At 40.2% G+C, this 115,343-nt stretch carries 113 protein-coding genes, 7 tRNA genes, 1 pseudogene and 1 riboswitch (1 of these 122 cut by a window edge); of the genes and pseudogenes, 74 read left to right on the top strand and 47 right to left on the bottom strand.

The window, feature by feature from the left end; genetic code table 11:
- The 4 genes from mnmG to noc all read left to right on the top strand — a co-directional run.
- Positions 1–566: the end of a tRNA uridine-5-carboxymethylaminomethyl(34) synthesis enzyme MnmG gene (mnmG, locus tag CPRO_RS14725; protein WP_066053531.1), read on the top strand. 1,324 nt of this gene lie to the left of the window's left edge; the window shows 566 of its 1,890 coding nt (coding positions 1,325–1,890); its start codon lies beyond the left edge, outside the window; its stop codon occupies positions 564–566.
- A 218-nt stretch (positions 567–784) separates the two neighbouring features.
- Positions 785–1,219 carry a hypothetical protein gene (locus CPRO_RS14720; protein WP_066053528.1) on the top strand — a complete coding sequence of 145 codons (435 nt, stop codon included), beginning with the start codon at positions 785–787 and terminating at the stop codon, positions 1,217–1,219.
- 3 nt (positions 1,220–1,222) lie between these two features.
- Entirely contained in the window at positions 1,223–1,942 is a 720-nt protein-coding gene (rsmG, locus tag CPRO_RS14715; RefSeq protein WP_066053525.1) for a 16S rRNA (guanine(527)-N(7))-methyltransferase RsmG, read from the top strand.
- A gap of 494 nt (positions 1,943–2,436) precedes the next feature.
- Positions 2,437–3,276: a nucleoid occlusion protein gene (noc, locus tag CPRO_RS14710; RefSeq protein WP_236782362.1), complete on the top strand. Its 840-nt coding sequence runs from the start codon at positions 2,437–2,439 to the stop codon at positions 3,274–3,276.
- A gap of 470 nt (positions 3,277–3,746) precedes the next feature.
- On the opposite strand, the gene CPRO_RS14705 is transcribed toward noc, so the two are convergent.
- Genes CPRO_RS14705 through CPRO_RS14695 form a run of 3 tightly spaced genes read right to left on the bottom strand, consistent with a single transcriptional unit; the run spans position 3,747 to position 5,708 of the window.
- Entirely contained in the window at positions 3,747–4,247 is a 501-nt protein-coding gene (locus CPRO_RS14705) for a PaaI family thioesterase (protein WP_066053523.1), read from the bottom strand.
- Positions 4,248–4,263: 16 nt separating this feature from the next.
- Complete coding sequence (locus tag CPRO_RS14700) at positions 4,264–4,749, bottom strand: PaaI family thioesterase (RefSeq protein WP_066053520.1); 486 nt, start codon at positions 4,747–4,749, stop codon at positions 4,264–4,266.
- A gap of 14 nt (positions 4,750–4,763) precedes the next feature.
- Positions 4,764–5,708 (bottom strand): alpha/beta fold hydrolase, encoded by a 945-nt coding sequence (locus CPRO_RS14695; RefSeq protein WP_066053517.1) that lies wholly within the window; start codon positions 5,706–5,708, stop codon positions 4,764–4,766.
- A 98-nt stretch (positions 5,709–5,806) separates the two neighbouring features.
- Here CPRO_RS14695 and CPRO_RS14690 point away from each other — a divergent pair, with 98 nt between their 5' ends.
- From CPRO_RS14690 to CPRO_RS14650, 9 genes are all read left to right on the top strand, one after another.
- Positions 5,807–6,013, top strand: coding sequence for a hypothetical protein (locus CPRO_RS14690; RefSeq protein ID WP_066053514.1), 207 nt, complete (start codon positions 5,807–5,809; stop codon positions 6,011–6,013).
- 105 nt (positions 6,014–6,118) lie between these two features.
- Positions 6,119–6,191: transfer RNA gene (locus CPRO_RS14685), tRNA-Thr, on the top strand.
- 9 nt (positions 6,192–6,200) lie between these two features.
- Positions 6,201–6,281, top strand: a tRNA-Tyr gene (locus CPRO_RS14680).
- A 30-nt stretch (positions 6,282–6,311) separates the two neighbouring features.
- Positions 6,312–6,385: transfer RNA gene (locus CPRO_RS14675), tRNA-Met, on the top strand.
- Between the two features lie 461 nt (positions 6,386–6,846).
- Positions 6,847–7,566, top strand: a complete 720-nt coding sequence (locus tag CPRO_RS14670) for a polyphosphate polymerase domain-containing protein (protein WP_066053511.1) — start codon at positions 6,847–6,849, stop codon at positions 7,564–7,566.
- Positions 7,559–8,251 carry a DUF4956 domain-containing protein gene (locus CPRO_RS14665; RefSeq protein ID WP_066053508.1) on the top strand — a complete coding sequence of 231 codons (693 nt, stop codon included), beginning with the start codon at positions 7,559–7,561 and terminating at the stop codon, positions 8,249–8,251. The genes CPRO_RS14670 and CPRO_RS14665 overlap by 8 nt, the downstream gene beginning before the upstream one ends.
- 15 nt (positions 8,252–8,266) lie before the next feature.
- Positions 8,267–10,261 carry a carbohydrate-binding domain-containing protein gene (locus CPRO_RS14660; RefSeq protein WP_066053505.1) on the top strand — a complete coding sequence of 665 codons (1,995 nt, stop codon included), beginning with the start codon at positions 8,267–8,269 and terminating at the stop codon, positions 10,259–10,261.
- A 482-nt stretch (positions 10,262–10,743) separates the two neighbouring features.
- Positions 10,744–11,418, top strand: coding sequence for a response regulator transcription factor (locus tag CPRO_RS14655; protein ID WP_066053503.1), 675 nt, complete (start codon positions 10,744–10,746; stop codon positions 11,416–11,418).
- A complete protein-coding gene (locus tag CPRO_RS14650) occupies positions 11,415–12,695 on the top strand; it encodes a sensor histidine kinase (protein WP_066053500.1) in 1,281 nt (426 codons plus the stop codon). Before CPRO_RS14655 ends, CPRO_RS14650 begins: the two co-directional genes overlap by 4 nt.
- 344 nt (positions 12,696–13,039) lie before the next feature.
- Here CPRO_RS14650 and CPRO_RS14645 read toward each other — a convergent pair whose 3' ends face one another.
- Positions 13,040–13,408 carry a hypothetical protein gene (locus CPRO_RS14645; RefSeq protein WP_066053497.1) on the bottom strand — a complete coding sequence of 123 codons (369 nt, stop codon included), beginning with the start codon at positions 13,406–13,408 and terminating at the stop codon, positions 13,040–13,042.
- A 135-nt stretch (positions 13,409–13,543) separates the two neighbouring features.
- Here CPRO_RS14645 and CPRO_RS14640 point away from each other — a divergent pair, with 135 nt between their 5' ends.
- On the top strand, positions 13,544–14,206 hold the full coding sequence (locus CPRO_RS14640; protein ID WP_066053494.1) for a Crp/Fnr family transcriptional regulator: 663 nt from the start codon (positions 13,544–13,546) through the stop codon (positions 14,204–14,206).
- Positions 14,207–14,277: 71 nt separating this feature from the next.
- On the opposite strand, the gene CPRO_RS14635 is transcribed toward CPRO_RS14640, so the two are convergent.
- Genes CPRO_RS14635 through CPRO_RS14625 form a run of 3 tightly spaced genes read right to left on the bottom strand, consistent with a single transcriptional unit; the run spans position 14,278 to position 15,245 of the window.
- Entirely contained in the window at positions 14,278–14,850 is a 573-nt protein-coding gene (locus CPRO_RS14635) for a hypothetical protein (protein ID WP_096348648.1), read from the bottom strand.
- Positions 14,843–15,043, bottom strand: coding sequence for a 4Fe-4S dicluster domain-containing protein (locus CPRO_RS14630; RefSeq protein ID WP_066053489.1), 201 nt, complete (start codon positions 15,041–15,043; stop codon positions 14,843–14,845). The genes CPRO_RS14635 and CPRO_RS14630 overlap by 8 nt, the downstream gene beginning before the upstream one ends.
- Before the next feature lies 1 nt (position 15,044).
- Complete coding sequence (locus CPRO_RS14625; protein WP_066053487.1) at positions 15,045–15,245, bottom strand: 4Fe-4S binding protein; 201 nt, start codon at positions 15,243–15,245, stop codon at positions 15,045–15,047.
- Positions 15,246–15,472: 227 nt separating this feature from the next.
- Between CPRO_RS14625 and CPRO_RS14620 the strand changes: the two genes are divergently transcribed.
- Positions 15,473–15,991: a C-GCAxxG-C-C family protein gene (locus tag CPRO_RS14620; RefSeq protein WP_066053480.1), complete on the top strand. Its 519-nt coding sequence runs from the start codon at positions 15,473–15,475 to the stop codon at positions 15,989–15,991.
- Between the two features lie 17 nt (positions 15,992–16,008).
- Positions 16,009–17,049 carry a stalk domain-containing protein gene (locus tag CPRO_RS14615; protein WP_066053479.1) on the top strand — a complete coding sequence of 347 codons (1,041 nt, stop codon included), beginning with the start codon at positions 16,009–16,011 and terminating at the stop codon, positions 17,047–17,049.
- Positions 17,050–17,311: 262 nt separating this feature from the next.
- On the opposite strand, the gene CPRO_RS14610 is transcribed toward CPRO_RS14615, so the two are convergent.
- From CPRO_RS14610 to CPRO_RS14590, 5 genes are all read right to left on the bottom strand, one after another.
- Positions 17,312–18,034 carry an MBL fold metallo-hydrolase gene (locus CPRO_RS14610; RefSeq protein WP_066053476.1) on the bottom strand — a complete coding sequence of 241 codons (723 nt, stop codon included), beginning with the start codon at positions 18,032–18,034 and terminating at the stop codon, positions 17,312–17,314.
- A 180-nt stretch (positions 18,035–18,214) separates the two neighbouring features.
- Positions 18,215–21,334 carry an efflux RND transporter permease subunit gene (locus CPRO_RS14605; protein WP_082754387.1) on the bottom strand — a complete coding sequence of 1,040 codons (3,120 nt, stop codon included), beginning with the start codon at positions 21,332–21,334 and terminating at the stop codon, positions 18,215–18,217.
- A 3-nt stretch (positions 21,335–21,337) separates the two neighbouring features.
- Positions 21,338–22,444: an efflux RND transporter periplasmic adaptor subunit gene (locus CPRO_RS14600; RefSeq protein WP_066053471.1), complete on the bottom strand. Its 1,107-nt coding sequence runs from the start codon at positions 22,442–22,444 to the stop codon at positions 21,338–21,340.
- A complete protein-coding gene (locus CPRO_RS14595; RefSeq protein ID WP_066053468.1) occupies positions 22,441–22,920 on the bottom strand; it encodes a MarR family winged helix-turn-helix transcriptional regulator in 480 nt (159 codons plus the stop codon). Before CPRO_RS14595 ends, CPRO_RS14600 begins: the two co-directional genes overlap by 4 nt.
- A gap of 363 nt (positions 22,921–23,283) precedes the next feature.
- Positions 23,284–24,432 carry a M20 metallopeptidase family protein gene (locus CPRO_RS14590; RefSeq protein ID WP_200777649.1) on the bottom strand — a complete coding sequence of 383 codons (1,149 nt, stop codon included), beginning with the start codon at positions 24,430–24,432 and terminating at the stop codon, positions 23,284–23,286.
- Positions 24,433–24,615: 183 nt separating this feature from the next.
- On the opposite strand from CPRO_RS14590, the gene dapD reads away from it, so the two are divergent.
- The 8 genes from dapD (at position 24,616) to CPRO_RS14550 (ending at position 29,941) form a co-directional block, all read left to right on the top strand.
- The gene (gene dapD / locus CPRO_RS14585) at positions 24,616–25,326 is read left to right on the top strand and encodes a 2,3,4,5-tetrahydropyridine-2,6-dicarboxylate N-acetyltransferase (protein WP_066053466.1); all 711 of its coding nucleotides are present in this window, start codon (positions 24,616–24,618) and stop codon (positions 25,324–25,326) included.
- A gap of 92 nt (positions 25,327–25,418) precedes the next feature.
- Positions 25,419–25,847, top strand: coding sequence for an immunoglobulin-like domain-containing protein (locus CPRO_RS14580; RefSeq protein WP_066053463.1), 429 nt, complete (start codon positions 25,419–25,421; stop codon positions 25,845–25,847).
- 382 nt (positions 25,848–26,229) lie between these two features.
- The gene (locus CPRO_RS14575) at positions 26,230–26,469 is read left to right on the top strand and encodes a DUF2508 family protein (protein ID WP_066053460.1); all 240 of its coding nucleotides are present in this window, start codon (positions 26,230–26,232) and stop codon (positions 26,467–26,469) included.
- 27 nt (positions 26,470–26,496) lie between these two features.
- Positions 26,497–26,739, top strand: coding sequence for a pro-sigmaK processing inhibitor BofA family protein (locus tag CPRO_RS14570; protein WP_066053458.1), 243 nt, complete (start codon positions 26,497–26,499; stop codon positions 26,737–26,739).
- Positions 26,740–26,800: 61 nt separating this feature from the next.
- Positions 26,801–27,841: a rhomboid family intramembrane serine protease gene (locus CPRO_RS14565; protein WP_066053456.1), complete on the top strand. Its 1,041-nt coding sequence runs from the start codon at positions 26,801–26,803 to the stop codon at positions 27,839–27,841.
- A gap of 214 nt (positions 27,842–28,055) precedes the next feature.
- The gene (locus tag CPRO_RS14560) at positions 28,056–28,637 is read left to right on the top strand and encodes a uracil-DNA glycosylase (RefSeq protein WP_066053453.1); all 582 of its coding nucleotides are present in this window, start codon (positions 28,056–28,058) and stop codon (positions 28,635–28,637) included.
- 61 nt (positions 28,638–28,698) lie between these two features.
- Positions 28,699–29,229 (top strand): flavodoxin domain-containing protein, encoded by a 531-nt coding sequence (locus CPRO_RS14555; RefSeq protein ID WP_066053449.1) that lies wholly within the window; start codon positions 28,699–28,701, stop codon positions 29,227–29,229.
- Positions 29,230–29,233: 4 nt separating this feature from the next.
- The gene (locus CPRO_RS14550) at positions 29,234–29,941 is read left to right on the top strand and encodes an SDR family oxidoreductase (RefSeq protein WP_066053446.1); all 708 of its coding nucleotides are present in this window, start codon (positions 29,234–29,236) and stop codon (positions 29,939–29,941) included.
- Positions 29,942–30,161: 220 nt separating this feature from the next.
- Here CPRO_RS14550 and CPRO_RS14545 read toward each other — a convergent pair whose 3' ends face one another.
- Positions 30,162–30,521: an arsenate reductase family protein gene (locus tag CPRO_RS14545; RefSeq protein WP_066053444.1), complete on the bottom strand. Its 360-nt coding sequence runs from the start codon at positions 30,519–30,521 to the stop codon at positions 30,162–30,164.
- Between the two features lie 158 nt (positions 30,522–30,679).
- Here CPRO_RS14545 and proC point away from each other — a divergent pair, with 158 nt between their 5' ends.
- Complete coding sequence (proC, locus tag CPRO_RS14540) at positions 30,680–31,492, top strand: pyrroline-5-carboxylate reductase (RefSeq protein ID WP_066053443.1); 813 nt, start codon at positions 30,680–30,682, stop codon at positions 31,490–31,492.
- Positions 31,493–31,660: 168 nt separating this feature from the next.
- Positions 31,661–32,134 (top strand): cupin domain-containing protein, encoded by a 474-nt coding sequence (locus CPRO_RS14535; RefSeq protein WP_082754386.1) that lies wholly within the window; start codon positions 31,661–31,663, stop codon positions 32,132–32,134.
- Positions 32,135–32,289: 155 nt separating this feature from the next.
- On the opposite strand, the gene CPRO_RS14530 is transcribed toward CPRO_RS14535, so the two are convergent.
- Positions 32,290–32,718 (bottom strand): hypothetical protein, encoded by a 429-nt coding sequence (locus CPRO_RS14530; protein ID WP_066053439.1) that lies wholly within the window; start codon positions 32,716–32,718, stop codon positions 32,290–32,292.
- Positions 32,715–32,918 carry a helix-turn-helix transcriptional regulator gene (locus CPRO_RS14525; protein WP_066053436.1) on the bottom strand — a complete coding sequence of 68 codons (204 nt, stop codon included), beginning with the start codon at positions 32,916–32,918 and terminating at the stop codon, positions 32,715–32,717. Before CPRO_RS14525 ends, CPRO_RS14530 begins: the two co-directional genes overlap by 4 nt.
- Before the next feature lie 296 nt (positions 32,919–33,214).
- On the opposite strand from CPRO_RS14525, the gene CPRO_RS15460 reads away from it, so the two are divergent.
- Positions 33,215–33,418, top strand: coding sequence for a diguanylate cyclase domain-containing protein (locus CPRO_RS15460; RefSeq protein WP_143148957.1), 204 nt, complete (start codon positions 33,215–33,217; stop codon positions 33,416–33,418).
- Positions 33,419–33,688: 270 nt separating this feature from the next.
- Here the strand turns inward: CPRO_RS15460 and nifJ are convergent, their stop codons facing one another.
- A complete protein-coding gene (nifJ, locus tag CPRO_RS14520; RefSeq protein ID WP_066053432.1) occupies positions 33,689–37,222 on the bottom strand; it encodes a pyruvate:ferredoxin (flavodoxin) oxidoreductase in 3,534 nt (1,177 codons plus the stop codon).
- A gap of 438 nt (positions 37,223–37,660) precedes the next feature.
- On the opposite strand from nifJ, the gene CPRO_RS14515 reads away from it, so the two are divergent.
- The 7 genes from CPRO_RS14515 (at position 37,661) to CPRO_RS14485 (ending at position 45,058) form a co-directional block, all read left to right on the top strand.
- Positions 37,661–38,614 carry a hypothetical protein gene (locus CPRO_RS14515; RefSeq protein WP_066053429.1) on the top strand — a complete coding sequence of 318 codons (954 nt, stop codon included), beginning with the start codon at positions 37,661–37,663 and terminating at the stop codon, positions 38,612–38,614.
- Positions 38,615–38,756: 142 nt separating this feature from the next.
- Entirely contained in the window at positions 38,757–39,233 is a 477-nt protein-coding gene (gene greA / locus CPRO_RS14510; protein ID WP_066053427.1) for a transcription elongation factor GreA, read from the top strand.
- Between the two features lie 89 nt (positions 39,234–39,322).
- Positions 39,323–40,795: a lysine--tRNA ligase gene (gene lysS, locus CPRO_RS14505; RefSeq protein WP_330383894.1), complete on the top strand. Its 1,473-nt coding sequence runs from the start codon at positions 39,323–39,325 to the stop codon at positions 40,793–40,795.
- A gap of 583 nt (positions 40,796–41,378) precedes the next feature.
- Entirely contained in the window at positions 41,379–42,233 is an 855-nt protein-coding gene (gene cdaA, locus CPRO_RS14500) for a diadenylate cyclase CdaA (RefSeq protein WP_066053424.1), read from the top strand.
- The gene (locus tag CPRO_RS14495) at positions 42,230–43,501 is read left to right on the top strand and encodes a CdaR family protein (protein WP_066053421.1); all 1,272 of its coding nucleotides are present in this window, start codon (positions 42,230–42,232) and stop codon (positions 43,499–43,501) included. Before cdaA ends, CPRO_RS14495 begins: the two co-directional genes overlap by 4 nt.
- A 20-nt stretch (positions 43,502–43,521) precedes the next feature.
- A complete protein-coding gene (gene glmM / locus CPRO_RS14490) occupies positions 43,522–44,871 on the top strand; it encodes a phosphoglucosamine mutase (protein ID WP_066053419.1) in 1,350 nt (449 codons plus the stop codon).
- 113 nt (positions 44,872–44,984) lie between these two features.
- Positions 44,985–45,058: transfer RNA gene (locus tag CPRO_RS14485), tRNA-Arg, on the top strand.
- 254 nt (positions 45,059–45,312) lie between these two features.
- Here CPRO_RS14485 and CPRO_RS14480 read toward each other — a convergent pair.
- Positions 45,313–46,734 (bottom strand): WG repeat-containing protein, encoded by a 1,422-nt coding sequence (locus CPRO_RS14480; protein ID WP_066053416.1) that lies wholly within the window; start codon positions 46,732–46,734, stop codon positions 45,313–45,315.
- A 416-nt stretch (positions 46,735–47,150) separates the two neighbouring features.
- Here CPRO_RS14480 and CPRO_RS14475 point away from each other — a divergent pair, with 416 nt between their 5' ends.
- Positions 47,151–47,546 carry a RidA family protein gene (locus CPRO_RS14475; protein WP_066053413.1) on the top strand — a complete coding sequence of 132 codons (396 nt, stop codon included), beginning with the start codon at positions 47,151–47,153 and terminating at the stop codon, positions 47,544–47,546.
- A gap of 148 nt (positions 47,547–47,694) precedes the next feature.
- On the opposite strand, the gene CPRO_RS14470 is transcribed toward CPRO_RS14475, so the two are convergent.
- A complete protein-coding gene (locus CPRO_RS14470; protein ID WP_066053410.1) occupies positions 47,695–48,675 on the bottom strand; it encodes a YeiH family protein in 981 nt (326 codons plus the stop codon).
- Positions 48,676–48,796: 121 nt separating this feature from the next.
- Between CPRO_RS14470 and CPRO_RS14465 the strand changes: the two genes are divergently transcribed.
- The 4 genes from CPRO_RS14465 to CPRO_RS14450 all read left to right on the top strand — a co-directional run bounded on the left by CPRO_RS14465 (position 48,797) and on the right by CPRO_RS14450 (position 51,910).
- Positions 48,797–49,672 carry a LysR family transcriptional regulator gene (locus tag CPRO_RS14465; RefSeq protein WP_066053408.1) on the top strand — a complete coding sequence of 292 codons (876 nt, stop codon included), beginning with the start codon at positions 48,797–48,799 and terminating at the stop codon, positions 49,670–49,672.
- 196 nt (positions 49,673–49,868) lie between these two features.
- A complete protein-coding gene (locus CPRO_RS14460; RefSeq protein WP_066053405.1) occupies positions 49,869–50,483 on the top strand; it encodes a TetR/AcrR family transcriptional regulator in 615 nt (204 codons plus the stop codon).
- A 33-nt stretch (positions 50,484–50,516) separates the two neighbouring features.
- Complete coding sequence (locus CPRO_RS14455; protein ID WP_066054117.1) at positions 50,517–51,281, top strand: ZIP family metal transporter; 765 nt, start codon at positions 50,517–50,519, stop codon at positions 51,279–51,281.
- A 29-nt stretch (positions 51,282–51,310) separates the two neighbouring features.
- Complete coding sequence (locus CPRO_RS14450; RefSeq protein WP_236782360.1) at positions 51,311–51,910, top strand: class I SAM-dependent methyltransferase; 600 nt, start codon at positions 51,311–51,313, stop codon at positions 51,908–51,910.
- 199 nt (positions 51,911–52,109) lie between these two features.
- Here CPRO_RS14450 and CPRO_RS14445 read toward each other — a convergent pair whose 3' ends face one another.
- The 5 genes from CPRO_RS14445 to CPRO_RS14425 all read right to left on the bottom strand — a co-directional run bounded on the left by CPRO_RS14445 (position 52,110) and on the right by CPRO_RS14425 (position 56,407).
- Positions 52,110–53,003 (bottom strand): ABC transporter substrate-binding protein, encoded by an 894-nt coding sequence (locus tag CPRO_RS14445; RefSeq protein ID WP_066053402.1) that lies wholly within the window; start codon positions 53,001–53,003, stop codon positions 52,110–52,112.
- Between the two features lie 21 nt (positions 53,004–53,024).
- The gene (locus CPRO_RS14440; protein WP_066053398.1) at positions 53,025–53,624 is read right to left on the bottom strand and encodes an ABC transporter permease; all 600 of its coding nucleotides are present in this window, start codon (positions 53,622–53,624) and stop codon (positions 53,025–53,027) included.
- 4 nt (positions 53,625–53,628) lie between these two features.
- Positions 53,629–54,270, bottom strand: coding sequence for an ABC transporter permease (locus CPRO_RS14435; RefSeq protein ID WP_066053395.1), 642 nt, complete (start codon positions 54,268–54,270; stop codon positions 53,629–53,631).
- Positions 54,267–55,394, bottom strand: coding sequence for an ABC transporter ATP-binding protein (locus CPRO_RS14430; protein WP_066053391.1), 1,128 nt, complete (start codon positions 55,392–55,394; stop codon positions 54,267–54,269). Before CPRO_RS14430 ends, CPRO_RS14435 begins: the two co-directional genes overlap by 4 nt.
- Before the next feature lie 374 nt (positions 55,395–55,768).
- Entirely contained in the window at positions 55,769–56,407 is a 639-nt protein-coding gene (locus CPRO_RS14425; protein ID WP_066053388.1) for a GntR family transcriptional regulator, read from the bottom strand.
- 425 nt (positions 56,408–56,832) lie between these two features.
- Here CPRO_RS14425 and scfA point away from each other — a divergent pair, with 425 nt between their 5' ends.
- The 4 genes from scfA (at position 56,833) to CPRO_RS14405 (ending at position 60,652) form a co-directional block, all read left to right on the top strand.
- On the top strand, positions 56,833–56,979 hold the full coding sequence (gene scfA / locus CPRO_RS14420) for a six-cysteine ranthipeptide SCIFF (protein WP_066053385.1): 147 nt from the start codon (positions 56,833–56,835) through the stop codon (positions 56,977–56,979).
- Positions 56,980–57,092: 113 nt separating this feature from the next.
- Positions 57,093–58,469, top strand: coding sequence for a thioether cross-link-forming SCIFF peptide maturase (gene scfB, locus CPRO_RS14415; protein ID WP_066053382.1), 1,377 nt, complete (start codon positions 57,093–57,095; stop codon positions 58,467–58,469).
- 5 nt (positions 58,470–58,474) lie between these two features.
- On the top strand, positions 58,475–59,809 hold the full coding sequence (locus CPRO_RS14410; RefSeq protein WP_200777650.1) for an Orn/Lys/Arg family decarboxylase: 1,335 nt from the start codon (positions 58,475–58,477) through the stop codon (positions 59,807–59,809).
- A 63-nt stretch (positions 59,810–59,872) separates the two neighbouring features.
- Positions 59,873–60,652 (top strand): sulfite exporter TauE/SafE family protein, encoded by a 780-nt coding sequence (locus tag CPRO_RS14405; protein WP_066053377.1) that lies wholly within the window; start codon positions 59,873–59,875, stop codon positions 60,650–60,652.
- 46 nt (positions 60,653–60,698) lie between these two features.
- Here the strand turns inward: CPRO_RS14405 and CPRO_RS14400 are convergent, their stop codons facing one another.
- The 4 genes from CPRO_RS14400 to CPRO_RS14385 form a co-directional block, all read right to left on the bottom strand.
- Positions 60,699–61,193: a GNAT family N-acetyltransferase gene (locus CPRO_RS14400; RefSeq protein WP_066053374.1), complete on the bottom strand. Its 495-nt coding sequence runs from the start codon at positions 61,191–61,193 to the stop codon at positions 60,699–60,701.
- 105 nt (positions 61,194–61,298) lie between these two features.
- Positions 61,299–62,837 carry an ATP-binding protein gene (locus CPRO_RS14395; RefSeq protein WP_066053371.1) on the bottom strand — a complete coding sequence of 513 codons (1,539 nt, stop codon included), beginning with the start codon at positions 62,835–62,837 and terminating at the stop codon, positions 61,299–61,301.
- Between the two features lie 2 nt (positions 62,838–62,839).
- Positions 62,840–64,222 carry a vWA domain-containing protein gene (locus CPRO_RS14390; RefSeq protein ID WP_066053368.1) on the bottom strand — a complete coding sequence of 461 codons (1,383 nt, stop codon included), beginning with the start codon at positions 64,220–64,222 and terminating at the stop codon, positions 62,840–62,842.
- A 10-nt stretch (positions 64,223–64,232) separates the two neighbouring features.
- Entirely contained in the window at positions 64,233–65,450 is a 1,218-nt protein-coding gene (locus CPRO_RS14385) for a leucine-rich repeat domain-containing protein (RefSeq protein WP_066053365.1), read from the bottom strand.
- Positions 65,451–65,723: 273 nt separating this feature from the next.
- On the opposite strand from CPRO_RS14385, the gene CPRO_RS14380 reads away from it, so the two are divergent.
- Positions 65,724–65,966, top strand: a complete 243-nt coding sequence (locus CPRO_RS14380) for a hypothetical protein (RefSeq protein WP_066053363.1) — start codon at positions 65,724–65,726, stop codon at positions 65,964–65,966.
- A gap of 54 nt (positions 65,967–66,020) precedes the next feature.
- On the opposite strand, the gene CPRO_RS15640 is transcribed toward CPRO_RS14380, so the two are convergent.
- The 5 genes and pseudogenes from CPRO_RS15640 to CPRO_RS14355 all read right to left on the bottom strand — a co-directional run bounded on the left by CPRO_RS15640 (position 66,021) and on the right by CPRO_RS14355 (position 70,868).
- Positions 66,021–67,097, bottom strand: coding sequence for an ABC transporter substrate-binding protein (locus CPRO_RS15640; protein WP_066053361.1), 1,077 nt, complete (start codon positions 67,095–67,097; stop codon positions 66,021–66,023).
- Entirely contained in the window at positions 67,094–67,891 is a 798-nt protein-coding gene (locus CPRO_RS15635) for an ABC transporter permease (RefSeq protein ID WP_066053358.1), read from the bottom strand. Before CPRO_RS15635 ends, CPRO_RS15640 begins: the two co-directional genes overlap by 4 nt.
- Entirely contained in the window at positions 67,892–68,734 is an 843-nt protein-coding gene (locus CPRO_RS14365; RefSeq protein WP_066053355.1) for an ABC transporter permease, read from the bottom strand.
- 578 nt (positions 68,735–69,312) lie between these two features.
- Positions 69,313–70,317, bottom strand: a pseudogene (locus CPRO_RS16305) (ABC transporter ATP-binding protein); the annotation flags it as partial.
- Positions 70,318–70,334: 17 nt separating this feature from the next.
- Positions 70,335–70,868, bottom strand: coding sequence for a helix-turn-helix domain-containing protein (locus CPRO_RS14355; RefSeq protein ID WP_066053349.1), 534 nt, complete (start codon positions 70,866–70,868; stop codon positions 70,335–70,337).
- Between the two features lie 609 nt (positions 70,869–71,477).
- On the opposite strand from CPRO_RS14355, the gene CPRO_RS14350 reads away from it, so the two are divergent.
- The 4 genes from CPRO_RS14350 to CPRO_RS14335 all read left to right on the top strand — a co-directional run bounded on the left by CPRO_RS14350 (position 71,478) and on the right by CPRO_RS14335 (position 76,671).
- Complete coding sequence (locus CPRO_RS14350) at positions 71,478–72,662, top strand: aminotransferase-like domain-containing protein (protein WP_066053346.1); 1,185 nt, start codon at positions 71,478–71,480, stop codon at positions 72,660–72,662.
- Between the two features lie 536 nt (positions 72,663–73,198).
- Entirely contained in the window at positions 73,199–74,383 is a 1,185-nt protein-coding gene (locus CPRO_RS14345; protein WP_066053343.1) for an aminotransferase-like domain-containing protein, read from the top strand.
- A 436-nt stretch (positions 74,384–74,819) separates the two neighbouring features.
- On the top strand, positions 74,820–75,893 hold the full coding sequence (spoIIP, locus tag CPRO_RS14340; RefSeq protein WP_066053339.1) for a stage II sporulation protein P: 1,074 nt from the start codon (positions 74,820–74,822) through the stop codon (positions 75,891–75,893).
- A 127-nt stretch (positions 75,894–76,020) separates the two neighbouring features.
- Positions 76,021–76,671 carry an HAD-IA family hydrolase gene (locus CPRO_RS14335; RefSeq protein ID WP_066053336.1) on the top strand — a complete coding sequence of 217 codons (651 nt, stop codon included), beginning with the start codon at positions 76,021–76,023 and terminating at the stop codon, positions 76,669–76,671.
- Between the two features lie 347 nt (positions 76,672–77,018).
- On the opposite strand, the gene CPRO_RS14325 is transcribed toward CPRO_RS14335, so the two are convergent.
- On the bottom strand, positions 77,019–77,288 hold the full coding sequence (locus tag CPRO_RS14325) for a hypothetical protein (protein WP_066053332.1): 270 nt from the start codon (positions 77,286–77,288) through the stop codon (positions 77,019–77,021).
- 99 nt (positions 77,289–77,387) lie between these two features.
- On the opposite strand from CPRO_RS14325, the gene CPRO_RS14320 reads away from it, so the two are divergent.
- The gene (locus tag CPRO_RS14320; protein WP_066053330.1) at positions 77,388–77,549 is read left to right on the top strand and encodes a DUF6364 family protein; all 162 of its coding nucleotides are present in this window, start codon (positions 77,388–77,390) and stop codon (positions 77,547–77,549) included.
- Between the two features lie 116 nt (positions 77,550–77,665).
- On the opposite strand, the gene argH is transcribed toward CPRO_RS14320, so the two are convergent.
- Together argH and CPRO_RS14310 are read right to left on the bottom strand one after the other, a co-directional pair.
- Positions 77,666–79,051, bottom strand: coding sequence for an argininosuccinate lyase (gene argH / locus CPRO_RS14315; protein ID WP_066053327.1), 1,386 nt, complete (start codon positions 79,049–79,051; stop codon positions 77,666–77,668).
- 120 nt (positions 79,052–79,171) lie between these two features.
- Complete coding sequence (locus CPRO_RS14310; RefSeq protein WP_066053324.1) at positions 79,172–80,389, bottom strand: argininosuccinate synthase; 1,218 nt, start codon at positions 80,387–80,389, stop codon at positions 79,172–79,174.
- Between the two features lie 496 nt (positions 80,390–80,885).
- Between CPRO_RS14310 and CPRO_RS14305 the strand changes: the two genes are divergently transcribed.
- Both CPRO_RS14305 and wecB read left to right on the top strand, forming a co-directional pair.
- On the top strand, positions 80,886–81,764 hold the full coding sequence (locus CPRO_RS14305; RefSeq protein ID WP_066053321.1) for a fumarylacetoacetate hydrolase family protein: 879 nt from the start codon (positions 80,886–80,888) through the stop codon (positions 81,762–81,764).
- A 40-nt stretch (positions 81,765–81,804) separates the two neighbouring features.
- Positions 81,805–83,664, top strand: coding sequence for a non-hydrolyzing UDP-N-acetylglucosamine 2-epimerase (gene wecB, locus CPRO_RS16300; RefSeq protein WP_082754383.1), 1,860 nt, complete (start codon positions 81,805–81,807; stop codon positions 83,662–83,664).
- Between the two features lie 390 nt (positions 83,665–84,054).
- Here the strand turns inward: wecB and CPRO_RS15455 are convergent, their stop codons facing one another.
- The 4 genes from CPRO_RS15455 to serC form a co-directional block, all read right to left on the bottom strand.
- The gene (locus CPRO_RS15455; RefSeq protein WP_157881692.1) at positions 84,055–84,231 is read right to left on the bottom strand and encodes a hypothetical protein; all 177 of its coding nucleotides are present in this window, start codon (positions 84,229–84,231) and stop codon (positions 84,055–84,057) included.
- A gap of 179 nt (positions 84,232–84,410) precedes the next feature.
- Positions 84,411–85,661: a DUF1015 domain-containing protein gene (locus CPRO_RS14295; protein WP_066053318.1), complete on the bottom strand. Its 1,251-nt coding sequence runs from the start codon at positions 85,659–85,661 to the stop codon at positions 84,411–84,413.
- A 12-nt stretch (positions 85,662–85,673) separates the two neighbouring features.
- Positions 85,674–86,843 carry a 3-phosphoglycerate dehydrogenase family protein gene (locus CPRO_RS14290; protein WP_066053315.1) on the bottom strand — a complete coding sequence of 390 codons (1,170 nt, stop codon included), beginning with the start codon at positions 86,841–86,843 and terminating at the stop codon, positions 85,674–85,676.
- A gap of 10 nt (positions 86,844–86,853) precedes the next feature.
- Positions 86,854–87,939 (bottom strand): 3-phosphoserine/phosphohydroxythreonine transaminase, encoded by a 1,086-nt coding sequence (serC, locus tag CPRO_RS14285; RefSeq protein WP_066053312.1) that lies wholly within the window; start codon positions 87,937–87,939, stop codon positions 86,854–86,856.
- A gap of 537 nt (positions 87,940–88,476) precedes the next feature.
- Here serC and cwlD point away from each other — a divergent pair.
- From cwlD to CPRO_RS14235, 10 genes are all read left to right on the top strand, one after another.
- Positions 88,477–89,175 (top strand): N-acetylmuramoyl-L-alanine amidase CwlD, encoded by a 699-nt coding sequence (gene cwlD / locus CPRO_RS14280; RefSeq protein WP_066054113.1) that lies wholly within the window; start codon positions 88,477–88,479, stop codon positions 89,173–89,175.
- An 80-nt stretch (positions 89,176–89,255) separates the two neighbouring features.
- The gene (locus CPRO_RS14275) at positions 89,256–90,527 is read left to right on the top strand and encodes a DEAD/DEAH box helicase (protein ID WP_066053309.1); all 1,272 of its coding nucleotides are present in this window, start codon (positions 89,256–89,258) and stop codon (positions 90,525–90,527) included.
- A gap of 176 nt (positions 90,528–90,703) precedes the next feature.
- Complete coding sequence (locus CPRO_RS14270) at positions 90,704–91,024, top strand: DUF1292 domain-containing protein (RefSeq protein ID WP_066053306.1); 321 nt, start codon at positions 90,704–90,706, stop codon at positions 91,022–91,024.
- Between the two features lie 136 nt (positions 91,025–91,160).
- Positions 91,161–92,354 (top strand): glycerophosphodiester phosphodiesterase family protein, encoded by a 1,194-nt coding sequence (locus CPRO_RS14265; RefSeq protein WP_066053303.1) that lies wholly within the window; start codon positions 91,161–91,163, stop codon positions 92,352–92,354.
- A 58-nt stretch (positions 92,355–92,412) separates the two neighbouring features.
- Positions 92,413–92,519, top strand: a riboswitch (TPP riboswitch).
- 138 nt (positions 92,520–92,657) lie between these two features.
- Positions 92,658–93,146, top strand: coding sequence for an energy coupling factor transporter S component ThiW (gene thiW, locus CPRO_RS14260; protein ID WP_066053301.1), 489 nt, complete (start codon positions 92,658–92,660; stop codon positions 93,144–93,146).
- A 19-nt stretch (positions 93,147–93,165) separates the two neighbouring features.
- A complete protein-coding gene (thiD, locus tag CPRO_RS14255; protein WP_066053297.1) occupies positions 93,166–93,981 on the top strand; it encodes a bifunctional hydroxymethylpyrimidine kinase/phosphomethylpyrimidine kinase in 816 nt (271 codons plus the stop codon).
- A gap of 485 nt (positions 93,982–94,466) precedes the next feature.
- Positions 94,467–95,453, top strand: a complete 987-nt coding sequence (locus CPRO_RS14250) for an LCP family protein (protein WP_082754382.1) — start codon at positions 94,467–94,469, stop codon at positions 95,451–95,453.
- A 795-nt stretch (positions 95,454–96,248) separates the two neighbouring features.
- The gene (locus CPRO_RS14245; protein WP_066053292.1) at positions 96,249–97,268 is read left to right on the top strand and encodes a methionine ABC transporter ATP-binding protein; all 1,020 of its coding nucleotides are present in this window, start codon (positions 96,249–96,251) and stop codon (positions 97,266–97,268) included.
- Positions 97,261–97,920: a methionine ABC transporter permease gene (locus CPRO_RS14240; RefSeq protein WP_066053290.1), complete on the top strand. Its 660-nt coding sequence runs from the start codon at positions 97,261–97,263 to the stop codon at positions 97,918–97,920. Before CPRO_RS14245 ends, CPRO_RS14240 begins: the two co-directional genes overlap by 8 nt.
- A gap of 45 nt (positions 97,921–97,965) precedes the next feature.
- Complete coding sequence (locus CPRO_RS14235) at positions 97,966–98,811, top strand: MetQ/NlpA family ABC transporter substrate-binding protein (RefSeq protein ID WP_066053287.1); 846 nt, start codon at positions 97,966–97,968, stop codon at positions 98,809–98,811.
- Positions 98,812–98,923: 112 nt separating this feature from the next.
- On the opposite strand, the gene CPRO_RS14230 is transcribed toward CPRO_RS14235, so the two are convergent.
- The 8 genes from CPRO_RS14230 to CPRO_RS14195 form a co-directional block, all read right to left on the bottom strand.
- On the bottom strand, positions 98,924–99,742 hold the full coding sequence (locus tag CPRO_RS14230) for a VanW family protein (RefSeq protein ID WP_066053284.1): 819 nt from the start codon (positions 99,740–99,742) through the stop codon (positions 98,924–98,926).
- A gap of 25 nt (positions 99,743–99,767) precedes the next feature.
- Positions 99,768–100,202: a dUTP diphosphatase gene (locus CPRO_RS14225; RefSeq protein ID WP_066053281.1), complete on the bottom strand. Its 435-nt coding sequence runs from the start codon at positions 100,200–100,202 to the stop codon at positions 99,768–99,770.
- A 13-nt stretch (positions 100,203–100,215) separates the two neighbouring features.
- A complete protein-coding gene (gene nrdG / locus CPRO_RS14220; RefSeq protein WP_066053278.1) occupies positions 100,216–100,710 on the bottom strand; it encodes an anaerobic ribonucleoside-triphosphate reductase activating protein in 495 nt (164 codons plus the stop codon).
- Between the two features lie 3 nt (positions 100,711–100,713).
- Complete coding sequence (nrdD, locus tag CPRO_RS14215; protein WP_066053275.1) at positions 100,714–102,831, bottom strand: anaerobic ribonucleoside-triphosphate reductase; 2,118 nt, start codon at positions 102,829–102,831, stop codon at positions 100,714–100,716.
- Between the two features lie 119 nt (positions 102,832–102,950).
- Complete coding sequence (gene glpK, locus CPRO_RS14210; RefSeq protein WP_066053273.1) at positions 102,951–104,450, bottom strand: glycerol kinase GlpK; 1,500 nt, start codon at positions 104,448–104,450, stop codon at positions 102,951–102,953.
- A gap of 64 nt (positions 104,451–104,514) precedes the next feature.
- Positions 104,515–105,123: an MBL fold metallo-hydrolase gene (locus CPRO_RS14205; protein WP_066053270.1), complete on the bottom strand. Its 609-nt coding sequence runs from the start codon at positions 105,121–105,123 to the stop codon at positions 104,515–104,517.
- 607 nt (positions 105,124–105,730) lie between these two features.
- Complete coding sequence (gene gltA / locus CPRO_RS14200) at positions 105,731–107,122, bottom strand: NADPH-dependent glutamate synthase (protein ID WP_066053267.1); 1,392 nt, start codon at positions 107,120–107,122, stop codon at positions 105,731–105,733.
- Positions 107,123–107,138: 16 nt separating this feature from the next.
- Positions 107,139–107,993: a sulfide/dihydroorotate dehydrogenase-like FAD/NAD-binding protein gene (locus tag CPRO_RS14195; RefSeq protein WP_066053265.1), complete on the bottom strand. Its 855-nt coding sequence runs from the start codon at positions 107,991–107,993 to the stop codon at positions 107,139–107,141.
- Positions 107,994–108,199: 206 nt separating this feature from the next.
- Here CPRO_RS14195 and mazG point away from each other — a divergent pair, with 206 nt between their 5' ends.
- From mazG to CPRO_RS14135, 13 genes are all read left to right on the top strand, one after another.
- On the top strand, positions 108,200–108,988 hold the full coding sequence (gene mazG / locus CPRO_RS14190; protein ID WP_066053261.1) for a nucleoside triphosphate pyrophosphohydrolase: 789 nt from the start codon (positions 108,200–108,202) through the stop codon (positions 108,986–108,988).
- Between the two features lie 44 nt (positions 108,989–109,032).
- Complete coding sequence (locus CPRO_RS14185; protein WP_066053258.1) at positions 109,033–109,308, top strand: HU family DNA-binding protein; 276 nt, start codon at positions 109,033–109,035, stop codon at positions 109,306–109,308.
- Positions 109,309–109,557: 249 nt separating this feature from the next.
- Positions 109,558–109,797, top strand: a complete 240-nt coding sequence (locus CPRO_RS14180) for an RNA-binding S4 domain-containing protein (RefSeq protein ID WP_066053255.1) — start codon at positions 109,558–109,560, stop codon at positions 109,795–109,797.
- Between the two features lie 274 nt (positions 109,798–110,071).
- A complete protein-coding gene (gene yabP, locus CPRO_RS14175) occupies positions 110,072–110,350 on the top strand; it encodes a sporulation protein YabP (RefSeq protein WP_066053253.1) in 279 nt (92 codons plus the stop codon).
- Between the two features lie 15 nt (positions 110,351–110,365).
- Complete coding sequence (gene yabQ / locus CPRO_RS14170; RefSeq protein WP_066053250.1) at positions 110,366–110,968, top strand: spore cortex biosynthesis protein YabQ; 603 nt, start codon at positions 110,366–110,368, stop codon at positions 110,966–110,968.
- On the top strand, positions 110,898–111,227 hold the full coding sequence (locus CPRO_RS15100; RefSeq protein ID WP_072743387.1) for an FtsB family cell division protein: 330 nt from the start codon (positions 110,898–110,900) through the stop codon (positions 111,225–111,227). The genes yabQ and CPRO_RS15100 overlap by 71 nt, the downstream gene beginning before the upstream one ends.
- A 79-nt stretch (positions 111,228–111,306) precedes the next feature.
- Positions 111,307–111,380 (top strand) — tRNA-Met (locus CPRO_RS14165).
- Positions 111,381–111,388: 8 nt separating this feature from the next.
- A tRNA-Glu gene (locus CPRO_RS14160) sits at positions 111,389–111,460 on the top strand.
- Positions 111,461–111,487: 27 nt separating this feature from the next.
- Positions 111,488–111,560: transfer RNA gene (locus CPRO_RS14155), tRNA-Val, on the top strand.
- Positions 111,561–111,698: 138 nt separating this feature from the next.
- The gene (locus CPRO_RS14150; RefSeq protein WP_066053246.1) at positions 111,699–112,223 is read left to right on the top strand and encodes an ECF transporter S component; all 525 of its coding nucleotides are present in this window, start codon (positions 111,699–111,701) and stop codon (positions 112,221–112,223) included.
- 667 nt (positions 112,224–112,890) lie between these two features.
- On the top strand, positions 112,891–113,463 hold the full coding sequence (locus tag CPRO_RS14145; protein ID WP_066053244.1) for a manganese efflux pump MntP: 573 nt from the start codon (positions 112,891–112,893) through the stop codon (positions 113,461–113,463).
- 7 nt (positions 113,464–113,470) lie between these two features.
- Positions 113,471–114,028 carry a phosphatase PAP2 family protein gene (locus tag CPRO_RS14140; RefSeq protein ID WP_066053241.1) on the top strand — a complete coding sequence of 186 codons (558 nt, stop codon included), beginning with the start codon at positions 113,471–113,473 and terminating at the stop codon, positions 114,026–114,028.
- A 125-nt stretch (positions 114,029–114,153) separates the two neighbouring features.
- Positions 114,154–115,086: an AEC family transporter gene (locus CPRO_RS14135; RefSeq protein ID WP_066053238.1), complete on the top strand. Its 933-nt coding sequence runs from the start codon at positions 114,154–114,156 to the stop codon at positions 115,084–115,086.
- Positions 115,087–115,343 lie beyond the last annotated feature (257 nt).

The following is a 115,343-nucleotide window of genomic DNA, read 5'->3' as shown; positions in this document are numbered from 1 at the left end:
GGCAGGACAATGCGGATCAAAGGCTTATGCCCATTGGCCACGAAATTGGTTTGATTTCTCAGGAACGTTACCTTGCATTACAGGAAAAAGAGCGTCTGGTTGCTTTGGAAATAGAGAGGGTAAAGGGTCTCACCATTGCTCCTCATGCTAAAACCTTAGAAATATTGGATCAATATGAGAGTACACCCATTAAATCAGGAGTGAAATTATCGGATTTGATTAAAAGACCCGAACTGGATTATGAAAAGCTTGCGCCCATCGATGAAGCAAGACCTGAGCTTCCCACTGATGTGCGGGAGCAAGTAAATATACAAATTAAGTATGAGGGATATATTGGACAGCAATTGAAGCAAGTAGAGCAGTTTAAGAAGCTGGAAAACCGTAAGCTTCCGGAAAATATGAATTATCAGAATATTCAAGGGTTACGCATTGAAGCAAAGCAAAAGTTGGATGCAATTCGACCTACTTCTTTAGGACATGCATCACGAATTACCGGAGTATCGCCTGCGGACATTTCCGTATTATTGATTTATTTGGAACAGCAAAAGAGAAGTTCCAGAGATTAAGGACGAGAAACAAAGATTTCAGGTTGTTGTTCTCAACCCTACAACCCCACAAAATGGGATTGCAATAAAAGAGTTTGGTTTTTTAAGTTGGTTTTCATAACTTTTCTATTGCAAAGCCAACTTCATTGTCTGCCCCACCTTAGGCAGTGTGAGAACAAAGCCCAAGGTCTTTACCGAATCTTGCTTGTGCTTTATATATTTAGAAAGGAGGGGGTTGAATGAAGGTATTTTTGCCTTGGGAAGGGACACAAAAGGAAAGTCCCCAAAAAGATAGAAGGTTGTTTTTACCCAAAAGAAAATTCCCCTTGGAGGACTTATGTTTTAATACAGTGAGTGGACCGTTTTTCTCGTTGCCAAACCCCAGTGGAACCTTGCGTTCCTTCTTGCTGGCTTTGGAAAAAGATAGTCAGGATGAGGCATTGGGCTATCTTTCAGCATCAGCGGCTGCCATTGCGGATTTTGATGGTATCAAAAAGTTTTTCGAGGAACGTAAAAACCTGCATTTTTTCTCCGATGATATTTGGAACGAAATTAGAACTGTAGCCCTCACCTGTAAAAATGATGAGGGAATTACCGAGGTGATTTCTGTGCAAATGGTGGCGGAGCCTAATCACTTTGGTAAATGGAAGATAAATTATATAGAGAAGGAGTAGTGCATGGAAAATAAAATGCTGTTACAATCCTGCTGTGAGCAGATGCATGTTCAGCTCTCTGAACAGATGGCGGAACAGTTTATGACTTATATGTCTCTGCTTTTAGAGTGGAACGAAAAAATGAATTTAACGGCAATCACAGAGGAACGTGAGGTTATCTTAAAGCATTTTGCCGATTGCCTGAGCCTTGTGCCTTATTTAAAAATAACAGAATCCACGAAGATAATCGATGTGGGCACGGGAGCTGGTTTTCCCGGACTGCCGGTGAAAATCGCTTGTCCCTCAGTTTCCATGACCCTTTTGGATTCTTTGCAAAAGAGAATTGGTTTTTTGGAAGAGGCCATTCAGTCTATGGGCTTGAGGGAGGTTGCCTGTGTCCATTCTCGTGCAGAGGATGGTGGGCAAAATCCTTTGTATCGGGAACAGTTTGATTATTGTGTCTCTCGTGCAGTGGCGAATTTGGCGGTATTGGCTGAATATTGTCTGCCCTTTGTAAAAGTAGGGGGAACTTTGGCGGCGCTAAAAGGCCCTGATGCTTTAGATGAAATCAAAGAGGCAAAGGGTGCCTTGGAAAAGCTTGGTGGAAAGGTGACAGAGGTCATTGATGTTACAATTCCTTTTACGGTGTTATCCCATAAATTGATTTTCATTGAAAAGGTTGCACCAACACCAACAGCTTACCCAAGAAAAGCAGGGAAGATTTCGAAAAATCCATTAAAATAGAAAGAGGACAGCACATCATAGAGATTGCTGTCTTTTTTATTGCGTAAATAAGTTCAAAAATAGACAGGAAAAAGGTTATTCATCATAACCGGGGAAATAAAAAGTCAGGCATTTATTTTGAGTGATTAAAGGAAAAGAGAACTGAGAATGGTAGAAATAATTCCCTAGAAAATAAATCAGTTTAATATCGAAATACCAATATATAGTATTTGTGTGTCAAAAAAAGCAGTATATGTAGTGTAAAATTTGGAATAAAATGACGAGAAAATGGTATAGAATTGAAACTTTTTCACAACCTCTGTCAATATCTCTAACCCTTCGAGCTTTTTGTGTCTTATGCCGAGTCATTTTGTCGAGGTCGCAGAGTTTTTGTTATACTCTTTTTCTTTCAAAACGTGCTTCCTATGTTAAAATAAAGAAAGAAAAAAAAGAAAAATGCCGTAGATTTGTAATGTTATCTCGGTTTCCATAGAATATAAAAGGCGGAAATACATATGGAGGTTTTGAAATTTCCCGAAATGCGTTTAAAAAAGGAGAAGGCTGTATATCAGCTGCCAATTGAAAAAATTCGCCCCAATCCATATCAGCCAAGAAAGTATTTTAATCTTGGTGCATTGGAAGAACTGGCGGAATCCATTACCGCATATGGAATTCTGCAGCCCATTACTGTTCGAAAAATGAGTGGAGGATTTTATGAATTGGTGGCGGGAGAGCGTCGTCTTCGGGCGGCTGAAATGGCCGGATTGAAAACCGTTCCTGCTTTGTTTGTTCAGGTAACTGATAGTGATAGCGCCGTGTTGGCGTTTATTGAAAATATTCAACGGCAAAACTTAAGCTTCTTGGAAGAGGCTGAAGGCTACCGCAACATGATGGAAGACTATGGATTGACCCAAGAGGAGCTGGCTACGAAGCTTTCCAAAAGTCAATCTGCCATCGCTAATAAGCTGCGTGTTTTAAAATTAGAAGACAGTGTGAAAAAAGAACTGTTAGAGCATCAATTTACAGAACGACATGCAAGAGCATTGCTTCGCCTGCCTGATGAAGAAAGCCGTTTATTGGTAATGGCTCATATGATTCGGGAAGAGATGAACGTAAAGCGCACAGAGGAATTTGTGGAGCATACGTTGGAGGAAATGCGCAGTAAGCATTCAGAAAAGGGGGAAAGACGAGAAAAACGTTATGTAACAGATTTTCGTTTGTTTACCAATACCATTAAGCAATCCTTGGAGGTAATCCGCCGCAGTGGTATGGATGTTGTATACGAAGATAACCAAAACGAGGAGGAATGTGAAATCATCATTCGTATTCGTAAGGGTGCAGTGGTATCGGCATGAACTGGACAAGATAAGTAGGGGAAGCTATTTATTTTCAGTAGGGGTTGCTGAAAAAATAATACTTATCTAAGAAGTTTGGATTTGAATGGGGTATGAAAAGGGTTTGGATTGACAGGAAGTTTTATGATTTCCGTAAATCCAAACCTTTTTCGTGTTCAAAATTTGGGAGATATAATATTTTAAGAGAAAAGCTATGATATGAATGTTTTCTAAAGGATTAGCATGCTTGTTTTGAAGGTGACCAAAGTGCGGCAGATTACCACAGTCAGGTTTGGCTTCCTATTATGAAAAAGTAATCATAAATGAAAAACCTGAAAGGATGGGAAATCGATCCCAATACTTTCAGGTTTTCGTTTTTTAGAATAGAAAAAAACAAATTATCTAAAATATAACTTTTTTAAAAAGCATTTTAATTGCAGTTATTATCATGGCATTTTTGAAAAATAGAAATCATTACATACGTAATGCAATTATATCTTTACTAAGGAATCATTTTCATTGGGTATTTCTAATATTTTATTCAAAATCATAAAGGTTGTGGAGGCTGTAGCTGCAAGAATATTTCCTCGTTTCAGCTGTGCCTCTCCTGTCATAGCAACAACATTTTTCCCTTGGGAAATGATGCGGGCGTGATACTCTACGGTATCGCTGGGTAAAACAGGCTGTATAAAAGTAGTAGATAGATTTACGGTGCAAACCATATTTGGTTGTGAAAAATAATGGCATAATAGGCCAAAGGTTATGTCAAACCCGCTTACAATCATACCTCCATGGAGTCCGCCTTCGGGGTTTAATTCCCAATCCATTACTTTAAATGCCAGGGTCAGCTCTTTTTTCTCAAAGCTGCACTCTTTAAAAGTGGGATTTAAAAGGGGCAAAACACCCTTTTTTTTCAAAAAAGAATCAGGAGCGCTTATTTGTGAAAACCAAGCTTCCATATTTTTTTGACTCAAATTTTCGCTGATTATCATATGTAGCACATCCTTTCTAAATGAGTGGGTTATTTTGTGTTTCTCTGAGGGCTTTAAAAACCGAGGTGGCGCTGGCCGTAATAGCAGAGTCTTTTTTTGACCAAGCTTCCCCTGTTATGTTACACAAGGAGCGTCCCTGAAAGTCCATTTTTGCCTTGATATAATAGGTATCTCCCAAGAACATAGGTTTATGATAAGTGGTATTTAAGCTTACAGTGATTACCACTTGGGGTTTTGTGAAGTAATGACAAAGAAGCCCCAGAGCTGTATCAAAGGCAGTGGCGATGATGCCCCCATAAATGGAATTTTGAGGGTTTAGTTCCCATTCCAAAACATCAAAGGAGAGGGTAACACTTTTTTCCTCAAGACTGCAGCTTACAAATTTCGGTTCTATTTTTGGTACGACCCCATGGCTTAAAAGCCTGGAGCCGGGGCTGGTCACTTGGCGAAACCAAGCCTCCATGGCTTCTTGGGTGTACGTTGGTAAAGCAGTTGTATTCATTGTTGTATTCCCCTTTATTTCAAATATTCTTTTACGATCTGTAAGAAGTTTTGGCTATTTTCCAAATGAGGGAAATTACCCACTTCTTCAAAAATTACATATTCCCCGTCAGGACGTGCATTTTCAGCCCATTCCATGGTTGAAATGGGGTTCGTTTTATTTTCTTCACCCCAGAAAATCCAAAATGGTACAGAAAGGGCAGAGAAAGCCGCCTTTGTATCTGCACGCCAGAAACCGGTTTTCAGAGTGGCAAAGGTTATCTGCCTGTTTTTACTTCCTCTTGCCGAAGTATGAAACGTTTGCACCAATTCATCTGAGATTTTTTCTTTTGCAAAAAAAGCTGTTTCTAAGCTTCCTTTTATTTTACTCTTCGTAGTCTCCATAAGAAATTGCTGTGTGCCTGAAACAGGCAATAGCAAACTATGAAGGGGTTTTAAGTCCTCATTTGTGGCAAAGCCACGCCCAAAGCCTTCAGGAGAAATCAGCATCATTCCCTTTATTTTTTCAGGATAAAGCATAGAGGTAACCAATGCCAAATCACCGCCGCCATTGGAGGCCAGAATACAGGCAGGACGACGGATAATCTGTTCCATAAATTCATGGATGATATGGGCGTACTGATAAGCTGTCCAAGGTTTATCCGGCAAAAAGGAATTGCCAAAGCCGGGCAAATCTAAGGCGTAAACATGATATTGCTCCGATAGAGAAGAAATCACCATATCCCACTCCCTACGGCTTGTCCCCAGCATCATACTGTGAATGAGGAGCAAAGGGCGGCCGTGTCCCGAGGAGGAATAAGCAATATCCCCAAGGGATGAGGCATATATTTCAAAAAGGGCATCATCTGCTCTTTTTTGTGCTTGCCAAAAACAGGCTTTTTGCCAAAAAATGAGTCCGCCGAAAAGACCCGCTGATGCGGCGGAGATGGAAAGTGCTGTTTCTTTAATTTTTTTGTTCATATCAGACCCTCCTTTTCTATTATTATGAACGGAAAAACGTCATTTGAAAAGAGGAATTTTCATAGTATGTAATAAGTTTTTGAAGGAGGATCAAAATTATGCAAGCTTTTCTAACTTTGGCAGGACAATTTTTCATAATTTTATGTATTCAGTCCATACTAGAAGTGATGGCGTATTCCAGAAGGCAGAATCATTTGTTAAAGCCTATTTCTCTGGGATGTTATATTGCCTCTCTTGTATTGGTGCTCCATTTTATGCAGCAATATATTGGGGATATTATGCGGGCAATTAATTTTATATATTAGTATAAAAGGCGGGGAGCGCACTTTTTGGCGAAAGAAGAAGAAAAAGCTTGACGAAACAAAATTCCTATGATATTATATTATTCGTACTCGATTTAAGGGTATTTTGCCGATGTGGCTCAATTGGCAGAGCAGCTGACTTGTAATCAGCAGGTTATCGGTTCGAGTCCGATCATCGGCTTAAACATATGGGTGGATTCCCGAGCGGCCAAAGGGGGCAGACTGTAAATCTGTTGCGATAGCTTCGAAGGTTCGAATCCTTCTCCGCCCATAGTAACTCAATTTCATAATTTTTTATTGCCGCGGAGTGGAGCAGTCCGGTAGCTCGTCGGGCTCATAACCCGAAGGTCGTCAGTTCAAATCTGGCCTCCGCAATTAAAAATCCCCAGAAACTTTGTTTCTGGGGATTTATTTTTTTGTCCGCCTTTGTTAAAAAACGATAGAAAGTTAAAAAGTATATTTTCTAGTACTTAAAAACAAGCCTACGAGTCCACTAGCAAAAGTAACAGGGATTAAAAGGGTTAATAAAAGGAAAATTCAAGTCAATCAAAAAACAAAGTAAATGAAGATTATCATACAAAGATATATGAAATTGTTGAAATACTATCACCATAAACAAGATTGCCCTAGAAACCTTGATTTCTAGGGATTTTTTTATTACTCTATATAAGACTTTTTGATTGCTCAAAAAACAATTTTTAATCATTTCATACTCCTTAATGAAATTTATGTAAATTATTTTTCAAATTTAAAGTAGATTTTAGGTTATAACACTAAACTTGGTCTTGAAAAAAGAGTTTCACCTGCAAAAAACAGCAGGTAAGGAGGCGAAGTTTATGGGAACACCCACAACGTTTGAACGAAAGGAAGTCAAATACCTGATTTCCTATGGACAAAGAGCAAAACTTCAGGACTTGATGGATACTTATATGTCCCCTGATAGTTTTGGCAAATCTACCATTATGAATATCTATTATGATACAGATAATAAACAGCTGATACGTCATTCTATGGAAAAGCCCGTTTATAAGGAAAAGCTGAGAGTGCGCAGTTATGGTACTGCCAATCCCGAATCTACGGTTTTTGTGGAACTAAAGAAGAAATACAAAGGGATTGTATATAAAAGGCGGGTTTCAATGAGCCAAGAGGATGCAAAGCTTTGGCTGGAGAAGAATACATCGCCCCAGAAAAATACCCAGATTACCCGAGAGATTGATTACTTTACCCAATCTCATTCGCTAAATCCTGCAGTACTATTGTCCTATAATAGGGAAGCGTTTTTTGGAAAAGAGGATTCGGAATTTCGTATGACCTTTGATGATAACATTCTTTGGAGGGATTATGATATTTGCCTTTGTAAAGGGGCATATGGTGAAGAGCTATTGCCCAAAGGAATGCAGCTTTTGGAGGTGAAGGCTGCTATGGGAATGCCTTTATGGCTTTCCAAATTTTTCAGTGAAAACATTATTTTTAAAACCAGTTACTCTAAATACGGAAATGCATACACTGCAATGATCCAAAAAGAGCTGGTAGAAAGGGGCAGATACAGTGCTTGATTTTATGACAGAAAATATTTTAGCTTCATCCACCACAACAGGGATCACATTATCAGCGTTCTTGCTTTGTGTTGCTACAGGTTTGGGGATTGGGTTTTTGCTGGTGTTAACCTACAGAAGAAAGAGCAAAAGCTCCCCGGGATTTTTGGTGACTCTGGCTCTGCTCCCCGCAGTTGTTGCGATGATTATTCTCATGGTAAACGGAAATTTAGGTGCGGGTGTTGCCGTTGCAGGAACCTTTAGCTTAGTTCGATTCCGCTCCGTTCCCGGAACCGCCAAGGAAATTTGTGCAATTTTTATTGCCATGGCAGCTGGGCTTGCTGTGGGTATGGGTTATTTGATCGTGGCAGTTTTATTTACCCTAATTTTAGCCTTGGCGGAAATGTTCTACAACACGAAAAAAATGCAAGAATTTTGTGGTGCAACCCAAGAACGTCAGCTTCGCATCACCATTCCTGAGGATTTGGACTACACAGAAATTTTTGATGATATTTTTCAAAAATATCTGAAAAGCTTTGAGCTGGCAGAGGTTAAAACCACAAATATGGGAAGTTTATTCCGTTTGACCTATCAAGTAGTGGTAAAAGAGGGTGTGGCTGAGAAAAAAATGATGGATGCCATTCGTGTCCGCAATGGCAATTTGGAAATCAGTTTTTCCAGACCATTAAACCATAATGAATTATAAGGAGGATGTTATTTTATGAAGCAAAGAAAAAGAACGGTCCTTGCCGCTATAACAGTTGCTTGTTTATTATGCAGCTGTAGTCAGACGGCAAATGGTGCAACCACAGAGACTACCGTAGCAACAACGGATGCCACAACACTTGTCACAGCTTTAGACCCTGAGACATTATTCAGTACCAGGGATAAAACAGGAGATTATGATGAAAGTCAGGCTATTTCCATAACCCTGAGTGATACCAAAGCCACAAGTTCAGACAACAGTAAGGTAAGCATAAGTGCTTCCACCGTGACCATTCAAGATGAAGGTGTATATATCTTGAGCGGGAAGCTGACAAATGGTCAGATTATTGTGGATGCTGAAGAAAGTGATAAGGTTCAGTTAGTACTCAATGGTGTAACAATAAACAATAACACAAGTGCGGCCATTTATGTGCGTCAAAGTGACAAAGTTTTTGTTACCTTGGCAAAAGGCACAACCAATACTCTTTCCAACAAAAATGCTTTTGTTGCCATTGATGATAACAATATTGACGGTGTCGTTTTTGCTAAGGATGATATTACCTTCAATGGCAGTGGCACATTAATCATCTATGCAGCTTACGGCAGCGGCGTTGTTGTCAAGGATGACCTGACTATTACAGGGGGCAGTTATAAGGTGAATGCCGCAGACCATGGTTTTACTGCAAAAGATGGCATTGCCATTGCAGATGGCACTTTTCAAATAACCTCCGGTAAGGATGGTTTCCATAGTGAGAATAAAGATGACGCAACAAAGGGCTTTATCTATGTAGGGAAAGGTAGTTATAACATTACTGCACAAGGGGATGGTTTTGACGGGGCATCTATCTTGCAGATTGAGGATGGTACTTTCCAAATCAAAACAGGCGGCGGCAGTGATGCCACTCTTGCAGAGGATGCAAGCGCAAAAGGTGTAAAAACAACTGGAAACCTGTTGCTTTCCGGCGGAACCTATACGCTAAATTGTGCTGATGACGCATTCCACGGTAATGGGAACCTGACAGTAAAAGGTGGGAATTATACCATAGCAACAGGTGATGATGGTTTCCATGCCGATTTAGCCTCAGTGGTTGAGGGCGGAACAATACATATTACAAAAAGCTATGAAGGCATAGAAGGGCAAACAGTTCAAATTTCAGGTGGGACCGTCAAAATTGTGTCCTCCGATGATGGTATCAATGCGGCAGAAAGCGGTGAGGATTCTGATGAACTCACCGTAGGAGGAGAGAAAGGTAAAAAGGCAGACGGTGAAAGACCTGCCTTTGATGCCACAGCCACACCGCCTGAAAAGCCTGCTGGGGACGCAACAACCAGTGCAACAACCAAAACCGATGCATCAACAAAAAATACCACTGGTAACCCTCCCATAGGAACTCCTCCAACAGGTAGCGCACCAACAGGCACCCCTCCAACAGGAACAGAGGGAGCTATACCGAATCGTATGGGTGGTGGTTTCCAAGCAAATGAAAACTGTGATATCACAATTACAGGGGGAACAATAACCATCGACGCAAAAGGGGATGCCATTGATTCCAACGGTAGTATTCATATAAGCGGCGGCGTAATTTATATCACTGGACCTGAAAATAACGGAAATTCCTGTGTGGATAGCGATGGTGATGCTGTAATAACCGGTGGAACCTTGGTTGCCTGTGGTTCCAGCAGTATGTTCCATGGATTTAGTACGGATTCCACCCAAGGTTGGGCTTTAATTAACTTAACAGAAGCAAAAAGTGGTAAGGTTACATTAACCAGCGGCGGCACAACCCTGTTGAGCTATACGCCAACAAGAGAGTATACAGCAGTTTTAGTATCTGGCTCCGGTATTAAGAAAGGCTCCACTTATACCTTAACCATGGGAGATGAGACGAAAACCTTTACCATGGAGAGTCTAAGTTACACCTCTGGTACCTCTAGTAACGGAAATATGAGTGGCAGAGGGCAAATTAATGGAACAAGGCAGAATCAGACCACAACAAAAGCTACTTCATAATTATTAAATAGAATCTCCCTCCTCAATTAGAAGGATATGCTGGCTAAAAAGACTGCATATGGCTCTCGGTTTGAGGAGGGGCTTTTATTTGGGGCAATAAAGGGAGTAAATAACGGAATAAGAGAAACTAGGGAAGTAAATTTGATGTTTTTGCAAAGTTCTTTCTATTTGTTGCATAGATAAATCAAATCCAGTTTTATAAAAATATGAATTTTAAGAAAATAAAAATCTTTTAATTTATATTTAAGTTTGGAATGTTAACTTTTATTTGTAAGTATTTAACCCCTATTCAATATTTTACTCTTCTATAAAATATTGAGAAAAAGACCTATTGTATAAACCAATAGGTCTTTTTCAAAATTAACTTTTTTATATAAAGTATGGTAAAATAAGATAGGGCTGCTTCATTCCATAATATTATGGGAAAGTTAAAATAAGTTTTTAGGGTGAAACCCCATTTGATACATAAGGAGGTGAAAACCATGCGAATTTTATTGGCTGAAGATGAAAAAGAGCTTTCGAATGCTTTAGTCACAATTTTGCAAAGAAATGGTTTTTCTGTAGATGCTGTTTATAACGGCGAGGATGCCTTGGATTATTTAGAGGCAGATAATTACGATGGTGTTATTTTGGATATTATGATGCCTAAGGTAGATGGATTATCCGTATTAAAGAAACTTCGGGAGAAAAAAAATACCATTCCAGTGTTGATGCTTACAGCAAAGTCTCAGGTGGATGATCGGGTTTTGGGTCTTGACAGTGGTGCCAATGATTATTTAACCAAACCCTTCGCCATGAAGGAGCTGATTGCCAGAATTCGTGCTATGACCAGAAAAGTCGAAGTTGGGGGAGATAACCTTCTCACATTTGGAAATATGACGTTAAATCGCAATACCTTTATCCTTTCTACAGAGACTGCGCAGTTACGTCTAATGGGCAAGGAATTTCAAATGATGGAATTGATGATGACAAATCCCAATCAATTAATTTCTGCGGAACGTTTTTTGGAACGTATTTGGGGATATGATACCCAGGCGGAGTTAAGTGTGGTGTGGGTTTATATATCTTATTTACGTAGACGTTTAACTGCGGTAGGGGCAAATGTGGGAATAAAATCAGCAAGAAATTTAGGTTATACCTTGGAGGTAAAGGCATGAGCGAAAAATTAAGACTTCGTTTTATTGCAATTGCATCGTTTAGCGTTTTCATTGTGCTTTTCTCCTTTTTGGTTTCTATTAATGCATGGAACTACAGTAATATGAAGGAGAATGCCGATAAAATTTTGTCTGCTATTTCCGAGAACAACGGTGTCTTTCCAAAAGTTCATCGGGACAAGCCCAAAAATGAACCGATTCCCAAGGAAAAGTCAGAGATTGAGGAGCCAACAAGAGCAAAAAATCCGCCTATATCGGGAAGACGAACAGATTTTTCTCCCGAGGATCCTTTTGCAACCCGATATTTCTCAGTCACCCTCAATGGGGATATGGCACAAACTTCAATCAACTTGAATTATATTGCTGCAATTACTATTGAAGAAGCCACGGAAATGGTGAATTCTGTGGTGGAAAAGGGAAGTGAGAAAGGATTTTTGGGTTCTTATCGTTATCGTATTTCTGAGGTTGATGGCGGAACCTTGATTGTTTTCTTGGATTGTACCAAGGATTTGTTTTTCATGAATAATTTTTTGTTTAACAGCCTTTATGTTGGTGGTGCGGGCTTTTTAGCGGTTTGCTTATTGATTATTATATTTTCTAAAACTGCTGTGCGGCCTGTGGTTGAGAGTTATGAAAAGCAAAAAACCTTTATCACCAATGCGGGTCATGAGCTGAAAACTCCATTATCTATTATTGATGCCAACACAGAGGTCATCGAAATGGAAAATGGTGAGAGCCAATGGACCCAAAGCATCAAGCGTCAGGTGGAACGGTTGACCCGTTTGACCAATCAGCTGACTACTCTGGCAAAAATGGAGGAGGGTCAGGCCCCAATATCTATGGAAAACCTAAATTTTTCTAATATTGTTACTGAAGTATGTGACGAAATGGAGGCGTTTGCCCAAGGACAGGGAAAAACCATTCAGGCTTTGGTAAACCCTGATGTAATGGTGATGGGAAATGAGGATCAGTTGCGCCAGTTAATCTATATCCTTTTGGATAACGGTGTAAAGCACGCAAAGGAAGGCTCTCCCATCGAGGTAAACTGGAATAGCAACGGAAAATTGACGGTGAAGAACAAAGCTTATCTGGAGCAAACGGGAAATATGAATATTCTTTTGGAGCGGTTTTATCGCACAGATGCCTCTCGAAGCAGACAAACAGGGGGATACGGCTTGGGTCTTTCCATCGCCAAGGCAATTGTAGAGCAACATAAAGGTAAAATTTCTGCAATGGCTTCTAGTGAGGACACGTTAGAAATTACTGTTACCTTAAAGTAAAATATGTTTTGGGTACCTTAAAGCGCTTTTGATTGTTCATTTTTAAGCAAGGTAAGGCGGAACAGTTATTCTTTGCAAAGTAAAGAAAGTTATAAATTTGTTAATGGAAATAGTCTTAACAGAATTTATGAAACTCCAAAGATATGGGGGTTTTGGTGGGTTAAGGGTGAAAACCTTGAGGGTGATTGCGGGAATGCCCTCAAGGTTCATTTTACCCACTGTTTTAACATCTCATTTGTATGAGATGTTTTTCTTTTGAGAAATGTATTTTTAAAGCTTTCTGTGGAATAGAATGACAAGGAAATGTCTTTTTATTTCCCGTAGTTATCAATAGATAAAATAATCTATGCATTTTCCAAAGCAATCAAATTAACTCCATCCTCACGCATATTTTGCAAAAGCTGGGCATGAAAAAAACAACAGCCATAACAAGGATAGAGGAGCATATGGCTATCCAAAGTGAAGAGCTGACTATCTTCAATGGAAACATATGGATTTTCTTCTGTAGGTGCAGGGGAAAGGATTCCTTTTTTCAGCCCTGTCACTGCCCCCTCAATCAGGCAGAGGGTGCGGTTCTGTTCAGTTTTTATGGGTTCACCCTTTTTTACAGAAATAAATTCTGCACAGAAACAATCCACCATGGTTTGCAATCCTTCTTTGGTAATGTTTCTGAAAATAGGTAAGGCTTGTATTGCGTCTAATTTTACATTCATCTTTTGTACCTCCCATTGGATATGGCTGGATTTTAGCACGTAGTTGCTTTTCCGTCAAGGAGCGGCGTTGACAATTTTTAAACAATAACATAAAATCAAAAGTAGATGGTTTTTAAAAGGAAAAGGAGGGCTCCTATGGTTCCCAATCAAATAGAAATGCTTCCGTTTTTCCCTAACTTAACGGGGGAAGAAAAGGACTATTTACGCAAAAATATGCGGACTTTGGAATTTCAGGTTGGTGATTTAATTTATACCCCTGCGAAAGGCTCCTTGGGTATGGTGTTGGTGCTGAAGGGTGGTGTACGGGCATATTTAACATCCGAAGAAGGCAAAAAAGCAACAATTTTTCGTTTGAGAGAGGGCGAGTTTTGTATGCTGACCATGTCCTGCGCTATGTCTCAAATTACCTTTGACGTCGAGGTTGAGGCTTCTGAGGATTGCAGCCTTTTGCTATTGCCCACAGATGTTTTTGCTAAGGTAGAGCAAGAAAATATTTATGTGAAAAACTTCTCCCTTGAGCTGATGATGGAGCGGATGTCCTCTTTGGTGGAAGGGGTACAGCAGATGATGTTCTTAAATTTGGAACAAAGGCTTGCGTCCTATCTGTTGGACGAAAGCAGTCAGAGAAAAAGTGATACTCTGCATTTGACCCAAGAGGAAATTGCAGAGAATATAGGCAGTGCCAGAGAGGCTGTCAGCCGTACCTTAAAAAGAATGAAGGAAAAAGAGCTGATTTCTGTGGGGCGTGGCTGTATTCATTTATTAGACAAAAAAGATCTTTATGCTCTTCTTCAATAAAATATAGAGTGTGATTTGAAATAGTTTAGGGCACCATAAAAAAATGATGCCCAAATAAGAGGGATACAAAATTACTCTTTGTATTTTGCCTTACATATCAGTTGTGTCATGGTACCCATGGGGCAATAGACACACCAAGTGCGGGGTCGAAACAGAAACATGGTAATCAAGCCTAATGATGTTGAAGTCAGCATGACGCTGTAAAAGCCAAAGGCGAACTGCTTCACCCAATTTGCCACAGGGGCGGATGAGGAAGCAAAGCTCCATGGCAGAGAAAAACTCCAAAGAAGGGTAACTACTTCTTTAAGGCTATTTGTGCCTGCAAACACCAAATAGCTGGAGAACAGCATTTGGAAAAACATAACCAGAAAAAAGGTCAAAAAGCCGTAGCGAAAGGCCTTGCTGTAGATCCATTTGGGAATGGGAAGATTCCATGAATAACGTTTCCCAATGATAGATAAAAGCTGACCTCTGCCACAGTAGCGGTTGCAATAACCTTTTTCTCCCCCTGTGAAAGACATGATGAGGGGAACCAGAAAGCAAATTAGACCAAGCCAAGCAAACAATATATTAAAAAATCCCAGAATCAGATAAAGGGAAGATGCAACCCAAAGGTAGTCGTACCAGTTTTTTTTCTTAGCCAACGAGATCAGCCTCCTTTAGAGAGATGATATCGGCAGGACAAGCTTTTACGCAAAGACCACAGCCAATACACTGTCCTTGATTTACATTGGCATAGATGCCACGGTATACGGCAATGGCATTTTTGGGGCAGGCCTTTTCACAACAGCCGCAAGACACACAGTCTGTTTTGGATACAATTGCAATTCGTTTCATATCAGCCCTCCTTTACCATGAACAGGGCTTTTTTGGGACATACCATGGCGCATTTTCCACAGCCTATGCAATGGGTTTCATGAATAACGGGAGCAGAATAGGGATTATCTTGGGTCAAAGCTCCAACGGGGCAAACCTGTAAAGAGGGACATCTGTGATTTTGGGGACATCTATCTAAATTAATCTTTGCTAATTTTCTCATACGAAATTATCCTTTCAATTTATAATTTGTTGTTTTATGGTATGCTTTAATGGGCAGAGAGCTATAGAACTGGCGGTAACTTACGTAAATATTTATAAAATATAAGTCGAAAACAAAATTTTTTGCTGATGCAGTTCTGATTTATGGTATGATAGTAGCATAAGACTTTGATTAGATTCCGTAACTTTGTTACGCAGAATAATAAAATGAGGTTTGGAGGTTTTGTGATGGATGAGGAAAAGGCCGAATTGACATTGGTGGAACAGGCAGAACAAAGTAGCAGTAATTATTTTCGACAAGGTTTAAATTGTACGGAATGCATTATGTGTACTTTTTTTGATATGGACAAGATAGATTTGCCAAAAGAGACTATTGCATTAGCAACAGCTTTTGGTTCGGGCATGGGCAACACGAAAAATACTTGTGGCGCAATAACAGGTGCAGTGATGGCGTTAAGCGGTGTGCTTGGTAGAAAGAACCCCTTTGAAAAAGAAACTGTAGGGGAGAGAATTGCCGAGTTGAAAGATATTTATGTTTTAATTGGGGAGATGGTTCGTGAAATTGAAGATCATTACGGAACTCTGATTTGCAAAGAGCTTTCCGCACCTATGGGTGAGTTTGAAGGAAAGGCAAGAAAGAAGAACTGTATGCAGATTATTGGCTATTGCGGTGGTTTAGCCATGAAATATGCATTAATGGCGGAAGAATTGGCAAAGGAAAAAGAAGCTTCTGAGAAGGAAAGCTAAAAAAGAGGTGAAAAACCATGAAAAAGATGTTATTGGCAAGCATAGCCGCTGCCATGTTATGGACAACCACAGTATTTGCTTATCCGGCAATACAAGTATATGTGGATGGACAGGGGATAACTTTTGACCAACCCCCAGTCATCGTTGAGGATCGTACGTTAGTGCCTATGCGGGCAATTTTCCAAGCCTTGGGCAGTGAGGTGGCTTGGTCTGAGTCTGACCAAACCATTACTTCCACAAAAAATGGAGATACGATTGTACTTAAAATTGGCGATGCAGGCCTTTATAAAAACGGGCAATTGAAATATACCATGGCAGTACCTGCCCGTATCATGAACGGCAGAACCTTAGTGCCTTTGCGTGCCGTTGCAGAGGCCTTTGATGCACAGGTAGGATGGGATCCCCAAGGGTATGTGGTGACTGTGATTTCTTCCCAATCAGGTGGAGAGAATAATGATACCACTTCAGTAAAGGCTGATGATGGAACCGTTGTTTTATCTTTCCGTATGGATATTCCAAAAAGCAAAGGGAGTTATGCAAGCCAAATGGAAAAAACGTTGAATGAAGAGGCTAAAGCTTTAGCAAAGGCTTATGTGGATACCTATGGGAAGAAAGCAAAAACCGAGTATGAGGCTGCCAAGGCAAAGGGAATATCCTTTTCCCCTTACTACTATGTAGGTTCTTATGAAATAACAAGGGAAGACAGTAAATTTGTATCCTTTTATGGAACAAGTACCCAATATACAGGTGAAATGCAGGGTCAAAGAGGCTGTACCTCACATACGTTTTCAGCGAAAAATGGAAAGGAACTTACCCTTTCCGATATCATAGGGGATAGCGAAAAGGAACTTCAGGCATTTTGGATGACCTCCTTTGGTGCCCTTATTGATGAGAAACCAGCTGGTTTTTATTCCAATGCTAAGGCACGTTTGGAAAAAAACTTGGATATAGTCGGGTTTTATGTCACAAAAGACGGCCTAGGGTTTTATTTACCTCCTGAAACCATTGCGCCCAATGAGGCAGGGATAATCTCTTTTACCGTAAAGTATGATTTATAATGAAACCCTCCATTTTCCAGTGATGGTATTGACGGTCTAAGCAGAAAAACAGAATTGTTTTTCTGCTTTTTTATATGACAAGAAACAAACACATCCAAAATGGGTGTGTCAGTCTGTCTATAAAATTTAAATATGGTCTGAGAAATTAATGGATTTTCCGGATTTTTTTTCATGGATTTTGAAAGAACTTCTTAGAAAATGGGGGTTTTTCAAAGGATGATGATTTTTTCATGCCTTAAACACACAAAAAAGCTCCTTATGCTTATAACCTTTTCCATTCTGCCCGCAATTCTGCCAGAAGAGCTTCCTTCGTCTGAGGAGGATGGTGCCCCTTAATGGCATGGCGAAAATCAATTCTCTCCAGTTCATCAATGTATGCAGTCAGTAATACTTTATCATAGACCCATTCTTCTCCTTTGGGAACAGAACAATAGGAGTCACCCAGAAAAATAACTTCATCCTGAGGGATGAGAAAAATGACGGAGTCCCTGCAGTGTGGGGAAACAATTTCCCGCAGGATACAGGTGATATCCCCCAAATCAATGGTCATGGAACCATTAAAGCTGATTTCAGCAGTTTTTACCTTGATATCACTGCGATGGGTATATTCCTTACGAATGTGTGTGTCAGAAAAATCTGAGTCCTCACCGGTTTCCAGACGTTTTTCCATGGAGGCATCATCCCATGTCCAGTGGGACATTTTTTCCAATTCCTTATTGGTTTTACCCCCAGCAATGGTAACAGCATCCGTTGCCCAAAGGGCAAAGGTATGATCCCAATGGGCATGAGTCACTGAAAGATAACGAGGAGATGGAAGTTGATTTTCCTGTAATTTTTCCATGAAAAGCTGATAATGGGCAGCAGAGTTTCCTGCATCCATCATAAAGCCGCCTTTTTTTCCTTTGATATACCCCAGGGCAGGGCGATCTGTTTCGGGATCATGTTCCATATAATAAATATGTTCTGATATTTTTGAAAGCTTCATACGGTATTTCCTTTCTCATAATTCAATAAGTGCTTTGAAAAAGCCAAGTACCTTTTTCGTCAGGCAAAAGAAAAAAGCCCGCTTGCCTCCCTAAAGATATGCATTGCAAAACGGGCTTTTTACCCTTCTTTCAGTATAGTGCCTTTTCGATGAGAAAAGCAATACCGAATGAGAATATTTTTATGCAGTTACTTTCTTTTTCGCCTTCAATGCTTTTTTCTCTTTTCGTGCTTCTTTCTTTTGTATTCTTCTATCTTTTCTTTCATTCATCCAAAGATAAAGAACAGGAATGAATACCAATGTTACAACGGTAGAGAAGGCAAGACCGAAAATAACGCCAATGGACAAGCTTTGCATCATTTCACTGCCCTCGGCTTTGCTTAACGCCATAGGAATCATACCTAAAATCGTTGTTAATGTAGTCATCAAGATGGGACGTAAACGTCTGGGGCCTGCTGTTACCAAAGCATCATGGCAGTTTAACCCTCTTCCCATTAGCTGATTTGCATAGTCAACCAAAACGATACCGTTATTTACAACCATACCCACCAGCATAACAAAGCCCATCAGAGCAGGCATGGTAACGGTATGACCTGTTATGAACAAACCGAGGATACCGCCTGTAATTGCCAAAGGCATGGAGAACATAACGATAAACGGATAGCGCAAGGATTCGAACTGTGAAGCCATAATCATATAAACCAAAAGTACTGCGATGACCATACAAATCATCAAGCTTCTGAAGGCATCCATCATCATTTCCATATTTCCCGAGTAAGAATATGTACAACCTTCGGGGAAATCATAGGTTGACAAGGCCTGATCAATCAGCTTCTGTGCTTCACTTCCGCTTAAGTTGGGCGTGTTAGCACTGATGGAAATATAATTCTTTTGGTTCTCTCGAGTAATAGAGGTTGCGCTTTCGCTGATTTCTATGTTTGCAACGGCAGAAAGTGGAATCTGCGCGCCCGTCGATGAGGTTACCGTCAGATTATTCAAGTCTGTCAAATAATTCAACTCTTCAGTGTTATAACGAAGAACAACATCCAATTCGGACCCATCTACTTTATACTCAGTTGCGGTTGTACCGGAAATTGCGGCACTTAAAGCACTTGCAATGCTACCTGCAGTTACGCCATAATGGGAAGCTTTGCTACGGTCAATTTTAACCATGGCCTCAGGCACCGTATTTCCGGTGGATCCTTCCACATCGGTAAAGCCATCAATGTTGCTGATAATATTAACAATTTCATCTTCAACACTCATTAAGGTTTGATTGTTATAGCCATAAACATTGAAGGTTACGTCGCCGCCGCTTGTGCTGCCCATGGAGGATTGGGATGCGGATACAGAAAGCTCTATTCCCGGAATATCCCCCAATAAAGTCTTGATTTCTTCGCATACCTCCGCAGTGGTGCGAGAGCGTTCATTTTTTGGTATTAAGTTCATATAAACGGTTGCTTTTGCACTGTTATTGGACATAGAGTCTGCACCGATAATTGCATAAACCGTTTCGTTCTCGGGAATGGTCTGGAGGCGGTACATTGCCTCTAACGCAACTTCGTCGGTGGTTTCCAGTGCAGTTCCGTTAGGCAGAGATATTTCAACACTGGCAGTGCCTTCATCCGACTCCTGCATAAAGTCCATACCTGTCATAGGCACGGTGATCAGGCTGGCAACAAAGACTGCCAATACTGTAAGCACAGTTGTTTTACGATGGGACAGTGCCCAGCGGATTACCCGCTCATACCATTGTGTAAGGCGGTCTAAAGCATTATCCCATATGGTAATCGCAGAAGAGAATTTCTTGTATTTATGCAGCTTCGTCTTTTTGTTCTTTTGCAAAAGCAGAGCAGAAGCCATAGGAACAAAGGTAATTGCAACTACGAGAGATGCTGCAAGGGAAAAGGTGATGGCAAAGGACAGGTTTTGCAGAAGCTGTCCTACGGAACCTTTAACAAAGGCAATGGGCAGGAAAACTGCCACAGTTGTTAACGTAGAGGCAGTGATTGCCATGGTAACCTCTTTTGCACCTACTTCTGAGGCTTCTTTTGGGCTATATCCCCGCTCATAATACTGATAAATACTATCCAGAACAACAACGGAGTTATCTACTAACATACCGATACCAATGGCCACACCACCCATAGAAATAAGATTCAACGACATTCCTGCCAGATACATCAGCGCAAAGGTCGCCAGGATGGAGGTGGGGATTGATATTGCAATAATTGCAGAGGTAATGGGGTTCTTCAAGAACGCCAGCAATACAAAGAACGCAATCAAAGCACTTAAGAACGCTGTTTCTGTGATATTTGAAAGGGAATCCTTAATATAGTCTGAGGTATCCATAACAATACTCATATGCAGTTCAGGATATTGGGCTGTAATTGCGTCCAATTCCTTCTGAAGCTTTTCACTTGTTTTAACCAAGTTAGCGGTAGACTGCTTATTGACGGAAATCATGATACCACGTTCCCCATCAAGATAAGCAATATTGGTTTGGTCTTTGTCTACTTCCTCAACGTTGGCTACGTCACTCAAGTGAATAATTGCTCCCGTGGGTGTAGCAATGGGCAGATCTTTGATTTCCTCCACGGAGGTAAACTGTCCGATGGTACGTACGGGCACCTTTAGTTCCCCCTGGGTAAGAGAGCCGGAGGGCAGGTTCATATTTTCTGCCGCTAATATCTGAGAAAGCGTGTTTACGTTTAGGCCGTATCCTGTAAGCTTGGTAGGATCAACGGTAATGCGTACCTCTTTTTCAATACCACCTGATAAATCAATGGAAGCTACGCCCTCAATACGCTCTAAACGAGGAAGAATATCATCCTCCAGAAGGTTATTCAGTGCGTTTAAATCCAAATTATCCGCAGTAACTCCCAAATAAATGGGAATGGCGTTCATATCTATTTTAAAAATTACGGGGTCATCCGCATTGGAGGGCAGGCTGCTTTTTGCCCGATCCAAAACATCCCTTAAATCTATGGCTGCCATATCAATATCCGTGCCATCGACAAACTGTACCATAACAAGGGCAGCATTGCTGTTTGATATGGAGGTAATGGTATCCACGTTATTTACTGTGCCCAAAGCATCTTCCAAGGGTTTTGAGACAAGATTTTCAATTTCCTCGGGACCGGCACCCACATAGCTGGTGCTGACTAGCACGACTGGGATATCTACGTTAGGCATCAATGATAGGTTTAGGCCACTGTAAGCTACGATACCGGCAATGAACACCATTAATGTTACCATGATGGTGGTAACTGGCTTTCGAATGCAAAGTCTGGATAACATAATTTATTCCTCCTTTGCCGTATCTTCTTTGCTACCCTTAGCAGGAGTAGTAGGATTTGCAATTTCGACCTGCTCACCGTCGGAAAGGTAAGTCTGACCACGGGTAACAACCTGTGTACCCACAGCCAAATCTGAGGTTATTTCCACAGCTTCTCCTGTTTTAATACCAATGGTAACCGGTGTTTTCTTTGCAACATTGTTTTCAACAGTATAAATATAGTTTTCGTCGTCTTTGGTAATAACTGTGCTGATAGGCAGCACTACAACATCAACAGCTTTTTTACTGATGAAGCTTACATCTGCCAGCATGCCTGATTTAATGATTCCGTTTTTGTTGTTAAGCTCAATTTTTACAGTATATGTACCAGATTGGCTGGATGCAGGGCTAATGGTGGTGATTTTTCCAATCAAAGGAGTATCAGAAGCGGCGGACATATTTACTTGCACTTCATCTCCCAGTTTAATGTTGTTTACTGCCTGCTCGGAAACGCCTACCTCAACTTTAATTGTAGATAGGTCCATAATTACATAAGCGGGAATAGAAGGGCTTGCATAGCTGCCTCTTTCTATGTTTCTGCTTACAATAACACCGCTCATGGGTGAGGTTACGGTACAATCTCCAATCTGTTTTTTCAATATGTCCATGTTTACTTCAAGGGCTTCAATATTTGCTTTGGCGGATTCATATCCAAGCTTCATTTGGTCTATTTCTGCCTCGGCAATAATTCCTTGTTCAAACAGAACCTTATTGTTATTATAGGTTTTTTCTGTGTTTGCCAGACTTAGCTTTGCTGCATTATAGTTTACCTCTGCACTGCGTAATTGGTCATTTAATGTTGCAGAGTCTACGCTAAAAAGCACTTGATTCTCTCTAACAGTGTCACCAACCTCAAAGTGATAACCCATAACTTTCCCGGGGATGGTGGGTACAACGGAAATTTCTTTGGAAGCAGCAGCTTTGCCAGAATAAGAGAAGCTGCTGGAAATTGCGTCCTTGCCAACAGTTGTGACCTCAACGCTGCGCAATGCGGGTTTTTCTTCGGGTGCTTCCTTGGCGCAACCGGTCAAGAGCACAGCGCATAGACTAAAAAGTATTAGCTTTTGGTTCATTTTATGGTTCCTCCTGATAATATTAGTTGATTAATTGCTTTTAGGTGATGACATAGGGCTTGCTTCTTCTCCTCGGCAAACGAGTCAAAGTAGCCGCTGGTAATTCCCATAAGGGAGTTTTCCGTTGTCTTTAAAGCAGATTCCCCCTTTTCGGTCAAACGCAGATAAATTTTGCGGCCATCATCATCTTTGCTGGGGGATTGTTTTTGAATAAATCCTTTTTCCTCCATTTTTGCAATGCTCAAAGAGGCACTGCTTTTACTAAGGTAGAGGGAGTTTGATATTTTAGAAACGGTATCTAAGCCTAAATCACGAATACAAAGCAGAAAATGAAATTGCTGCATCGTGAGCTTCTCTTCTTCTCCCTTACCATTTATACTGAATACCTGCTCTAAGTGAAGTTTACTCCAAAAAGACATATTTACTCTTAGATCAAAAAAAAGCTCGGCAATTTTTTGACCACTTACTTCGGCCATTCATCCTTCCTCCTCTTTCCTATTTTGCATGAAATTAATTTTATGATAAAACTAATTTCGTGTCAATTGTATTTTCATTAAGAAATTTTAAAGATTTTGACAGTTTTGATTTGTTGTGATTATAGAACTGTTTTTGGACATTTCGAGGTTATTTGAATGGAGATAGTGTTTAAAGAGGGGAAAAAAATTTTATAGATTCTTAATAATATTATATATGAAATACCTTTTGGTTAAAATTCGGATGAAATTCAGAATCGTCCCATAAAAAGAGGATATCCCGTGAGGCCATCGGCTCATTATGGAATATCCTTTTTTCAAGCATTACCACTTTTTCAGAATGACAAATTTGAATGGCATAGGTTATTAAAACAGCCCTAGCTTTTCTAATAATGAGATATATGCTTCTACACCGTGGCATAAAATTTTTTCGTCAAAATCAAATTCTGCGCTATGGAGGGGGTGAACGAAACCTTTTTCGGGGTTTCCGGAGCCTAAAAAGAAGAATAAACCAGGGACTGCCTGCTGAAAAAAGGAAAAATCTTCGGCAAGCATATAGGGCTGTGTGGTTATATAGTTGTCGCCACAGGCCGCCTCTAATGCACTAACCAAAGCAGCATCGTTATTTACCACACGGTACATATGTCGGAATTCAACGGTTCCTTCACAACCATAGCCTTTGGCAATAAAACTTACGGCTTCCTCCACCCTAGAAACCATTTTTTCATAAACTTCATCAGAAAAGGCACGCATGGTTCCTTCTATACGAACTTCCTTTGCCACAATATTGCAGGCTTCGCCTCCCTGTATGGTGCCAAAGGAGAGAATGCCACTGTCTAAAGGAGAAATATTGCGGGATAAAATAGTATGTATGCCGCAAATGACTGCTCCTGCAGCCAAAAGAGCATCGGCGCCCAAGTGGGGTTGTGCACCGTGGGAGCTTTTTCCAAGAATACGCACTGTGACTTCTCCGTTTCGTGCCATCATGCCGCCCGCTTTGCAGGCAATCTTGCCTTGGGGAACATCGGGGAAAATATGACAGCCGATTACCTTGGAAATGTTGTATTTTTCAATAATTCCCGCCTCAACCATCAGTTTTGCACCACCGGGGCCTTCTTCGGCAGGCTGGAAAATCAGAATCACATCTCCCTTAGGACGCACTTTTTTTGACATGAGATATTTGGCGAAGCCCAACAAAATGGCCATGTGGCCGTCATGCCCGCAGGCATGCATCAAACCCTTATGGCAGGAGGCATAGGGACGGGGAGACTCTTCTACAGTCAGCGCATCCATATCCGCACGATAGGCAATGGGTTTTTCCAAACCTTGCCCTTTGATTATGCCTATGACTCCCGTTTCTAAGCAGCGAGTAACCTCATCTACGCCCAATTCTTTCAGCATATGCTCTATGTAAGCGGCGGTTTTGTGTTCCGAAAGCCCTAACTCTGGAATTCGGTGCAGATCCCGACGTATTTGCCTAAGCGCATCCTCCATCTTTAAAATATCCTCACGCAAATAAAGCCCTCCTTTTTAAACACAATTTTTTCTATTGTAACATAAAAACTGTGAAAGAGCCTTGGAAAATATTTTTTTTTCATTTATAATACCATACAAGGGTCAAAAAATCATGGGTTCCATGCTTGGATGTCCGTAAGTTTGGTAGGGTTGACCTATATAATTATGAATGGAGGAGCAAAAATGAATTATGATATGACAAATCCTTATGAGATTGCAAAGTATATTAAGGATGCCAAGAAGGTTACACCTGTGAAGGTTTACGTAAAGGGTGATCTGAAGGGTGTAGAAAAAGAAAATGTAAAAATTTTCGGCGAAGGTAACTTCTGGATTATGATTGGTGACTATGCCTTGATTAAAGATGTTTTAGAAGAAAAGGCTGGGGATATTCAGGAAACCCATGTGGAATATGACAGAAGAAATTCTGCAGTTCCTATGCTGGATATTACTAATTTGGAAGCTCGTATTGAGCCCGGTTGTTTTATTCGTGACCGTGTAAAAATCGGCAAAAATGCAGTTGTAATGATGGGTGCTGTCATTAATATCGGAGCGGAGATTGGCGATGGTACAATGATTGATATGAACGCAATTTTAGGTGCAAGGGCTACGGTAGGAAAGAATGCCCACGTTGGTGCCGGTGCCGTATTGGCAGGAGTTTTAGAGCCACCCAGTGCAACACCTGTTGTGGTTGGAGATGGTGCGCTGATTGGTGCCAATGCTGTTGTTTTGGAGGGCGTTCAGGTTGGTGCCAATGCTGTTGTAGCGGCAGGCGCGGTGGTGACAGAGGATGTTCCTGCCGGTGCGGTGGTTGCCGGCTCCCCTGCAAAGGTAATTAAAATGAAGGATGAAAAAACAGAAGGAAAAACACAGATTTTGGAAGATTTGAGAAAGTAATGGTTTATTTTTACTGTTAAATGAAATCAATTAGGGCAATATAAGATTAATTCTTTTCAATTAAAATAGAAACAGGAAGGATAGGAAAAGAAATGAAAAAGTGTTTGATTTTTTTGATTTCAGTATTGATGTTTCTTTTCACAGGCTGTGGCAGTAGTAATAGTGAAGGTACTGCTTACACAGAAGTGAATACACAGGAGGGAATTACTCTTTCCTTAAAAGAGGATACACTAAAAAGTTCCGCAGGTACGTTTATCCTTACCAATGATACGAAGGAAGCAGTAAGCTATGGTGCCAAGGAATATCACTTTGAACAAATGAAGGATGGCCAGTGGCAGGAATTTGCGGGAACTGCCCAGGCAAATTGGAGTGATGAAGAGGTTGCCCTGGAAAGTGGAGCTTCCACGGAGTTAAGCTATAACTGGAAGACCTTCTGTGGTAATACTACAAAAGGCGAACAATACCGTCTGATTATTTTTGTGAATGAAAGCCCAGTTGCCGTGGAATTTACCGGCGCTTAATGAATGCTATTAGGGGGCTAGCCATGTTTTGCGAAAGCAAAAGCGCAGGGCAAAACAAAGATATGATAGGCAAAGTGAAGGAAGCTATTTTGTGCTTTTGAATACTTGTATTTGTTCTTGTATAATGAAAAATTTTTTCAAGATAATGTTTTTTCAATAATGGTTTATATGATTCAAACTTTAACCTCCGTCCAAAGGCCGGAGGTTATTTTAATGTTAAAGTTAAGTAAGAGAAAGTTTTTATTACTGTAAAAAAGCTCAAATCCAGCTAAAAATAGAAAAAACCATAAAACATGCCTTTCTTTTTTGGAAAACCCTTTGCAAAAGGAATAAAACAGGTTTTTTTTGCTTATATTTAGGGTAATAGGAAGGAGGCAAGCGGATGAATATAGGCAAGCAAAAGGTGGGAAGTGTGCTTACTGAAGGGGATGAAATACTACTTGCCATTCAAGACATTCAGACTAGATTGATTTGCGCAAGACAGGGATTTGAGGCTGCTACAGATGAGGCTTTGGTTGACAGTTATATTTTTGAAATTACGGCTTTGCAAAAAAAGTATGATTATTTTATAAAAACAGCAAAGGAAATGGGGTTGACGGGGCCTTTTCTAAAAATAGGCTGAAAGGTACAGAAGGGGGAGAAAAGAACCATGACAGAGGTATTATCGGTTATGATTATCAGCTGTCTGATTATTTTGATATTGACGGCAGTGGCAAAACCATTAAGAATTGTATTGCGGTTTATACTATCGGCGGCTGTCGGCGGCTGTTGTCTGTGGCTGTGTAATCGCTTCGGGCTTCCGGTGGGAGTAAATCCAGCAACGCTTTTTACGGTAGGATTATTGGGGGCACCGGGTTTTTTAGGGTTAATTGTCTTAAGTTTTTTCTTGTAAAAGAAATGTAATTGTTTGACAATTACAACGGAATGTGATATATTTTTGTGTGGATAATGTTGTGGATATTATTGTGGATAACTTAATAAAATTTATAGAAAAATTTAATGAACAATTATTGTCCCAAAGCTTTTTTGAAGGGAGAACTGCAAACGGAGAAAAGGTACCGGGAATTTTTCTACGCATAGAAAATCCTGTTCTATATATTATTGGAGTATTTGAAAAAGATAATCAGGAAGAATTTCCAGAAATTTTAACTACATACACAAAGGAAATGTCTCAAGACCTTGAAGAGATGCGCTGTACCCATATTATCAGCCTTGGTATCTATTTATCGGAGGAGGAAGGGGGATTCCCTGCTCCCGTTTATTTTGATGAACGGATTCATGCTGTGAATTGGCGTTATTCCATTGAAAAGAAAAAGGTTTTTGCCGGTGCAGGGGAACCAGACCGTCTTTTTGGCATAGAAAAGCTGTTGCTTCGTGCGGCAGAGGGAAAGGTACCTGAGGTGCCCCCAAAACCAGAGATGAAAAGTGGGTTGCCATGGGCATGTATTTTCATATTTCTGCTTTGCGTAGTGCTGTTGATTGATACCACCTTATCCGCTAGGGGTGGAAGCATGATTCGAGCCTATGGGATCAGCAGAAGCGGTATTTGGCAAGGGGAATATTACCGTTTCATAACGTCTATGTTTTTACACAGTGGCATCATGCATTTGTTGTCAAATAGTATCTTTTTATATTATTTCGGTTTTAAAGCCGAGTATCTATTAGGCAGTAAACGCTTTCTCATTTTGTATTTGGTTTCCGGTTTATGTGGGGGCCTTTTTAGCATTTTATTTCATGATGTGTTGGCAATTGGTGCATCGGGAGCAATTTATGGACTAATGGGGGCTATGTTTGTGCTGACAAAATTATACGGTCCCAGATATACGGGAATGAATTATGCCACCATGCTGTTATTGGTAGTTACTTCCATAGGCTTTGGTTTTTTGGATATGGGCATAGATAATTTTGCCCATATTGGTGGCTTTATTGGTGGAAGTCTGGTATTCTTAATCTATCGAAAGCTGGATAGAAAACAGAAGGAGATATCCACATGATTTCTGTGGACAATGTGGAAGTTATCCACTTTTAAAATATGCAACACTAGATGAATAATAATCGTTCCTTATTTTACAACGAATTTTCCATGTTAAATTGTCGAATCGAGAAATTTAACACTATATATTGGGGTATACATAAAAAGTTATCAACAAAAAAGCTGTGGATAAGGTCATGAAATTGTGGATAACTCTGTTTGGAGAGGAAATGTAGATGAATCAGCAAAAAGATTTTCAAGAAAAATTGCAAAAGAATTTTCAGTGTTCTGCCTTTGGTGAAAAAAAGCTGGTTTTTGGAGAAGGGGCTCAGATGCCTATTTTGATGATGATTGGAGAAGCACCGGGAGGGGACGAGGAAAAACAGGGCAAGCCCTTTGTGGGTAAAGCGGGAAAAAATCTATCTGCTTTCTTAGAAGTAATTGGATTAAAGCGGGATGAAATTTATATTTCCAACGTGGTGAAATTGCGTCCCACAAAAAGTAGCCCGAAAACGGGAAAAGAGGTTAACCGTCCACCTTCCAAGGATGAAATTGCATTTTTTCTGCCTTACTTGATGGATGAAATCCAGTTGATTGCTCCAAAAATGATTGTTACATTGGGCAATGTGCCTCTAAAGGCGGTTTCTGGGGATAACAGTATGAATATCGGGGATGTTCATGGCAAGCCCTACACCCTTACAGATGGTAGGATTTTATTTCCTTTATATCATCCTGCGGCAATCATTTATAATAGGGCTTTAACCCAGGTTTATCAGGAGGATTTGGTAACATTAAAGGATTTTTTGGTAACATTATAGAAATAGAAATGGGTTCTGAGGGATGGATTTCAAACAATGTAATGTAAGGAGGAAGGTATGAATGGCAAAAACAGCAGTGATATTTTGTTCCGAATACGGCAGTACAAAAAAATATGCAGAATATATTGCGGAAAAATTACAGGCTGATCTTCTTAGTACAGCACAAGCAAAGGATTTATCCCCCTATGATACCGTTATTTACGGCGGAGGCATTTATGCAGGGTCTTTAAATGGCAATGAGTGGTTGAAAAAAAACCAAGAGACGTTATGCAATAAAAAATTGGTGATTTTTACTTGCAGCTTTTCAGATCCTCAAATAGCAAGAAACACAAAATATATCAGAGAGGGTTTAGATAAGTGCCTTTCCCCAATGCTCATGGATCACGCAAAAATCTTTTGTTTTCATGGAGCATTGGATTATCAACATTTGAAATTCGCTCACAAAGGAATGATGAAAGTTCTATTTCAAATTTTGAAACATAAAAAAGAACGCAGCCTTGAGGAAGAGGCGATGCTTCAAACCCAGGTTACCCCTGCGAATTTTGTGGATACCACTCAAGCAGACGGATTAATATTATATATAAAGGATTGAATGTATGGAATTTGAAGGAAAAGTTGCAGTGATTACCGGCGGCGTCCATGGCATAGGGAAAGCCATTGCTCAGGCATTTATTAGAGAGGGAGCTACTGTTTGTATCATTGACAGAGAGGAAAATCCTTATTTTATAGGAGATATTGGAGATCGGGAAACGCTGGAGGCCTTTGTAAAAAAGGTGATTGACCAGCATGGAAAGGTGGATTATTTAATTAACAATGCAATGATTTCCATGGGGGGCATCAATGCCTGTGGATATGGGGCTTTTGATTATGCTTTGCGAATTGGCGTGGTTGCGCCTTACTATCTGACAAAGCTTTTTCTTTCCTATTTTACCCCGGAGGCGGCAATTGTAAATATCTCTTCCACAAGAGACCGCATGAGCCAGCCGAATACAGAAAGCTATACTGCGGCAAAAGGGGCGCTTTCATCCATGACCCATGCTCTGGCCATCAGCCTTGGCGGCAGAGTAAGGGTGAATTCTATTTCTCCCGGTTGGATTGACACAGCGTATACCACCTATGACGGTGGGGATGCGGAGCAGCACCCTGTGAAGCGGGTGGGAAACCCCTCGGATATTGCTGAAATGGCTCTGTTTTTATGCAGTAAAAAAGCAGGGTTTATTACAGGGGAAAACATTTGTATTGATGGTGGCATGTCCCGCCAAATGGTTTATCATAATGACTATGGTTGGAGCTTAGATAAGTAATGGAGCATCCGTTTTGCTGTATTTTGCACAACGGATGCTTTTCATTTTAAGGATATTTTTTTGTTTGCAATAGGGGTTTCTCGAAATTCATACGGGATAAGGGCGATTATATTAAGGTTCAGAGGATTTGAAGAATGAAAAGGGCTTATTTCCAAACTAGCGGGAAATAAGCTCTTTTTTTCAATTATTTCAATATTGGAAGATACATGCTTCTATGCTATCAGTTATTCTTTAATTTCTCCCATTCCTTTTCCTGAAAACCTACCAACACAAAATCTTCTCCAATTACCAGAGGGCGTTTTACCAGCATACCGTTTGTGCCTAAAAGTTCAAGCTGCTCCTCTTCGCTCATTTGAGGGAGTTTATCCTTTAGATTCAGTTCCTTGTATAAAAGACCGCTGGTATTGAAAAATCTCTTTAAGGGTAAGCCGCTTAACTTCCACCAAAATTCCAACTCCTCTGCGGAGGGGTTTTGTTCAACCATGTGACGCTGAAAATATTCTATATTAGCACAATCCAACCATTTTTTTGCTTTGTTGCTGGTACTGCATTTTGGGTAATGTAAAAAAACGAGACTCATCTCGCACCTCCTTTTTCTAATAGTATAATACGTACCCGCCCAATGGGCAAGATGAGATAGGATTGCATTTTGAAGGGAACGGCTGTAAAATGAGAAAAAAGTTTGTATACAATTTCAGGAGTGAAAAACCATACGTAGGCAGATAGGAGGAATGAAACATGAAATTTGGTTTTATTGGAGCAGGAAATATGGTGGGTGCAATTGTGAAGGGCATGACTTTAGGTGAAGGGGTATTTGAGGGAAAAAATATATATCTTAGCAGCAAAAGCGTCGCCTCAGCACAAACATTGGCTATGGAATGTGGTGCAAATGCCTGTCAATCCTCAAAAGAGGTGATTGCAAACAGCGACGTAGTAATACTTGGAGTGAAGCCAAATGTATTATCGGTTCTTTTGCCAGAGCTAAAAGCGGATTTTCAGGAAAAAAAGCCCCTGATTGTTTCTATCGCCGCAGGAAAAACCTTAGAATATCTGGCGGATTTTTTTCCTGAAGAGACACCGATTGTTAGAGTAATGCCAAATATTAATGCAAAAATCGGCGCCTCAACCACAGGACTTTGTGTAAACTCATTTGTAAGCTCTCCGCAGAAGCAGCTGGTAAAAGAAATTTTTGAGACAATAGGCACAGTAGCGGAAATAGAAGAAAGTCAATTTTCTATTTTCAGTGTTATTGGCGGTGCATCGGTTGCCTTTGCATACTTATACATGGATGCTTTGGCTCATGCTGCCCTTAAGGCGGGAATGCCCAAAAAGCAAGCGTTACAGCTTACTGCCGAAACGGTTTTAGGCAGTGCAAAAATGGTACTGGAAAGTGGGGAAGCGCCATGGCCGTTGATTGATCAAGTGTGCTCTCCGGGCGGGACTACCATTGAGGGGGTTAGTGCATTGCAAGGAGGAGGCTTTGAATCTGTATTGGTAAAGGCCTTTGATGCAGTTCTGGCAAAAGATAAGGCAATTGGCGAGAAAAAATAATAATGTGAAGAAGATATATAAAGCTCGGGTAATAGATATTCTTATCCCAAGAAAGTATGAAATGTTTAGGATTATTTTAAGGTACAGCCATCATTTTGTAAGATGGTTTCTATTTTCCCTTTCTATGTCATAAAATATATAGGATAAAATGAAAAAGGGGAATTGAAAATGTATCCAAATAACTTGCAAAATAATATGAGAAATACCGGAAGGAAACCCATGAACCGAATGTCTGATATTACTGATTGTGGTCCTGAGCCCTTTGTGGTCAATATTGATAAGGTAACCAAACAGAATCAGAATTATCGTACCACACTATGGACGGGTAAACATTTACAGCTAACACTGATGAGTATTCCTTCAGGCGGTGACATTGGTTTAGAAATGCATCCCGATGTGGATCAATTTATTCGTGTTGAGGACGGAGTGGGCATTGTTCAAATGGGGAGCAGTAAGGATAAACTGGATTATCAGCGTAATGTTGATAGTCAGTATGCAATTTTCGTTCCTGCGGGAACTTGGCATAATGTAATTAATATTGGCAATAGACCTTTAAAGGTATATACAATTTATGCGCCGCCTCATCACCCCAAGGGCACAGTTCATGCCACAAAGCAAGCTGCCCAGAAAAGCCATGATTAAAATGAAAATGAGATAGTGCGTATTTTATTTAAGTGTTAGAGATATCCATAGGATTTTAAGCATAAACCGCGACTTACCTTATCAGTAAGCCACGGTTTTGTTTTTGTGCATAAATTCTGGAAAGAGGATTCAAAGACTGATTGTTGTTTATGTGTCTACAGTTTTTTATTATAATGTAAATAAACAATATATCCTCCGGCGATTTCAAAAATCAAAAGAGTTGCAATCAACAGCAGTATCCATTTATCAACATCAAATAGGGAGAGCACAAAAGCTAATAACGCCAACACGGTAATTGTAATCGTATACATAACATGCCCTGATATTCTCCGAATCATAATCTTTCGTTCATCTTTTGCATTGATTTTTTGGTTTTTTAATAGTTCTTCGTATGCGGCTTCGTTTTCAGGTTTTGACCAATGAAAGTATTTATAGAGCATAATAATTCCCGGTGCGGTGAAACCACCTGAAAATCCCATAAAATTAGATGTTATACCTTCGCCGCTCATTATGATATAAAGGATTAGAAAAACTATTCCAAGTGCTATAAACCCCAAACCACTATATAACATATCTTTTTTCATTTCGTTTCCTCCTCATATATAAAAATTTCTTCAATAGGCAGGCCAAAAAACTGAGAAATTTTGAAAGCTAATAATATTGATGGGTTATATCTGCCGTTTTCCAACGAACCTATTGTTTGTCTTGATACTTCCAGTACTGACGCTAAATCTTCTTGTTTAATACCTTTCTGTTTTCGTAATTCTTCCAATCTATTTTTCATACACCTATCTCCTTTTAGTGGAAAGCATACTTTACATTTTTAATATATCACAAACGTTTTTTCATGTCAAGCTAACTTTCCGTAGTATCTAAAAAATCAGGCCAGGCCTGCCGAATTTAATACATATTGATTGTCCATTTTATTTGCCCTAGGCAAGCTAAGAAATTACTATACACGAGCACCAAACAACAAGATTATGTAGCACAGCCGACAGACGCTCATCTTACTATTCTTTATGAAAACATCTTGTTATTAGGGTTGAAAATGGGTATTCTGTTTTTATTGTGTTGATTTAGATCGAATTATTTGAAACAATCAGTAAAGAAAAAAATATTCGAAGGATTAACCGTTTTGTGCAGAAATATAATGCATGGGATGTGGAGGGGACGGAATTATCTCTGAGCATTGGCATATGGGATTTCCATGACAAGAAACGAAAGACGATAGAGGATATCTTGGATCTTGCGGACAAAGCCATGTACAAAAATAAGATAAAATAGAACATGCCTATTTTGGAGAAGCAAAGGCATTGATTGAGATAGAAAAAACGTTTTATAATAAAATTATAAATTAGATATAAAATAAGGTTCCCCTTATGGCAGGTAAAATCCTTATGGTGATTGAGGGAAAAGCTCCAAGGTTTGACTTTCCATTCTGTTAAAAAAAGAGAACCGACAAAGTCGGTTCTCTTTAAGTCCCCACTGCATTGGGGGCTTATTTTTTATGATTAAAATTGTAAGGTAAATACGCTTCTCTTTTTTTGTTGGGTATTAATCATGTTCTGCCATCTTCTTATAGGTCTGGTATTTTTCTTTTGCTTGTTCGGCGGCTTCTTTGAGCAGAACTTTTGCTGTTTCTGGGAAGGTACGAACCAAAGAGGAATAGCGAACCTCGCCCATAATAAAGTCGTTATAATCCATGGTTGGCTCTTTGGAATCTAAAATGAACGGATTTTTGCCTTCCTTTTTCAACTCGGGATTATAGCGATACAAGAACCAATAACCTGCGTCTACTGCCATTTTGCTTTCTACTTGGGCATTTGCCATGCCCTTTGTGATGCCATGGTTAATACATGGAGCATAAGCGATAATTAAGGAAGGGCCTTTGTATGCCTCAGCTTCCTTCATTGCTTTAATCAGCTGAGCAGGGTTTGCACCCATGGCAACCTGTGCAACATAGATATAGCCGTAGCTCATTGCTAACAGGCCTAAATCCTTCTTCACTGTAGGTTTTCCGCCTGCGGCAAACTGTGCAACTGCTCCAATAGGTGTTGCTTTGGAGGACTGACCGCCTGTATTGGAGTATACCTCAGTATCTACCACCAATACATTTACGTCTGCCCCAGAAGCCAATACGTGGTCTAAACCGCCATAACCGATGTCGTATGCCCAGCCATCACCACCGTACATCCACATGGATTTCTTCGCCAGATGCTCTTTGTTATCTAAAAGGAAAGCTTTCAACTCTGCACCTTCAGCAGGAACGGCTGCTTTTTCCAATGCCATAATCAAGGCTTGGGTATCCTCTTTGCTTCTGTGACCATCGTCATAGTGTTCAAACCAAACCTTTGCGGCGGTCTGTAAAGCTTCGTCGTTGCTAAGCTCTAACAATTCTTTTAACTGCATTGCACAGCGTTCTCTTTGCTGTTCAACAGCCAAAACCATACCTAAGGAGAACTGTGCATTGTTTTCAAACAGAGAGTTGCTCCATGCAGGGCCCCAGCCATCCTTATTTGTTGTATAAGGCACACAAGGAGCGGCAGCACCCCAAGCTTGAGTACAGCCTGTTGCATTGGCAAGATACATTCTGTCGCCGTAGAGCTGTGTCATGAGCTTTGCATAAGGGGTTTCACCACAGCCGGCACAAGCACCGGAGAACTCCAGTAAAGGCTGTTCAAACTGACTGCCTTTTACAGTATATTTATCCAGAGGATTTTCTTTATAGGAAAGAGACAAGGAGTAATCCCAATTTGTCATTTCTCCCAACTGAGAATCCAAAGGTTTCATGGTCAATGCTTTTTCTTTTGCGGGACATGCCACAACACATGCACCACAGCCCTGACAATCCAGAGGGTCTACCTGAATGCGGTATTGATAGTTTGCTATTTCTCCGGCACCGTTGGCCTTTTTTGTTTCATAGCCATAGGGTGCATTTTTTGCTTCTTCCTCAGTTAACAGGAAGGGGCGGATACAAGCATGAGGGCAAACATAGGAGCACTGATTACATTGAATACAGTTGCTGATATTCCATTCAGGCACATCAATGGCAACACCACGCTTTTCGTAAGCGGAGGTACCCAAAGGGGCGGTGCCGTCCTCTCTGCCTAAGAATACAGAAACGGGCAGAGTGTCTCCCTTTTGTGCATTCATAGGAATCAAAAGCTTTTCAATATATTCGGGCAAAATGCGTTTCAAATCTTCTTTGTTCACTTCTGTTGCATTTTTCCAGCTTTCAGGCACATCTATTTTTACTAATCCGCTTAAACCTGCATCTACAGCGGCATAGTTCATATTTACAATTTTCTCGCCTTTTTTTCCGTAGGATTTTTCAATTGCGGCTTTCATATAGCCAAGAGCATCCTCCGCAGGAATAATGTTTGCCAACTTAAAGAAAGCAGATTGCAACACGCTGTTTGTTCTGTTGCCCAAACCGATTTCACGACAAATTTCTACAGCATCAATGGTATAGAAAGAGATATTGTTGTTCGCAATATATTTCTTTACGTCAGCGGGCAAGTGTGCATCCAGTTCTTCGGGTTTCCAACCACAATTCAAAAGGAAGGTGCCACCGGGTTTGATTTCGGAAACAATATCGTACTTGCTTATGTAAGACTGCTGATGGCAAGCAACAAAGTCTGCCTTAAAAACCAAATAGCTGGAGCGAATGGGCACATTGCCAAAACGCAAATGGCTTTTTGTAATACCGCCTGATTTTTTAGTGTCATATTCAAAGTATGCCTGCGCATATTTATCGGTATGGTCACCAATGATTTTGATGGAGTTTTTGTTAGCGCCAACGGTACCATCGGAGCCAAGGCCCCAGAATTTACAAGCGATGGTGGATGCATCTGTTACCTCAGGTTCTGCACCTACGGTGAGGGAGGTCATGCTGACATCATCATTAATACCCACAGTAAAGTGGTTTTTACGTGCACCCTTCATGTTGTCAAATACAGAGACAATTTGAGCGGGGGTTACATCCTTTGAGGAAAGACCATATCTGCCTGCAAGCACCAATGGCATTTTGCCTTTTTCCATCAAAGCGGAACAAACATCTTCGTAAAGAGGTTCGCCCAAAGCACCGGGTTCTTTGGTTCTATCCATTACAGTAATGATTTTTGCGCTTTCAGGTAGAGCCGCCATAAAATGCTCCATGGAGAAGGGGCGATACAAATGAATTTGCAAGAAACCAACTTTTTCGCCTTTTTCGTTCAGATGCTCAACAACCTCTTGAATAGCACCGGAAACAGAGCCCATAGCAATAATCACATGCTCTGCATCAGCCGCACCAAAATAGTTAAACAGCTTGTAATTTCTGCCTGTGATTTCATTGATTTGGTTCATGTATTCTTCCACAATTGCAGGAAGGTTCTTATAAAAAGGAGAACACGCTTCTCTGTTTTGGAAGAAAACGTCAGGATTCTGTACGATAGAGCGCTGTACAGGACGTTCGGGATTCAATGCGTTTTTACGGAATTTACGAAGGGCATCCTGATCCATCAGCTTTCCAATTTTTTCATAATCCATAACTTCAATTTTTTGCAGCTCATGGGAGGTGCGGAAGCCATCAAAGAAATGAATAAAGGGAACACTGCCCTTGATTGCTGCTAAATGGGCAACACCGCCCAAATCCATAACTTCTTGAACGGAAGCGGAGGAGAGCATAGCACAGCCGATTTGACGACAGCTCATAACGTCGGAATGGTCGCCAAAAATGGAGAAGGCGTGGGTACCAACGGTTCTTGAGCTAACGTGAAATACGCCGGGCTTTAATTGCCCTGCAATACGATACATCGGTGGAATCATTAATAAAAGCCCTTGAGAGGCAGTATAGGTTGTTGTCAGCGTGCCTGCTTCCAATGCACCATGCATTGCGCCTGCCGCACCTGCTTCAGATTCCATTTCCACCAAGCGAACGGTTTGGCCGAAAAGATTCTTTTTGCCATTAGCCGCCCAAGTATCAACATGCTCAGCCATAGGGGAGGAAGGTGTAATGGGATAGATGGTTGCAACTTCTGTAAAAGCGTAAGAAATATACGCAGCAGCTTCGTTACCATCCATAGTTTTCATGATTTTTGCGCTCATGAGTAGGCTCCTTTCATATACAGTATACAAAACACGAATAAAATACAGCCTGCATCCAGCTTGGCCGGCACAGGATAAAAAACTTTGCTAAGCTGATGATAATGAATATAAATATCATTGTCAATATTTCACCAATAATATTTATTGGAAAAATGGGTAAATCCTTAATAAAAGCATTTTTTTGTTTATTTTTACTATATAGTAATTGTATTGAATTAAAAACATATATAATTATATTAAAATAGAAAATTATTTATGATTTTATATTCCAAAAAGTAGCAGGAAATAGGTATAAAAAATTGTTCAAAAATATATACAATTTCTATTTTTGAGAGAAAAGGGGTTGATTGCAGTGAATGACAGGGTATTTGAAAAATCACAAGACGGTCAAATTGTATGACAAGAAATACATAAATATTGCGAAAAGGGGGATATCATATGAAAATTGCAGAGGTCCGTTTTCTGGAAAAAGAAGAACGGGTAACATTACCTTGTTGGACGAATATTTTAACGGAAAAATTACGCAATAAGTACATTCTTTCAAAAAAGCCCTTTACTATTCAGGAAAAAGAGGGCATATTACAAGGGATACTATCCGTTTCTGATGGTCAGGGTTTGTCTGTGCCTTGGCGAACCAAAGCTGAGGAATTGGTAAAAACTTTGGCGGCAGAGGGTGCCGGAATTATTATTGCACCCACGGAAGGGGAGTTTCCCCAAAAGATTCTACCCATTGCCAAAGGGCGGGTTCTGGCGGCATTGTTTGCTTTTGACGGGGCGGCAGAGGCATTACGGCGGCAGGGAAAAAATCCTGAGGAGGCACATTTTTTGATTTCCGGTACGGATTCGGAAATACTGCCCTTGGTTTTGGCGGGAATGGGAGATTATGTGAATCATCTTTCGTTTTTTGCAGATACTATGGAGGAGCTGGAAGAAATACAAGAGGAGCTTTTCGCGGAAAAAGGCTTGCGCACCGAGGTGTTTTCTTCTCCAAAAAACCCGTTGTTTTCCGAGGCGGATGCCATAATTGTTTGCGGCATGGAGCAAACGGGTTATGAGCACATTATAAAAAGATATGCTGTTTTCATCGATGCTGTGGGGAATCGTCCCGTTTTGCGCAGACTATTGCAAAGACGGTGGGATACAGCGGCGGCAGAAGGGTTTTATTTTACCTACGCAGAAAAACAAGTGGAGGGAAGATGGGCAGAGGCATGGGCGTTTACGCAAAACATGGATTTTCAAGGATTTTGGCTGGATAATTATCCGTCTGAAAAAGCAGAAGAGGTTTTTCATGCCTTAAAACAGAACGATTTTTCCGTTTGTGGGTTTTCTGCTTTGGGTAAGCGGGTGAAGATTGGCAAAATCAAAGAGGATTTGGACAATTTGGGGGATTAACATTGACACTCTTCTTTAAGTATTATATAATTTATCAATGAATTTTGAGGGTCAAGGCCCTCTTTTTTCCTTGTTTGTGCGATTTTGACAAGGAGAAGCAAAAAAAGCGGAGAGTTCCGGGAAAAAGGAGATGACAACGACCATGGCTGAGAAAAAGGTTGTTTTGACTTATGATGGTTTGAAAAAGCTGGAGGAAGAGCTGGAAAATTTGAAAACTGTCAAAAGAAAAGAAGTGGCAGAAAAGATTAAAGAAGCAAGAGGACAGGGAGACTTGTCTGAAAATGCGGAGTATGATGCTGCAAAGGAAGAACAGGCTGAAATTGAAGCAAGAATTGTTGTTCTAGAAAAAATGCTGCGTAATGCAGAGGTCATTGATGATGAAGAAGTATCCAACGAGGTGGTAAGCCTTGGTTCAACGATAGAGCTTCATGATATAGAATTTGATGAGGTGATGACCTATACCATTGTTGGTTCTGCAGAAGCAGACCCTATGAATGGACGCATTTCCAATGAATCCCCTGTTGGCATGGCGCTTTTGGGTCATTCCACCGGGGAAAGAATCAGCATTGAAACACCTGACGGAGAAGCTGTTTTTGAAATAGTATCGATTAAAAGATAACACACTATAAGGTTGGCAGAATACAAAGGCCAAAAGGGAATGGAGGAAGAAACGTGGCAGAGCAAAACGAAAACGTACAGGAGAAGGAATTGACCCAGCAGGAGCTGAGTGAGCAGATTCTCATCCGACGTGAAAAACTGGCACAATTACAGGCAGAGGGGAAGGATCCTTTTGCAATTGTAAAATTTGATGTAACCCATCATAGCGACGAAATCAGAGATGCTTTTGACGAGTTGGAAAACAAGGATGTGGCAATTGCAGGCCGCTTGATGAGCAAACGTATTATGGGGAAGGCATCCTTTTGCAATATTCAAGATCGTAACGGTAATATGCAGTCCTATGTGAGCCGTAACGATATTGGAGATGAGGAATATGCCGCTTTCAAAAAGTTTGATATTGGCGACATTGTGGGAATCAAAGGCTTTGTTTTCCGTACAAAGACAGGGGAAATTTCTGTGCATGCTAAGGAGGTTACCCTTCTTTCCAAAAGCTTGCAGGTTCTGCCTGAGAAGTTCCATGGCTTAAAAGATCAGGAAATGCGTTATCGCCAAAGATATATGGACTTGATTGTAAACCCTGAGGTAAGGGATACTTTTATTAAGCGTTCCAAAATTATTAGCGAAATCAGAAGATTTTTAGATGGAAAGGGCTTTTTAGAGGTAGAAACCCCTGTATTGCAGACCATTGCAGGTGGTGCATCCGCAAGACCTTTCATCACACATCATAATACACTGGATATTGATATGTACTGCCGTATTGCCCTTGAACTGCCCTTAAAGCGTCTGATTGTAGGCGGTTTTGAAAGAGTTTATGAAATCGGGCGTGTATTCCGTAACGAAGGGATTTCTGTAAGACATAACCCTGAATTTACATTGATGGAGCTATATCAGGCTTATACAGACTATAATGGCATGATGGATATTACTGAGGAAATGTTCCGCACTGTTGCACAAAATGTGTTGGGTGGAACAAAGGTACAGTATGGTGGTCACGAATTAGATTTAGGTCAGCCTTTTGCAAGAAAAACCATGGTTTCTTTGGTAAAAGAATATACCGGTGTAGACTTTGATGCAATAAAGGATACAGAGGAAGCAAAGGCATTGGCAAAGGAACGCCATATTGCTTTTGAAGACCGTCATGTAAAAGGGGATATTCTGTTATTGTTCTTCGAAGAATTTGTAGAAAAGAATTTGGTTCAGCCTACTTTTGTTATTGACTATCCCGTTGAGGTATCTCCATTGACAAAGAGAAAGCCAGAGAACCCTGATTATACAGACCGTTTTGAATTATTTATTGTAGGCCGTGAATATGCAAATGCATATTCCGAGCTGAATGACCCCATTGACCAGCGTGGACGTTTTGAATATCAGGAAATGTTGCGTGAAGCTGGGGACGATGAAGCCAATATGATTGATGAGGATTTCTTAACTGCATTGGAATATGGCATGCCTCCTACCGGTGGTTTGGGTGTAGGTATTGACCGTTTTGTTATGTTGTTGACAGAAGCAGTTTCTATTAGGGACGTAATCTTATTCCCTACTATGAGACCCCTTGATAAATAAATGAAAATGAAAGAGCGCGGTAATCAAAACTCAGGATTTCCGTGCTTTTTTTATACCTTTTCTTTGGAATACAGCTATAAGATATAGATGTTTAAGCTCCTTCTTTTTAGTTGTGGAGCTTTCAATACTTCATGGGGCGTTATGAGTATCTGCTAATTTTTGTTGAATATTGATTTCATGAAGAACAAATATTCAAGATATAAAACATTAACATGAATTTTTTTCCTACCAAGTCTTTTTCATAGACTTTGTTTCACAATTTCTATGGATTTATGTTATAATAGATACAATTGCAAAAAAAGACTCAATAAGTCTTTTTTTCATGGCTTTTTTAAAAGAAATAGGAGATCAAGAACTTGGATTCATTTTGATTTTTAGAATCTTTTTCTGAAATGTAAAGGAATTGGATTTTCAGGTTTTATATGCAAGCTTGAAGGCTTAAAAAACAGAGTCTTTTTCAAGAGTCAATTTTTCGGTATCAGAAACTTGGACGAGTATTTTTCTCTTTTTTTTAAGAATTTATGGCACGTTAATATGATATAATGGAAATAGTGTCACATTTCCAAGGGGTAGGGTGTATTTTATGGAGGCATTAAAAGGTTTATTTGACAATTTGGGGGTAACAGGCTTTGTTCGGCCATCCATTGGATTTTCAGATATTTTAGATATTCTGATTGTTGCCTATATTATTTATAAAATTATATTTTGGATTAAAGAAACAAGGGCATGGGTGCTGTTTAAGGGTATATTGGTCATTCTTGCCTTGGCAGCCATCGCTGCCATTTTGCAGCTGCACACAATTATTTGGATATTGTCAAACACCATTTCTGTTGGTATCATTGCAGTGATTGTTGTGTTTCAGCCAGAGCTTAGAAAAGCTTTGGAACAGCTGGGAAAGGGGCGGTTTTTTTCGTATTTCATTCGTACTGATGAGGAAGACAGTCAGAAGGCTTCCACAAGAACAGTGGACGAAATCATCAAGGCCGCAGACAAAATGGGGGCGGTAAGGACCGGTGCCTTAATTTTGATTGAGCAGGAGGTGCCCTTGGGGGATTTGGAGAGAACTGGGATTCCCATTGATGCATTAATATCCAGTCAGTTATTAATCAATATTTTTGAGCATAACACGCCGTTGCATGACGGTGCCGTAATTATACGCAGAAATCGGGTTGCGGCAGCCACCTGCTTTTTGCCTTTAACCGACAGCAATGAAATCAGCATGGAATTGGGCACGAGACATCGGGCGGCCATTGGTGCCAGTGAGGTTTCAGACGCTTATGTTATTGTTGTATCTGAGGAAACAGGGTCTATTTCCGTGGCCAGAGGTGGTGTTCTTTACCGAGATTTAACTGCTGATCAATTGAGAACAATGCTTTCACAAACCAAGAAAGTTGGCAAGAAGAAACTCTCTTTTTGGAAAGGAAGGCAGGATAAATGAAAAAATTTCAAGAAACACTGATGAAAGACTTGGGATGGAAGCTGCTTTCCATAGGCATTGCCACAATCATGTGGTTCATGGTAATTAATATCAATCAGCCTGTTGACACAAGAACCTATTCCAAGTATATTACATTAGACAATATGGAGGTCTTAACAGACCGTGGCCTGACGGCAAGAAATGCGGAGGATATCGCTGCAACAAAGGTGAATATTAAAATCAAGGCACAGCGTACCTCCTTGGATCGTTTAAACCAGTCTAACGATTGGCTGCAAGTTTCTGTGGATTTTTCTGGGCTGAAAAATGCTATGGCGGGAGACACGGTTTCCTTGCCTGTGAAGGTAGAAATGCTTGGGGGATACAGTGGCTATACCATTGTGAGTAAGGCCCCTGCAAATATTCAGGTGAGTATCGAAAGATTGGCAAGTAAGGAGCTTCCTATTGAAATCACTCTAAATGGCGAGCTTCCCAAGAATGCTTTGTATTCTGCCCCTGTATTGAGTGCAAATACTGTTTGGGTGAAAGGGCCTGCGTCGTCAGTGGAGCGGGTTATTGCGGTACGAGGAATGATTAACGCGCAGGATGTTCAAGGGGATGTGCAGCTTAACGCCAAGCTGGTTCCTTATGATTCCCATGGGACGCAAGTGAAGGGTGTAAAGCTAGGCACATCTGAAGTTACGGTGATTTACGGTGCACTGGGTTTAAAATCCATTCCTATTAAGGTGAATATTTCAGGTACCCCTGCTGATGGCTTTGAATTTGGGGAAACAACTTGTACACCTCAAACCATAGAAGTTGTTGCAAACCCTGAAATTTTGAAAGATTTTATCTATCTTCAATTACCGGATATTGATATTTCAGGAAGCGGTGCTACCCTTCGAAAGAGCTTCGCTGTGGCGGATTATCTTCCTGAGGGGATAGCCATTAAAGATGGCAGCAGCCCAACCATACAGGTAAATGTGCAAGTATTGGCTGCAAACAGCCGTGAGATTGTGGTTCGTTCAAACCAGCTGACTGTGCTAAAAGGTGTAAGCGGAATGAGTTATGAAATCAGCGGCAGTGCCAAAGTTGTGATAACAGGTGAGGAAACATTGATTAATAATATAGATGAGAGTACTCTTACGGGTACTGTGGATGTAAGCGGACTTTCTGTGGGGCATCACAAGGTGCCGATTACCTTGAATTTAGCAGACGGCATTACCGCTGGGTATGCATATATTGATGTTGCCATTTCCCAAGAAGCGGACGCATCCGATAGTGAATCATGATTTTTTTGGAGGAAATATAAATGGGTAGATTATTTGGTACTGATGGGGTTAGAGGCGTTGCCAATACGGAATTGACTGGAGAGATGGCGTATCAGCTTGGCCGGGCTGGGGCATATGTTTTAACGAAGGAAAAGAAGCATGCACCCCGTATTTTGGTGGCAATGGATACACGAATCAGTGGTGATATGCTGGAGTCTGCTTTGGTTGCAGGTATTTGCTCCGTTGGTGCCCATGCAGTGATTGCGGGGGTAATTCCCACACCTGCTGTGGCATATTTGGTGCGTCACTATCGTTTGGACGCAGGGGTGATGATTTCTGCATCCCATAACCCGGTTGAATATAATGGCATTAAGTTTTTTAGTGATCAAGGCTATAAACTGAGTGACGAATTGGAAGATGAAATAGAGGATATCGTTTTAAGTCGTATGGAGGTTTTGCCTTGCCCCACAGGAAATGGGATTGGAACCAGAGGTTATGCGGAAGAAGCATTGGATGATTACATTGCATTCCTTAGAAACAGTACAACGGAGCGTTTTCAAGGGATAAAGGTGGCATTAGATTGTGCCAATGGAGCTGCTTATAAAGCGGCACCGATTACGATGCTTGAGTTGGGAGCCCAACTTTGCATCATACATAATGAGCCTGATGGAACCAATATTAATGATAAGTGCGGTTCAACCCATATGGAGGATTTAGTGGCATTGGTAAAGGAAAATGGCGCTGATATAGGCTTTGCCTTTGATGGAGATGCAGATCGTTGCTTGGCGGTGGATGAAAATGGCCAAGTGATTGACGGAGATAAGATTCTGGCAATTTGCGGGTGTGATATGAAGGCAAGGGGAGAATTGAAAAAAGACACTATTGTTGGTACGGTCATGTCTAACCTAGGGCTAACAATGATGGGGCGTGAAAATGAAATTTCTGTTTTGCAAACTAATGTTGGCGACAGGTATGTTCTGGAAAGTATGCTGGCAGAAGGCTATAACTTAGGGGGAGAGCAATCCGGTCATATTATTTTTCTGGATTACAACTCAACAGGGGATGGTGTTTTGACTGCAATTCAGCTTTTATCTGTCATGAATCGCAGTGGGAAAAAGGCCTCTGAATTGGGAAAAACCATGGAAGTTATGCCTCAGGTTTTAGTAAATGCGCGGGTGAACAATGCACGGAAGAATGAATATATGGAGGTTCCTGAAATAAAAGCTGCGATTGAGGCTTTGCAGGAAAAATTTTCTTCTGACGGAAGAGTGCTGATTCGCACTTCCGGTACGGAGCCTTTGGTACGAGTAATGATTGAAGGCAAGGACAAAGAAGCAATGGAAAAGGAAGCCATGAAGTTAGCGGCTTTCATTGAGGAAAAACTTCAATAAAAAAATTCCCCTGCTATGGCATAAAACTACTTGACTGTGGCAGGGGATACGCATAAAATAGAAAAGGACTGCTTTGAGAGTCTCTTAGCTATCTATATTCTATATTATAATTTGTCTCAGTAGCTCAGTTGGATAGAGCGTCCCCCTCCTAAGGGGAAGGTCGCAGGTTCGACTCCTGTCTGGGACATCATAAAGGGTTGGAAATTCAAGGTTTCTTGGGTTTTCAGCCCTTTTTCGTTGACTTAAGGTTATGTTAGCAGATTGATACTTTATACGTTGTACTTAAAAATATCATTTGCTTTCTATTAATTTTTAAAAGGGGAATTTTAATAGGGCGCTCCTGGTGAATATTTTGAAGATGTTTTAAGTTGAAACTGCTAACCTCAAATTTTCTTTGACCCTAATGCTTTTAAAGAAACGTGAAAATTACTTTATTTAATTTTAGTTAGCTATTGATATTGCATAATATGTATCTTTTTCTTGTAATAGAAATTTTCCGTAATCATATCCACCGGATATACCATCCCATTGAGGGGGAATTAAAATGTTTCCCGCATGATCAAGCAACCCAAATTTTTTATTTTCACTAACCAGGATGAACTTATTTGCATTTTCACCGTATTCATATTTTCCTACAAAGTCCCAAGTTTTATTTCCAACAAGCTTTCCATCCTTATCAATAATAGCATATTTTGTTATTCCCGCTGTACTTGATTCTGCTATGGCGGTTCCGTTATTAAATTGTGTAACATAATCCCATTTATCAGCAATTACCAATTTACCTTCTGAATTAATAAAACCCCATTTCCCTTTTTCGGTTTTTACTGCAGCCAAATTTTCTGTGCAATCTTTAAAATCGGTGAAAACATAACCGGTTACTAATTTACCTTCTGTATTAACCGCGACATATTTTTTATTTTTTTCTGCAAAGCCCATATTGCAACTAAAACTATTTAGGATATAGCCATCAATATTAGCAATTACTTTTCCGCGTTTATTAATCATAGTTGATGTGCCATTACTTTTTTGAATTACCCCAATTCCGTTTTTAAAAGAAGATAAAGTCTTTTTTTGGGGAGGTGAAATAATCTTTCCATCAATTCCAACATATCCGTTATCACCCTCCACAGTTTTATAAATAGCTACACCTTCTGATGGCATAAATAACTGTGAATATGTTATTTTATTTTTCTTGGCTTGGTCATCAAAATAATAATCTTCAACTTTTGTAACCACAATTCCATTTTTATCTATAAATCCACATATATTTTTATTTATATTAACAGCCGGAGCAAGTCCATTTTCAAAAACTCCAAGACAATCCCATTCTATAGGTATAGTAAGTTTTCCGGTTTTATCTATAAATCCATATTTTCCGGTTTTTTTTACCATAGCCATATCATCATTAAAAGTTGATATCCACTGGTAATTTAAATTTAATACCATTTTCCCGTCTGTATCTATTAATCCAAATTCTTTATCCTTGGCAACGACAAACAATCCATTCTCGCAATCTTCCATAAAAGTATACTGAGGACTAACAATTATTTTCCCCTCAGTATTTATAAGGCCATATTTTCTGTTTTTAGATACAATAGCACGTTCGTTTTTGAAAGGCATCACACTTTCCCAAGATGGAGAAGCAATTATATTCCCTTTTGTGTTAATAAATCCAATTCCATTTTTATCTTCAATAGGTATTAAATTTTCTGAAAAGCCATGTAAAGTTTTGTAATTTGTATTGAAATTTGTCTCATATTTAGCAATTTTGCTGGCGTATATATTTTTTTCACTCAATAAACTGCATCCACTATGTAATAGCAGGCTTACAATTAAAAACTGAATTACACTCTTTCTCTTCATTTTAAACACTCCTTTTTCTATATATTACCATATTTTCAACAATGTTATCTTAAATTTTTCTTGAGGAAAGTAAACAAATACTAAGAAATAAGATATACATTTTGTGTTAGTCCTGATTGTGTTTTTAATTAAGATACGTGGTTACGAAAAAACTGCATGTTTTTTACAATGGATGAAAAAAGGTTAGAGTACTATTTTTTCATTCATAATTGCTTACTTGACTGTAGGCGCGGTTATCCATATAATACTTTGAAAGGGGGGAAGGGAATGATATTAATTTTTATTAGTTGTAGTCTTATAAAAAACGAACATTCCATCTCTATTTTTGATAAATAAATTTCTAGCAGAGGATAACTGTATATCAGAGATATACAGTGTTAGAAATCATTTATCCAATAGAGAAAGGATGTTATGAAATGAAAAATCATGTAGTTACCAGATTGTCTCCATCAGGAGTGAGTAAAGAGGTGGGGCATTATACCCATATCACAAAAATAAAGCCTAATGCAACTTTTTATACGTTTTCAGGCCAAATTGGAGCAGATTTAGGTGGAGATATTCCTAATGATTTTAATCAGCAAGTAGAGAATACATTTATAAATATATCAAATTTATTGAAAAGTGTGGATTTGGAACCAGATAATGTGATTAAGGTAAATATATGGTCCATAGTAGAAATCGACTGGGAGTATTTCGATAAGATTTATTGTGATTTTTTTGGAGAAATTTCTCCTTCAATGACAATTGCCTATGTGAACGCCTTAGGTTTGGATTCAATAAAAATAGAAATAGAAATATGGGCGGCAGGATAAACTTTAAAGAAATAGGGTTATCGATAAGGTACTTGCGTGCCTAACTGAATGAATAAGAAAGGAGCTGGAATTTTCTCAGCTCCTTTTATTTATTGCTGATATGTCTATGGAATGAATTAGCAGCAAGTTTTCATATCATCATGTTTGTTTAGATATGAAAAAGATATTGAACAGCCAATGAAACAACGGAGACAGAAAGCCAGCATAAAAAACCCAGCAGTATAGGTTTCGCTCCATTTTTCACTAATTTAATGATATTTGTGTTTAAACCGATTGCAGCCATTGCCATGACAATCATAAACTTTCCGGCTTGGGCAAGAAAATGGGTTGCATTGCTTGGGATAGTCAGGAAGGTATTCAATATAGATGCACCCAGAAAACCAAGTACAAACCATGGGAAAATTTTGGCGATGCTGTAATTTGCATTTTCTCCAGCGTTCTTTTTTGAAGTAATAACTGCCAAAACAAGGGTAATGGGAACAATGGCTAGAGTTCTTGTCAATTTTACAATAACGGATAGATTTCCTGCGGTATCACTGAAAGCATAGCCTGCGGCAACCACAGAAGAGGTATCGTTCACTGCGGTTCCTGCCCAGAGGCCAAAGGTATGATCGCTCATTCCAAACAGGTGTCCCAAGGCGGGAAATAGGAACGCCGCAATTACATTAAATAGAAAGATTGTTGAAATAGAACGGGCGATTTCTTCATCTTTCGCATGAATAACGGGGGCTGTTGCGGCAATGGCAGAGCCGCCGCAAATGGCAGAGCCTACACCAATCAGCGTTTTTGTATTTCCATCCAGCTTGAGAAGTTTTCCTGCAAAAAATGCGGTTATAAATGCTGCGGATAGGGTAAATACCATAAGTAAGATGGTTTGCTTTCCAACACTAAAAATATTAAATAAGTTCATTTCAAATCCCAAAAGTATGATTGCGTATTGCAGAATTTTTTTCGACGTAAATTGAATGCCTTCGTTAAAATGAGTGGATCGATTCCAAAAAGCCAGAATCATACCGAACAATATCCCTAAGACAGGGCTGCCTATGATGGGAAATGCCTTACCAATTAGCCACGCAGGAATGGCAATTCCCCCTGCAAGAAGGATTCCTCCTATTTTTCTTTTTACCATGTTTGTTCTTCTCCTTTATTTGGTTTTATACTGATTGTATTATACCTCTTGCACAATAATAATTAAAATATTATTATAAGATAATATTGATAAGTAAAAGCTTATGCATCGGAGGTTACTTATGACATTAAGGCATTTTAAAATTTTTATAGAGGTGTGTGAGACCATGAATATGACTCAAGCGGCGGAGCGTTTATATATCTCTCAGTCAGCGGTGAGTCAAGCAATTTCTGACTTGGAAGCATATTACGGAACAAAGCTTTTTGAACGGCTTTCTAAAAGAATTTATCTGACGGATGCAGGAGAAAAGCTGCTGAGCTATGCTAGGCATATCACTAAAATGACTGAGGAAGCAGAAGCCAGTATAAAATCTTTGTCGGAAAGCGGCGTGATTCGTATTGGAGCCAGTGTTACGGTAGGCTCAGCCATTTTACCAAAATTGGTGAAGTCCTTTCAAAATGTCAGTCCTACTACAAGTTTTGAGGTGATTGAGGATAACACAACTGTGATAGAATCCCTTATTCTAAACAATGAGGTTGATTTGGGGTTAGTAGAGGGGGAAATTCTATCATCGGATATTACCATAAAACCTTTTCTTCAGGATGAACTAATATTAATCTGTGGGAAGGAGCATCCCTTTTCACAAAAGGCAGTGGTATTTCCCTTTGAACTTGAAAAAGAGAATTTCATCATCCGAGAAAAGGGTAGTGGCACCAGAAAGCTGTTTGAAATAAAAATGGCGGCAAACAATGTCAGTTGGTCTGCATCATGGGTTTGCAATAATTCGGAAACCATTAAGAATGCCGTAGAAAACAATTTGGGTATTTCTGTTATTTCCCAGAAAAGTGTTTTAAAAGAGCTTGAAAACAAGACTCTATTTTCTTCTCAAATAGAAGGAATAGCGTTTATTCGGCAATTCAAAATTGCCTATCATAAGAAGAAATTTATCACACAAAAAATGAATCATTTTATGGAACATTTAATCAAGTTATATTAAATCTAAAATTACATTAAGGGTTATTACTGTTAAAGGCTAAAAAAATTATTTAACCTGTATTAACTTTATTTTCGTCAGTTAATGTGTTGGTCATGTTTCGGTGGGTTACTGAGATGTATATTGACAAAAAAATAAATACGACATACTATAATAATAGAAAATAGATAACGGTGTTATGTTGAGAAGGAGGTATCCTTTGAAAAACGAGAAAGAAACGAAAGAGCAGTTGATTCAGTGGGGCAGAAAAGAATTTTTGGAAAAAGGCTTTGCCCAAGCCTCCCTACGAAATATTTGCAAAAATGCAGGGGTCACCACAGGTGCCTTATATTTTTTCTTTGAAAATAAGGAAGATTTATTTGCTTCCATTGTGGAAGAGCCTTTAAGAGAGCTAAATCAGATTTTGGATGAGCATTTTGACAAAGAGCTATATCAGGAGGAATACCTTAATCAGGTAAAAGAGGATATGGAGGACTTGGCATGTGCAAAAGAAATGCTCCATTGCATTTACCAAAATTATGACGCATTCCATCTGTTGTTAACAAAATCCAGAGGCTCCAAGTTCGAGCATACAGAGGAGCAATTTGTGGAGATGACAGAAAAAAAATATCGTCTTATGGCTGAGCGGATTTGTTTACAAAGAAATCTGTCAAAACCAGCAGACTATATGCTTCACTGGTTTGCCCATACCCAAGTGAATCTTTTTGTACACTTGGTTTCCCATGAAAAATCTGAGGAGAATGCGGGGAGAAATTTGGAAGCGATGGTCGCATGCATGGTGGCTTGTTGGAATCAGTTACTGCAAGATAAGTGAAAAAGATGGGTAGGTGATAGTTTGAAAGAATTTATGATTTTACTGATTCCATTTGTCGGAACCTCATTAGGTGCTGCAATGGTGTTTTTTATGAAAGATGAAATGAATGAAAAGGTAAAAAAATTGCTTTTAGGCTTTGCGGCAGGCGTTATGATTGCCGCCTCAGTGTGGTCATTGTTGATTCCGGCTATTGACTTGGCCGGAGAGCAAAGGGGCCCTTCTTGGTTGCCTGCGTTGATTGGGTTTTTATTAGGTGTTGGATTTTTATTGATATTAGATACCATAATACCTCACTTGCATTTGGACAGTGATAAGCCGGAAGGTGTACCCAGCAAGCTTTCCAAAACATCAATGTTAGTGCTTGCCGTAACCCTACATAATTTTCCCGAGGGTATGGCTGTTGGTGTAACTTTTGCAGGAGCCATGTTGGGAGGCAGTAATATTACCATGATGTCTGCCTTTGCTTTGGCTTTGGGCATTGCAATACAAAATTTCCCAGAAGGGGCAATCATCTCTATGCCTTTGCGCAATGAAGGTGCCAGCAAGAAAAAGGCGTTTTTATATGGTGTGGGTTCCGGCGTTGTGGAGCCTGTGGGTGCGGTGATTACCATTTTGTTGGCAAAGCAAGTAATGCCCATATTGCCCTATTTTCTTTCCTTCGCCGCAGGGGCTATGATTTATGTGGTGATTGAGGAATTGATACCCGAATCACAAGCGGGGGAGCATTCCAACATAGGGACAATTGGTGCAGCGCTAGGTTTTGCGCTGATGATGGTATTGGATGTGGCGTTGGGCTGATAAAATACGAGCCAAAGGAGGAATGAAAATTGCCAAGAAATGATGAAATACAAAATGCCTATAGAACCATAGGGGGAGAGCATACCTTTTATGATGGAATGATTACCTGCTATACTTTTTTGGGAAAGGCTGTATGCAAAATCATTTGGGGAATGAATCGAGATGAAAATAATCGGTATCTGCAATTTGCACTGCAGGGAATTCCTTCTGATTTTTCAGGTAAAATGCTGGAAGTACCTGTGGGTACAGGGATATTGACTATGCCTATATATACAAACCTACAGAAGGCCGAAATCACTTGCGTGGATTATTCCGAGGAAATGATGGTACGAGCGCAGGGCAGAGGGGATGCTATGGACCTTCACCATGTTACCTTTTGTCAAGGGGATGTGGGTGCATTGGATTTTCCTGATAAAACCTTTGATTTGGTGCTATCCCTCAATGGGTTTCATGCTTTTCCAGACAAAGAGGATGCATACAGAGAGATTTTTCGGGTACTAAAGCCCGGGGGTATTTTTGCGGTTGTTTTTATGTGCAAGAAGAGAGTAAACGTACAGATTGGTTTATTCAAAGGTTCTATGTACCAAAGGGATTTTTTACCCCGCCCTTTGAGACGAAGCAAAGCTTAGAAGCCAGATTGAATGAAATGTATGACCAAGTACAATTGAATTGTGTGAGAGCCATGGCCTCCTTCACATGTGTAAAGGGAAAATAAAAAGTGCCCGTTGTAGTGATTTGCAAATCACAGCAACGGGCGTTTCTTTTGCAGATTAAAGGGTCTTTATGTTTTAAAGTTGTAGTGTTTCAAAATGAATCGAAAAAAGGGGTTTAGTTCAGCAAGTCCTTGCTTTTCAAGAAATCTGTGGCCACTTGTTCCACTTTTTTCTGCTCTACATTAACCTGATAATTCAATTCTGTCATTTCCTCATCACTAATTTGCCCCGCCAATAGGTTCAGAACGTCCTTAAGCTCAGGGTGTTCTTTCAGGGTATCATTACGCACCAGGGGAGCTGCATAATAAGGGGGGAAGAAGTTTAAATCATCCTCCAATACTTTTAAATCATACTTTTTGATTTCTGCATCGGTGGTAAAGGCGTCGGTAGCATCCATATCATTATTGCCAATGGCTTGATATTTTAAGGATACATTCATCATCTTAGGGTCGCCCTTAAAGGTGACACCATACAAATCGCAGAAGCCTTCAAACCCATCTTGACGATTGAAGAATTCATTTTCACCGCCGAATACTAGATTTTCGGAAACACCCTTCAGATCAGAGGTTTTTTCCAAATGATATTTATCAGCCACTGCCCTTGTAACAGCGATGGCGTAGGTATTATTAAAGCCATAAGGTTCCAACCAAGAGATATCAAATTGTTTATTAAATTCCTCTTTTACCACGTTATAGGCTTCCTCGGGATTGGTTATGACATCCATTTTTAAGTGGGCAGTCAGACCAGTGCCAGTATATTCGGAATAAATATCAATATCGCCCTTTTTCAGTGCTTCAAAATTGATAAAGGTGCCACCCATATTCAGCTTCCGTTCCACCTTCAATTCTGTTTTGTTTTCAATCAGCTGAGAAAGAATTTCACCAAGAATGATATTCTCGCTAAAATCCTTAGAACCGATGACAACAGTATCCTTACTGCCGCAACCTGTCAAAGCCATGGAAAAAACAGCTGTAGCGGCAACTGCCAAAGATAGTAATTTTTTTTTCATATATTATCCTCCTTTTGAATATTATTTTGCTCGTTTCACGAGTTTCTGCTCAAATTTAGACATGATTAAGTCAAATAAAACTGCCATAACCACCACCGGAATGGTTCCCTTCATAATTGCGGAGAAGTTCATGGTTTGAATTCCACGATAAATGGGATAACCAAGACCGCCGGAGCCGATTAAAACCCCGATTACCGCAATGGATAATGCAGTCACAGTGGCAATTTTGATTCCTGAAAAAATCAGGGGAAAGGAAAGGGGCAGTTCCACCTTAATCATACGTTGCAGTTTCGACATACCCATACCCCTTGCCGCATCCTTTAAGTGAAGAGGTACCCCCGTTAACCCAAGGTAAGTATTACGAACAATGGGCAGAAGGGAATACAAAATGAGTCCCACCACTAAGGTTACGTTGCCAAGGCCGAAGAAAATCATCAAGATGGCTAGAAGTGCCAATGAGGGAATGGTCTGTAAGGAATCCACAACCCAAAGGATTACCTTATCCAGATAGGGCACCCAATAGGAAATAATACCAAGGAATATCCCGATAATTGTAGAAAATCCTATGGCAATGAGAACAAGAACCATATGCTGTATTGTCAGGGAAAATAAATCAGTCATTTTTTCACCTCCCAAGTCTTAGGCCGCGGGGCGTCATTGCACGTTGGAGGAATCCAATCAATGCATTTGCCACAAGAGCCATAATTGCAGCGGGGATTGCCCCTGCAAGAATATATTTTGTTTCATAGGTAGAAAGTCCCGTCCAAATCATATCACCCAAACCACCTGCGCCAATCATTCCTGCCAGAGTTGCCCAGCTGATAATATAAACTGTGGATAGGCGTAGGCCACCGATGATTGCCGGCATGGCTAGGGGCAGCTCCACTTTAAAGAGAGTCTGCATACCGCTCATGCCGATACCCCTTGCGGCTTCAATGCAATGTCTATCTACTTCCAAAATACCCGTATAAGTATTACTTAAAATTGGAAGTATGGCATAAAGAGAAAGGGCGGCAATTGCCGGAGGCTTGCCGATGCCCATTAAAATCAGCATAATACCCAATAACACCAGACCAGGGATTGTTTGAATCACACCTGCAGCGGATAAAATGTATTTTGCCGCTGCTTTATGACGGGTAAGGAGTATACCCATGGGTACTGCCACAATGACACCGATGCCAACGGAAATGAGTACAAGCTCAATATGGGTAATTACGGCCTTGAGAATTTCATTGGAATGCTTTGTAAAAAATTCCATATAACTCATTGCGTCATCTCCCCCCAAAGAGCTTCGCCCATGGCCTTTGCCATACTGGTTTTTGTAATTAGACCCGCAACCGTATTATTATCATTTAGTACGATAACATAACCGGTGGGTGAAGCGATTAATAGCTCAAAGGCTTCCTGGGCATTGGAATTACGGTTTACCGTCATAGCCTCTACGGTGATTAGTTCTGCAATTTCTTTACCTGCCTTACCTTGTGCTTTGATTTTATCTACAGAGACAGTTCCCAAATAGGTATCATCATCCTCCACCACAATCAGGGAGGATACATCTCTTCGGCTCATCAGCTCAATACATTCCAAGGTTTTTTTCGTTTTTGATACAGTCAGAACTTTTGAGCGCATAAAGTCGGAGGCTACCATGTTATTGGCAGTGTTACCATTATTCATATGCTTACCAAGGAAGCTTTTAATAATGGGGTCAGCGGGGTTTTGCAGCATTTCCTCTGGAGAAGCAACCTGTAAAACCTTACCCTCATTCATAAAAACAATGGTATCTGCAAGGCGAATGGCCTCATCCATATCATGGGTTACAAAAACGATGGTTTTACCCAACTTTTTCTGTATTTTTTTAACTTCCTCCTGCAAAGAATCCCTTGTTACTGGGTCAAGAGCACCAAAGGGCTCATCCATTAGAACAATAGGCGGGGATGCCGCTAGGGCGCGTAATACGCCAATACGCTGCTGCTGTCCACCCGAAAGCTCCGAAGGGTATTTTTTTGCATTTTCCTCATAAGGCATATTTACCAAATCTAATAAACGATGTACGATTTCGTCGATTTCTTCTTTTTTGTAATTCAGAAGCTTTGGAACAACGGCAATATTTTGTTCCACAGTCATATTTGGAAAAAGCCCAATTTGCTGAATGACGTAGCCGATGGTACGACGCAGTTGAACGGGGTCTACCTTGGTAATATCCTTACCATCAATTATGATTTCACCGGAATCCGGTTCGATCAGACGATTGATTGTTTTCAGTGTGGTTGTTTTACCACAACCACTGGGGCCGATGAGAATAACAAATTCACCAGCCTTTATATCTAGAGTAAGATTATCTAAAATTATTTTCTTACCATAGCGCTTACTTACATTTCGAAATTGAATCATAAAGTTTGAATCTCCTTTCTTTTTTGTCGAAAGTAACAACTCTATTATACATATTAAGTTGTCAGTTGTCAAGAAACCCAGTTTTCCACAGAAAAATCCCCGTCTTTCAGGAAAAAAAAGAGTTTGAGGTTAGATAAAGGAACACTCTTTAAAAAAATTTTCGAATTAGTGTTTATTTTTTTTGGAAGGAAAGTAGATAACTTTTGAGGCATTTTTAGGATGCTCAAATTCATCTAAGATTACACTTTGATTACTAATTATTTTGATCCATGTGCAACAAAGACCAAAGGACATGATTCTAATACTCTCCAAATCTTTTACACATAAAAAAAGACCTCCGTCATTTCCGAATGATGGGAGGTCTGCATTGTTTTTTATTCTGATATTTGCTGGGCTTTTGTAATATAGTTGCTGACAGATTCGATGGTAGAGATATCTCCAACAAAGATAATTGTGTCTCCTTCCAGCAAAACAGCATAAGGCCCAGGGGACAAAATGACTTTATCTGTACGGCGAATGGCGATGATAGTTGCTCTGGTTTTATGCCAAAACATAAGTTCCATCAAGCTCTTTCCAATAAGGGGAGAATCCCCGGGAACATCAATTTCATAATTCTGAAAAGGATTGCTTTTGGAAAATTTATCATTGGTGCGTACCAAATGAGAAACCATTTCCCGAATTTGCTCATTTAAGTTCAGCTGTTGATCCAAAAGCCTTCTAAGATTACGCTCAATGAGGCGGGTATCGTTTTGTTCACTGAAGCGCTGGGCAAAATCCTTTGCCTTTTCTACGGAAAGAACAACCACGCCACTATTTTTTCGTACCTCAACAATGCCCACATCTTCCAACAGCTTTAATGCTCTGCGGATGGTTTCAGGGGATACGCCATATTCTGAGGACATGACGGAGCGACCATAAATTTTTGTGTTTTCCTTCAGTTCTTCTCTTGAGATACGCAAAGCAATATCAAGGGCAATCTGTGAGTAAACGGGTGGGCTGATTTTTTCTTTCATAATTTTACACCACTTTATTTTATAATATTTTTACTATGTAAACTGGAAAAAATCTTCAACATGAGATCATTGAACCCGTTATTTTTGTCAAGGATTTTTTCTACTACCCAAATACTAAAATGCATTCTAACACATTTCCTATGGAAAGTCCAGTTCCATAAAATCCCCACAATAAAAGCATTTTAGGAGATGCTGATGTTGATGTAAAACCAAAAAAGACAGGAAATCAGATTTCTGCAAATTTGCGTAAACAGGATGAAATAGGGGAAGGAGGAAACCTTGATTTCCTAAGGATACGCCTTGACAATTTAGGGTACTTGTTATATACTTTTTCAGTATATAAGCGATTTTCAGCGGAAGAGTTTTTCTCTTACAGGCAATAGAAAACGCATAGAATTTTCATAAATTAGAATGGAGATGAAACCGTGGAGAGAATTAAGACAATTAAAACTCGTGACCTGAAAAAGAGCGTAGCTTTTGGTGGTTGTGGCGAATGCCAGACATCCTGCCAGTCTGCTTGCAAAACCTCCTGTGGCGTAGCAAATCAGCCCTGCGAGAACAAACAGAAGTAAGCTCAAAAGGATTGACAACGAATCCGCCGCCTGCTTTCAGTAGGGCGGCATTTTTCGTATTTGGGTATTTCTGCAAGGGGTGTTACCCTTTGTTTTAGAAAGGATTGAATAGATTGGTACATCAATATAAATTAAACGATTATAACATTGTTCTGGATACTTGCAGCGGTTCTGTTCATGCGGTGGATGAGGTGGCGTATGACATTATTGAAATGTTTGAAACCGGCAGCAAGGATGAAATCGTCCAGACAATATTAGAAAAATATAAAGATAGACCCGACGTAACTGAGGAAGAAATTTTACTATGCATTGAGGATATTCAAGCCCTAGTGGAAGGAGACAGACTATTCACCAAGGACGAATATGAAAATCTTGCTTATGATTTCAAAAACAACAGTAATGTGATAAAAGCACTTTGTCTTCATGTTGCCCATACTTGCAATTTAAATTGCAGCTATTGTTTTGCCAGACAAGGACAATATCAAGGGGAACGTGCCTTAATGACCTTTGAAGTTGGTAAACAGGCCTTAGATTTTCTCATTGCCCATTCTGGAAACAGAGTAAATTTGGAGGTTGATTTTTTCGGTGGCGAACCTTTGATGGTTTGGGATACCATTAAGCAATTGGTTGCTTATGCAAGGGAGCAGGAACCTATCCATAATAAAAAATTCCGTTTTACATTGACTACAAACGGAATGCTCATCAATGATGATGTGATTAAATTTTCTAATCGGGAAATCCACAACGTAGTATTATCCTTAGATGGCAGAAAAGAAGTCCACGACCATTTGCGTAAAACCGTTGGGGGTGAGGGCAGTTACGAAACAATTTTGCCAAAGTTCAAGCGGTTTGTTGAAAAAAGAGGTGGACAAGGCTACTACATGCGAGGAACCTTTACCCACAACAATGTGGATTTTACCAACGATATTTTCCATATGGCAGATATGGGCTTTAAAGAATTGAGCATGGAGCCTGTGGTTTGTGACCCTTCCGACCCTTATGCTTTAACGGAGGAAGATTTGCCAAAGCTGTTTGAACAATATGAAATTTTGGCAAAGGAAATGGTTAGACGGAAAAAAGCAGGAAATGGGTTCGAGTTTTACCATTACATTTTGGATTTGGAAAACGGCCCTTGTGTTTATAAGAGAATTACAGGTTGTGGCTCAGGCACGGAATATATGGCAGTTACCCCTTGGGGTGAGTTATTCCCCTGTCACCAATTTGTTGGAGATGACAAGTACAGCTTAGGCAACGTCTGGGACGGCGTAAAAAATGTTGAGGTTCAGGACGAATTCCGTCATTGCAATGCCTATGCAAGAGAGGATTGCAGAAATTGTTGGGCGAAGATGTACTGTTCAGGCGGTTGTGCTGCCAATGCTTACCACGCAACAGGCAGTATTCAGGGTATTTATGAGTACGGCTGTAGACTTTTCAAAAAGCGTATTGAATGTGCCATCATGATGAAAGTTGCAGAAAGCAGTGAGGAATAATTGTCATGGATACACCGATTTATGATTTTGTGAAGGAATATTTGGAGAAAGGGACTGTCCGCCTGCATATGCCGGGGCATAAGGGCAGCCCCCTTTTGGGTTGTGAGGCCTTAGATATCACAGAAATCAAAGGGGCTGACGATTTATATCATGCCCAGGGGATTATTCGGCAAAGTGAGAACAATGCCACTCGTTTATTTGGCACAAAAAGAACGTTCTATGCCACTGGAGGTTCCTCACAATGCATTGGTGCTATGGTTTATTTGGCTATGCTCCGTGGAAAAAAGGGACAGCCTATTTTAGCGGCCAGAAATGCTCATAAGGCATTTTTACATACCTGTGCTTTATTGGATTTGGAGGTAGTGTGGATTTATCCTGAGGAGGAAGCATCTCTTTGCAGTTGTCCCATTTTAACCCAACAGTTGGAGAGTATTCTGAAATCTATGGAGGTTCTGCCCTTTGCCCTATACATTACTTCCCCTGATTATTTGGGTGGGATGGCAGATATAAAAGGGCTTTCTGAGGTTTGCAGAAAATATGGCATTCCTCTATTGGTGGATAATGCCCATGGGGCTTATTTGCGTTTTTTACCTGAATCTTTGCATCCTATGGATTTGGGTGCCGATATGTGCTGCGATTCTGCCCATAAAACCTTACCGGTTTTAACAGGAGGGGCATATTTACATATTGGAAGGGATGCCTTGCCCTTTGAGAAAGATGGAAAAAATGCATTGGCCCTATTTGGTTCTACAAGTCCCTCTTACCTCACGCTGCAATCTTTAGATTTGTGCAATGAAGTATTGGCAGAAGGGTATAGAGAGAAAATGCATGGTGTCTGTGAGAAAGTGAAACAGCTTGCCGTGCAATTAAGGGAGAAAGGCTACTTTTTGCAGAATTATGAACCGTTAAAGATTGTGCTGGAAGGGGCAAAAATGGGCATAACAGGATATGATTTGGCTAAATTTCTCCGAGAAAGTGGAATTGAGCCGGAGTTTGCCGATGCAGACCACCTTGTTATGATGTTTTCCACAGAAAATGGAGAAGTGGATTTTAAAAGAATTGAAAATGCATTACCTCCTATGATTGCTAAGAGTACTGAGGGAGAAAGGACTACTCTGCCTTTCAGAGGAGAGCAAGTAATGTCCATTCGTGAGGCCATGTTTGCAAGGCGATGCACCGTGAAGGTGGAGCAAGCCCTGGGACGGATTTGTGCAACACCTGCTGTTTCCTGTCCCCCTGCCATACCCATAGCTATAAGCGGTGAGAGAATTACAGAAGAGATGATCCGGTTGTTTTTCCTTTATGGCATAGAGGAGATTGACGTGGTGGTTGAATTGTAAGAAAAGTCTATAGTGAATGGGTAACACAGACTTTTTTTGAGAAAGTATAAGAGGCGAAATGAAATGGGTGGAGAATTTGTGATTTCAGTTCCAAATTTTTTGATGTTAATGGGAGCCAGTTTTTTGGCAGGATTTTTAGATTCCATAGCCGGCGGTGGGGGTCTCATATCTTTACCTGCCTATACGTTGACAGGAATCCCTATGCATTTTGTTTATGGATGCAACAAGTTCTCTGCTGCCTTCGGAACCACCATAGCCACGTTACGGTATTGGAAGCATAAAATGCTGGATATTCAAGTGGGAATCTTAGCGGCAATGGGTGCTTTTGCAGCATCCGCTTTGGCGGCGAAGGTGGTGCTTTACTTCAGTGACAGCACCTTAAAGGCCATGATGCTTGTCATTTTACCCATAGTTGGAATCATTACGGTTTTAAACAAAAATATGGGGGAGGAGAATCATTCGGATTCTTATACTAAGAAGAAGAAGATTGTACTGGCGTTACTGATTGGCGGAGTCATTGGATTTTACGATGGCTTAATTGGCCCTGGCACAGGAACGTTTGCCTTGATGGCTTTTTGTTTTGTTATGAAATATGATTTGCGTACTGCTTCGGGAAATGCAAAATGTTTGAATTTGGCTTCCAATTATGCAGCTCTGGCAGTATTTCTTTTGGAAGGAACCGTGTATTTTAAAATTGCAATTCCTGCGGCCGTATTTGGGATTGCAGGAAATTATTTCGGAGCAGGCTTTGCCATAAAAAAAGGCGCAAAAGCCATTCAATACATGTTAATGGTGGTTATTGTGTTATTATTCATCAAAATGGGTGTGGATTTTTTAGTATGATACAAAAGGGACGTCAAGCATATTCGTGCAGGCGTCCCTTTTTCTTTTATAGCGTTTTTTGCATTAGTACGATACCAAAGTTACGCCCCAATTTTTCTCCCACATTTTTAAACTCCCCAATATTTGAAAACCCATTTTTAATATGGAACTGAATACTGGGCTCATTCTCAGAGGAAATTTCCGCGATAAGGTGATGTACTCCGAGGACTTTTCCTTCCTGTTCCAATAAGGAAAGGCATTTTGCACCGACTCCTTTTGCGGTGTAGTCCTCAGCAATAAAATAAGAGACATCAGCAGTTTTCTGAAAGGTGGAGAAGGGATGAAAGGGAGACAGAGAACAAAAGCCTACAGTTCTGTTTATATCTGCATCAACCACAGCATAGGCACATAAATCCTCAGATCTTTTCATCAGCATGGGGTAAAACTGTTCTGGTAAGGGCGTTGGCGGAAAAGCGCCAGTACCAGTGGCAATGTAGTAATTAAAAATTTCCATAACCAATTTTTGGTGCTCCATTCCAAGCTTTTCAAAAACTATATTCATCATGTACACCTCCTAATATGGATGGTATACCAATTTATGGAATGTTTCAATAGTGAAGTCAAAAAAAGGGGAAAATTGCGTAAAACAAGTTTCCCCAAACACTGCTTAAAACAAAAGAGCCCCCTCAGCCTTTGCGGATGCAATATCTTTTAAAATGCTTTTTTGTTTTTCGTCAAACAGCAATTCTTTATTATATTGATAGTATTTTTCACTGCCATTTTCGCTGATAAATTTTACACTGTAGAAATTAGTGGTTAGTTCTGTAATGAAAATTACCATTTCTTGCCCTGCACCAAAGGCCTCCTCTAAAAAGAGGAAAGCATTTCCCAATTCTTTTGCACCTGTCTCAATAAGCTGTTCCCTATGGGTAACATCCTTGGAAAAGGAGGATTTGATTTTTTCAAAAACAGCCTCTTTTTCTTGAATGCCAAGGCCTTTTATTTCTTTTTCCAATGCAAAGAGCCGTTCTATGGTCATGCGGCGGCTTTTTTTGGTGCTTTGATCCAAAAGGTCGGCTTTCTGCTCCTTAACAAAGGAATTTTCTTTTTCCTCAATCAAGCCTTCAAAAAGCTTATCCCAAGGTGTTTCCTTGCAATAAGGGTTTTGGAAGCGTTCTTTCAGTTCCACAAGGGCTTGATGTAGTTCTGTGGTAAATAAATCCCCTTCATAAGCCAGCCGAAAATCATCGGAAAGACGACTAAGCAATAGACCCAGAACGCTAAGCTTTTCGTCAAAGGCTGCAGAAGATAATTTTGCCGCAGATTGTTCCGTAAAGGTACCGTTTAGGATATCCTCCACATGATAATCTGTTTTATATTTATGATATAAATCCAAATAATTGGCGAAATCTCTGGCGATTTTTTGATGCTGCAAATATTGTAAAATCATGCCTGCATCCGCAGTGATGCCCATTGTTTCATATACTTTAAGTATGGTGGATAAATCTTCCCAGCCTCTGGGGGTTACAAACCGTTTCCCATCCACGGTGTTTTCCATGGCGTAAAAATGATTTTTCTTGATTTCCAGATAGGAAAGAATTGCGCCGTGAACGGAATGCTTATAAGCATATTCCTTCCAAACTTTAAAATCAGGCTCAACATCAATTTTTTTCACACGGTCAAGGGTCACAACGTCAAATTCCCGAACACTTTTATTATATTCAGGGGGGTTTCCTGCGGCGGCAATGAGCCAGCCATCAGGCACCCGATGGGCACCAAAGGTTTTTGCCTGTAAAAATTGCAGCATGGCAGGGGCTAGGGTTTCCGAAGCGCAGTTGATTTCATCAATAAAAAGGATGCCTTCTGAAAGACCTGTTTCTTCCATTTTGTTATAAACAGAGGCAATAATTTCGCTCATGGTATACTCCGTTACGGCATATTCCTTGCCTCCGTATTCTTTATGGTTGATAAAGGGCAGACCGATGGCACTTTGGCGGGTATGGTGGGTGATGCTATAGGATACTAAGGCAACGCCGCATTCCCTTGCCACTTGCTCCATAATGGCGGTTTTGCCAATTCCAGGAGGCCCCATAAGCAAAACGGGGCGCTGACGCACCCGGGGAATCAGGTATTCACCAAACTCATTTTTCAACAAATAAGCCTGTATGGCTTTTTGAATTTCTTCCTTTGCTTGTTTTATATTCATAGTCATTTCTCCTTATCATAGATTGATAGGTCTTCCGGCCCTAGGACAACCTTCATTGCCCAAGGGGGTACATTTAAATCTAAATAGTCCTCATGAAAAAAGATAAAAGCAGTTTCATAGGGCGGTCTGCCATTGGGAAAGGTGCCGTAACCATCGGTAAAATAAATCAGTCCCTTTAGGTTATGGAATGCCTTCTCGTTAATGAGCTTATTTACATATTCAAACACAGGGCGGAAGTCGGTGCCGCCACTGCCTAGGATGCGAAAGTTATCCATGTATTGTGCCAATTCCTCCGTGGAAGTGATGATGGTATCCTGTTGTACCTTTGCATCACATTGGACGATGTGGATATTTGTTTTATGGAAAAATGATTCACTGTTTCTAAGAATTGCGTAGGTTTCTTCCAAGAAACGGCGAATGGTTTCCCCTTCGCAGGATTCTGAGGTATCAATGGCAATAACCAATTCTTCTATTTTTTTTACTTCCTTATACTCCAAGGATTCAATGAGGGGCATATTTCCGTAAAGCGTCAGTCCGTATGTGTAAAAGATATAGTCATAGGCATCGTCATCCACCCGCATGTCCTCTTTTAGGGTCACAAATTTTTCAAGAAACCGACGATAGTCGTATTTCTCTCTATTTTCGATTTTCAAAAGCTGCAACAAATCCCCCGCATTTTCTCCCATCTCTTTCGAGAAGGATTCCAAATTGGTTTCCATTTTTTCTCCGATTTGCTGCCATTTTTCTTCAAGTTGTTTCTGCTTTTCTTGATTTTGTTCTTGTTCCGTTTGGTCTTGATTTTCAGAATTATTGTCATTTTGATTATCGTTATTCTGATTCTCTTCTTTTTTATGCTCCCAAAAAACATGATCGTCCACCCAGAATTCAAGCTGTAGCTTGCCAAACTCCTTATCGGTCAACTTTTGTTCTGAAAGCTTGCGGTAAATACCTTCGGCAGAAAGAACTTTCAAATCCTTTTTCAGGGACTCATACATTTCATTTCGGCGATCAGAAACTACCAAGCGAGTGGCCTTTAGAGGCAGGGAATCAATAATGGACTCTACGGCAATATCGCAGGAAACGCCCCAAAGAGCCTCATCCCGTTCTCCCATGTGAAAAGGATGGCGGAAAATGCAATGCAAAAGCATATGCAGATAAAGGCGGTTTACCAAAACGGGGTCGGATTGGTACCGCTCTACCAAATATCGAGGGTTAAACAGCACCTTTTCTCCGTCCGTTCCCACATAAAGGGAGGAAAGGTTCATTTCATAGCGTAGTCCGCTTAAAGCAATATCCAAAAACCGCAAGGATAAGTATAATTCATTGCGGGAGGCATTTAAAATAGCATTGCCGATTTGTATGAGACGTTGATGATTTTCGTTCATAAGCCCTCCTTTACAAATCAAAGCTTTTTTTCTTTATGGGATTCCTTTTTTTATGTTGGTAATCCATAAGAAAGCTAAGAATTTCAGTTTTTCCTTTTTTTTGTGCCATTTCTATCATTTTTGGCAAAGCCTCATTGGTGTAAAGTCCCCATTGGGCGAATTGACGCAGAACCTCCAGATCATTGTTTTGGATATAATAATCCGCCGCAAACAGCAAATGCTCTCGCACATAGGAAAGATAGGTTTCCCTACGTTCAGCTACCAGGCGGTAGGGATAGGACAGACGATATACCGCCAAAAGCAGTACCAAAACTGCCGCATCTTCCCTTCGAGTAAGATAAAACAGTTCGTCGTATCTGCGAAAATCAATGTCAGAATTGCGAATGCATTGGCGAAATAAATGGCCTGTGCCGTAATTTACCTGATGAAACTGCCGTGCAGGGGTATCCTCGATGTATTCATATTGAAAATCGGGGATGAGCAATTTCGCTCTGGCATCGGGAAAATCTATGGTAAGCAACAGCTCATGGTTTAGAACTGCGATTAAGTCGGAAATATGCTTGCATTGTCCGAAATAAATATCGTAAAGGCTGTCACAATTCAAAAATAAGCCTGTTTCCAGATGCTCTGTATTTTTCGGTATATTGATTTTGTAAAGGGATCTGCAATTATAAAATGCATAGCGCTCTATGGCAGTTACCTTGTCTGGGATGGTAAGAGCCTTGAGACTATGACAATCGAAGAAAGCATAGCTACCTATTTTTTGTATACTTTGGGGCAGTGTCAAAGCCTCTAAGGCGGAACATCCGGAAAAGGTATAGGGGGCGATTTCCTCCAACCCTTCAGGCAGAACAATAGAACCCAAGGCATTACAGCCTGAGAAGGCATAAGCACCAATACGGCGGATAGTATCAGGAAGGATGATACGTAAGATGGCATCTCCATCATCTTCTTTGGGAACGGCAGTGCGTTTGTCTGCTGATAAGCAAAGAAATATCTCTCCCAAGTTTTCTTCCTCTAGCTGAGGTTGCTCCGTTTCAATGGAAAAAGCGAAATCTTCAATGGCCACCACAGGCATATCATCAATAGTTTCCGGAATATGCAGTTGGCTTGCTCTGCCCTTGATGCCCAAGATGGTAACGCCCTTGGCAGAGACTTTATAATATAATATAACCTTTTTTGTTGGCTTCATGGTATTATCCTTTTCAAAATGTAATCTAAAATCCATTATACTTCCTTGTTACGACAGTGTCAAAATAATCACATAGAAAAAAGGTACTGGTTCTTAATGAAATTATAAGTAAAGAGGAAAAAACAAGAAACATACAGATATTGACAAATTATAGAAAGGATACTAGAATGGAAAATATTGGAATAAAGTTGAATATCGCTTTTCTAGTTGGTATTTTATTAATATTTCTTATATGAGGGGCTTGTTTTCTGAAATTGAGCAAAATGATATTGAAATAATTATTATTCTTAAATAGATTGGAGTTTGAACATGAATAGAAAATTTTTAGGTTACATATTTATTTTGGTTGGTTTTTGCCAATTGTCTTTACAATTATTTGGTTTAATTATTTTACAGTTTTTGGACAAGATAAAGAATCTTAATAAAAATCCATGGGACTATTTTGGTGAACCTTTCATAACTTTTTCATTTTTAATTACTGTAGGTATTGTGATTACAGGTTTGGTTTTTATATCTCCAAATGATTGGTGGAAAAAAATATATAAAATTTGATAAACAAAAAGCCCGATTGCTATAATCCAACAATACGGGCTTTTATGATGTGATTTAGTGAGAAGCCTTTACTTTAATCCAAAGCTCAGCAAGTTTCTGCTTTAAAACAGGATTATCTTTAAATACTTCGTCCTTGGCATAATCTGTTCTGGGCAGATATGCTTCATTTTCTGCATAAATTCCACCAGAGCCAGACATTTCATCCAACACCTCTTGGTTAGAAGAAGGGTATCCCACAGTTTCGGAGTTATCGTAGGAAGCGTCATGGGTTAATACATAGTTAATGAATTCATGAGCCAAGAGGGGATTTTCTGCGTTAGCAGGAATAACCATGGAATCGCTCCACAGGTTTGTGCCCTCTGTAGGTAGAAAAAAGCTCATATCTTCGTTTTCGTTCAAAATAGTTGCGGCGTCACCACTATAAACAACGGCAATATCTTTATTTCCATTAATCATGCCGTCGATTACTTCATCGGTAACATAAGCGGGATCCATGGTATCGTTCATTTGAAGGAGCCAGTTATAAGCCTCTTGAACCTCGCTTTCGTTCTCTGTATTCATGGAATAGCCCAATGCCTTCAATGCCATCATAAAGGAATCACGCTCGGAGTCATATACATAGATGCGTCCTTTATAGGTGGTATCCTGAAGGATATTATAGCCCAGTTTTTCCACGTCTGCGGCTTTTACGTTATTGTGGTTATAAACAATTCCCACGTTACCCCAGAAATATGGCACAGAGTAAGAATTATCGGGGTCATAGGGCAGATGCTTCACGCCTTCAGCCAAATTTGAGATATTTGGAATCTTGGTTAGATCCAGTTTTTGCAGCATGTTTTCCTTAATCAAACGTTCAATCATATAGTCAGAGGGCACAAGGACATCATAAGCGTCACCTGCCTGCAATTTTGTGTACATCATTTCGTTGGAATCAAAGTATTCCACAATCACCTTTACGCCATATTCTTTCTCGAAGTCGGAAATCAGGTTTGCACCCATATATTCCCCCCAGTTATAGAGCTTTAATGTGGAAGAGCCATATTTTTCCGCCGCGTCAGAAGCAGAAGAACCACCGCCACAGCCGGACAGCAACAATGCTCCACTAACAGCCAATGCAATCATTTTTTTCATGTCAGTTTACTTCCTTTCTTTTCTTTTAGAATAGGGATAATATTTACAATGAATAACGCCACCGTAATCAACAGAATAACCAAGGTGCTTAAGGCGTTGATGGACGGATTCACACGTTTGCTCATGGTATAGACTAAAATAGAAATATTGTTTACGCCGTTGCCTGTTACAAAGTAGGAGATGATGAAATCATCAAAGGACATGGTAAAGGCAATCAGTGCGCCGGAGATAATGCCCGGTCTAATTTGAGGAACAATGACCTTCCACAAAGCCTGCATGGGCGTTGCGCCAAGGTCTAGTGCGGCATCCGCCAAATTTGGATCAAGAGAACGCAGCTTTGGCGTTACGCTGAGAATTACGTAAGGAATGCAAAACATGATATGAGCAAGAAGCAGGGTTAAAAAACCTTTTCTTACCCCTAAGGCGCTGAAAAACATTAATAAACCAATACCCGTTACAATTTCCGGATTCAGAATGGGTAAGTTATTCACTTGTTCTACAATGCCTTTCATTATCTTTTTCGATTTTGATAAGCCGATTGCCGTTAGTGTGCCCACAATTGTGGAAACAATGGTGGCTAAAAGTGCAATGATGACCGTATAAGCCACAGACTGCATCATGGTGGAGTCTGCAAACATTTTCTCGTACCAGCGTAGGGAGAATCCTTCAAACTTTGTTAGGGATCGAGAGCTATTGAAGGAAAACAAAATAATATACAAAATAGGTACATAGAAGAAAACCGCTGTTAAGCCCAACAAAATTTTAGAAAACAGGCGTCTTTTTTTCTTTTCCATTTAGTTATCCTCCCTTCCGTTAGCGGCAGGGTCTTTATCAACCTTTTTTGTAATATACATGGAAAACATGATAATGGCTGCCATTGCTAGGGAAATGGCACTACCAAAGTTCCAGTCTCCCGAAGTTAAAAATTCAGTTTCAATAACATTACCAATTAAAACATACTGTCCGCCGCCCAAAAGCTTGGGAATGAAGAAGCTGGATACCGCTGGCAAGAACACCAGTGTAATGCCGCTGATTACCCCAGGGATGGAAAGGGGCAAAGTCACCCTTAAAAAGGATTGTATGGCATTGGCACCAAGGTCGCTAGCCGCCTCCAAATAGCTTTTATCCATTTTAGTCAACGCAGTATATATTTGCAGAATCATAAAGGGAATGAAGTTATAGACCATACCCAAAACAACGGCGAAGCTTGTGTGAATCATAGAGACAGGGCCGATTCCCAAAAAGCCCAGCATTCGATTGATGATTCCTTCATCCTGCAAAATGCCCATCCATGCGTAAGTACGCACCAGCATATTAATCCATGTGGGCAGGGTAATCAAAAGGATCCAAAACAGTTTGCTTTTTTCACTTCTGGTGGCAATGACATATGCAATGGGATAGCCAAACAAAATACAAATCACTGTTGTAATGATTGCAATATACAAGGAGCGTTTCAAAACACTCATAAATACGGTATCACTGAAAAAACGGGCAAAGTTTTCTAGTGAAAAGCGTATGGTTGCCACGTCATTTCCTTTATCGGTAAAGGCATAAAGGAGAATCAACAGCATGGGAACCACAATCATAGCTCCCATCCAAACAATATAGGGCAGTGCCATGTTTCTAAATTGTTTCACTGAACACCCTCCCTTCAGTTTTGCTTTGACATAATATGAATGTCCTCAGGCTGGAAAATCAGCCCTACCTCGTTGCCAATTTCATAGCGGTCGGTGGTATCAACTTTATACTCATAGCCTTCTGTGGCAAAGGTAACCTCATAAACGCCAGGGGTTAGGGTTTCTGGGTCAAAATCATATTTTACATTGGTAATTTCAACGGAAGTACCATCCTCTAGGCTCCAAGCGGAGGCATTTGCCCAAGTTTTCAAATCTGTTTCCAAGGCAATGGATTCATGAATCTCATCCGCCTTTTTAAAGAAATTTACTGCAAAGATTTCTTCTTGATATTCTTTGTTTGCGATACGGTTTTCATCTTTCACAATCATATTTACCGTAACAGAGGTGCCTGCGGCGGTGGAGAAGGTTACTGGATAGCTGCCGTTTTCTTTTTTTATAGAATAACTGATTTCCTTAATGGAGATGTATTCATCCGTTTCAGGATTCCACGCCTGGGCATCTGCACGGGCAACAATGGTACCCTCGTCTAAGGTTTCCACGTCTTCCATATCCAAATAAAAATCGTTGGCAGAAATTTTCTCGTTGGCACTTTCGTTATAAACAGGACGGTCATCGGAAACCATCATTTTTACGGTAATAGAAGTACCTACTTTTGTTTCTACAATGGTTTCGTAATGTACCCCTTTAAATAACACAGATTTTACAATGCCCTTTAGCTTGCCATCTGCCCTAGGGACAATATCCAAATCTTCTGGGCGGATGACAACATCTACTTTTTCACCTGATGCAAAGCCAAAATCCACGCATTTGAATTTTTTATCCTCAAACATAACAAGGTAGTCCTCTAGCATAACCCCATCTATGATATTGCTTTCGCCAATAAAGTTGGCAACGTATTGATTGACAGGCTCATTATAGATATCTGTGGGGGAACCGATTTGCTGAATTTCTCCATCCTTCATGACCACAATCTTATCGGACATGGTAAGGGCCTCTTCTTGATCATGGGTAACATAGATGAAGGTGATGCCTACTTCTTGCTGAATTTTCTTCAATTCTTGCTGCATTTCTTTACGGAGCTTTAAATCCAGCGCACCCAAAGGCTCATCCAAAAGAAGTACGTTTGGTTCATTTACCAAGGCACGGGCTATAGCAACACGCTGCTGCTGACCACCGCTCATTTCGGTAACGTTTCGGTCTGCATATTCCTCAAGGTTTACCAGCTTGAGCATACGCTTCACCTTTTGCTCTATAATATCTTTGGGCTCTTTTTTAATTTTCAGGCCAAAGGCAATGTTGTTATAAACATTCATGTGAGGAAACAAGGCGTACTTTTGAAATACTGTGTTGATTTCCCTTTTATATGGAGGTACTTTTGTAATTTCTTCCCCATCAAAAAGCACTTCTCCCTCATTTTGCGTTAAAAATCCACCCAAAATACGCAGAAGGGTTGTTTTGCCACAACCGCTGGGGCCAAGGAGTGTAACGAATTCGTTCTCATAGATATCCAAATTGATACCCTTTAAAACCAATTTACCGTCAAAATCTTTGACAATATTTTTAAACTGTATAAGCTTTTTCATGTCTGCCTCCTAACATATCAGAATAACGGCGGCGTGGAAATCCACAGAACTTTTGCCGTCGTTTTTTTGTCGTTTCTTAACAAGTGGCTTGTTTTACCTAAAAGGTAGAAGGTTTCTCCTTTGTGTACAATAAAGCTTTCATCACCACACTCAAGGGTAATGCTGCCCTCAAGAACATAACCGAATTCTTCACCACTGTGAGGATCCATTTGAAAGGATTCTCCCCCTTGGGGTAATTCTAAGAGAATGGGTTCCATTTCGTTTTTTTGCGTATTGGGTACAATCCAGTGGATGGTATAATGCCCTCTTTCATCTACGAAAAAATCCTTTTTATGAAAAACCAATTTTTCTTTTTTTTCCTCTTTAAAAAATTCGGCTAAAGTGGTGCCTAAGGCTTCAACAATATCATTTAAAGTTGCAATGGAAGGAGACGTCAAATTTCTTTCCATCTGCGACAGGAAACCTTTTGTCAACTCGCTGCGGCTTGCCAACTCTTCTAAAGTCAGACCTTTTTGCACACGAAGCTGTTTGATTTTATGTCCGATATCCATGCTGAACAACTCCTATCATATTTAGCACTACTAAACTTTTCTATTATTTTTACTAAACCTCAATTATTATACAGCATATTGTTGGGATTGCAATAAAAATAAAACAAAAAATTCGATATATAAAACTTTTTGACAAAATGTAATAAATTTTGCAAGTTTTTATGATTTTTTTTAGTTTCTTCGCTGATAGCAAGAGAATATGGGTGTTTGCAATTTGCCTATAATTCTAACGGTTTACTATTACAAAACTTAAAGGGGCACTACTATAAACAAGACGAAGAAAACACAAAAAAATGGGGTAATTGAGCATAAGCTTGAGTGCTATTAGAAAAAAATGATGAAATTTTTCTTGTTTTCATGCCCTGTCATTGTTGTTTTGCCCAAGGAGGATAAAGCCTATAATCTGTAGGGTTTATTTTGTCATAAAATTCCCATGAGTTTTGGTCATGAAAGTGCCTGAATATCACTAGTATCAATGTTTTTAATGCTGTACAATTTTTTTTGAATTACATTGACACTAAGGCGTTTTTATGGCTTAATAGTTACATGTCTTTATTTCAATACATAAGATGTTCGTTTAAAAAAACAAATGAAAGGGGAATGAAGTTTATGGTACGTTTTGCAAAAAGATTAGACCTTTTGGATAGTTCGGATATTGGAGATCTTTTAAGACTCATTGCCAGACCCGATATTATTTCTTTTGCAGGCGGGTTGCCCGCACCGGAGTTGTTTCCAGTAGAAGCGTTGAAGCAGGCTGGTCTTGCGGTCATGGAGGAAATGGGTACAATTGCTTGTCAATATTCCTCTACCGAAGGCTTGCCCCAGCTAAGAGAGAAAATTGTGGAAAGAATGGCAGTAAAAAATAATATTCATGCCACGCCTGAACAGGTTTTAATTACCAGTGGTTCTCAGCAGGGACTTGATTTTGCCGCAAGAGTTTTTATTGATAAGGGCGACGTGATTTTGGTGGAAAGCCCTTCTTACTTAGGTGCAATCAATGCTTTTAAGGCTTGTGAACCTACGTTTATTGAAGTGCCCACGGATGATGGCGGTATGGTGATGGAGGAATTGGAGAAGGTTCTTGCTACCACAGAAAATGTGAAGATGATTTATGTGATTCCTGATTTCCAGAATCCCACAGGACGTACTTGGTCTTTGGAGAGAAGAACAAAATTCATGGAGATTGTAAATAAATATGAAGTTCCTGTCATCGAGGATAATCCTTATGGGGAGCTGCGCTTTGAAAACGATACTATGCCGGCATTAAAGTCTTTGGATACAAAGGGGGTTGTGGTTTATCTGGGTACATTATCTAAAATTATGGTTCCCGGATTCCGTTTGGGCTGGGTTTGTGCTAAAGACGAGATCCTTTCAAAATTTAATACCATGAAGCAGGGCGCCGACTTGCAGACTTCTACTTTGACACAGCTTCAGGCTAACAAATATATGGACATGAATAATTTGGATGAGCATGTAAATAAGATTCGTGAAGTATACAAGCACAGACGGGACGTGATGATGAAGGCCATGAAGGAATACTTCCCCAAAGAGGCCAAGTTTACATATCCTGATGGTGGTTTGTTTACATGGGTTGAGCTTCCTGATTATATTGATACAAAAGAAATGGCTTTGCAGTGTTTGGAGAAGAAAGTTGCTTATGTTCCCGGGGGAAGCTTTTTCCCCAATGGTGGTAAGAATAACTGTTTCCGCATGAATTACTCCTGTATGTCGGATGAGAAAATTATAGAAGGCGTTAAAGCCTTGGCAGAAGTAATTCAGGCAAACCTGAAATAAAATATTTCCTAAATATATTTCATGATACAAATGAACCCCCGCAAAGGCATCCAAAGGTGGATGTGCTACGGGGGTTTTTATGAATTTTTTGGAGCATGATTTGTAAAGATTCTTGGTTGGGATACTAATTTTTATGGATAAAGCAGATTAAAATGGGGAATGGTATATTTTGGAATGAAATAGATTTAATTGGAGTAAAAGTGCAAGAAATGTTTGTACAAAAATACGTACAAAAAGTAACTTTATGCACCATACGTTTTTTGGTTGAAATGTTTTTGAATAGAAACAATTAAGGTTTCGAATGGATTGTATTGTTTTAAATTGTTTTATTTTTTATACAAAAAAGATTAAGTGTAAGAAATTGTTTTAAGTCATTTTTAAGGAAGACTTTTCATGAAATTGCATTGACTTTGTTAATTATTTGTGTTTTAATTAGTTTGAAAAGCATATTTTTAATTAAATTGTCTATGTACAAGAATAAATACTTAACTTGTAGGACATCAAATTATTTTCAGATCTTAAGGAGGAAAAGACCAATGGTACGTTTTGCAGACAGAATGAATCTTTTAACAGGCTCCGAAATTAGAGAGTTGCTTAAGCTCACTGCTCAGCCTGATATTATTTCTTTTGCAGGTGGTTTGCCTGCACCCGAATTATTTCCTGTTGAGGGAATGAAGGAAGCATCCATGAAGACTTTAGATGAAATGGGACGGGCTGCTTTGCAGTATTCTACCACTGAGGGCTTTGTACCTTTGAGAGAAAAAATTGTAGCTAGAATGAAAGCAAAAAACAATATCGACACAGATGTTGATCATGTTTTGGTTACCAGCGGTTCTCAGCAGGGCTTGGACTTTTCCGCTCGTGTTTTCTTAAATAAAGATGACGTTGTATTATTGGAAAGCCCTTCTTACTTAGGTGCGGTAAATGCGTTTAAGGCTTGCGAACCTAAATTTATTGAAGTTCCTACCGACAACAACGGTATGATTATGGAAGAATTGGAAAAAATTCTTGCAAAGACAGAAAATGTAAAGATGATTTATGTAATTCCTGATTTCCAGAATCCATCCGGCAGAACATGGACACTGGAAAGACGTCATAAATTTATGGAAATCATCACAAAATATGAAATTCCTGTAATTGAGGATAACCCTTACGGCGAATTGCGTTTTGAAAACGAAAACATGCCTTCCTTAAAGTCTTTGGATACAAAGGGCCTTGTTATTTTCTTAGGAACATTCTCTAAGATTTTAGCTCCCGGATACAGACTTGGCTGGGTTTGCGCAGAAGCAGAAATTTTAGCAAAATATAACTTTATGAAGCAGGCTGCTGACCTTCAGGCGTCCACTGTTGCCCAAATGGAAACGAATACTTTCTTGGATATGTATGATTTGGACGAACACGTGAACAAAATCAAAGAAGTGTACGGCAAAAGACGTGATTGTATGTTAAAGGCAATGGATGCACACTTCCCTAAGGAATGCACATGGACACATCCCGATGGTGGTTTATTTACATGGGTTGTATTGCCTGAATACATCAACGCAAAGGAAATGGCAACACAGTGCTTGGAAAAGAAGGTTGCATATGTTCCCGGCGGTAGCTTCTTCCCCAATGGAGGACACGAAAATACATTCCGTATGAACTACTCTTGTATGCCTGAAGAAAAAATTGAAGAAGGCATCAAGCGTATTGGAGAAGTTATCAAAGCGAACTTGAGATAATCTTGTTCCTTTGAACATACAAACCATAACTCCATATGCGTAAAGCCCTCGCAGCTACCTCTGCGGGGGTTTTATGTTTTTATAAGAATTTTAAAAGAGTTTTTGTTAAAATAACAAAGGCTTTTTTTGGTTTTTCCGGAATAAGCAATTTCATTTTTGCATATACAAGGGAAAGGCTCGGCTTCTGTGGTGTCAAATTGGAACAATTGGGAATTCTGGGGGAGGATTTACACACCTTATAGTTAATCTGGAGAATTTCAAGGGATTGTCTTCCCATTTATAAGGAATAAGGCTGGAAGAGGGGGGGGATAAAACTAGTCAAATTTTGGGATTAACTTGGCATGACCCCCGGTAAAAAAGTGAAGTGCTTCACTACATATTTAGTTCTATGCCCCTTTTTATGGGCATAAACTTTGTATGAAGGGAGGCGGTGCCGGTGGAACAAAAAGGTGCCGGAAGACAACTGGGTCTAAGCCTTTTTGGACTTTTCGTCTTTCTGCTGTTTTTGCCGTTTTTTTTGCAGATGGGCGGCGGACGATGGCTTTTGGCGGAAGTACTACCGGGACAAGTATCCCATGGGGAACTGTCTTCGCAAGGCCTTACGACTGGGCAGAAAGTTGCTGAGGATGGCCATGATGATGTTGCCGTCTGGGGTGTGAAAGATGTGGAATTTCAGCAGAAGGACGAAATCTCCAGCAATCAAAAGAGCCTACATATAACGGCAGATGTCCTGAATAAAATGAAGGACTTTTCTTATTTAAAAAGCACTTTTTACACTGTGGATAGCAGAACGGCTCTGCTGGAGGGAGATATCAATGTAGATGAAGCCCTTTCCATGGATTTTTCTATAAAACCAACGATGAAGGAACCTAAAATTTTGATATTTCATACCCATACTCATGAGGATTTTGCCGACAGTGATATGTCCAAGGGGCTTCAAGAGGGGATATGTGGTGTTGGGGAGGAATTAAAGCGTATTTTAGAAGAAGACTATGGAATCAGTGTACTCCATGATATGACTGTATATGACTCTGTAAACGGCTCCTTGAAAAGAGAGGGCGCATATGAGCGCAGTGGGCCGGCGGTGGAGGAAATATTAAAAAAATATCCGTCTATTGAGGTTTGTATTGATCTGCATAGAGATGGTATTGCTGAGAACTTAAGGCTGGTTACAAATATTGATGGAAAATCTACAGCACAAGTAATGTTTGTAAACGGCATTTGCCGATTAAATAAGGATGGGCATGCAGAGCCTGTTTCGTGGCTGGAGAATAAATATATAAAGCAAAATTTAGCCTTTAGCTTGCAGATGAAAACCTTGGCTGGGCAAGAATATCCTGATTTTATCCGAAGGATTTATCTGAACCCATACCGCTTTATATTGCACTATATGCCCCGTTCTGCCTTGGTTGAGGTAGGGGCACAGACCAACACAAAACAAGAAGCAATAAATGCCATGAAGCCATTGGCAAAAATTTTAGCAGATGTACTATTGAAGGATACTCCCTAAAGAAAAACTTTAGGGGGTTTTTTATTTGCGGTAAATGGGTATTTGCGGTAAAATATACAAAACTTTATGGAAAAAAGAGGTATGCAGTAGCATAATCAGATTAACTACGAAAAGAAGGAGAAGAAGAATGGAAAAATTACAGCAAAACATTATCATATTTGACTTGGATGGTACATTAACGGATTCTGCCGAAGGGGTTATCCGTTCTGCACAGCATATGCAGGAGAAAATGGGCATCTCTAAATGGGCGGATGAGGATTTGAAGTTTATCGTTGGACCTCCATTAATCAAAACCTTTACCGAAGATTTTCAAATGAATCAGGAGGATGCCCAGAGGGCATTGGGATTTTTTAGAGAACGCTATGCGACGGTGGGTTTATTTGAAAACAAGGTGTATGATGGCATTCCTGAAATGTTGGAGGAATTAAAGAAAAAGGGGAAATGTTTGGTTGTTGCTACATCCAAAAAAGAAGAAACTGCGGTGCGGATTTTGAAGCACTTTGAAATAGACGGCTATTTTGACATCATTGGCGGTGACAACCGAGAAATCGGGCGTGACACAAAGGCTAAGGTGATTGAGTATGTTCTGGAAAGCCTTGGAGCCAAAAAAGAAGATGCAATTATGGTAGGAGATCGTAAGTTTGATGTGGAGGGTGCCCATTTGGTAGGGATACCTTGCATTGCGGTGGAGTTTGGCTATGGTGATAGAGCTGAATTTGAAGCCTATGGAGCGGACTACATAGCGGAGACTCCAAAGGCAGTGGAGGAATTGTTTTAGAGGTGTTTTAAAATAATGGTTTTTAGAACAGTCGTAGATTCTCCAATTCTACGACTGTTTTAATAGATAGATGCCTGTAATTATGTTAAAGATCGGTTGGTAATCAAGTAAAGAACCAAATTGAAGGAAAAGTTTTAATCGCAGGTGGTTATTCTGCAATGTTAACAATACTTAATCCTTTCTCTTTTGCATATTGTATAATTTGAATTGTTTCGCTCTTTTCAGATTGTAATGCACAAATGCAATAAGAAGATTGTTCAATTATGTAGCGATTCTGTTTACTTATGAATGGATGGCTAGTATTTTCTGTAATATAGATGATATTGTCTGCCTCATTTAACAAGTCTTTATAAAATTCCCTTTCCTTCATATTCCATAATCTGTCCTGATTTATACATGGAAGTACAGATTAGTCGAATTTTCTTACCTAATCCCTTTTTCGCAATAATAAAAGAAGCAGCAATTTGATCAAATCCTAAGGCGCCTCCGCAAATGAAGGTACTGACTCCGTTAGAAATACAATGTTCAATCTCTCGGTCAAGGTTTAACAGAATTCTTTGAATGCTTTTTACTGGCAAATGCCTATTACAAATAAAACAACAAGTATGATTTGGCATGATTTATCACCTCCTATATAAACACACTTTATACTACTTTATATCATAAGTCAATAAAAAGGGGGATATAATGCTATTATTCAAATAGAGGTGATATAAATGAAGCCACTGAAAGAGAAGGTTAGCATGACTTTGGATAGTGACATTATTGAAAGGATAAAGGAATTGGCTGAAAAAGACGACCGTTCTTTCTCTCAATATGTAAATCTTGTGCTTAGAAGGCATTTGGAAAAAATTGAGGAGTCCACGAAATCTCAATAAATGATTTGTAGTATATGAATGAGATTCTTGAAATGATTTCATACCTATAAAAAAACGCCCGACCTATGGTCGAGCGTTTTTTAATCTTAATTCTTTTAGTCAAATGACAGTATATTTTATTTTTCAGCCAAAGAGTTGAGGTAAGCCTTATTTGTCTCAATTGCCTTGGTGGTAACTGCTTTCGCAGGTCCTCCCACAACATTTCTTGCCTCCACACACTGCTTTACGGAAATTGCGGCATATACGCTTTCATCAAATACAGGTGAAATTGCCTGATATTTGTTCAAGCTTAAGTCGTCCAAATTAGTATTATTCTGGATGCAATATAAAACCAACTTTCCAATAATTTCGTGGGCATCACGGAAGGGCACCCCCTGTTTTACCAGCCAATCCGCCGCATCAGTAGCATTGGTAAAGCCGCCTTTTGCTGCCTCCAGCATATTTTGCTCCCGTACGGTAACAGTAGCAAGCATATTTGTAAATACAGGTACACACATTTTTATGGTATCAATGGCACCGAATAACGCTTCTTTATCCTCCTGCATATCCTTATTATATGCCAAGGGCAAGCCTTTCATGGTAGTCAAAAGACCCATCAAATGTCCATAAACTCTTCCGGTTTTTCCACGGATTAATTCTGCCATATCAGGATTCTTTTTCTGGGGCATAATGCTTGAGCCTGTGGAGTATGCATCATCCAACTCAATAAAACGGAATTCATGACTGCTCCAAAGAATAATTTCCTCACAGAAGCGGCTTAAATGCATCATCAAAATAGACAAATCAGAAACCAACTCAATACAAAAATCACGGTCAGAAACGCCATCCATGCTATTTTGAGTGATTGCGCTAAACCCCAGCTGAGTGGCTACAAATTCTCGATCCAAGGGGTAGGTGGTGGTCGCCAAAGCGCCACTGCCCAAAGGCAGTACATCGGTACGCTTAAAGCAATCTGTTAAGCGGTCATAATCACGCTTGAACATTTCGATATAAGCCAATAGATGATGTGCCAAGGTCACAGGCTGTGCTCTTTGTAAATGAGTGTAGCCGGGCATGATGGTTTCCGTATGTTTTTCGGCTAATGAATTTAAAACCTCCATTAACTCCTTCACCAAGGCTTGGATTGTTATAATTTCTTTCTTTGTATACATACGGGTATCCAAAGCCACCTGATCGTTACGGCTTCTTCCAGTATGCAGACGCTTGCCTACATCACCAATACGACTGATTAGGATAGATTCCACGTTCATGTGGATATCCTCCGCCTTCTCATCAAAGGAAACCTCACCTTGTTCAATATCAGTAAGGATTTCTTGCAAGGTTTTGATAATCAAATTTGCATCACCTTGGGGAATAATACCCTGTTTGCCCAGCATTGCCGCATGAGCCATACTGCCTGTAATATCCTCTTGATACATACGGCTGTCAAAGGAAATGGAGGAATGGAAATGGTCGGTGAAGCTATCAGTGGATTTTGTGAAGCGGCCGCCCCAAAGTTTCATAAATACGCATCCTTTCTTATTCATCCATAGAAACCAAAGAGCCTTGTCCCAAACCCAGTGAGCTTTTTGTGTTTCAAAGCATTTGGGTATGGGGCAAAGCCCCAAAAAGGTTTTTGATTTTTATTTATTCTGGTTGTTTTGCAGCATCATGGCACGAACCTTCATGGACAAACCAAACAGGTTGATAAAGCCATCAGCATCCTTATGATTATACAGCTCACCTGTTGTGAAGCTAGCGATGGATTCATTATACAAGCTGTAAGGAGAGGTTGCCCCTGCAGAAATGATATTGCCTTTGTAGAGCTTCATTTTAACGGAACCTGTAACGGTTTCATTGGTATGGTCAAAATAAGCGCAAAGTGCTTCTCTGAGTGGTGTGAACCATTCGCCGCTGTAAACCAATTCTGTCAGCTTATTGCTGGCAACTTCGTTGAAAGACAATGTTTTCTTATCTAAGCAAAGGTATTCCAATTCACGATGTGCATAGTAAAGAATTGCACCGCCGGGGGTTTCATATACACCACGGGATTTCATGCCAACCACACGATTTTCGCAAATATCAATGATGCCAATGCCATTTTTTCCGCCAATTTCGTTGAGCTTTGTCAACAAAGCAATAGGGGATAATTTTTCACCGTTTACAGCAACAGGAATACCTGCTTCAAAATCAACAGTTACATACTCAGGTACATCAGGAGCATTTTCGGGAGAAACGCCCATCTGAAGCAAATGCTCGTAATTAGGCTCGTTTGCAGGGTCTTCCAATTCCAAGCCTTCGTGGCTTAAGTGCCAGATATTACGGTCACGGCTATAGGAATCATCCTTTTTCACTGGGAAAGGAATGCCTCTTGCTTCTAAGTAAGCCATTTCATCCTCACGGCTTTCCATACCCCATGTATCCAGACGCCAAGGAGCAATGATTTTTAATTCAGGAGCCAAAGCCTTAATTGTTAACTCAAAACGAACCTGGTCATTTCCTTTGCCTGTTGCACCGTGGCAAATTGCCGTTGCACCTTCTTTTTTTGCGATTTCAACCAATTTTTTTGCAATAATGGGTCTAGCCATGGAAGTACCTAACAGGTATTTTCCTTCATAGACCGCATTTGCCTTAATACAAGGGTAAATGGCATCTGTAATGAATTCTTCTGTCAAATCTTCTATGTAAAGCTTGCTTGCACCAGTGCGCAGGGCTTTTTCTTCTAAGCCATCTGTTTCCTTACCCTGACCTACGTCACCGCAAACAGCAATAACTTCTGCATCATAGTTTTCTTTTAACCAAGGGATGATAACGGAAGTATCAAGACCGCCGGAATACGCCAATACAATTTTTTCTTTCATAATATTTTTATCCTCCTTAAATGAAAAACTGAATTCGATATGAATAATATAAATGAATTATACATAATGAGGGGGTGAAATGCAATAGAAATCAACAAAAATAAAAAGAAATGAATATTTTTGTATATTAATATTAAAATACTTATTGACCAAAGGGAACTTTTGTCCACTTTTAACGTTGATTTGACATGGCATTGGTGGTTTGTGGGAATAGAAACGAAAGTTTAACATTGTAAATTTCAATCTTAGAATAAAAAAGGAGATAAGACATTGAGGATTTCAAAAGAAAGCTGAAAAGAAGTTTAAAGCATAAAACATTTTTCAATAAATAGAATCGGTATATTTATGCATAAAATCAGTGCGGAAAATGGCGAAAATGGTTGTATACATGATGAAATCTCAGGATTGCTCTTTGCTTCGTACATTTTTTATGATATGATATATTCTAGAAAAATATTGATTACAAAAGAAGACCGAATAAAGGAGGGTGTTGGATATGAAAGTTTTAACATTTAAACGTGGCGGCAGAGTTGAGGTCGGTGTTCTGAAAAATGACGGTTTGGAAGTTGTGCCTGTGAATTACTTGGGCTGTACTGCACATAATATGAATGAATTTTTAGATTTGATGACACCGGAAAAAGAGAAAAAATTAGATAAAAACAAGGAACTGATGCGTGGTATCCCCTTGCGTGAGGTAAAGTTGATTTCCCCCATTCCCGTGCCAAAACAGGATTTAATTTGTTTGGGGATCAATTACTATGCCCATGCAGAAGAGGCAGCCAAATTTCATGGCGAAGCCTTTGGTGGAGAAAGACCGGTTCCTATTTTCTTTTCCAAGCGTGTAAACCTTGCGGTTGCTGATGAAGAAATGATTGACGGACATTGGGATATTGTGGATGGGTTGGATTATGAGGTTGAACTTGGTGTGATTATCGGCAAGGATACAAAAAATGTTTCCGTGGCTGATGCCTTCCAGCATGTTTTTGGCTATACCATAATCAATGATTTTAGTGCGAGAAATTTACAAACTGCCCATAAGCAGTGGTATTTTGGCAAGAGTCTGGATGATTTTACAGCCATCGGCCCTTGGATTGTTACGAAAAATGAGTTTGCAAACCCACCTGCTTTGGGGATTCGTTGCTATGTAAATGATGAATTAAGACAGGATGGCGACACATCCCTCATGATTACAGGAATTGCAGAGGTAATCAGCATGCTTTCTCAGGGTATGACACTAAAAGCGGGGACGATTATCGCCATGGGTACACCGGCAGGCGTAGGTATGGGCTTTGATCCTCCTAAGTTCCTGCAAAAAGGTGATGTGGTGAGATGTGAGATTGATGGAATCGGTAAAATCACCAATTTTATTAAGTAAATTTGGTGTAAATCAGATATAAAGGAGCGCGGCTCATAGAATGAATAAGTTGAAAGTAATGAGTGTTTTCGGCACAAGGCCTGAGGCAATTAAAATGGCACCCCTTGTGAAGGAATTGGAAAAAAACGATGAAATCGAAAGCATTGTTTGTGTAACAGCACAGCACAGAGAAATGCTGGATCAAGTTCTGGAGATTTTCGATTTGCATCCCGCTTATGATTTGGATATCATGCAGACACGACAGACCTTGGCCGGTATTACTACCCGGGCCTTATCCGGTCTGGAAGAGGTTATCGCCAAGGAAAAACCGGATATTGTTTTAGTACATGGGGACACTTCAACCACCTTTGCCGGAGCATTGGCTGCATATTATAATCAAACAAAGGTTGGGCATGTGGAAGCAGGATTGCGCACCTATGATAAATATCAACCTTTTCCCGAGGAAATGAACCGTCGACTGACAGGGGCTTTGACAGATTTGCACTTTGCGCCTACACCTTTGGCTAAGGAGCATCTCTTGAAAGAAAATATCAACGAAGATAGTATTTTTATTACAGGAAATACAGTAATTGATGCTTTGGGTCATACCATAGAAGAGGAGTATAGCTTTTCTGTGGAGGAATTGAACCACATTGATTTTCAAAATAAACGTGTATTGGCCATGACTGCCCACAGAAGAGAAAATCTTGGGGAGCCATTGGAGAATATTTGCCGCAGTGTAAAACGGTTGGTTGAGGAGTATCCCGATGTGGAGATTGTTTATGCGGTGCATAAAAACCCCGCAGTAATGGAACCTGTGAATAGAATCCTTGGGAAAACGGAAAGAATACATTTGACGGAGCCTTTGGATTTAAAAGATATGCATAACCTAATGTGTCGTTCTTACTTGGTATTGACCGATAGCGGTGGTTTGCAGGAGGAGGTTCCTTCAATGGGTAAGCCAGTTTTGGTGCTTCGCAATGTAACCGAGCGCCCAGAGGGCGTAGAAGCCGGCACGCTACAGCTTGTTGGTACTGATGAGGATACCATTTATTCTGCTGCGAAGGAGCTTTTGGATAACAAGGCCGCATATGAGAAGATGGCTCAAGCCAAAAATCCTTTTGGGGATGGGCAAGCCTCCAGACGTATTGTGGAGAGTATTTTATTCGCCTTTGGCAGAACAGGGAAAAGACCCAATGAATATAATATTTGCATCAATCCCAAGGATGAGGAGGAACAGGCGATGAAGGAAGAACGTATGGCAATTTTGGGCATGCTGGAGAAGGGCATTATAAATGCGGACGAGGCAGAACGTTTGTTGATTATTCTTCAAAGCAGCAATGGTTTTGATAAGGATGGCATTGGCAAATCTGTAGAAGATGTTTTTGGCAAGGCGGGAGATGCCTTAAATTCTGTAGCCAAGGCAGTTGGCGAAAAAGCAGAAAAAATTCAGCCTGCTATGAAAGATATGGCTAATAAGGTTTCTGAAAAAGCGGAAGATATTGAACCAGCTGTTAGAAGTGCAGCATTTCGTATGGCAGAAATGATGGATGGTTTTATGTCGGACGTAAAAAGTTACCGCGATAAAATGAAAGAAAAAAAGGAAAGAGATCAAGCTGAGGATTGGGATGAAGAAGACGAAATGGAATCTGCTGCGCCCACAGAAGAGGAAGAGGCATATGCAAAAAATGTGGAATCTGTTCTGAACTCATTGCAAATGCAGCTCAGCCAAATTGATGATGCGGAAAGCTTCTTGAAATCAACCTTTGGGGATGCAGATATGTCGGCTTGGGAGGATGACGAAGAAGAAGCAGAGGCTTCTAAGAAGGAAGATCCAAAGGCGAATAGTCAAGAGACAGATGCGCCTTTGGAAGAGAATGCAGAGGAAAATAAGGAAACAAAGTCCGAGAGCGATAAATAATATAGATATTCTTCTAATACTAAGATAATGTTAAAAAGGAGTATGATTTTTTGAAATGTGATTTTAAAAATTAAATTATACTACACTAATTTTATTGGAACAGAAAGCACTCATTTTTCTGCCTTAGGACGGGAAATGTGTGCTTTTTTGCGGTTTGTTATATAAAGACAGTAATATGTAAAAACTCAAATGGAGAAAATGAGTTAATCTTTTAGTTCCATTTCAGGTTGAACTCAGCGGAAATTTAAAAAAATAGAATCCTTAATAGCATAAAGCCCGTATTGCATCAATTTGCAAAGCAAATCCTTTTGATAGCAATCGGGCTTTTTCTTAAAGCATTTTTTAACGCTGCAACTGGTTGAAGGCAGTTAAAGTCTATTGGCAATTCAATTATCTTTCAACCAAATCATCCATCATATCGTCAATAACTTCTTCAGCTTTGACTGCCATTTTTCTGCCTTTTTTCATAACCTTGCGGTAAGCTTTTTGATCTTGAACCATGTAAGCAATACCTGCCATTGTTGCCATGCCGCCAATGAAAAGACCTGTTGTAAATTTATTCATCATATTTATCCCTCCTTTTGACTTAGTATGTGAAGAACGGAATTTTTTATTATAAAAGCATTATAAATAGTGAGTAGAAATGATTGGAAATAAACTTTGAATGATTTGAAAATTTTTAAAAAATGCTCCATTGCTAAGATTATATCCCGCAACGGAGCACTTATTTTATTGACAGAGAATATTTATTCCCCTAAGTCATGAAGGAAAAGGCCGCTTCTTAATTTTGGTTCAAACCACGTTGACTTTGGTGGCATAATCAAATCTGCATCTGCTACATTCATCAATTCCTCCATGGAGGTAGGGTAAAGGGAAAAGGCAACCTTCATTTCGCCACTGTCTACACGTTTCTCAAGCTCAGATAAACCGCGGATTCCACCTACAAAATCAATGCGTTTATCTGTACGAGGGTCTCCAATAGCAAGGAGGGGTTCCAAAACCTCTTTTTGTAAAATAGAAACATCTAAGCTTAAAACGGGGTCATTGGAAATCAGATTGCTGTTGGAAATCAGAGAGAACCATTTGCCCTCCAGATACATTCCGAATTGATGGGGCTTTTGGGGATGTAGCTGTCCTTCACTTTGATAAGGTGTTACTTGAAATTTTTCGGTTAAAAGGGCTAAAAACTCTTCAGCAGAATGACCGTTTAAATCTTTTGCAACTCGGTTATAATCCATGATTTTCAGTTCATCCGCGGGGAAGAGTACGGAAAGGTAATAATTAAATTCCTCTTCGCCGGTATACAATTCTTTCTCTTCTCTTCTTTTTAACCCAACCTTTACTGCTGATGCATTTCTGTGGTGACCGTCGGCAATGTAGAAATGCTCAAGTTTACGGAATGAGTCCACTAAAATACCTATTTCCGTGTCACTATCAATCACCCAAACGGTATGACCAATGCCATCTTCGGACACAAAGTCATATACAGGTGGATTTGCAGCTTTCCAACCGTCCATAATGGTCTTTGCTAATTCGTTGCTTTTATATGCCAGAAAAATAGGGCCTGTATTGGCATTTAAAGTATCCACGTGGCGAATTCTATCAGCCTCTTTATCCGCACGGGTTAGTTCATGTTTTTTGATGGTACCATTCAGGTACTCATCAATGGAGGTGCAGGCAACCAAACCTGTTTGGCTTCTGCCATTCATAGTCAACTGATAGATATATAAATTAGGGAGCAAATCTTGCGTAAAAACGCCCTGTGCAATCATGCTCTCCAGATTTTCTTTTGCCTTTGCATAAACGGCATCACTATAAAGATCGATTCCTTGAGGCAAATCTACTTCTGCTTTATCGATATGCAAAAAAGAATAAGGCTTGTCTTTCACCATTTCTCTTGCTTCTTCGCTATTCATTACGTCATAGGGCAGAGCGGCAACAGCCTGGGCATAATCTGCCTCGGGACGTATTCCCATAAAGGGTCTGATGGTAGCCATAATGTTTCCTCCTTATTTTAATAAGCGTACTTTGATTACGCTGTTGATGGCATATAAATCTCTAATCAATTCATCTTCATTTTCTGGAAGGCTGTCACAGACGATAATGTTATATGCCAACTCTCCTTTAGAGTTATTTACCAATTTATCGATATTAATACTGTATTTTGTGAAAACAGCACCTAGCTGACCAATCATATTTACAATATTTCTATGGGAAACAGCAATACGAGGTTTTCCATTATAAGGAACGGTACAATTGGGGAAATTAACGGAATTTTTCACATTTCCGTAGTACAAATAATCCCGGAGTTCCTCGGCAACCATGATAGCGCAATTTTCCTCGGATTCCGGTGTGGAAGCACCCAGGTGAGGGGTGACAATGATATTTTCATTCCCTAGGAGTTCTTTCTCAGGGAAATCAGTGATATAACGGGAAATGATACCTTGATCCAAAGCCTCTTTCAGGGCATCATTATCCACTAACCCGCCCCTTGCAAAGTTTAACAAACGTGCGCCTCTTTTGGTTTTGGAGAACAATGTCTCGTTATAGGTGTGCTTTGTTTTATCGTTCAAAGGAATATGTAGGGTAATATAGTCGCTTTTTGCCACAACATCCTCAATGGAGTCTGCTTTTTCCACAGAGGGGGACAGATGCCAAGCGGATTCCAAAGACAGGTATGGATCATAGCCAACCACATCCATGCCCAAGTCAAGAGCGGCGTTTGCCACCAACACGCCGATGGCACCTAAGCCGATAACTCCAAGGGTTTTGCCCAAAATTTCAGGGCCTGTGAAGTTTTTCTTGCCTGCTTCGATGTCTTTTTCCAAAGCGTCACTTTCGCAAATGGTCTGTACCCATGCCGAGCCATCAACGATTCGGCGGGAGGATATGAACAAGCCTGTTAAAACCAGTTCCTTTACTGCATTGGCATTGCCACCGGGTGCATTGAAAACGGGGATTCCCCTTCTTGAACACTGATCCACTGGAACATTATTTGTTCCCGCACCTGCACGGGCAACTGCCAATAAATTGTCGTTTAAGGGCATGCTATGCATATCAAAGCTGCGCAAAATAATTCCATCGGGATTTTCTGCGGTGTTATCTATATGAAAGTGCTTCTCCGACAGCTTTCCCAAGCCTGTGGGAGCAATATTGTTTAATGTACGTATTGTAAACATAATACTCTCCTTATTTGTTTTCCAATTCAAATTTTTTCATAAATGCAACCAATTTTTCCACGCCTTCCACAGGCATTGCGTTGTATATACTTGCCCGCATACCACCAACAGTACGGTGACCCTTAAGGTTCACGAAACCAAGGGCATCAGCTTCCTTAATGAATTTTGCGTTCAATTCATCTGTCGGCAGAATGAAGGGTGCATTCATCAAAGAGCGATCCTTTGGCACTACGGTGCCTTTGAACAAGGAAGATGCATCCAAAAAGTCATAAAGCAGGGAAGCCTTATGCTCGTTTATTTTTTGAATGGCAGCTACGCCCCCTTGGCGTTTTACCCAGTCAAAAACAAGCCCCATAAAATAAATACCATATGTGGGAGGGGTATTGTACAAGGAATCATTTTCTGCATGAATATCATAGCGAAGCATGGTAGGTGTAAAATCCATAGCATTGCCCAACAGATCTTCACGGATGATGACAACAGTAACCCCTGCAGGGCCTAAATTCTTTTGTGCACCTGCATAAAGCAAGCCGAATTTTGTGACATCAATTTCCTCGGACAATATGGAGGAAGACATATCGCCTACCAATGTTACATTTCCTGTATCGGGCAGTTCTGTCCAACGGGTGCCGTAAACGGTATTATTCAAAGTTATGTAAAAATAATCTGCATCCGGGTCGAATTTGGAAGAATCTAATTGGGGAATGCGGTCAAATGTGGTTTCGGCAGAGGATGCCACAACATTTACCTTTCCGTATTTTTTTGCCTCTTCCGCAGCTTTTTTCGCCCATTGTCCAGTAATGACGTAATCTGCTTTATTATTTTTATTCATCAGGTTTAGGGGAACCATAGCAAACTGCGTGGAACCGCCGCCCTGAAGAAACAAAATTTTATAGTTATCGGGAATATGCATCAATTCCTTTAAATCAGCCTTAGCTTTTGCCAAAATAGATTCAAACATTTTAGATCGATGGCTCATCTCCATAACTGACATACCAGAGGAAGGATAACAAACAAGCTCACGTTGTGCTTGTTCTAATACTTCTACGGGTAGCATGGATGGTCCTGCTGAGAAATTGAATACTCTTTTTTCCATAAATAAGCCTCCTAAAATGATTTGTTATGGGACATTTGCCGTCTTGTCTCTATGGTGCGGTCAAATGTGCAAATTTAGTCTTAGAAGAATTATAACACCTTAACGGGAACCGTCAACATAAAAGAGGGAATTTCTTTAGCTACAAAGCTTTTTTGGAGGAACGGGCAAAAAGCAAGATGGGTTTTGTGAAATCTTTGGCAAAATGCACAGAGAAATGTGAAAAAACTTGTATGAAAATGGTTGGAAAACATAATATAATACAATAGCACCTTTTAGTGAAAAATGCAATATACTTCTTTTAATACAACAAAAAACCCTAAAATTCAAGGGTTTCCATGTTTTTATAGATAAAAAGTATAACGTATTGTTTTTCTAGGACTTACAAGAATGCTTTGTTCAAAAATTCTGATGCGTTACAGTTGTTCTAAAGCGAACAAGCAATTGTTGTATACGGAGATAAATTTGTTGTTTTCGGAAAGATTGGAAGAAAGTTTTTCGGTGTTTCCTCATAAGGATATTAAGAAAGGGGGCGGACAAATGAAAGGGAAAATTTCCGTCAAAGAAGGTATTAAAATTGGCTGTTTATGTGCTCTGATTGGCATATGCGTTTGTGTAGCTGCTGTGGGAAGTAAGAAAAAGGTGGCAGTAATGCTTCCTGTTGATCAAAAAATAATTATTCTGGATGCAGGGCACGGCGGTTGGGACCCGGGTAAGACTGGTTCCTTGGGAAAGGATGAAAAAAATATCAATTTGGCGGTTATGGAAAAATTACAGCAATATTTGGAGCAAGGGGGCGCTACGGTTTATATTACCCGTGCCACTGATGAGGCACTGGGCAGTAAAAAAAAGGCTGATATGGCGGAACGGAAAAAAATTGCCAATGAAAGCAATGGAGATATCTTGGTTAGTATTCATCAAAATGCTTTTCCGTCTACCGGAGCAAAGGGTGCCCAAGTTTTTTATCACAAATCCAGTGAAGACGGAAAAAATTTGGCAGAATTGATTCAGGAGCGGCTAAAAACAAATGTAGATAATGAAAACAAACGATTAGCAAAGCAAAACAGCGATTATTACATATTACGCACCACAGAGATTCCCGCAGTCATTGTGGAGTGTGGTTTTATTTCCAACCCTGCGGAGGAGCAGCTTTTGAATGATGAGGCTTATCAAACAAAGCTGGCTTGGGCAATTTATTTGGGTATCATTGACTATTTTTCACAAACGGAAAGCGTTTGATGATTTTGTTTACAGGCTGATAAAAACAGGCTATAATTGGTATAATAAACTGAAAGGTTTAAATAAGGAAGGAATAGAACATGGAAAATGGATTTGAAAAATTGGGCTTGTCCTCTGTTTTGACGAAAGCATTGGCGAAACAAGGGATAGAAACGCCCACAGAGATACAGAAACATATGATACCCTATATTCTATCGGGCAAAGATGTGATTGGCCGTTCCGAAACCGGTTCGGGAAAAACGTTAGCCTATCTTTTGCCTATTTTTCAGCGCTTGGATTTGGGGGTAAAGGGTGCACAGGCAATTATCTTGACCCCTACCCATGAGCTGGCGGCGCAGGTGTTTCATCAGGCAGAGCTTTTGGAGGAAAACAGTGGACTGGACATTGGTTGTATGCTCATCATTGGTTCTGCTGGGCCACAGCGTCAATTGGAAAGACTAAAGGAGAAGCCACGCATTCTCATTGGTTCCACAGGAAGAATTTTGGACTTTATCAAGCGTAAAAAAGTCCCCGCTCATTTGGTAAAAACAATTGTTTTGGATGAGGGCGACCGTCTGTTGGAGGATGGAAACTTTGAGGATGTGGCAAGCGTTGTAAAATCCACGCTGAAAGAGAGGCAGATTGTTTTGCTTTCCGCATCCGTTGATGAGGAAACGAGGGAGCGGAGTAAAAAACTAATGAAGGAGGGTGGGCTGTTTATTGAGGCAAAGACGGGCAGTCTGGTTCCTCAGGGCATCTCCCATTATTATATTTTGGCCACTCAAAGGGATAAATTTTTACAGCTTAGAAAAATTTTAGCAGGAGAAAAACCACAAAGAGCTATTGTGTTTTTAAATAATCCTGAAAACATTGAAGTTACGGTGGATAAGCTTTGTTTTCATGGTATTAAAGCGGCAGGAATTTACGGCAAAGCGGCAAAGCTTGACAGAAAAAACGCTTTGGAGGATTTTCGCAATGGCAGGGCAAATGTATTGGTGGCTTCGGATATTGGAGCGAGAGGCTTAGATATTGAAGGGGTAACCCACATTATCAATATGGACGTGCCCGAGGAACCAAGTCATTATCTTCATAGAGCAGGGCGTTGCGGCAGAAAAGGTACAGAAGGGACTACCATTACTTTGGTTACACCCTACGAAAGACGGTGGGTGCATAAGTATGAGAAGGTGTGGGGGCTTCGGTTTGTGCAGAAGGAAATGGCCTTTGGCAAATTGGTTGACAGTACTATGACCAAAAAAGATTTAGACAAACCACAAAAAACAAAAAAACCAAAGATGAGGAATTTGGCGAAAGAGCTGTTGTTTGGGCGGACAAGCCGAAAAAAGAGACTAAAGTTACGCATAAGGAAACAGTGAAAGGGAAGGATAAAAAAGAGCCTGAAAAAGAGGAATTAGGTTTTTTTGCAAAAAAAGCAAAAAAACAGGCAGAAAAAGCTAAAAATAAATTACAAAACCAAAAAAAATAATTGTTCTAACGCCTAGAATAGGGTATGATAGATAGGAAAAAAGATTTATTTGAGGAGGTACTGAATATGAGTGACAAATGCGGATGCGGATGTGGATGCGATCACGAACATGACCACGAACACGAAGAAATGGGATTGGAAACAATGTTTTTAACATTGGATGATGATACTGAATTGGAATGCGGCATTCTGGGTGTATTTGAGGTTGAAGGTGTGGAGGACAAGCAGTTTATTGCCTTAATGCCTTTGGAAGATGAAACCGTATTACTGTACGAATACAAAGAAGTTGGTGAAGAGATCGAGTTGGAGGTCATCGAAGAAGATGAATTGTTCGACAAGGTTTCTGCCGCATTTAATGACTTATTTGAGGACGAAGACGAAGAATAAAATGAGATAAAATTCCTCAGAAGGGGTGTCGGCTTAGCCGGCACCCTAGACTTTATCTGAAATTTAGCACGAAGGGAGATATTTTGATATTTTTTATAAAAAAATACTCCCATCGTCTTTACTAGGAGGTAATAAAATGTTTGCAAAAAGAATGGTGTTGGCAACGCTGGGAGCAATATTGAGTTCTGCTTTTTCCTTGACGGCATTTGCAGGATGGCAGGATGGAAACCCTTTGGTTGCCCACGCGTTGGGTGAATCCCGAGGTAAAATTGAAACAAATGCAAAGGAAGCCTTTTTGGAGTCGTGGGGAAGTGGATTTCGTGCCATGGAAGTAGACTTTACCTATACTTCTGACGGAGTTTTGGTTGCCCGCCATGATTTTGAAGCTGATGGCTCTTATTACCGCTTGGAACAGGAGGCGAAGGCACCCTTAGTGATGGATCGAAATACGTTTCAAAGCAGTAAAATTTGCTTTGACCAGACACCGCTGACCGCTGTGGATGTATTAAGCTTAATGGTGGAATATCCAGATGTTTATTTAATTACAGACACAAAGGATACAGATAAGGCCACTGTGGAAAAGCAATTTAAGGATTTGAAGCAAATTGCGGAGGCTATGGAACAGCCTCAAATTTTGAATCGGATTATTCCCCAGATTTATAACGAAGAAATGTATGATTGGGTGAAGGAGATTTATCCTTTCCAAGAATGGATTTATACACTCTATTTAAATTATTATCCCGATTATCCCAAAATTGCAGAATTTTGCGAAGCAAAGGGTATTGGCACAGTAACCATTGAGAATGCCCGTGTCACAAAGGACGTGATTGATACCCTTCATGCAAAGGGAATCAAAGTTTATGCCCATACCATTAACCGTTATAAGCAGTTTCAAGATTTATTGGCTTTGGAGGTAGACGGAATTTATACCGACCGCATCAAACCTTATGAATTAAAGTGGATTGGCCTTTCCGATAGCCGAAAGGTGGAGAATAAAATTGTCACCTTGGGAAATGGGGAAGTTACTTTAGATACCCTTAAAATTTTCAACGAGGACTATGTACCTTTACGTCAACTTGCAACCCTTGGGAAGAAATTTGATGTACAGTTGGATAGGCAAAATGGTAATCTGAATCTAACCTCAGGAAGGTCATTTTCATCTTTGGGAAATGAACTTCTGATGAATTACAGTGGAAATTTAATTATGGAAAAAACAAAGTTCCGTTTATTCTATAATAATAATGAAACAAAAATCTATCCTATTTTGGTGGATGGTGAGGTGTATGTGCCTTTGACCGCAATGACTCAACTTTTGGGCTTGGGTACATAAAGAAGGATACCCTTGACAAGGGGTGTAAAACGTGCTACTTTGTAATGGAAACGAATCATATTTTTGCTGGGGGTGCCGTGTTCGGCTGAGAATCAAGCAAGCAGCTTGTTACCCTTTCTACCTGATCTGGATTATACCAGCGTAGGGAAGCGTTATACTTCAAAATCAGGCGCAGCAAACGAGAAATCGTGGCTGCGCTTTTTTATGAAAAATACCTTGTTTTCTCGGGACGCTTTCTGGATGGGAAAGTCTTGTATCGGGATAGAAACCCTTGGTCACACTATAAAAAGGAGAGAATCTATCATGAAAACAAGAAAGCTTACAATTTCAGCAATGTTTATCGCCATTGGTGTACTGGCAGGGAACTTGATTTACATACCTGTTGGGGCCTCTAAGTGCTTCCCTATTCAGCATACGCTGAATATTTTGGCTGCTGTCCTCTTAGGCCCTGCTTATGGTGTGGTAAATGCTTTTTGTATTTCCTTGCTCAGAAATTTTATGGGAACAGGATCTTTATTGGCATTCCCGGGCAGCATGGTTGGGGCACTATTGGCAGGATACATATATAAATTAACCAAAAACAATTATTTAACGGCGGTGGCAGAAGTATTTGGTACAGGGGTTTTAGGCGGACTTTTGGCAGTACCCATTGCTATTTTTACTATGGGAAAAGCAGTAGGTGCATTGGCTTACGTTCCTGCTTTTTTACTAAGCTCCTTCGGGGGTAGTATAGTGGCAGTTTTACTATTGCAATCCGCTTATTTTGTAAAGACAGTCTCAAAAACATCTTAATCTTTTGGAGGTTGATAGAATGAAGCACGTTTTAACAATAGCAGGCTCGGATACTTGTGGGGGCGCAGGCATACAGGCAGATTTGAAAACTTTTTCGGCTTTAGGAACCTATGGCATGAGTGTCATTACAGCGGTGACGGTGCAGAATACCCAAGGGGTTTTTGGCTGCCAGGACATTACCCCTGAGATTATTCGGGGGCAGATAGATGCTATTTATTCTGATATCGCTGTGAGTGCTGTGAAAATAGGGATGGTATCTCAAATTGAGACCATTCATGCCATTGCCGACAAACTACTGGAGCACCAAGCAAAAAATATTGTGGTTGACCCTGTTATGATTTCGAAAAGCGGCTTTGATTTGATGCAACCCGAAGCGAAGGATACGTTGATTCAGCGTTTGATTCCCTTGGCCTATGTGGTAACACCAAACCTTCCCGAGGCAGAGGTAATTACAGGCATGAAAATTGACGATTTATCCTCTATGGAGGTGGCGGCAAGAAAAATTTTTGCCATGGGGGCAAAAAATGTATTAATCAAAGGTGGTCACTTAGAGTACGATGCCACAGATTTATTGTTTGATGGAGAAAAAATTACTCTGTTACATTCAGACCGTATTGAAACGAAAAATACTCATGGCACAGGTTGTACCTTATCCTCTGCCATTGCAGCAAATTTGGCGAAGGGGAAAAGTGTTGAGGAGGCAGTGGAGACTGCCAAAAAATATATTACCGTGGCAATTGAACATAGCTTAGAAATCGGCAAGGGTGTGGGCCCAACAAACCACTTTTATGAGCTGTACAACAAAGCGGGGATTTGGGACGAAGTGAAAGACTGAAAAAGTGTGTAAGGCATAGGGAAAAAGGCAATTGAAAAATAGGCATAGAAGATATCTGATAAACCGAAGCATCTTCTTTTATTACCTATTATTTTTTAACAGGGTTAGTACGATCAATATTACCATGGCTATGTCTGTGATAGGTAAAGCGATGGTTATGCTTTTGTGCTCCATAAATTTGGTGACAAGTAGTATTGCAATTGTTGTAAGGAGTAGTACTGATTTTATTTTTTCTCTGGTCATAGGATTACCTCGCTAAAATGAATGTATCTAAATTATAACATAGGATTTGTCTTTTACAATTTAAATCATTACACATTTTCTCTTTGGGGGAAATAAGGGCGTGGCTGAACAAAAGCCACGCCCTAAGTGTTATTTGTTACCAATAGGCGTATTAATAGAATTTTCATTGTTTTTTTTCCCATAGAGGAATATAATGAAAAAACGACTGTGACGATTTTTGTAGAAAGGACGTTTTTCCCCTTATGGATAAGAAATTATGGAGGTTGTATTTTAAAACATTATTGTTTACCTTGATGGGACTTTGCGGGGTATTGGCAATTTTGTACGGAATTTTCATGTACATGGTTGGAGGATTAAACCGCCAAAGCGTAGATGAAAGTTCTCTTTCGGTAAATGAGAACTTAAGTGTATATGGGAATCAGGGAATTATGAATATTGCATTATATGGCATTGATTCTCAGAATAAAGAGAACAAAGGGCGCTCGGATGCCATATTGATTGCCTCTGTCAACGGAAAGACAGGCAAGATTAAGCTGATTTCTATTGCAAGAGATACATATGTTGATGTTCCTGATCACGGAAAGACAAAAATAAACCATGCCTATGCTTATGGTGGCCCTGAACTGGCAATTCAAACAATTAATGAGAATTTCCATTTAGATATAAAGGATTATGTTTCTGTAAATTTTGATTCTTTGGCAGATGTAATCGATGAATTGGGCGGTATTGATTTGGAGGTCAGCGAAGCTGAGCGAAAACAGATTAACAATTACCTTTTAAAAGGGGAAAAGTTGCAGGAATCCGGCTTAGTGCATTTGACAGGCCCTCAGGCTGTAAGCTATTCTCGGATTAGAAAAATTGATGGAGATGTGATGCGAGGAGAGCGCCAGCGTAAGGTTCTGGAATGCCTATTTAAAAAAGCACTGGAAATCAATCCTTTAGCGTATCCTTCTTATGTAAGAAAGTTTGCTCCCATGGTGGAAACTTCTTTAAGCAATGATGAAATTTTGAAGATTGCTTCCGTTGGAATGAAGAGTGGCGTTTCTTTAGAGCAGGCAGGTTTGCCCAATGAAAACATCAAAGCCGGCGGCCAAACGATTAAAGGAGTATGGTACTATGTGTATGACATTGACCAGGCGGCAGATATGATTGAAGATTTTATATATCACGATATTCCTTTTGACCAGTATGGCAAGGATATGGTTGAAGAAAAAGGTGCAACAGAGTAAAAATTGTGAATTATTTATGAACATTATGCAGAAAAATCTTGAAAACAAGTGATAAAAAACGATTTTTAATTTTAAAAGCTGATTTAATTTTTAAAAAGTTCAAATTAACATATAAGTTTAGTAGGTATTTTTGTGCAAGATGTTAAATGACATTTCTTGGGGAAATGTTAAGTGCAAAAAATGGAATTGACAAACCTTGAGAAATTAGTATAATGGGGAATAACTTAACATTATTGAAAAAGGCTGCGAAAAGAAGAGTACATCGTGGATGATTTTACAGAGAACCTCCTATAAAAGCTGAGAAGGAGGAAATTCGGAAATGGTGGAAGATGGTCTTGGAGCTGCGCACCGAGAGGTTAATCCTTTAGGCTGCGACGGGAGCGCCCGTGATAGCGACGGAGTATCGGCATAACAATGTCTGTACTTGCAGAGGCGATAGCTGTGAGGCTATGGTGAATTAGGGTGGTAACACGAAGCGAATGCTCTCGTCCCTGAGACAGAAATGTCCTAGGGAGAGAGCTTTTTTATTGGAAAAAACTTGATTCTGCAAAGACATGGGCAGTAATTGATATTTTCGGTAAGAATAAGGTGATGGGCTTTTGTCCAGTAGAGATGTTTCAAGACCATGGGATTCAGAAATGCATCTATTTATCCTGATTTTGACTGAAAGAAAACTTGAAAACACAAGGTTTTTTTGAGGGTGTGAACGTTTTCCACCCTGAGTAAATACAGCCTACCGGGGGTTGTATTATAGAAATTTTCTTATGGCATGCAAAAAGAAAAGGTGGTAAAGGTATGGAAAAGAAGGAGATTATGATTCGCTTAGAGGGCGTATCAAAAAGCTTTCCTCAAAAAAGAGGTTCTTTAGAAGTATTAAAGGATGTTGATTTGGAGATTGCAAAGGGAGAAGTTTTCGGAATTATCGGTATGAGTGGCGCAGGCAAAAGTACGTTGGTACGTTGTATCAATCTGTTAGAGCGACCCACCAGCGGGCGGGTTTACTTAGATGGACAGGAGCTTACTTGTCTGGCGGAAAAAGATTTAAGACAACAGAGACATTCCATGGGAATGATTTTTCAGCAGTTTCATTTGTTAATGCAAAGAACTGCTCTGGAAAATGTTTGTTTTCCTTTAGAAATATCAGGCGTATCCAAGGAAAAGGCAAAGGCAAGAGCAGTGGAATTATTGGAGTTGGTTGGTTTGGGTGAGCGTTTAGGTGCATATCCTTCTCAGCTTTCCGGCGGACAGAAGCAAAGAGTTGCCATAGCCAGAGCTTTGGCAACAGAGCCAAAGGTGCTTTTATGCGATGAAGCAACCAGTGCCCTTGATCCCAACACAACAGCAGGGGTTTTACGGCTTTTGAAAGATATAAATGAACGATTAGGCATTACCATTGTGGTGATTACCCATGAAATGAGTGTTATACAGGAAATTTGTAACCGTGTCGCCATTATTGATGGTGGACAGATTGCCGAAATGGGCGGTGTTGAGGAAATCTTCCGTGCCCCAAAAACAAAAGCAGGTAGAGAATTGGTATATCACGAGGGCAAAAACAGAGAAGCCATTGAGGGCCCTATTGCAAATTGTTACCGTGTGGTATTCCGCGGGGGCATTTCCGGTGAGCCTATTTTAGGAAATATGATGCTGGAATGCAACGCTGTTGCTAATATTCTTTCAGGCAACACCCGTATGTTAGACGGCAGAGTGTATGGACAAATGATGATTCAGCTTCCTGATGATAAAGAAATCAGAGAAAAAATGCTGGCATATTTAAAGGAAAGAGATGTGGAGATAGAGGAGGTTCAGTATGTTTAAAGAAGGAATGATGGCCTTAGTTGGCTCTGCATTTTGGGAAAGTATTTATATGACATTGGTATCCACCTTTTTTGCTTACTTAGTAGGGCTTCCTATGGGATTGGTTTTGGTTATGACAGATAAGGAAGGGGTTCGTCCCATGCCAATTGTCCATCAAATTTTAGGAGCTATTATCAACGTAGTGCGTTCTGTGCCATTTTTGATTTTGATGCTTACCATTATGCCTTTTACGAAGACAGTAGTTGGCACCACCATTGGTCCCAAAGCTGCCATTGTTGGTCTTTTGGTTGCAGCGGCACCTTTTATCGCCAGATTGGTGGAATCTTCCCTAAAGGAAGTGGAGCGTGGTGTCATTGAAGCGGCCCAGTCCATGGGGGCTTCTCCTTTACAGATTTTGGTGAAGGTACTAATTCCAGAGGCGAAGCCTTCTTTATTGGTGGGTAGTGCCATTGCAGTAACTACGATTCTGGGTTATTCCGCTATGGCTGGCTTTATTGGCGGTGGTGGTTTGGGCGCAGTTGCAATTAACTACGGCTATCACCGAGGACAGACCGATATTATGTATGTAATGGTAGTGTTGCTTGTTGTAATTGTTCAGATTTTGCAGGAAGTGGGCATGCAGGTTGCAAAAAGAACTGATAAACGTTTGTAAACCAATGAAGGTTTCAATATAGAAAAAAATAGGAGGGAATTTACTATGAAGAAATTTTTTGCATTATTATTAACAGGTGCTTTGGCACTTGGAGCTGCTGGCTGCGGTAGTAAAACAGATAAAGCAGCAGATGCTGAAAAGCCTGAAACAACAGGTGCGGAAGCGGTAACTTTAAAAATTGGTGCATCTCCCACTCCCCATGCAGAAATTTTAGAGGCTGCAAAGGAAGAATTGGCTGCAAAGGGAATCAATTTAGAAATCGTGGAATTTACCGATTACGTACAGCCTAACTTGGCATTGGACACCGGTGATTTGGATGCAAATTACTTCCAGCATGCACCTTACTTGGATTCTTTTAATGAGGAACATGGCACAAAGCTTGTAAGCTTGGGTGCTGTGCATTATGAACCAATGGGTATCTACAGCAAGAGCATCAAAGATTTAGCTGAATTGCCTGATGGTGCAAAGGTTGGTATTCCTGCAGATGGCACCAACGGCGGACGTGCGTTGTTATTGCTGGAAGCAAATGGCTTGATCAAATTGGATCCTAATGCAGGCACATCTGCTACAAAGCTTGATATTAAGGAAAATCCCAAGAATATTGAAATCGTTGAAATGGAAGCGGCTCAACTGCCTTTATCTATCGGCGATTTGAGCATTGCAGTTATCAACGGTAACTATGCAATGCAGAACGGCTTGAAAACTGAAGATGCTTTGGCAATTGAAGCGGCAGATTCTTTGGCGGCAACAACTTATGCTAACATTATTGCAGTAAGAGCTGGGGATGAAACAAGACCTGAATTGGTTACTTTGCTTGAAGTATTGAACAGCCAGACAATTTCTGACTATATTAAAAATACTTATGGCGGCGCAGTTGCTCCTACAGCGTAAAGTTTTGTTTTACTGAAAAAAAGAGCCCCGCAGGATCATTCTTGAGGGTGAATAGAATCATAAAAAGACTTTCCATTTCACGAAGTGGGAAGTCTTTTTTGTAGTATTATGTTTATTGTATGATTTTTAAACCTGCGGTATCATAGATAACTTTTGCATGATTCCTCTGTAAAAGGGTTCTTTCAATACAAACATTGGAGTTTGTATGAATTTTTTCTCTAAAAACGTCACCGTTGCGATATACACCGTCTTCTTCTTTGGAAAAAAACTCATCCTCAGTATATATTTTATATTGATAGGGCTGAGATTCATTTGACCTAATTTCACCGCAGAGATTTTCTTCTGTCAGGCAGATTAATATTTGATATGTAGCAGTTGTATTATTTTTAAATTGATAATCAAAATAATTATAAACGATGGAGGTGCCCAGACCAAAGGGCACTTTTCGTTTAAAGTCAGGGAATAAATCCAGCTGGTCATGCTGATGCCGTTCTATAATGGTGAGAGGGGTATGCAAAACCATCCAATGGATTAGATTTGTAAACTGGCACATTCCGCCACCCACATCATGGGAGGGTCTTCCCATTTTAATGGCCAGCCCTGTTTTATAGCTCTTCGCCAAGGTGGTATTGCCCACTAGATTCCAGAAAGAAAAGATTTCTCCGGGATGGATTAACACACCATTCACCGAAGGTACTGCCAAGGAAAGATTAAAAACTTTATTCTCTTGAAGTACCATATCTACAGTGCCTAGCTTTCGTCGCATAAAAGAGCTATGGGAATAAATTTCATAGGGCAATGGTAAGGGAGATTTTGCTTTTGCAAATTTCTCTTTGCTTGTGAAATTTCTTATATGGCGAGAAATAATACATTTTTGCCTTGAAATTTCGTATGTCAAAGGACACAGTTCGCAAAACAACTTTCGTCCCACAATGTATGCACCCCCTTTTTATTGGTTATTGCTTTCCTGTGGAGCCAATACCGCCTCTGTTCTCGTTGCCAAGATTCTCAGTTTCCTCAAAGGAGATTTTTGGCTGGTGCTCAAAAATTCGGAACTGGCAGATACGGTCGTTCACCTCAATGCTTGTATCTCGCATAGCCAAGGCGGGGAAAAACCATTGGTCATTGTTGCCGCAATAGCTTTCATCTACAATGCCGCAATGGTTTGTTTGGATAACCCCGAAATTTTTGAAGGTGGAGCTTCTGGGAACGATATGGGCCTCGAAACCCTTAGGCAGTTCTATAGCAATGCCAAGGGGAATCAAACGGAATTCTCCCTGTTTTAATTCAATTCTTTCGGCAGCTCTTAGGTCAATCCAATCTGATTTTCCGTCTATATAGCGCAATTTTTCGATTTTGTCACTGAGATACTTAATTCTAATGGTTTCCATAAAATTTCCTTTCTTACTTTGGGTGATAGAGATAAAGAGAACTATTTTTCATTGATTTTTGCACATCTATAATCCGTTGGTTAGAGCTTCCTTTCCAATGAAGCTTAGGATCCTTCAAATCTAAAATGAATTTCCCATCAACCAATACATCAATATATTCCATGATTGGCAGAGCACTGATTTCTTCCCAGCGATAACCTGTATAGAGCCATATGGTTTTATCGGGGAAACGTTCTTTGATTTGCTTAGCCAAAGCAGTTACCTCTTGGCGGTTTCCCATAAACAAAGGGTCGCCGCCGCTGAGGGTAATGCCACTGGTATAATCATGCTTGAGGGCATCAAAAAGCTCATGTTCTGCTCTTTCGTCGAAAGGGATTCCCCCGTTAGGATCCCATGTGATGGTGTTATGACAGTCTTTACAGCAATGATCACAGCCGGAAAGCCAAAGTACAACACGAAGGCCCTCGCCATTTAGCATATCATCCTTCGTAATATTATGATAACGCATATGTTACATACTCTTCCTTTCTGCAATCTCTGCCATTTTTGCCTCGTTCAGGCGGGTATCCCCTTTCACTCTGGAATAAGAGAGGTAACCGTTCATACGGTCAATTTTTGTTAGGTTATGGCTTCCGCATTTGGGGCAGACATCCATCTCCAATTCCTGATGTCCGCAATCGTCGCAATAGGCCAGAGAAAGGTTGACTCCTTCATAGAAACCCATCTTCATAGCTCGACGGATAAGGGTGCGGATGGCATCCAAATTATAATCAATGGGATATTTCACATACTGAATTTTTCCACCATTAAATAGGTTCCAAAAACGATTTTCTAGATTCTGTTTTTCAATGGGTGTGATATCCTCTGTTACATGGCAGTGAAAGCTGTTGCTTACATATGGTCTATCGGAGACATGCTCGATAACTCCATATTTTTTGCGGAATTGGGTTACCTGTAGGCCGCAAAGGCTTTCGGCAGGGGTGCCATAAATGGCATAGAGATTACCGTCCTCTTCCTTAAACTGAGTAATTTTTTGGTTAATATGTTCCAGTGCTTCCAGAGCAAACTGACCATCTTCCACCAAGGATCTGCCATTATGAAGCTCTTGTAATTCATTCAAAGCAGTGATACCAAAGGAAGCCGTAGCGGACTTTAAAAGCGGTTTAATTTTATCATGCAGACCTAAATTTCCGCCATAAAAACCACCCTCGCAGTAGGCTAATGGGTTGGTGGAGGCACGCATTTCTCCCAAATATGCATAAGTACGTACATGGAGGTTGCGAATTAGCTCTAAATAATAGTCCAAAACCTCATAAAAAGGCTTGCTTTCCTGCTTTGCCTTAGCATAAATCATAGGAAGGTGAAGGCTGACAGCGCCAATATTAAATCGCCCCACATAAACAGGCATATCATTTTCGTCAGCGGGTTTCATGCCACCACGCTCAAACCAAGGAGATAAAAAGGCACGGCAACCCATTGGGCTGATGATTCTACCATATTTTTTGTAGATATCAGCCACATAGCCATCCCCTGTCAGGCTTAGCCAATCGGGATACATACTTTTTGAGGAGCATAGAATACCAGCTTCAAAAACATCTTCTAAAGCTTTGCCCTCTCCGTGAAGGTTTTCATCATAAAGAAAAACAAGTTTAGGGAACAGTACTGGTTTTTTACAATTTTTCTTGCCTTGACCCTTTCTGCGTACATTCAGCATGGTAATAGATGCTAATTTTGCAAATTTCCCTGTGCCTGTGCCGAAGGTCATGGTAATGAAGGGATAATCGCCACGGCTAGAGGCAACGGTATTGAATTTATATTCCCAGCCCTGAAAGCCTTGCTCAAAATCATTCAAAATATCGGCCATGGCTTCTCGGTCGGCTACCTTAGGGGTTAGTCCCATTTCCATATAGCGACGATAAAACTTTTCATAGCTTTTTTCTGCATAAGGCTCTAAAAGGAGGTCCACAGAGGGTACGGTAAAGCCACCATACTGTTGGCTTGCGGCGGAAAGAACAATGTCGCCGATTACGTCGAAAGCCACGTTCAGGGTTTTAGGCTCGTTATACCAAAGGTTTCCCATTTCAAAGCCACCCTCCAGCACTGTTTGCACATCAAAAAGGCAGCAATTCATGGTATCTCTGCGGGCAGACATATCATGGACATAAAGATAGCCGTCACGGCAGGCCTGTAATTCCTCGGTGGTCATAAAGAATTTTTGATACAATTCCTTATTTAACTGATTGAAAACCAGACTACGCTTTGTGGAGACCAAGGCACTATCTGTATTGCTATTTTCCTTATCCCCAATATACATGATGGATTGGCTTTTTTTATAGACCTCGTCCAACATTTTCACGAAGTCCTGCTTATAATTGCGATAGTCGCGGTAGCTTTTTGCGACCTCAGGCTTAACTTGTTCCAAAGCCGACTCCACAATATTATGCATCTCTGCAATGGGGATGCCTTCTTTTCCTAGGGAAAGAGCTTTTTCCTCAACATAATTGCATAAAAAGTCTAGCTCTTTTTGGGTGAATTTCACCAAGGCACGATAGGCTGATTTGTTAACGGCGACCACAACTTTTTGGATATTCCAAGGCTCGTGGGTATTATCTTTTTTGATTACATACATAAGCGACTTCCTCCTTTTATAGTCAAAAATTGTATGGGAAGGGCAATTCGCCCTACATGTTCAGTGACTATAAATGTAGCATATATTGTGCTATTTTTCAATATTAAATTAATAATACACTATATGTTGTTTTGTGATTTACTGCCTAGGGCTTGATTTACAGCCTTTTTCCAGCCATAATTTTTTTCATCTGCAACTTCCTTAGATAGCTTGGGGGAGAAAACGCAGGACACCTGCCAATTTCTTCTAATCTCCGTTAGGTTCTTCCAATAGCCTACAGCAAGCCCTGCCAAATATGCAGCACCTAAAGCTGTGGTTTCCAGTGTGGAAGGACGCAAAACAGGTGCTCCCGTGATATCCGATTGAAATTGCAATAAAAAGGCATTGGCGGCGGCACCGCCATCAACTCGAAGCTCTGCTAAAGGCAGCTCCGCATCCTGCTCCATAGCATGGAGTACGTCATAGGTTTGGTATGCCATAGATTCTACAGCGGCTCGCACAATGTGGGCACGGTTTGCACCTCTTGTTAAGCCTGTGAGAATTCCTCTGGCATAGGGGTCCCAATAAGGTGCCCCTAGACCTGTAAATGCGGGCACCAAATAAACACCGCAAGTATCCTCAACAGAATGGCAGAGCTCCTCTGTTTCCGCCGCTGAGGAAATGATTTTCAGTTCATCACGAAGCCATTGGATTGCCGCACCTGCAACAAAAACGGAGCCTTCCAAGGCATAGGTGATTTTATTGTCCAAGCCCCATGCGATGGTAGTGAGCAGGCCGTTTTTAGATTGCACAGGAGTTTCTCCTGTATTCATGAGCAAAAAGCAGCCTGTTCCATAGGTATTCTTTGCGGCACCAGGGGAATAACAGGCTTGTCCGAACAGTGCCGCTTGCTGATCTCCCGCAACACCTGCAATGGGGATGGGGCAACCCAAATGGGTTGGCAGAGTATGACCTAAAATACCCGAGGAGGGTACGACCTTAGGCAAAATGCTTTCTGGGATTTCCAGTAGTTCTAATATTTCTTTATCCCAGCAAAGGGAGTGGATGTTAAACAGCATGGTTCTGGAGGCATTGGAATAATCGGTGGCGTGAACTTGCCCCCCCGTTAGGTTCCAAATTAGCCATGTATCTACAGTACCAAAAAGTAGATTGCCTTTTTGAGCAAGTTCCTTTGCATTAGGTACGTTATCCAGAATCCATTTGATTTTTGTAGCGGAAAAATAAGCATCAATGGGTAACCCTGTTTTTTCACGGAAGAATTTTTCAAAGCCCTTTTTCTTTAATGAATCGCAAAAAGGAGCTGTGCGGCGACATTGCCAAACGATGGCGTTGCAAAGGGGACGACCATTTCTTCTGTCCCATAGAATGGTAGTTTCTCTTTGGTTTGTAATGCCGATGGCACCAATTTCTTCAGCGGTAACCCCTGTTTTTTCTAAGACTTCTCTGGCAGTTTCCAATTGTGTATGCCAAATTTCCATGGGGTTGTGCTCCACCCAGCCTTGATGGGGGTAATATTGAGTAAATTCCTTTTGTGCAGTACAAACTGCTTTTCCTTGCTGATTGAATAAAATAGAACGGGAGCTGGTTGTGCCCTGATCCAGAGAAAGGATATATTTCATAGGAAAAACCTCCTTTTTTTTAGAAAAACCCTGTTCCCCGAAAAAAGGGCACAGGGTTATTTATTTACATAAATGGATTGGAGCATCTTTCAATTTCCATGGTAGTAGAGGGGCCATGACCAGGGTAAACGGTATAGTCTCCAGGTAGGTCTCGAAGTAGCTTTAAAGAGCGTAAAATCGTTGACCAATCGCCGGTAGCCAAATCTGTTCTACCACAGGAGCCTTGGAATAGGGTATCTCCTGAAAAAATATTATCGCCTAGGATATAGCAAAGGCTTCCTTCTGTATGGCCTGGGGTGAAAAGAACATCAAATTTCATATCTCCCACAACGATACTGTCTCCGTCAGATACCAGCTCATCAGGAAGGACGGTAATTGCACCGCCGCCATAGATAGAGCAGTTTGCAGCAGGGTCGGTTAAAATGCGAAATTCATCCTTTCCAGCCACTACTTTACATCCATATTTTTCCTTTACTGCCTCAACAGCACCGATATGGTCAAAATGACCATGGGTCAGCAGGATATGGGTGGGTTTCAAGTTAAATTCAGAAATATAAAAATACAATGGTCTTGGGTCTCCATCACAGTCGATGATGACTGCATTACCTGCATCATCGGAAACCACATAGCAGTTTGTCCCAATAGAGCCCATTGCTAGGGTTTTAATTTTCATGGGATAGCCTCCTTTAATAGGTTTAATCGTTCCGTATACATCTTTTTAGATTATAGCAGAATCCCTTGCATTCGCCAAGGAAAAAAACAGGATTCAGTCAAAGACATACATTTGCTAGACCTTGCCAATTAGGCTGTGGGCTTTGCCCACACCTACTTGCTTTTTTAATAAAAGCAAAAGTAAAACATTATGGGTGTCGATAAAGCGATATCCTTGAAAAGAGCTCAGTTCCTTTAAATTTTTCTAAGTTAATATAGGACAAATAGATGCGTTCCTGCAACCAAAGGTCTTGAAACGCCCTATTTTCCTCGAATGAGGAAAGCCAATACTGCGGATTCTACTAGAAAAACACTTTGTTTCTCAAGCCCTTAGACTTTAAGGCTTTAGAGAAACTGGATATGCTTATTTTTTCGACATATTTTCTATGTTAGAAAAGGAATATTATAATTGGTTGATGATTTTATTAATATCCTGAAACCCCATAATGAGGTTTCACAAGGGTCAAGGGTGATAACCCTTGTGGGTGTTTGAGGGCAAAGCCCTCAAGGTCTTAAAAAGGGTGCCGCATATTCGCAGCACCCTTGTAGTCTATGTATTAAGGTAGAATTTATTTGTTTTTCAAATATTCGTCAATGGAAGCAGCAGCTTTTTTGCCTGCACCCATGGCGAGAATAACAGTTGCGGCACCTGTAACTGCATCACCACCGGCATAAACGCCTTCTCTCGTTGTTTGATTGGTTTCCTCGTTGACAACAAGACAGCCTCTGCGGTTAGACTCCAGTCCCTTGGTGGTGCTTCTGATCAGTGGGTTAGGGGAGGTACCGATGGACATAACCACGGTATCTACGTCAATAATATAATTGGAGCCTTCCATAGGAACGGGACTTCTTCTGCCGCTGGCATCAGGTTCACCCAGCTCCATTTTCAGGCATTCAATGCCGCAAACTTGCCCATTTCCGTTATCCAGAATTTGTACGGGGTTACGCAAAAGATGGAACTCGATACCTTCTTCCTTAGCGTGATGCACTTCTTCCAAACGTGCGGGCATTTCCGCTTCGGAACGGCGATATACAATATAAACATTTTCAGCACCAAGGCGTTTTGCGCATCTTGCGGCATCCATTGCAACGTTACCACCACCTACCACAGCCACGGACTTGCTATTACGAATAGGGGTATCATATTCTGACTGATATGCTTTCATTAGGTTGATTCTGGTTAGGTATTCATTTGCAGAGTATACACCAACCAGAGCTTCTCCAGGAATGCTCATGAAGGAAGGAAGGCCAGCGCCAGTGCCGATAAACACCGCTTCAAAGCCCATATCTTCAATGATTTCATCAATGGAGAGCACCTTGCCGATTACCATATTTGTCATGAACTTTACGCCCAAAGCCGCCAAAGTATCGATTTCTTTTTGTACAATACCCTTGGGTAGGCGGAATTCAGGAATGCCATAAACCAAAACGCCACCTGCTTTATGGAAGGCTTCAAACACGGTTACGTCGTAGCCTGCTTTTGCCAAGTCACCAGCGCAGGCAAGGCTTGAGGGGCCTGAACCAACAACGGCAACTTTCATGCCATTGGAAAGGGGCTTTTGGGGTGTTTCTGTGGAATTTGCCATATACCAATCGGCAACAAATCGCTCTAAGCGACCAATGGCAACAGCTTCGCCTTTGATACCACGAACGCATTTTGCTTCGCATTGACTTTCCTGAGGACAAACACGACCGCACACAGCAGGCAGGGCGTTGGTTGAGGTAATCACTTTATAAGCCGCCATAAAATCGCCTCTTGCAACCTCTGCAATAAACTCAGGAATGCGAACGTTTACGGGACATCCCTCGATACAGGGCTTATGCTTACAGTTCAAGCAACGGGTTGCTTCTTCCATTGCCATTTCACCGGTATAGCCCAATGATACTTCTTCAAAGTTTTTATTTCTAATATCAGGTGCCTGTTCAGGCATTTTAATTTTTTCCAAACTCATATTAGCCATGACGCAACATCCCCCTTTATTGAATAACTTCCTTGGCCAGCTTGTCCATACGACAGACATGATCCTTAGAAATTTCCCCTTCTCTTTGTTTATAAATAGAGTTACGGTTCATCAGCTCATCGAAATCTACCAAGTGACCGTCAAAATCCGGACCATCAACACAGGCAAATTTAATTTCACCACCAACGGTAACACGACAGCCGCCGCACATACCTGTGCCGTCAATCATAATAGGATTTAAGCTTACAATGGTATGAATGCCATAGGGTTTTGTGGTCAGGCTGACAAATTTCATCATGGGGATAGGGCCTATGGCAATTACGGTATCATATTGATTTCCTGCCTCGATCAAAGCTTTCAATTTATCTGTAACAAAGCCTTTTTCAGCCTTTGAACCATCATCGGTCATAAGATAGTAATTAGTAGAAACTGCTTTCATTTCATCTTCCAGAATAACAATATCTTTATTACGGAAGCCTACAATAACATCGACTTCAACACCCATGGCATGGAGGGCTTTTGCTTGGGGGTAAGCAATGGCACAGCCAACGCCGCCGCCAACCACTGCAACTTTCTTCATCCCTTCATATTCCGTTGCTGTGCCCAAAGGTCCAACGAAATCTAAAATGGTATCGCCAATTTCCTTGGCAGCAAGAAGATTGGTTGAAAAACCAACTTTTTGGAATATAATTGTAACGGTGCCTTTTTCCCTATTATAATCGGCAATGGTTAAGGGAACTCGTTCACTGTATTCATCTACACGGAAAATAATAAACTGACCCGCTTGTGCTTTTTTGGCAACAAAAGGGGCTTCGATTTCCAAAAGAGTTACCGCACTGTTTAGCTCTCTTTTATCTACAATTCGAAACATGGGCAAACTTCCTTTCTCTTTTTTGATTTTTTTTGCCGCTTTAATTTAGCGGCATTTTTTGATAGAATTATCATAACACAAAAACAGTAGGGACAAAAGGATAAAAACGCTGTTTTTCTAAGTTGCTTGCAATAAAAAGTTTATTGGTTTTTTAGACTGCAAAAAACAAATTTTGGGCATATAAAAGGATAATAGGAGGCACTTTTATGGATAAAAGATATAGTTTAGAGGATTTACAGGCCATCATAGAAAAGTTACGGGGCGAAGGTGGGTGTCCATGGGACAGAGTACAGACCCATGAAACTTTAAGAGAGGCTATGCTGGAGGAGGCATATGAAGCGGTAGATGCCATTGAAAGAAAAGATCAGGAGAATTTGAAGGAAGAGCTTGGGGATGTGCTGATGCAGGTGGTGTTCCATGCAGAGCTTGCCAAAGAGGCAGGATGCTTTGGGTTGGAGGATGTGATTGAAGGAATATGCAAGAAAATGATATACCGTCATCCTCATGTTTTTGGTAATGCCAAGGCAGACACTGCCGATGAGGTTTTGGTAAACTGGGAAATATTGAAAAAACAAGAAAAACAGATTACAACCCAAAGTGAGGCGATGAAGCATATCCCTATGGCTTTGCCCGCCCTGATTCAAGCAAAAAAAGTTCAAAAAAAAGCGGCAGATATTGGGTTTGATTTTACTGAAATTGGAGATGCTATGGATAAGGTAAGGGAGGAGATAGCAGAGCTGACAGAGGCCATAGAGCAAGGTTTGGGGACGGATGAAGAAGAATTTGGGGATTTTTTGTTTGCAGTGGTGAATATTTCCCGTTTTTTAAAAATAAATCCAGAGATTGCCTTGACAAAAGCCAGTAAAAAGTTTATAAATAGATTTGAGTATGTTGAGAATTCAGCGCTTTCAGAGGGAAAGAAGCTTTCTGAAATGACTCTGAAAGAAATGGATCATCTTTGGGATGAGGCAAAAACGAAGTCTTTATCTGAATAAAGAATCCAATAAAATTAATGAATTGTATTGAGGAGGAATTTATAATGAACAAATCTGATTTGGTAGCTGCTATCGCTGAGAAGGCAGAAATGAGCAAAAAAGATGCTGAAAAGGCTCTGAAAGCTTTTGAAGATGTAGTAACAGAAGAACTCGCGATGAATGGCAAGGTTCAGCTGGTAGGATTTGGTACATTTGATGTAGCAGAAAGAGCGGCTCGCGAAGGCAGAAACCCTCAGACAGGTATGGCAATGCCCATTCCCGCTTCCAAAGCACCCAGATTTAAAGCTGGTAAGGCTCTGAAGGATGCAATCAATAAATAATTTTTGTATGCCGATAACACGCCTTTCATAAGAAGGGCGTTTTATTTTTCCCTTTCTTGGATATAGGTGAGACCGAGATGGCTTGCTTGGGGTTATTGGTTTGCAATAAGAAATGCGTAGCTTATAAAGGGCGATAAAAAGTTTGGTTAAGTTTATTTCTAAGTGCTGATTGTCGGCAACTTATAGTATGGTTAAATGATTTGAAGTTTGCTTATCGTTAAAATGTATTTGCAAAAAAGGAGGAAGCTCGTGCGTATTGATAAATTCCTTAAAGTATCCCGTGTGATTAAACGCAGGACCATCGCCAATGAGGCTTGCGATGCAGGGAGAGTTATGTTAAACGGCAAGGTGGTAAAGGCAGGCGCCGAGGTTAAAGTGGGAGACATGATTGAGATACAGTTTGGCAGTAACACCACCCGCCTAGAGGTTTTAAGTATTAAAGAGTCTCCTCGGAAAGAGGATGCCGCTGCAATGTATCGCAGTGTGTAACAATTTTAGGATTTCTCGTATGGATTAAGAGTATCCGTATAACAAGAAAAGTCAACTTGCGGGTATATACGACGCAAGAGGCTTTTTTTGTCTATTATGAACCTATGTGAATTTTAGAGAAGCTTGAAGGAATTGAGCTTTTTTCAAAGGGTATCCACTTTATCGACACCACGCACCATTGCCATTGGGAGGAAGGTGCTTTTTTTATGCAGTCTAAAAGCCTTTTCACGGACATATATTGATAGCAGACAAAAAAATGCGGGAGGCAGATCTAATGGCAGAGGAAAGAAAACGAAGCAGACATACAGTATCCATGGAGGAGCGGGAACGCATTCGTATGGGCGGTGTTTTGGAGGTACTATCCTTTGATGAAGAGGGGATAATGTTAGAAACAGATTGCGGCTTAATGATGATTAAGGGTACAGGAATACATATGGGAAAACTGGATTTAGATGCAGGGGAGGTAACAATTGAGGGATTATTCGACAGCATTACTTACTCTGATGGAACTTTAGGGGAGAAACACTCTTTTTTGGGAAAACTGTTTCGATAAAAAGGGGAGATTGTAATGATACTATCTTTACAGGGACAGGCGCAATTGTTTCTTCTATCTGTGTTGCTGGGGGGGATTCTTGGCTTAGTATATGATTGCTTGCGTGTGTTCCGTCATATTATCCCCCACAAGCGGTTGTGGGTACAGCTGGAGGATGGGTTATACTGGCTTTGTTCAATTATTTTTGCATTTGTGGTGATACTGGGAGCAAATGCGGGAGAAATACGTTTTTTTATGATATTGGGTATGTTTGGTGGTATGGGGGTTTACTTTTTATCCTTAAGTCATTTGGTGATTGCCGTGAGTGACAAGGTGATTTACATTGTAAAAAGAGTACTGTTTTTATTCTTTGCTATTATAATGACGCCCTTTCGGTTGGTTTATCTGGTAATTCGTACACCCTTGAGGAAAGCTGGCTTCTTTTGCGGTAAGTTCAAGAAAAAAGTGTTGCATTCCTGTAATTTTTATGCAAAAATAAAGCTGAATACACTGCGGAGAGATTGGAACATTGCAGTGAGAAAAAAACGGAAAAGTGGTGACGAGCCGAATGCGCAAAAGGCGAAAGCAAAAAGACCAGCGAAGGGAAAGCATAGGAAAAAAAACGTCAAAACTAGATAAAATCTTCGTTCGTATATTTTTAAGTGTTTTTGTTTGTGCCGTTGCCTTTGGTGTTTTTGGGCGGTCTAGAGCCTGTGATCGGTTGAGACAAGAACGGTTGGATGTGGCATCTCAAATTCAGATGGAGCAGGAAAAAAAGTTGGAGCTTGAAGAACGCAAGAAATATTATAACAGCGACAGCTATATAGAGCAAATCGCAAAGGAACAGCTTGGTATGATAAAACCAAACGAGGTTTTGTACATAAACAGAAGTCAATAGTAACAAGAAAACATAAAAAACGATATAAAAAAGCTTGACAACGTATGGAGGAATGGGTATAATCAAGTGGTCGACTTGTGGCGGAGTAGCTCAGTTGGCTAGAGCATGCGGTTCATACCCGCAGTGTCGGGGGTTCAAATCCCTCCTCCGCTATTTTTTTCGGCCCGTTGGTCAAGCGGTCAAGACGCGGCCCTCTCACGGCTGAAACAAGGGTTCGATTCCCTTACGGGTCATTGATTATCTTAATATTGCTTAAGCATGGAAGTTTAGCTCAGCTGGGAGAGCATCTGCCTTACAAGCAGAGGGTCACAGGTTCGAGCCCTGTAACTTCCATTCTTTTTTGTCTAAAAATTGTATCGTTACAATTGATATTATTGTTTCGATACAATTTTTTGTTTTTTTCTGAAACCTCTAGGCATAAAAGAACAGATATGGTAACCTTCTATTAATAAATAGGAGGATGTGAATGAAATGAAAACGACAACAAAAGAATTATGTATCCAAGGACTGTTGGTTGCGTTAGTTACAATCAGTACCATGGTATTCCAAATTCCCGTATCTGCCACCCAAGGCTATATACACTTAGGTGACAGTATGATACTGCTGATTAGCGTGTTTTTTGGCGCCAAATATGGTATGGTTGCCGGTGGGGTTGGGTCTGCTATGGCAGATTTATTAAGTGGGTATGGCCATTGGGCACCCTTTACCTTTATTATAAAGGGAATCATGGGGTATCTCATTGGAAAGATTGCTTCTTTTTCTGAGAAAAACCAAAAACTCTTCACCCCCAGAAATATGACAGGGTCGGTATTGGGCATTCTTTGGATGGTTTTTGGCTATTTCGTGGGTGGAGGCATTTTGAAAAGCAGCTTTGCCGTTGCGGCAGTTTCCATTCCCGAGAATTTGATTCAAGGCTTTGCAGGTTTTGTAATTTTTATTGTGGTGGGTATTGCATTTCACAAAGCGAAAATATATAAATTTGTCTTAACGCGATGATATTTGTTTTAGGATGCATTTATATAGTAGTAAGACAGAATTTTTACAATATTTTGCGGTAGAGAGTTATGACTTTAGGCTTAAATTAGAGACATTTCGTGGCTCTCAATGGATAGCATTTTGTTGCTAATGGTAGTCGATTTTTAAAATAATAAGCTATATGGCGAATTCCATGTAGCCATTGAATTAATATAAGAGCAGAGGTTTGTTGTTTGCAAATTGCCAACGACAAACCTTTTCATATTTTAGGAAGAATTTTGGTAGGATAGAATGTCATATCTTTGTTTTAAATAGAATTGTTTCCGGATATAATGGAATGAAGTTGTTCGAAGTTGTTTGGAGATTGAAAAGTAGCAAAAGACATAAAAGTGAAATTGATGAAAAGAATAGCATTTTTATTTATATATTCCATAGTTTTTTTTAATCAATATGGGTGAATGATCAAAGTTGTCAAAGTAGGTTTGTATGTATTTACATAAAAATGTACAAAATAAAATGCAATTTTTGTTAAATAAGTATCATTTTAATGAAGGTTGTACATTTTAAAATATTTCACATAAGATAAATAGAGGAATGAACTTTTCCATGGAGGAATTGACTGATGAAATGGGTTGTGTTATATTCCACTAAGACTTATGAAAGTTGAAAGGATAGGAGGAAAAAGGGTTTGAAATTAATTACAATTTTTTTAATAGCGGTGAGCCTTGCTATGGACGCCTTTGCTGTCTCTATTTCCAATGGCGTTTGTACACGGGGGTTTGGAAAAAAGGATGCGGTAAGACAGGCGGCTTTTTTTGGCGGGTTTCAGTTCATAATGCCTGTCATTGGATGGTTTTTGGGCTGTAGTGTAAAAACCTACATAGAGGCAGTTGACCACTGGATAGCATTTTTGTTGCTACTTATCATTGGTGGTAACATGATTTATGGAAGCATAAAGGGTGGTGAGGACGACAATAGTTGTAGCACATCACTCACAAATAAAATGCTTTTTTTACAGGCGATAGCAACCAGCATTGACGCCTTAGCCGTGGGAATTAGCTTTGCCATTTTAGATGTGAATATTTTAGAGGCCGGCATCATTATTGGCGTGGTTTCCTTTGTGATTTCCTGTCTTGGAGCTTACGCAGGCAAATACTTGGGGGATAAACTGCAATCAAAGGCTGAAATTATTGGTGGTGTAGTATTAATATTGATTGGGACTAAGATATTATTGGAGCATACACTACTGGGGGTTGGGTGATAAATATATGGAGTGGATACAGTCGTTTGATAGTATCATTTTAACGGGACTAAGAGGTTTTTTTTGCGTCCCATGGCTGGATAAACCCATGATTTTTATTTCTCGATTGGGAGATCATGGACTAATTTGGATTGCATTGACAATCCTCTTTTTTTTAGTGGGTAACAAAAATAATTCTTACAGGTCAGGGGGGACAGTATTGGCCCTTAGTTTGGCTATAAATGCACTGCTTTGCAATATGCTACTAAAGCCTATGGTGGGCAGAATGCGACCATATGACTTGATGGGGTATGATATTTTGCTACCTCGGCTAACTGATTTTTCCTTTCCCTCAGGACATACTGCGGCTTCCTTTGCGTCGGCAACTGCTATTTATGCGCTGAATAAAAAATGGGGCATAGGTGCATATATATTTGCAACATTAATGGGTTTCAGCCGCTTGTATTTAGGGGTTCATTTTCCCTCGGATGTTTTGGCTGGGGCTTTTACTGGCTGGGTTGCCGCAAAGATTGCTATTTACCTGTATAGAAGACTTACTTTGTCAAAAAAAAGTCGAATTTCGTAAAATAATGATTGCAAAGAGATATTTTTTTATATAGAATAAAGGAATAGTTTTTTAATTAGATTGGTGTTTCTACTTCTTGGAGGGAGCGGAGGAGCATTCAGTGACAAAGGGAAGAAGGTTTGAGTATGGCAATACCAGTTATTTTGCAGTTACTGACTATGGTAATCCTTATGGTTGTCGGCGTTGTACTGCATAAAAAGCAATATTTGTCCACGGCAAATGCAAAGGGGCTTTCCATTGTATTAACCCGTGTGGCGGTACCATGCAATATGGTTATTTTGATGCAAAGAGAGTATTCTGCTGAAATTTTTGCAGGATTTTTGAAAACCTGTGGTGTAACTTTTCTAATGTGCTGTATTGGTGCGGTAATGTTTTTTGTGGTGGGAAAAATAAAGAAAATGGGATTGAAGGAGCTGGGGCTTTTTTCCGGCGGTGGCGTGTATAGCAATGTTATTTTTATGGGACAGCCTTTGATTATGGCGATGTACGGCACAGAGGGATTGATTTTCTGTGTGGCAGTTATGTTTACCTGTAACGTATTTTTGTTTACCGTATGCTCATTCTTGTTTAATTTGGGAGGAGAAAACAAGAAATCTTTCGGCAAAATGATGAAGGATGCATTTTTTAATTTGATTTGCCTTTCCGCAATTATCGGTGTATTTTGCTTTGTGAATTCCATTACTTTGCCTGCACCTATTTATGATGCGTTGCTATTTAGTGCGAATACAACGGTTTGTTTGTCTATGATTTATATTGGTACATTATTGGCAGCGGCAAATGTAAGAGAGATATTTCAAGATAAGGTTGTTTATATTTTCAGCTTTTTCACGCTGATTATTATGCCTGTTATCACAAAAATTATTGCTGCATTTTTCCTGAAAGGCATGGCCCTTAATGTATTGGTGGTGCTTATGGGGACACCTGCAGCGGCAGCACTGCCTTCTTTTGCAGAATTATATGGAAATGATGCAAAAAGAGCATCAGAATATGTTTTTGTTTCCACCATTTTATCTGTGGTGACACTTCCTCTTGTTGCAGAATTTTTGTGCAGAGCTTAAATAGAAAAGCATTGAGGGAACTATTTTATACAATTTAGATTGAAAAGGGATTAAAGTTTATTGAAAAAATTATGAAAAAATGAAGCCTGTATTGCAGAGGAAATTGTCTTGCAATCGGGCTTTTTTTCTAAGGAAAAGTTCTAACATTCTATGGGAGTGTTTAAGGGGCGGAAAGCGCTGTGAAATGATGGTAACTTAGTATCTTTTGTTTTTTCATTTAGATTTTTACGTGGTCTTTATAGGCCTCTTTTTACTAA

It is taken from the genome of Anaerotignum propionicum DSM 1682 (assembly GCF_001561955.1).
Taxonomy (GTDB): Bacteria; Bacillota; Clostridia; order Lachnospirales; family Anaerotignaceae; genus Chakrabartyella; species Chakrabartyella propionicum.
This window is presented reverse-complemented; position numbering and strand designations above follow the sequence as displayed.

Coding starts and splice junctions, on each gene's coding strand:
- CPRO_RS14720 (WP_066053528.1), top strand. CDS start 785: ATGAAGGTATTTTTGCCTTGGGAAGGGACACAAAAGGAAAGTCCCCAA.
- rsmG (WP_066053525.1), top strand. CDS start 1,223: ATGGAAAATAAAATGCTGTTACAATCCTGCTGTGAGCAGATGCATGTT.
- noc (WP_236782362.1), top strand. CDS start 2,437: ATGGAGGTTTTGAAATTTCCCGAAATGCGTTTAAAAAAGGAGAAGGCT.
- CPRO_RS14705 (WP_066053523.1), bottom strand. CDS start 4,247: ATGATAATCAGCGAAAATTTGAGTCAAAAAAATATGGAAGCTTGGTTT.
- CPRO_RS14700 (WP_066053520.1), bottom strand. CDS start 4,749: ATGAATACAACTGCTTTACCAACGTACACCCAAGAAGCCATGGAGGCT.
- CPRO_RS14695 (WP_066053517.1), bottom strand. CDS start 5,708: ATGAACAAAAAAATTAAAGAAACAGCACTTTCCATCTCCGCCGCATCA.
- CPRO_RS14690 (WP_066053514.1), top strand. CDS start 5,807: ATGCAAGCTTTTCTAACTTTGGCAGGACAATTTTTCATAATTTTATGT.
- CPRO_RS14670 (WP_066053511.1), top strand. CDS start 6,847: ATGGGAACACCCACAACGTTTGAACGAAAGGAAGTCAAATACCTGATT.
- CPRO_RS14660 (WP_066053505.1), top strand. CDS start 8,267: ATGAAGCAAAGAAAAAGAACGGTCCTTGCCGCTATAACAGTTGCTTGT.
- CPRO_RS14655 (WP_066053503.1), top strand. CDS start 10,744: ATGCGAATTTTATTGGCTGAAGATGAAAAAGAGCTTTCGAATGCTTTA.
- CPRO_RS14650 (WP_066053500.1), top strand. CDS start 11,415: ATGAGCGAAAAATTAAGACTTCGTTTTATTGCAATTGCATCGTTTAGC.
- CPRO_RS14645 (WP_066053497.1), bottom strand. CDS start 13,408: ATGAATGTAAAATTAGACGCAATACAAGCCTTACCTATTTTCAGAAAC.
- CPRO_RS14640 (WP_066053494.1), top strand. CDS start 13,544: ATGGTTCCCAATCAAATAGAAATGCTTCCGTTTTTCCCTAACTTAACG.
- CPRO_RS14630 (WP_066053489.1), bottom strand. CDS start 15,043: ATGAAACGAATTGCAATTGTATCCAAAACAGACTGTGTGTCTTGCGGC.
- CPRO_RS14625 (WP_066053487.1), bottom strand. CDS start 15,245: ATGAGAAAATTAGCAAAGATTAATTTAGATAGATGTCCCCAAAATCAC.
- CPRO_RS14620 (WP_066053480.1), top strand. CDS start 15,473: ATGGATGAGGAAAAGGCCGAATTGACATTGGTGGAACAGGCAGAACAA.
- CPRO_RS14615 (WP_066053479.1), top strand. CDS start 16,009: ATGAAAAAGATGTTATTGGCAAGCATAGCCGCTGCCATGTTATGGACA.
- CPRO_RS14610 (WP_066053476.1), bottom strand. CDS start 18,034: ATGAAGCTTTCAAAAATATCAGAACATATTTATTATATGGAACATGAT.
- CPRO_RS14605 (WP_082754387.1), bottom strand. CDS start 21,334: ATGTTATCCAGACTTTGCATTCGAAAGCCAGTTACCACCATCATGGTA.
- CPRO_RS14600 (WP_066053471.1), bottom strand. CDS start 22,444: ATGAACCAAAAGCTAATACTTTTTAGTCTATGCGCTGTGCTCTTGACC.
- CPRO_RS14595 (WP_066053468.1), bottom strand. CDS start 22,920: ATGGCCGAAGTAAGTGGTCAAAAAATTGCCGAGCTTTTTTTTGATCTA.
- dapD (WP_066053466.1), top strand. CDS start 24,616: ATGAATTATGATATGACAAATCCTTATGAGATTGCAAAGTATATTAAG.
- CPRO_RS14580 (WP_066053463.1), top strand. CDS start 25,419: ATGAAAAAGTGTTTGATTTTTTTGATTTCAGTATTGATGTTTCTTTTC.
- CPRO_RS14575 (WP_066053460.1), top strand. CDS start 26,230: ATGAATATAGGCAAGCAAAAGGTGGGAAGTGTGCTTACTGAAGGGGAT.
- CPRO_RS14570 (WP_066053458.1), top strand. CDS start 26,497: ATGACAGAGGTATTATCGGTTATGATTATCAGCTGTCTGATTATTTTG.
- CPRO_RS14560 (WP_066053453.1), top strand. CDS start 28,056: ATGAATCAGCAAAAAGATTTTCAAGAAAAATTGCAAAAGAATTTTCAG.
- CPRO_RS14555 (WP_066053449.1), top strand. CDS start 28,699: ATGGCAAAAACAGCAGTGATATTTTGTTCCGAATACGGCAGTACAAAA.
- CPRO_RS14550 (WP_066053446.1), top strand. CDS start 29,234: ATGGAATTTGAAGGAAAAGTTGCAGTGATTACCGGCGGCGTCCATGGC.
- CPRO_RS14545 (WP_066053444.1), bottom strand. CDS start 30,521: ATGAGTCTCGTTTTTTTACATTACCCAAAATGCAGTACCAGCAACAAA.
- proC (WP_066053443.1), top strand. CDS start 30,680: ATGAAATTTGGTTTTATTGGAGCAGGAAATATGGTGGGTGCAATTGTG.
- CPRO_RS14535 (WP_082754386.1), top strand. CDS start 31,661: ATGTATCCAAATAACTTGCAAAATAATATGAGAAATACCGGAAGGAAA.
- CPRO_RS14530 (WP_066053439.1), bottom strand. CDS start 32,718: ATGAAAAAAGATATGTTATATAGTGGTTTGGGGTTTATAGCACTTGGA.
- CPRO_RS14525 (WP_066053436.1), bottom strand. CDS start 32,918: ATGAAAAATAGATTGGAAGAATTACGAAAACAGAAAGGTATTAAACAA.
- nifJ (WP_066053432.1), bottom strand. CDS start 37,222: ATGAGCGCAAAAATCATGAAAACTATGGATGGTAACGAAGCTGCTGCG.
- CPRO_RS14515 (WP_066053429.1), top strand. CDS start 37,661: ATGAAAATTGCAGAGGTCCGTTTTCTGGAAAAAGAAGAACGGGTAACA.
- greA (WP_066053427.1), top strand. CDS start 38,757: ATGGCTGAGAAAAAGGTTGTTTTGACTTATGATGGTTTGAAAAAGCTG.
- cdaA (WP_066053424.1), top strand. CDS start 41,379: ATGGAGGCATTAAAAGGTTTATTTGACAATTTGGGGGTAACAGGCTTT.
- CPRO_RS14495 (WP_066053421.1), top strand. CDS start 42,230: ATGAAAAAATTTCAAGAAACACTGATGAAAGACTTGGGATGGAAGCTG.
- glmM (WP_066053419.1), top strand. CDS start 43,522: ATGGGTAGATTATTTGGTACTGATGGGGTTAGAGGCGTTGCCAATACG.
- CPRO_RS14480 (WP_066053416.1), bottom strand. CDS start 46,734: ATGAAGAGAAAGAGTGTAATTCAGTTTTTAATTGTAAGCCTGCTATTA.
- CPRO_RS14475 (WP_066053413.1), top strand. CDS start 47,151: ATGAAAAATCATGTAGTTACCAGATTGTCTCCATCAGGAGTGAGTAAA.
- CPRO_RS14470 (WP_066053410.1), bottom strand. CDS start 48,675: ATGGTAAAAAGAAAAATAGGAGGAATCCTTCTTGCAGGGGGAATTGCC.
- CPRO_RS14465 (WP_066053408.1), top strand. CDS start 48,797: ATGACATTAAGGCATTTTAAAATTTTTATAGAGGTGTGTGAGACCATG.
- CPRO_RS14455 (WP_066054117.1), top strand. CDS start 50,517: ATGATTTTACTGATTCCATTTGTCGGAACCTCATTAGGTGCTGCAATG.
- CPRO_RS14445 (WP_066053402.1), bottom strand. CDS start 53,003: ATGAAAAAAAAATTACTATCTTTGGCAGTTGCCGCTACAGCTGTTTTT.
- CPRO_RS14440 (WP_066053398.1), bottom strand. CDS start 53,624: ATGACTGATTTATTTTCCCTGACAATACAGCATATGGTTCTTGTTCTC.
- CPRO_RS14435 (WP_066053395.1), bottom strand. CDS start 54,270: ATGAGTTATATGGAATTTTTTACAAAGCATTCCAATGAAATTCTCAAG.
- CPRO_RS14430 (WP_066053391.1), bottom strand. CDS start 55,394: ATGATTCAATTTCGAAATGTAAGTAAGCGCTATGGTAAGAAAATAATT.
- CPRO_RS14425 (WP_066053388.1), bottom strand. CDS start 56,407: ATGAAAGAAAAAATCAGCCCACCCGTTTACTCACAGATTGCCCTTGAT.
- CPRO_RS14410 (WP_200777650.1), top strand. CDS start 58,475: ATGGATACACCGATTTATGATTTTGTGAAGGAATATTTGGAGAAAGGG.
- CPRO_RS14405 (WP_066053377.1), top strand. CDS start 59,873: ATGGGTGGAGAATTTGTGATTTCAGTTCCAAATTTTTTGATGTTAATG.
- CPRO_RS14400 (WP_066053374.1), bottom strand. CDS start 61,193: ATGAATATAGTTTTTGAAAAGCTTGGAATGGAGCACCAAAAATTGGTT.
- CPRO_RS14395 (WP_066053371.1), bottom strand. CDS start 62,837: ATGAATATAAAACAAGCAAAGGAAGAAATTCAAAAAGCCATACAGGCT.
- CPRO_RS14390 (WP_066053368.1), bottom strand. CDS start 64,222: ATGAACGAAAATCATCAACGTCTCATACAAATCGGCAATGCTATTTTA.
- CPRO_RS14385 (WP_066053365.1), bottom strand. CDS start 65,450: ATGGATTTTAGATTACATTTTGAAAAGGATAATACCATGAAGCCAACA.
- CPRO_RS14380 (WP_066053363.1), top strand. CDS start 65,724: ATGAATAGAAAATTTTTAGGTTACATATTTATTTTGGTTGGTTTTTGC.
- CPRO_RS15640 (WP_066053361.1), bottom strand. CDS start 67,097: ATGAAAAAAATGATTGCATTGGCTGTTAGTGGAGCATTGTTGCTGTCC.
- CPRO_RS15635 (WP_066053358.1), bottom strand. CDS start 67,891: ATGGAAAAGAAAAAAAGACGCCTGTTTTCTAAAATTTTGTTGGGCTTA.
- CPRO_RS14355 (WP_066053349.1), bottom strand. CDS start 70,868: ATGGATATCGGACATAAAATCAAACAGCTTCGTGTGCAAAAAGGTCTG.
- CPRO_RS14350 (WP_066053346.1), top strand. CDS start 71,478: ATGGTACGTTTTGCAAAAAGATTAGACCTTTTGGATAGTTCGGATATT.
- CPRO_RS14345 (WP_066053343.1), top strand. CDS start 73,199: ATGGTACGTTTTGCAGACAGAATGAATCTTTTAACAGGCTCCGAAATT.
- CPRO_RS14335 (WP_066053336.1), top strand. CDS start 76,021: ATGGAAAAATTACAGCAAAACATTATCATATTTGACTTGGATGGTACA.
- CPRO_RS14325 (WP_066053332.1), bottom strand. CDS start 77,288: ATGCCAAATCATACTTGTTGTTTTATTTGTAATAGGCATTTGCCAGTA.
- CPRO_RS14320 (WP_066053330.1), top strand. CDS start 77,388: ATGAAGCCACTGAAAGAGAAGGTTAGCATGACTTTGGATAGTGACATT.
- argH (WP_066053327.1), bottom strand. CDS start 79,051: ATGAAACTTTGGGGCGGCCGCTTCACAAAATCCACTGATAGCTTCACC.
- CPRO_RS14310 (WP_066053324.1), bottom strand. CDS start 80,389: ATGAAAGAAAAAATTGTATTGGCGTATTCCGGCGGTCTTGATACTTCC.
- CPRO_RS14305 (WP_066053321.1), top strand. CDS start 80,886: ATGAAAGTTTTAACATTTAAACGTGGCGGCAGAGTTGAGGTCGGTGTT.
- wecB (WP_082754383.1), top strand. CDS start 81,805: ATGAATAAGTTGAAAGTAATGAGTGTTTTCGGCACAAGGCCTGAGGCA.
- CPRO_RS15455 (WP_157881692.1), bottom strand. CDS start 84,231: ATGATGAATAAATTTACAACAGGTCTTTTCATTGGCGGCATGGCAACA.
- CPRO_RS14295 (WP_066053318.1), bottom strand. CDS start 85,661: ATGGCTACCATCAGACCCTTTATGGGAATACGTCCCGAGGCAGATTAT.
- CPRO_RS14290 (WP_066053315.1), bottom strand. CDS start 86,843: ATGTTTACAATACGTACATTAAACAATATTGCTCCCACAGGCTTGGGA.
- serC (WP_066053312.1), bottom strand. CDS start 87,939: ATGGAAAAAAGAGTATTCAATTTCTCAGCAGGACCATCCATGCTACCC.
- cwlD (WP_066054113.1), top strand. CDS start 88,477: ATGAAAGGGAAAATTTCCGTCAAAGAAGGTATTAAAATTGGCTGTTTA.
- CPRO_RS14275 (WP_066053309.1), top strand. CDS start 89,256: ATGGAAAATGGATTTGAAAAATTGGGCTTGTCCTCTGTTTTGACGAAA.
- CPRO_RS14270 (WP_066053306.1), top strand. CDS start 90,704: ATGAGTGACAAATGCGGATGCGGATGTGGATGCGATCACGAACATGAC.
- CPRO_RS14265 (WP_066053303.1), top strand. CDS start 91,161: ATGTTTGCAAAAAGAATGGTGTTGGCAACGCTGGGAGCAATATTGAGT.
- thiW (WP_066053301.1), top strand. CDS start 92,658: ATGAAAACAAGAAAGCTTACAATTTCAGCAATGTTTATCGCCATTGGT.
- thiD (WP_066053297.1), top strand. CDS start 93,166: ATGAAGCACGTTTTAACAATAGCAGGCTCGGATACTTGTGGGGGCGCA.
- CPRO_RS14250 (WP_082754382.1), top strand. CDS start 94,467: ATGGATAAGAAATTATGGAGGTTGTATTTTAAAACATTATTGTTTACC.
- CPRO_RS14245 (WP_066053292.1), top strand. CDS start 96,249: ATGGAAAAGAAGGAGATTATGATTCGCTTAGAGGGCGTATCAAAAAGC.
- CPRO_RS14240 (WP_066053290.1), top strand. CDS start 97,261: ATGTTTAAAGAAGGAATGATGGCCTTAGTTGGCTCTGCATTTTGGGAA.
- CPRO_RS14235 (WP_066053287.1), top strand. CDS start 97,966: ATGAAGAAATTTTTTGCATTATTATTAACAGGTGCTTTGGCACTTGGA.
- CPRO_RS14225 (WP_066053281.1), bottom strand. CDS start 100,202: ATGGAAACCATTAGAATTAAGTATCTCAGTGACAAAATCGAAAAATTG.
- nrdG (WP_066053278.1), bottom strand. CDS start 100,710: ATGCGTTATCATAATATTACGAAGGATGATATGCTAAATGGCGAGGGC.
- nrdD (WP_066053275.1), bottom strand. CDS start 102,831: ATGTATGTAATCAAAAAAGATAATACCCACGAGCCTTGGAATATCCAA.
- glpK (WP_066053273.1), bottom strand. CDS start 104,450: ATGAAATATATCCTTTCTCTGGATCAGGGCACAACCAGCTCCCGTTCT.
- CPRO_RS14205 (WP_066053270.1), bottom strand. CDS start 105,123: ATGAAAATTAAAACCCTAGCAATGGGCTCTATTGGGACAAACTGCTAT.
- gltA (WP_066053267.1), bottom strand. CDS start 107,122: ATGGCTAATATGAGTTTGGAAAAAATTAAAATGCCTGAACAGGCACCT.
- CPRO_RS14195 (WP_066053265.1), bottom strand. CDS start 107,993: ATGTTTCGAATTGTAGATAAAAGAGAGCTAAACAGTGCGGTAACTCTT.
- mazG (WP_066053261.1), top strand. CDS start 108,200: ATGGATAAAAGATATAGTTTAGAGGATTTACAGGCCATCATAGAAAAG.
- CPRO_RS14185 (WP_066053258.1), top strand. CDS start 109,033: ATGAACAAATCTGATTTGGTAGCTGCTATCGCTGAGAAGGCAGAAATG.
- yabP (WP_066053253.1), top strand. CDS start 110,072: ATGGCAGAGGAAAGAAAACGAAGCAGACATACAGTATCCATGGAGGAG.
- yabQ (WP_066053250.1), top strand. CDS start 110,366: ATGATACTATCTTTACAGGGACAGGCGCAATTGTTTCTTCTATCTGTG.
- CPRO_RS15100 (WP_072743387.1), top strand. CDS start 110,898: ATGCGCAAAAGGCGAAAGCAAAAAGACCAGCGAAGGGAAAGCATAGGA.
- CPRO_RS14150 (WP_066053246.1), top strand. CDS start 111,699: ATGAAAACGACAACAAAAGAATTATGTATCCAAGGACTGTTGGTTGCG.
- CPRO_RS14140 (WP_066053241.1), top strand. CDS start 113,471: ATGGAGTGGATACAGTCGTTTGATAGTATCATTTTAACGGGACTAAGA.
- CPRO_RS14135 (WP_066053238.1), top strand. CDS start 114,154: ATGGCAATACCAGTTATTTTGCAGTTACTGACTATGGTAATCCTTATG.